This window comes from Streptomyces sp. OZ13 (assembly GCF_052068155.1).
Taxonomy (GTDB): Bacteria; Actinomycetota; Actinomycetes; order Streptomycetales; family Streptomycetaceae; genus Streptomyces.
On the sequence record NZ_JBQHCZ010000021.1, the window covers coordinates 1 to 115,085 of the forward strand.

97 protein-coding genes, 1 tRNA gene and 1 riboswitch (1 of these 99 running past the window's edge) are annotated in these 115,085 nt (G+C 71.4%); of the genes, 57 read left to right on the forward strand and 41 right to left on the reverse strand.

Going from position 1 to position 115,085, the window contains the following annotated elements; translation table 11 throughout:
- Positions 1-540: 540 nt before the first annotated feature.
- From ACTMTU_RS32265 to ACTMTU_RS32280, 4 genes are read left to right on the forward strand one after another with little or no spacing between them, the layout of a single operon-like run.
- Entirely contained in the window at positions 541-2,103 is a 1,563-nt protein-coding gene (locus ACTMTU_RS32265) for an RNase A-like domain-containing protein (RefSeq protein ID WP_441266976.1), read from the forward strand.
- A 29-nt stretch (positions 2,104-2,132) separates the two neighbouring features.
- On the forward strand, positions 2,133-2,690 hold the full coding sequence (locus ACTMTU_RS32270) for a hypothetical protein (RefSeq protein WP_441266977.1): 558 nt from the start codon (positions 2,133-2,135) through the stop codon (positions 2,688-2,690).
- Between the two features lie 15 nt (positions 2,691-2,705).
- Entirely contained in the window at positions 2,706-3,005 is a 300-nt protein-coding gene (locus ACTMTU_RS32275) for an RNase A-like domain-containing protein (RefSeq protein WP_441266978.1), read from the forward strand.
- A gap of 11 nt (positions 3,006-3,016) precedes the next feature.
- Positions 3,017-3,436: a contact-dependent growth inhibition system immunity protein gene (locus tag ACTMTU_RS32280; RefSeq protein ID WP_441266979.1), complete on the forward strand. Its 420-nt coding sequence runs from the start codon at positions 3,017-3,019 to the stop codon at positions 3,434-3,436.
- A 67-nt stretch (positions 3,437-3,503) separates the two neighbouring features.
- Here ACTMTU_RS32280 and ACTMTU_RS32285 read toward each other — a convergent pair whose 3' ends face one another.
- The 3 genes from ACTMTU_RS32285 to ACTMTU_RS32295 form a co-directional block, all read right to left on the reverse strand.
- Positions 3,504-5,105, reverse strand: coding sequence for a sodium/solute symporter (locus ACTMTU_RS32285; protein ID WP_441266980.1), 1,602 nt, complete (start codon positions 5,103-5,105; stop codon positions 3,504-3,506).
- Positions 5,102-5,575: a DUF485 domain-containing protein gene (locus ACTMTU_RS32290; RefSeq protein WP_441266981.1), complete on the reverse strand. Its 474-nt coding sequence runs from the start codon at positions 5,573-5,575 to the stop codon at positions 5,102-5,104. Before ACTMTU_RS32290 ends, ACTMTU_RS32285 begins: the two co-directional genes overlap by 4 nt.
- A gap of 304 nt (positions 5,576-5,879) precedes the next feature.
- The gene (locus tag ACTMTU_RS32295) at positions 5,880-7,403 is read right to left on the reverse strand and encodes an MFS transporter (RefSeq protein ID WP_441266982.1); all 1,524 of its coding nucleotides are present in this window, start codon (positions 7,401-7,403) and stop codon (positions 5,880-5,882) included.
- 387 nt (positions 7,404-7,790) lie between these two features.
- Between ACTMTU_RS32295 and ACTMTU_RS32300 the strand changes: the two genes are divergently transcribed.
- From ACTMTU_RS32300 to mfd, 3 genes are all read left to right on the forward strand, one after another.
- Positions 7,791-8,579, forward strand: a complete 789-nt coding sequence (locus tag ACTMTU_RS32300) for an ABC transporter ATP-binding protein (RefSeq protein WP_441266983.1) — start codon at positions 7,791-7,793, stop codon at positions 8,577-8,579.
- Positions 8,576-11,146 (forward strand): ABC transporter permease, encoded by a 2,571-nt coding sequence (locus ACTMTU_RS32305; protein WP_441266984.1) that lies wholly within the window; start codon positions 8,576-8,578, stop codon positions 11,144-11,146. The genes ACTMTU_RS32300 and ACTMTU_RS32305 overlap by 4 nt, the downstream gene beginning before the upstream one ends.
- 245 nt (positions 11,147-11,391) lie before the next feature.
- Complete coding sequence (gene mfd, locus ACTMTU_RS32310; RefSeq protein WP_441266985.1) at positions 11,392-14,925, forward strand: transcription-repair coupling factor; 3,534 nt, start codon at positions 11,392-11,394, stop codon at positions 14,923-14,925.
- A gap of 106 nt (positions 14,926-15,031) precedes the next feature.
- On the opposite strand, the gene ACTMTU_RS32315 is transcribed toward mfd, so the two are convergent.
- Positions 15,032-16,078 carry an SGNH/GDSL hydrolase family protein gene (locus ACTMTU_RS32315; RefSeq protein WP_441266986.1) on the reverse strand — a complete coding sequence of 349 codons (1,047 nt, stop codon included), beginning with the start codon at positions 16,076-16,078 and terminating at the stop codon, positions 15,032-15,034.
- Positions 16,079-16,545: 467 nt separating this feature from the next.
- Between ACTMTU_RS32315 and ACTMTU_RS32320 the strand changes: the two genes are divergently transcribed.
- Both ACTMTU_RS32320 and ACTMTU_RS32325 read left to right on the forward strand, forming a co-directional pair.
- Positions 16,546-17,316, forward strand: coding sequence for an HNH endonuclease family protein (locus ACTMTU_RS32320; protein ID WP_441266987.1), 771 nt, complete (start codon positions 16,546-16,548; stop codon positions 17,314-17,316).
- An 89-nt stretch (positions 17,317-17,405) separates the two neighbouring features.
- Positions 17,406-18,152 (forward strand): N-acetyltransferase, encoded by a 747-nt coding sequence (locus tag ACTMTU_RS32325; protein ID WP_441266988.1) that lies wholly within the window; start codon positions 17,406-17,408, stop codon positions 18,150-18,152.
- 133 nt (positions 18,153-18,285) lie between these two features.
- On the opposite strand, the gene ACTMTU_RS32330 is transcribed toward ACTMTU_RS32325, so the two are convergent.
- The gene (locus tag ACTMTU_RS32330; protein WP_441266989.1) at positions 18,286-19,086 is read right to left on the reverse strand and encodes a DUF4190 domain-containing protein; all 801 of its coding nucleotides are present in this window, start codon (positions 19,084-19,086) and stop codon (positions 18,286-18,288) included.
- Between the two features lie 277 nt (positions 19,087-19,363).
- On the opposite strand from ACTMTU_RS32330, the gene ACTMTU_RS32335 reads away from it, so the two are divergent.
- The 3 genes from ACTMTU_RS32335 to ACTMTU_RS32345 all read left to right on the forward strand — a co-directional run bounded on the left by ACTMTU_RS32335 (position 19,364) and on the right by ACTMTU_RS32345 (position 23,731).
- On the forward strand, positions 19,364-21,394 hold the full coding sequence (locus tag ACTMTU_RS32335) for an N-6 DNA methylase (protein ID WP_441267072.1): 2,031 nt from the start codon (positions 19,364-19,366) through the stop codon (positions 21,392-21,394).
- A 100-nt stretch (positions 21,395-21,494) separates the two neighbouring features.
- Positions 21,495-22,226: a hypothetical protein gene (locus ACTMTU_RS32340; RefSeq protein ID WP_441266990.1), complete on the forward strand. Its 732-nt coding sequence runs from the start codon at positions 21,495-21,497 to the stop codon at positions 22,224-22,226.
- Positions 22,223-23,731: a serine/threonine-protein kinase gene (locus tag ACTMTU_RS32345; protein WP_441266991.1), complete on the forward strand. Its 1,509-nt coding sequence runs from the start codon at positions 22,223-22,225 to the stop codon at positions 23,729-23,731. Before ACTMTU_RS32340 ends, ACTMTU_RS32345 begins: the two co-directional genes overlap by 4 nt.
- A 37-nt stretch (positions 23,732-23,768) precedes the next feature.
- Here ACTMTU_RS32345 and ACTMTU_RS32350 read toward each other — a convergent pair whose 3' ends face one another.
- Complete coding sequence (locus tag ACTMTU_RS32350; protein WP_441266992.1) at positions 23,769-24,671, reverse strand: class I SAM-dependent methyltransferase; 903 nt, start codon at positions 24,669-24,671, stop codon at positions 23,769-23,771.
- A 49-nt stretch (positions 24,672-24,720) separates the two neighbouring features.
- A complete protein-coding gene (locus ACTMTU_RS32355) occupies positions 24,721-27,234 on the reverse strand; it encodes a YfhO family protein (RefSeq protein ID WP_441266993.1) in 2,514 nt (837 codons plus the stop codon).
- A gap of 124 nt (positions 27,235-27,358) precedes the next feature.
- On the opposite strand from ACTMTU_RS32355, the gene ACTMTU_RS32360 reads away from it, so the two are divergent.
- On the forward strand, positions 27,359-28,348 hold the full coding sequence (locus tag ACTMTU_RS32360; RefSeq protein WP_441266994.1) for a glycosyltransferase family 2 protein: 990 nt from the start codon (positions 27,359-27,361) through the stop codon (positions 28,346-28,348).
- Complete coding sequence (locus ACTMTU_RS32365; protein ID WP_441266995.1) at positions 28,345-28,764, forward strand: GtrA family protein; 420 nt, start codon at positions 28,345-28,347, stop codon at positions 28,762-28,764. Before ACTMTU_RS32360 ends, ACTMTU_RS32365 begins: the two co-directional genes overlap by 4 nt.
- Positions 28,765-28,836: 72 nt before the next feature.
- Here the strand turns inward: ACTMTU_RS32365 and ACTMTU_RS32370 are convergent, their stop codons facing one another.
- Together ACTMTU_RS32370 and ACTMTU_RS32375 are read right to left on the reverse strand one after the other, a co-directional pair.
- Positions 28,837-30,147, reverse strand: coding sequence for a polysialyltransferase family glycosyltransferase (locus tag ACTMTU_RS32370; protein ID WP_441266996.1), 1,311 nt, complete (start codon positions 30,145-30,147; stop codon positions 28,837-28,839).
- Complete coding sequence (locus tag ACTMTU_RS32375) at positions 30,144-31,094, reverse strand: glycosyltransferase family 2 protein (RefSeq protein ID WP_441266997.1); 951 nt, start codon at positions 31,092-31,094, stop codon at positions 30,144-30,146. Before ACTMTU_RS32375 ends, ACTMTU_RS32370 begins: the two co-directional genes overlap by 4 nt.
- 317 nt (positions 31,095-31,411) lie before the next feature.
- Here ACTMTU_RS32375 and ACTMTU_RS32380 point away from each other — a divergent pair, with 317 nt between their 5' ends.
- The 9 genes from ACTMTU_RS32380 to ACTMTU_RS32420 all read left to right on the forward strand — a co-directional run bounded on the left by ACTMTU_RS32380 (position 31,412) and on the right by ACTMTU_RS32420 (position 40,392).
- On the forward strand, positions 31,412-32,062 hold the full coding sequence (locus tag ACTMTU_RS32380; protein WP_441266998.1) for a SurA N-terminal domain-containing protein: 651 nt from the start codon (positions 31,412-31,414) through the stop codon (positions 32,060-32,062).
- A 66-nt stretch (positions 32,063-32,128) separates the two neighbouring features.
- On the forward strand, positions 32,129-33,124 hold the full coding sequence (locus ACTMTU_RS32385) for a nucleoside triphosphate pyrophosphohydrolase (protein ID WP_441266999.1): 996 nt from the start codon (positions 32,129-32,131) through the stop codon (positions 33,122-33,124).
- Positions 33,121-34,374: a cytochrome P450 family protein gene (locus tag ACTMTU_RS32390; protein WP_441267000.1), complete on the forward strand. Its 1,254-nt coding sequence runs from the start codon at positions 33,121-33,123 to the stop codon at positions 34,372-34,374. Before ACTMTU_RS32385 ends, ACTMTU_RS32390 begins: the two co-directional genes overlap by 4 nt.
- 141 nt (positions 34,375-34,515) lie before the next feature.
- Entirely contained in the window at positions 34,516-35,502 is a 987-nt protein-coding gene (locus tag ACTMTU_RS32395; RefSeq protein ID WP_441267001.1) for a transglycosylase family protein, read from the forward strand.
- Positions 35,503-35,854: 352 nt separating this feature from the next.
- Positions 35,855-35,992, forward strand: a riboswitch (cyclic di-AMP (ydaO/yuaA leader).
- Positions 35,993-35,996: 4 nt separating this feature from the next.
- On the forward strand, positions 35,997-36,665 hold the full coding sequence (locus tag ACTMTU_RS32400) for a transglycosylase family protein (RefSeq protein WP_441267002.1): 669 nt from the start codon (positions 35,997-35,999) through the stop codon (positions 36,663-36,665).
- Positions 36,666-36,976: 311 nt separating this feature from the next.
- Positions 36,977-38,272 carry a phosphopyruvate hydratase gene (gene eno / locus ACTMTU_RS32405; RefSeq protein WP_307706795.1) on the forward strand — a complete coding sequence of 432 codons (1,296 nt, stop codon included), beginning with the start codon at positions 36,977-36,979 and terminating at the stop codon, positions 38,270-38,272.
- Between the two features lie 125 nt (positions 38,273-38,397).
- Positions 38,398-38,880 (forward strand): FtsB family cell division protein, encoded by a 483-nt coding sequence (locus ACTMTU_RS32410; protein WP_441267003.1) that lies wholly within the window; start codon positions 38,398-38,400, stop codon positions 38,878-38,880.
- A gap of 19 nt (positions 38,881-38,899) precedes the next feature.
- Positions 38,900-39,430, forward strand: coding sequence for a DUF501 domain-containing protein (locus tag ACTMTU_RS32415; protein ID WP_360045375.1), 531 nt, complete (start codon positions 38,900-38,902; stop codon positions 39,428-39,430).
- A 20-nt stretch (positions 39,431-39,450) separates the two neighbouring features.
- Entirely contained in the window at positions 39,451-40,392 is a 942-nt protein-coding gene (locus ACTMTU_RS32420; RefSeq protein WP_441267073.1) for a Ppx/GppA phosphatase family protein, read from the forward strand.
- 7 nt (positions 40,393-40,399) lie between these two features.
- Here the strand turns inward: ACTMTU_RS32420 and ACTMTU_RS32425 are convergent, their stop codons facing one another.
- Positions 40,400-41,203, reverse strand: coding sequence for a VOC family protein (locus ACTMTU_RS32425; protein WP_441267004.1), 804 nt, complete (start codon positions 41,201-41,203; stop codon positions 40,400-40,402).
- A 470-nt stretch (positions 41,204-41,673) separates the two neighbouring features.
- Here ACTMTU_RS32425 and ACTMTU_RS32430 point away from each other — a divergent pair, with 470 nt between their 5' ends.
- Both ACTMTU_RS32430 and ACTMTU_RS32435 read left to right on the forward strand, forming a co-directional pair.
- Positions 41,674-43,053 carry an NAD(P)/FAD-dependent oxidoreductase gene (locus tag ACTMTU_RS32430; protein WP_441267005.1) on the forward strand — a complete coding sequence of 460 codons (1,380 nt, stop codon included), beginning with the start codon at positions 41,674-41,676 and terminating at the stop codon, positions 43,051-43,053.
- A 288-nt stretch (positions 43,054-43,341) separates the two neighbouring features.
- Positions 43,342-44,640: a class I SAM-dependent methyltransferase gene (locus tag ACTMTU_RS32435; protein ID WP_441267006.1), complete on the forward strand. Its 1,299-nt coding sequence runs from the start codon at positions 43,342-43,344 to the stop codon at positions 44,638-44,640.
- An 86-nt stretch (positions 44,641-44,726) separates the two neighbouring features.
- Here ACTMTU_RS32435 and ACTMTU_RS32440 read toward each other — a convergent pair whose 3' ends face one another.
- Complete coding sequence (locus ACTMTU_RS32440) at positions 44,727-47,264, reverse strand: ABC transporter permease (RefSeq protein ID WP_441267007.1); 2,538 nt, start codon at positions 47,262-47,264, stop codon at positions 44,727-44,729.
- Between the two features lie 209 nt (positions 47,265-47,473).
- Positions 47,474-48,244: an ABC transporter ATP-binding protein gene (locus ACTMTU_RS32445; RefSeq protein WP_441267008.1), complete on the reverse strand. Its 771-nt coding sequence runs from the start codon at positions 48,242-48,244 to the stop codon at positions 47,474-47,476.
- Positions 48,245-48,609: 365 nt separating this feature from the next.
- On the opposite strand from ACTMTU_RS32445, the gene ACTMTU_RS32450 reads away from it, so the two are divergent.
- Both ACTMTU_RS32450 and ACTMTU_RS32455 read left to right on the forward strand, forming a co-directional pair.
- Positions 48,610-48,691 (forward strand) — tRNA-Leu (locus ACTMTU_RS32450).
- 164 nt (positions 48,692-48,855) lie between these two features.
- Entirely contained in the window at positions 48,856-49,731 is an 876-nt protein-coding gene (locus ACTMTU_RS32455) for a Bax inhibitor-1/YccA family protein (protein WP_441267009.1), read from the forward strand.
- Between the two features lie 86 nt (positions 49,732-49,817).
- Here ACTMTU_RS32455 and ACTMTU_RS32460 read toward each other — a convergent pair whose 3' ends face one another.
- On the reverse strand, positions 49,818-50,048 hold the full coding sequence (locus ACTMTU_RS32460; protein ID WP_189469493.1) for a DUF4287 domain-containing protein: 231 nt from the start codon (positions 50,046-50,048) through the stop codon (positions 49,818-49,820).
- A gap of 98 nt (positions 50,049-50,146) precedes the next feature.
- Between ACTMTU_RS32460 and ACTMTU_RS32465 the strand changes: the two genes are divergently transcribed.
- Positions 50,147-50,470, forward strand: a complete 324-nt coding sequence (locus ACTMTU_RS32465) for a hypothetical protein (RefSeq protein WP_441267010.1) — start codon at positions 50,147-50,149, stop codon at positions 50,468-50,470.
- A gap of 68 nt (positions 50,471-50,538) precedes the next feature.
- Here the strand turns inward: ACTMTU_RS32465 and ACTMTU_RS32470 are convergent, their stop codons facing one another.
- The 3 genes from ACTMTU_RS32470 to ACTMTU_RS32480 form a co-directional block, all read right to left on the reverse strand.
- On the reverse strand, positions 50,539-51,426 hold the full coding sequence (locus ACTMTU_RS32470) for a hypothetical protein (RefSeq protein ID WP_441267074.1): 888 nt from the start codon (positions 51,424-51,426) through the stop codon (positions 50,539-50,541).
- A gap of 469 nt (positions 51,427-51,895) precedes the next feature.
- Positions 51,896-53,116, reverse strand: coding sequence for an acetyl-CoA C-acetyltransferase (locus ACTMTU_RS32475; RefSeq protein WP_441267011.1), 1,221 nt, complete (start codon positions 53,114-53,116; stop codon positions 51,896-51,898).
- Positions 53,117-53,414: 298 nt separating this feature from the next.
- Positions 53,415-54,434 (reverse strand): SGNH/GDSL hydrolase family protein, encoded by a 1,020-nt coding sequence (locus tag ACTMTU_RS32480; protein ID WP_441267075.1) that lies wholly within the window; start codon positions 54,432-54,434, stop codon positions 53,415-53,417.
- Positions 54,435-54,616: 182 nt separating this feature from the next.
- On the opposite strand from ACTMTU_RS32480, the gene ACTMTU_RS32485 reads away from it, so the two are divergent.
- Positions 54,617-56,002, forward strand: a complete 1,386-nt coding sequence (locus ACTMTU_RS32485; RefSeq protein WP_441267012.1) for a cystathionine beta-synthase — start codon at positions 54,617-54,619, stop codon at positions 56,000-56,002.
- A gap of 341 nt (positions 56,003-56,343) precedes the next feature.
- On the opposite strand, the gene ACTMTU_RS32490 is transcribed toward ACTMTU_RS32485, so the two are convergent.
- Positions 56,344-56,760, reverse strand: coding sequence for a hypothetical protein (locus tag ACTMTU_RS32490; RefSeq protein WP_441267013.1), 417 nt, complete (start codon positions 56,758-56,760; stop codon positions 56,344-56,346).
- A gap of 151 nt (positions 56,761-56,911) precedes the next feature.
- Here ACTMTU_RS32490 and ACTMTU_RS32495 point away from each other — a divergent pair, with 151 nt between their 5' ends.
- The 3 genes from ACTMTU_RS32495 (at position 56,912) to ACTMTU_RS32505 (ending at position 58,921) form a co-directional block, all read left to right on the forward strand.
- Positions 56,912-57,316 carry a glyoxalase gene (locus ACTMTU_RS32495; RefSeq protein WP_441267014.1) on the forward strand — a complete coding sequence of 135 codons (405 nt, stop codon included), beginning with the start codon at positions 56,912-56,914 and terminating at the stop codon, positions 57,314-57,316.
- 103 nt (positions 57,317-57,419) lie between these two features.
- Positions 57,420-58,256, forward strand: a complete 837-nt coding sequence (locus ACTMTU_RS32500) for a MurR/RpiR family transcriptional regulator (RefSeq protein ID WP_441267015.1) — start codon at positions 57,420-57,422, stop codon at positions 58,254-58,256.
- Between the two features lie 101 nt (positions 58,257-58,357).
- Complete coding sequence (locus ACTMTU_RS32505; RefSeq protein ID WP_441267016.1) at positions 58,358-58,921, forward strand: hypothetical protein; 564 nt, start codon at positions 58,358-58,360, stop codon at positions 58,919-58,921.
- 8 nt (positions 58,922-58,929) lie between these two features.
- Here the strand turns inward: ACTMTU_RS32505 and ACTMTU_RS32510 are convergent, their stop codons facing one another.
- The 6 genes from ACTMTU_RS32510 to ACTMTU_RS32535 form a co-directional block, all read right to left on the reverse strand.
- Positions 58,930-59,301, reverse strand: coding sequence for a hypothetical protein (locus ACTMTU_RS32510; protein ID WP_364591817.1), 372 nt, complete (start codon positions 59,299-59,301; stop codon positions 58,930-58,932).
- 111 nt (positions 59,302-59,412) lie between these two features.
- A complete protein-coding gene (locus ACTMTU_RS32515; RefSeq protein ID WP_159691316.1) occupies positions 59,413-59,799 on the reverse strand; it encodes a roadblock/LC7 domain-containing protein in 387 nt (128 codons plus the stop codon).
- 79 nt (positions 59,800-59,878) lie between these two features.
- Positions 59,879-60,652 carry a transcriptional regulator gene (locus ACTMTU_RS32520; protein ID WP_441267017.1) on the reverse strand — a complete coding sequence of 258 codons (774 nt, stop codon included), beginning with the start codon at positions 60,650-60,652 and terminating at the stop codon, positions 59,879-59,881.
- Positions 60,649-61,050, reverse strand: a complete 402-nt coding sequence (locus ACTMTU_RS32525) for a hypothetical protein (RefSeq protein ID WP_441267018.1) — start codon at positions 61,048-61,050, stop codon at positions 60,649-60,651. Before ACTMTU_RS32525 ends, ACTMTU_RS32520 begins: the two co-directional genes overlap by 4 nt.
- A gap of 267 nt (positions 61,051-61,317) precedes the next feature.
- Entirely contained in the window at positions 61,318-61,782 is a 465-nt protein-coding gene (locus tag ACTMTU_RS32530; protein WP_441267019.1) for an SRPBCC family protein, read from the reverse strand.
- 46 nt (positions 61,783-61,828) lie between these two features.
- Positions 61,829-63,148: a diaminopimelate decarboxylase gene (locus tag ACTMTU_RS32535; RefSeq protein ID WP_441267020.1), complete on the reverse strand. Its 1,320-nt coding sequence runs from the start codon at positions 63,146-63,148 to the stop codon at positions 61,829-61,831.
- 109 nt (positions 63,149-63,257) lie between these two features.
- Between ACTMTU_RS32535 and hutU the strand changes: the two genes are divergently transcribed.
- The 4 genes from hutU to hutI all read left to right on the forward strand — a co-directional run bounded on the left by hutU (position 63,258) and on the right by hutI (position 68,858).
- Positions 63,258-64,916, forward strand: a complete 1,659-nt coding sequence (gene hutU / locus ACTMTU_RS32540) for a urocanate hydratase (RefSeq protein ID WP_441267021.1) — start codon at positions 63,258-63,260, stop codon at positions 64,914-64,916.
- A gap of 158 nt (positions 64,917-65,074) precedes the next feature.
- On the forward strand, positions 65,075-66,265 hold the full coding sequence (locus ACTMTU_RS32545) for an allantoate amidohydrolase (RefSeq protein ID WP_441267076.1): 1,191 nt from the start codon (positions 65,075-65,077) through the stop codon (positions 66,263-66,265).
- Entirely contained in the window at positions 66,256-67,593 is a 1,338-nt protein-coding gene (locus ACTMTU_RS32550) for a formimidoylglutamate deiminase (protein ID WP_441267022.1), read from the forward strand. The genes ACTMTU_RS32545 and ACTMTU_RS32550 overlap by 10 nt, the downstream gene beginning before the upstream one ends.
- A gap of 17 nt (positions 67,594-67,610) precedes the next feature.
- Positions 67,611-68,858 carry an imidazolonepropionase gene (hutI, locus tag ACTMTU_RS32555; protein WP_441267023.1) on the forward strand — a complete coding sequence of 416 codons (1,248 nt, stop codon included), beginning with the start codon at positions 67,611-67,613 and terminating at the stop codon, positions 68,856-68,858.
- Between the two features lie 154 nt (positions 68,859-69,012).
- Here the strand turns inward: hutI and ACTMTU_RS32560 are convergent, their stop codons facing one another.
- Positions 69,013-69,894 carry an NmrA family NAD(P)-binding protein gene (locus tag ACTMTU_RS32560; protein ID WP_441267024.1) on the reverse strand — a complete coding sequence of 294 codons (882 nt, stop codon included), beginning with the start codon at positions 69,892-69,894 and terminating at the stop codon, positions 69,013-69,015.
- A 122-nt stretch (positions 69,895-70,016) separates the two neighbouring features.
- Here ACTMTU_RS32560 and ACTMTU_RS32565 point away from each other — a divergent pair, with 122 nt between their 5' ends.
- From ACTMTU_RS32565 to ACTMTU_RS32580, 4 genes are all read left to right on the forward strand, one after another.
- Positions 70,017-70,706 (forward strand): aspartate/glutamate racemase family protein, encoded by a 690-nt coding sequence (locus tag ACTMTU_RS32565; protein WP_441267025.1) that lies wholly within the window; start codon positions 70,017-70,019, stop codon positions 70,704-70,706.
- A 190-nt stretch (positions 70,707-70,896) separates the two neighbouring features.
- Entirely contained in the window at positions 70,897-71,976 is a 1,080-nt protein-coding gene (locus ACTMTU_RS32570) for a GNAT family N-acetyltransferase (protein ID WP_441267077.1), read from the forward strand.
- Positions 71,977-72,098: 122 nt separating this feature from the next.
- Complete coding sequence (locus ACTMTU_RS32575; protein WP_441267078.1) at positions 72,099-73,406, forward strand: glycosyltransferase; 1,308 nt, start codon at positions 72,099-72,101, stop codon at positions 73,404-73,406.
- Between the two features lies 1 nt (position 73,407).
- The gene (locus tag ACTMTU_RS32580; RefSeq protein WP_441267026.1) at positions 73,408-74,205 is read left to right on the forward strand and encodes a polysaccharide deacetylase family protein; all 798 of its coding nucleotides are present in this window, start codon (positions 73,408-73,410) and stop codon (positions 74,203-74,205) included.
- A 13-nt stretch (positions 74,206-74,218) separates the two neighbouring features.
- On the opposite strand, the gene ACTMTU_RS32585 is transcribed toward ACTMTU_RS32580, so the two are convergent.
- From ACTMTU_RS32585 to ACTMTU_RS32610, 6 genes are all read right to left on the reverse strand, one after another.
- Complete coding sequence (locus ACTMTU_RS32585; protein ID WP_441267027.1) at positions 74,219-75,268, reverse strand: glycosyl hydrolase; 1,050 nt, start codon at positions 75,266-75,268, stop codon at positions 74,219-74,221.
- Positions 75,265-75,696, reverse strand: coding sequence for a hypothetical protein (locus tag ACTMTU_RS32590; RefSeq protein WP_441267028.1), 432 nt, complete (start codon positions 75,694-75,696; stop codon positions 75,265-75,267). Before ACTMTU_RS32590 ends, ACTMTU_RS32585 begins: the two co-directional genes overlap by 4 nt.
- The gene (locus tag ACTMTU_RS32595) at positions 75,693-77,552 is read right to left on the reverse strand and encodes a glycosyltransferase (protein WP_441267029.1); all 1,860 of its coding nucleotides are present in this window, start codon (positions 77,550-77,552) and stop codon (positions 75,693-75,695) included. Before ACTMTU_RS32595 ends, ACTMTU_RS32590 begins: the two co-directional genes overlap by 4 nt.
- Positions 77,549-79,489 carry a lipopolysaccharide biosynthesis protein gene (locus ACTMTU_RS32600; RefSeq protein WP_441267030.1) on the reverse strand — a complete coding sequence of 647 codons (1,941 nt, stop codon included), beginning with the start codon at positions 79,487-79,489 and terminating at the stop codon, positions 77,549-77,551. The genes ACTMTU_RS32595 and ACTMTU_RS32600 overlap by 4 nt, the downstream gene beginning before the upstream one ends.
- The gene (locus ACTMTU_RS32605) at positions 79,476-80,768 is read right to left on the reverse strand and encodes a DegT/DnrJ/EryC1/StrS family aminotransferase (RefSeq protein ID WP_441267031.1); all 1,293 of its coding nucleotides are present in this window, start codon (positions 80,766-80,768) and stop codon (positions 79,476-79,478) included. Before ACTMTU_RS32605 ends, ACTMTU_RS32600 begins: the two co-directional genes overlap by 14 nt.
- Before the next feature lie 120 nt (positions 80,769-80,888).
- On the reverse strand, positions 80,889-81,782 hold the full coding sequence (locus ACTMTU_RS32610) for an RNA polymerase sigma factor SigF (protein ID WP_441267079.1): 894 nt from the start codon (positions 81,780-81,782) through the stop codon (positions 80,889-80,891).
- A gap of 292 nt (positions 81,783-82,074) precedes the next feature.
- Here ACTMTU_RS32610 and ACTMTU_RS32615 point away from each other — a divergent pair, with 292 nt between their 5' ends.
- The 6 genes from ACTMTU_RS32615 (at position 82,075) to ACTMTU_RS32640 (ending at position 87,131) form a co-directional block, all read left to right on the forward strand.
- Positions 82,075-82,443: an STAS domain-containing protein gene (locus ACTMTU_RS32615; RefSeq protein WP_441267032.1), complete on the forward strand. Its 369-nt coding sequence runs from the start codon at positions 82,075-82,077 to the stop codon at positions 82,441-82,443.
- Positions 82,444-82,607: 164 nt separating this feature from the next.
- Positions 82,608-83,111: an ATP-binding protein gene (locus tag ACTMTU_RS32620; protein ID WP_441267033.1), complete on the forward strand. Its 504-nt coding sequence runs from the start codon at positions 82,608-82,610 to the stop codon at positions 83,109-83,111.
- A gap of 131 nt (positions 83,112-83,242) precedes the next feature.
- Positions 83,243-83,902, forward strand: coding sequence for a peptidase (locus ACTMTU_RS32625; protein ID WP_441267034.1), 660 nt, complete (start codon positions 83,243-83,245; stop codon positions 83,900-83,902).
- Positions 83,903-83,905: 3 nt separating this feature from the next.
- Complete coding sequence (locus ACTMTU_RS32630) at positions 83,906-84,649, forward strand: COG1470 family protein (RefSeq protein WP_441267035.1); 744 nt, start codon at positions 83,906-83,908, stop codon at positions 84,647-84,649.
- Between the two features lie 2 nt (positions 84,650-84,651).
- On the forward strand, positions 84,652-85,740 hold the full coding sequence (locus ACTMTU_RS32635) for a hypothetical protein (protein ID WP_441267036.1): 1,089 nt from the start codon (positions 84,652-84,654) through the stop codon (positions 85,738-85,740).
- A 14-nt stretch (positions 85,741-85,754) separates the two neighbouring features.
- Entirely contained in the window at positions 85,755-87,131 is a 1,377-nt protein-coding gene (locus ACTMTU_RS32640) for a hypothetical protein (protein ID WP_441267037.1), read from the forward strand.
- 131 nt (positions 87,132-87,262) lie between these two features.
- Here the strand turns inward: ACTMTU_RS32640 and ACTMTU_RS32645 are convergent, their stop codons facing one another.
- A complete protein-coding gene (locus tag ACTMTU_RS32645) occupies positions 87,263-88,768 on the reverse strand; it encodes a peptide MFS transporter (RefSeq protein ID WP_441267038.1) in 1,506 nt (501 codons plus the stop codon).
- 466 nt (positions 88,769-89,234) lie between these two features.
- On the opposite strand from ACTMTU_RS32645, the gene ACTMTU_RS32650 reads away from it, so the two are divergent.
- Positions 89,235-89,912, forward strand: coding sequence for a response regulator transcription factor (locus tag ACTMTU_RS32650; protein ID WP_441267039.1), 678 nt, complete (start codon positions 89,235-89,237; stop codon positions 89,910-89,912).
- A gap of 13 nt (positions 89,913-89,925) precedes the next feature.
- On the forward strand, positions 89,926-91,194 hold the full coding sequence (locus ACTMTU_RS32655; RefSeq protein WP_441267040.1) for an ATP-binding protein: 1,269 nt from the start codon (positions 89,926-89,928) through the stop codon (positions 91,192-91,194).
- A gap of 27 nt (positions 91,195-91,221) precedes the next feature.
- Here ACTMTU_RS32655 and ACTMTU_RS32660 read toward each other — a convergent pair whose 3' ends face one another.
- Entirely contained in the window at positions 91,222-91,743 is a 522-nt protein-coding gene (locus ACTMTU_RS32660; RefSeq protein ID WP_441267041.1) for a GtrA family protein, read from the reverse strand.
- A gap of 111 nt (positions 91,744-91,854) precedes the next feature.
- Between ACTMTU_RS32660 and ACTMTU_RS32665 the strand changes: the two genes are divergently transcribed.
- The 4 genes from ACTMTU_RS32665 to ACTMTU_RS32680 all read left to right on the forward strand — a co-directional run bounded on the left by ACTMTU_RS32665 (position 91,855) and on the right by ACTMTU_RS32680 (position 96,035).
- Positions 91,855-93,048, forward strand: a complete 1,194-nt coding sequence (locus ACTMTU_RS32665) for a 5-(carboxyamino)imidazole ribonucleotide synthase (RefSeq protein ID WP_441267042.1) — start codon at positions 91,855-91,857, stop codon at positions 93,046-93,048.
- Complete coding sequence (gene purE / locus ACTMTU_RS32670; RefSeq protein ID WP_441267043.1) at positions 93,045-93,566, forward strand: 5-(carboxyamino)imidazole ribonucleotide mutase; 522 nt, start codon at positions 93,045-93,047, stop codon at positions 93,564-93,566. The genes ACTMTU_RS32665 and purE overlap by 4 nt, the downstream gene beginning before the upstream one ends.
- Positions 93,567-93,587: 21 nt before the next feature.
- Positions 93,588-94,787, forward strand: a complete 1,200-nt coding sequence (locus ACTMTU_RS32675; protein WP_441267044.1) for a dipeptidase — start codon at positions 93,588-93,590, stop codon at positions 94,785-94,787.
- Positions 94,788-94,907: 120 nt separating this feature from the next.
- A complete protein-coding gene (locus tag ACTMTU_RS32680; protein WP_441267045.1) occupies positions 94,908-96,035 on the forward strand; it encodes a membrane dipeptidase in 1,128 nt (375 codons plus the stop codon).
- An 11-nt stretch (positions 96,036-96,046) separates the two neighbouring features.
- On the opposite strand, the gene ACTMTU_RS32685 is transcribed toward ACTMTU_RS32680, so the two are convergent.
- Positions 96,047-96,409, reverse strand: coding sequence for a VOC family protein (locus tag ACTMTU_RS32685; RefSeq protein ID WP_441267046.1), 363 nt, complete (start codon positions 96,407-96,409; stop codon positions 96,047-96,049).
- 84 nt (positions 96,410-96,493) lie between these two features.
- Between ACTMTU_RS32685 and ACTMTU_RS32690 the strand changes: the two genes are divergently transcribed.
- Positions 96,494-97,003: a CGNR zinc finger domain-containing protein gene (locus tag ACTMTU_RS32690; RefSeq protein WP_441267047.1), complete on the forward strand. Its 510-nt coding sequence runs from the start codon at positions 96,494-96,496 to the stop codon at positions 97,001-97,003.
- 127 nt (positions 97,004-97,130) lie between these two features.
- Here the strand turns inward: ACTMTU_RS32690 and ACTMTU_RS32695 are convergent, their stop codons facing one another.
- Positions 97,131-98,474, reverse strand: coding sequence for a UDP-glucose dehydrogenase family protein (locus tag ACTMTU_RS32695; RefSeq protein WP_441267048.1), 1,344 nt, complete (start codon positions 98,472-98,474; stop codon positions 97,131-97,133).
- 189 nt (positions 98,475-98,663) lie between these two features.
- On the opposite strand from ACTMTU_RS32695, the gene ACTMTU_RS32700 reads away from it, so the two are divergent.
- Positions 98,664-99,821 carry an acyl-CoA dehydrogenase gene (locus ACTMTU_RS32700; RefSeq protein ID WP_441267049.1) on the forward strand — a complete coding sequence of 386 codons (1,158 nt, stop codon included), beginning with the start codon at positions 98,664-98,666 and terminating at the stop codon, positions 99,819-99,821.
- Between the two features lie 145 nt (positions 99,822-99,966).
- Here the strand turns inward: ACTMTU_RS32700 and ACTMTU_RS32705 are convergent, their stop codons facing one another.
- Positions 99,967-101,913 carry a calcium-binding protein gene (locus ACTMTU_RS32705; protein WP_441267050.1) on the reverse strand — a complete coding sequence of 649 codons (1,947 nt, stop codon included), beginning with the start codon at positions 101,911-101,913 and terminating at the stop codon, positions 99,967-99,969.
- 669 nt (positions 101,914-102,582) lie between these two features.
- Positions 102,583-103,848 (reverse strand): LCP family protein, encoded by a 1,266-nt coding sequence (locus tag ACTMTU_RS32710; RefSeq protein ID WP_441267051.1) that lies wholly within the window; start codon positions 103,846-103,848, stop codon positions 102,583-102,585.
- Positions 103,849-103,956: 108 nt separating this feature from the next.
- Here ACTMTU_RS32710 and ACTMTU_RS32715 point away from each other — a divergent pair, with 108 nt between their 5' ends.
- Entirely contained in the window at positions 103,957-104,505 is a 549-nt protein-coding gene (locus ACTMTU_RS32715) for an acyl-CoA thioesterase (RefSeq protein WP_441267052.1), read from the forward strand.
- 21 nt (positions 104,506-104,526) lie between these two features.
- Here ACTMTU_RS32715 and ACTMTU_RS32720 read toward each other — a convergent pair whose 3' ends face one another.
- Positions 104,527-106,071 (reverse strand): LCP family protein, encoded by a 1,545-nt coding sequence (locus ACTMTU_RS32720; protein ID WP_441267053.1) that lies wholly within the window; start codon positions 106,069-106,071, stop codon positions 104,527-104,529.
- Between the two features lie 109 nt (positions 106,072-106,180).
- Between ACTMTU_RS32720 and ACTMTU_RS32725 the strand changes: the two genes are divergently transcribed.
- Positions 106,181-107,194: a glycosyltransferase family 2 protein gene (locus ACTMTU_RS32725; RefSeq protein ID WP_441267054.1), complete on the forward strand. Its 1,014-nt coding sequence runs from the start codon at positions 106,181-106,183 to the stop codon at positions 107,192-107,194.
- A gap of 86 nt (positions 107,195-107,280) precedes the next feature.
- On the opposite strand, the gene ACTMTU_RS32730 is transcribed toward ACTMTU_RS32725, so the two are convergent.
- The 4 genes from ACTMTU_RS32730 to ACTMTU_RS32745 all read right to left on the reverse strand — a co-directional run bounded on the left by ACTMTU_RS32730 (position 107,281) and on the right by ACTMTU_RS32745 (position 113,644).
- Positions 107,281-108,927 (reverse strand): LCP family protein, encoded by a 1,647-nt coding sequence (locus ACTMTU_RS32730; protein ID WP_441267055.1) that lies wholly within the window; start codon positions 108,925-108,927, stop codon positions 107,281-107,283.
- 93 nt (positions 108,928-109,020) lie between these two features.
- Positions 109,021-110,790: an LCP family protein gene (locus ACTMTU_RS32735; RefSeq protein ID WP_441267056.1), complete on the reverse strand. Its 1,770-nt coding sequence runs from the start codon at positions 110,788-110,790 to the stop codon at positions 109,021-109,023.
- Positions 110,791-111,012: 222 nt separating this feature from the next.
- The gene (locus tag ACTMTU_RS32740) at positions 111,013-112,707 is read right to left on the reverse strand and encodes an LCP family glycopolymer transferase (RefSeq protein WP_441267057.1); all 1,695 of its coding nucleotides are present in this window, start codon (positions 112,705-112,707) and stop codon (positions 111,013-111,015) included.
- A gap of 184 nt (positions 112,708-112,891) precedes the next feature.
- Positions 112,892-113,644: a TIGR03089 family protein gene (locus ACTMTU_RS32745; RefSeq protein ID WP_441267058.1), complete on the reverse strand. Its 753-nt coding sequence runs from the start codon at positions 113,642-113,644 to the stop codon at positions 112,892-112,894.
- 137 nt (positions 113,645-113,781) lie between these two features.
- Here ACTMTU_RS32745 and ACTMTU_RS32750 point away from each other — a divergent pair, with 137 nt between their 5' ends.
- Positions 113,782-115,085 carry the 5' portion of a peptidoglycan recognition protein family protein gene (locus ACTMTU_RS32750; RefSeq protein ID WP_441267059.1) on the forward strand. The gene runs 61 nt beyond the window's last position, so the window shows 1,304 of its 1,365 coding nt (coding positions 1-1,304); it begins with the start codon at positions 113,782-113,784; its stop codon lies beyond the right edge, outside the window.

The following is a 115,085-nucleotide window of genomic DNA, read 5'->3' on the forward strand; positions in this document are numbered from 1 at the left end:
ACCACACATGGCAGACGACTACATCGGCGTCAGCTTCAGCACCCTGCGCGAAGCCGCCGGCGAACTCGAGGACATCCAGGTCGTCACCACCGGCCACGCCAACTACGCAGAGGCCCACCGCGCCGTCCTGCGCGGCTGGGGAGCCGCCTGATGGGCACGCCTGTCCCCGAGCCTGCGCCGTCGACCACACCTCCGGCCGGTGAGGCCACTCCTGGCCCTCCGCAGGTCCCCGACCCGGAACCATCGCTCCACGCCCGGGAAGACCCACCGCCGCCCGTAGCAAGAGAGTGGGACGGACGTCCGAGTGCCAGGCGCCGTAGGTGGGAGCGTGATCAGCTCAGGCCGACCGCACCCGACGCAAATGGCGCGTTCGAGATCAGGACCGGACACGTCTATTACACGTCGGCACTCGTTCGGGACGAACAATTCAATTTTCACAAAGCCGCTCTGAACCTGGTCGATGGCGTCGGTGGATGGAGCCAGACGCAGGTGGCAGGACGTGGCCACGGCGCAGACGCATTTGCCGATGCGTACGCAGACATGGCGGAACGCTTCCTGAACCTCTGGTCGAAGTGCATCGACAGCATTGGCGGTGTCGCGGTCGGCCTCACGGAGACGGCAAACAACTATGTGCGGGCTGACTGGGCCTCACGCCAATCCAATCGTCGGCATCAGATCGAAGCACCTCCCCTCCGGACTCCGCCCATAGGGGTCGGCCATGTTACGTACGGACCCGCATCTTCGATCAAGTGGACCGGCACCGGAGATGCCAGTGGCCCATTGCTGGCGTGGGTTGGCAACGGACCTGACTGGCTGGCTGAGCAGATCGACGAGGCCGTGGAGCACGTACTGCGACTGGGTAAGACGGTTGAGGTCACGCCCGGGCCTTGGACCGACGAACTCCGTGCAATAGGAAACGCCTGGGAATCGGCAGGTAAAGAGGCGAGAAAGTCCGCCGGTGGTTTCCGCGACGCCATCTCGTACCTTACCCACAACAGTCATAGCGAATGGCAAGGGGCGATGAATGCCTTCTGTCAGTCGATTTGGGGCACGACGGCATGGGGACAACGCCGCGACGAGACCGGCGAGACGGTACCCAAAGGTTCATCAGACGGCAGAGACTGGCGAACCAATCCTCGGATTCCCTCGGAGAACCGGCGACCCATCATTGAGGTCCTGGAGAAAACCGGAAAATCCGTCCGGGATGCCTTCCATGAAGCTGCCGATGCCGCGGACAAGTCGACTGCGACAACTTCGCGACTTGCGAAAGAGGCTGCGGACGCCACCCTGAAGGACCTTACGATCGGACTCGACCTCGGAGAATTGACCCGCCTCGGCGCAACACTGGCCTTCGGTGAAATAACTGCTACCTTTGCCTCGCACATGGACAAGGCTGGTGCCGATGCGGCAGTGGACGCGCAACATTTAGCATTCCATAATGCGGCCACATCTATACGGGCACTTTTGCCGGAGCTGGATGAGGCACTCCTGAGCGCACCGACTTTCGAGGCGGAGGCGGCCCGAGCTCGAGCATTCGGCGCCCGCGCCATGGACGAATTCAGACCGCGTCACCGCTGGACCAAGGAGGGGCACACCAGCCTGGGGATCTACCAGATCGACCTGGCTTCCTCTGAATGGATGGAGAACTCCCATACCGTCAACAAGCATGTCGGCCTGACCGACGAACAGCTTGCCCAGCGCCTTAGGGATGACCTTAAGAAAGGTCCTCGCCCTGGTACAGAATGGGAATACGGCCAGCCAATACCTGCCAGAGCTTCGACCTTTACCGACATGGATGCCGCTCAGCGCCACACGCAATACAATATAGACAGAAATGCAGATATAATCAAGAAGTGGATCGAGTCGGAACCCGCACCGGGCGCTCGACTGGATATCGCCGTGGACCACCCCGCCGACCCGGAAGAAAGTAGCGGGCGTGCCATCGACAAGGAGGCGATGAAGGCAGAACCGTTTCCGTCCGGCCAAGCCAGGGATGTTAAAGGAATTGAAAGCCGCCTTGTGTACAATGAAGACCTTGATCCTCCTTTCACCGTCCTGACATCCATGCCGATGGACCCCGGCAAGGGGAAAGATAGACAGTGAGTACCTAGGCTTCTGGAAGGAGGGCGCTCGTGAATGAAGTTGGACGCGGCGCCTGGACGGCTGCACTGCAACTTTTCACTGACTCCTACACCGTGGTCGCAGTCAGCGCTCGAATTCACGCGGACTGGCGGTACGATGCAGTCGCCACGCTTCGGCGTGAGCGGAATGACCCCCGCGGTTGGGAGGCAATGTGGTGGGACGAGTACGACCACACTCCTGACCGCCCTTTCTTTCCTTTCCGTCCGACAGATGCTGCGTCCTTTGACAGTGGCCTGGCGGAGATCACCGAGAAATCAGCGGCCACGCTCCTTGTTTCTATGTCCGCCGACTCGTTTCGGGTATCGCGAATTGACGACTTCTCGCACAAGAGAAGTGCTTTGCTGGAACAGGCGCGAACGCTTCTTTCTAGATTCGGAAGCCAGGGTACTTTCTATACCAATTCTGGCTACGCGCGCGACGCCGCAGACCACGATTTCTTCGAATCAGCCGCATGGGTCAATCCTTACAGTGAGCATCCATTTGATTTGGGACTCGTCGCTCTGACGGACGACGAAGTGGGCATTTTCTGGTCCTTCGACGCGAGCTGACAGGCGAACTCAAACATGCGCACCAGAACCGCCACCTATCCCGACCGGGAGACCGCCCAGTGGGCGACCCAGCAGGTCGTGACCGTCAACGAGCAGGCCGTCCACCGCTGGCTGGCCCAGTCGACCCGGCAGAGGCTGACCGTCGAGGCCGCCTGGCCGTCCCGCCCGGAGCCCGTAGGGCGCGTCCTGCTCCAGGCGATGATGCTCGTCGGCCGGCAGCCGGTCGACGTCCGCGCGGCCCGCGTGATCCTCAAGCGCGACGAGGCCGGTCCGCACGGCTTCACCGTCCACGCCACCTTCCCGATCTACCTCTGAAGGCCCCACCCTTGTCCCTGAAGCCACGCGAACACGACCGCAAGTACGGCGAGCTGGACCACGTCGTCCGCGCCTACCTCGGCCACAGGGCCGACACCGGCCAGGCCCCGCCGCCGGCCACCCCGCAGACCCGCTGGGAGTGGCACGCCCGCTTCCCCGAACTCGCCCAGTTCCTCGGCGGCTGGTTCTCCCAGGACATGCCGGACGAGTTCGAGGACCACGACGCCGCGGTCCAGGACTATCTGGACACCACTGACAGCGGCCTGGTCGCCCAACTGACCGGCGAGGTCCACGACCTGCTCACGCTGCCCCTGGACGAGACCGACTACGCCCTGGCCGTCACCGAACTCGGCATGGAGGTCGACCCACCCGCGCCGTACACCCTCGGCGCCTGGCTCGTGGTCCTGGCCGGGCAGCTGCGCAGCACCTGACCCCAGGACAGACGAGGGCGCCCGGTCCCTGAACCACGGACCGGGCGCCCTCGTTCGTGCGTGCAGGTCAGGAGTTCGTCGGCGTGCCCGCGAGGATCGTCGGTTCCAGTTCCTCGTAGTGGCGGCGCTGGGTCGCCGCGTCGTTGTCGTAGAGGACGGTCGCCAGCCAGCCGGCGAGGAAGCCGAGTGGGATGGAGACCAGGCCGGCCGTGGTGTACGGGAACCAGTTGAAGTCCTGGTCGGGGAAGACGGACTGCGGTGATCCGGACACCAGGTTGCTCCCACTCGTCAGGACGAGCGCGGAGACGGTTCCCACGATGAGCGTGGCGAGCAGCCCCGTACGGGTGTAGCGGCGCCAGAAGAGGGTGTAGACGAGGGCGGGTGCGACGGCGGACGCGCCGATGCAGAAGGACAGGGTCAGCAGGGCCTGAAGGTTCAGGTGCCTGGCGCCGGCGGCGATCGCGATGGCGACCAGGCCGACGCCCGCCGCGGCGGACCTGGCGATGGCCATCTCGGTGCGGTCGGTGAGCCTGGCTTCGCGCAGGCCGTGCGCGATCAGGTCGTGGGCCAGGGTGTTGGCGCAGGCCAGGGTGATTCCGGCGACCGACGCGAGCAGCGTGAGGAAGATCGCGGTGGCCACGGCGGTGAACACCAGCGTCTCGACGGTGTTCGGGTCGGGGCCCAGGACGGCCTGGCTGACCATCAGGAACGCGGTCTTGCCCTGCGGGTCCCCGGCGGCGAGTTCCTTGTGCCCGACGAGCGCGGCCGCGCCGAAGCCGATCACGGCGATCAGGAGGCAGGTGACGACGACGATCGACACGGCCCAGGACATGGAGCGCCGCACGGCCCTCGCGTTGCGGGCGGTGAACATGCGCATCGTGATGTGGGGCAGTACCGCCGCGCCGAGCACGACGGTCAGCTGGGTGCTGATCATGTCGATCTCGTCGCCGGCGAACTGGAGTCCGGGGGTGAGGTACGCGTCCTTCAGCCCGCTGCCTTCCTTGGCGGCGTCGAGCAGCACGGGCGGGCTGAAGTCGAAGCGGTCGAGGATCAGTACGGCGATGACGGTGGCCGCGCCGAGCAGGACGACGGTCTTGACGATCTGGATGAAGGCGGTGCCCTTCATGCCGCCGATCGCCGCGTACGTGATCATCAGCAGGCCGAGGAACACGATCGCCCCGGTCTTGAAGCCGTCGGCGTGGAAGCCGAGGACGACGGCGAGCAGGTCGCCCGCGCCGGCAAGCTGGAAGATGACCAGGGGCAGCAGCGCGGTGAGGGTGACCGCCGCCACGGTGATCCGCACGACGGGGCCGGGTGCGCGGCGGCCGAAGACGTCGCCCATGGTGAACCGGCCCGCGTTGCGCAGGGGTTCGGCGAGCAGGAACATCATCAGGACCAGCGACAGCACGGTGCTCAGGGTGAGGGTCATGCCGTCGTACCCGAGGAGCGCGATGATGCCGATGGTGCCGAGCACGGTTCCGGCGGAGATGTAGTCGCCCGCGATGGCGAGTCCGCTCTGCATAGGGGACAGGGAGCGGTAGCCGGTGTAGAACTCGCCGAGGTCGTCCCGGTCGGGTCCGGTCATGACGCACAGCAGGAGCGTCACGGTGATGACCGCGATGAACGCCATGAGGGACATGGTCTGGGCATCGGAGCTGAACCCGTTCATGCGCGCGCACCTCCCATCGGATGGCGTCCGTCGTGCGGGGCCGTCCGCTCGGAGCGTTCCCTGACGGAGGCGACCAGTGGGTCGACGCGCCTGCGTGCGATCCGTTCGTAGACGGCGATCGCGGCGAGCGCCACGGGCAGTTGGACGAGTCCCAGCACCAGTCCGGTGGTGAGGCCGCCGCTGACCTCGCCGGTCATCATCGAGGGGGCGTACGCGGACAGGAGCAGGAAGAGGACGAAGTAGCCGAGGGCGGTGAACGTCGAGACGCGCCGCAGCCTGCGGTAGGCCGAGCCGAGGCTTTGCAGTTCGCGGCCGTGCCCGTCGTCGGCCGGGTGGTGCTGTGCGCCCTGCGGCCGGTCCCAGGGCTGCGGTTCGAAGCCCCATGCCGGGTCCGCCGCCTCCTGGCGGTGCCGGCCGGGGGTACGCGGCTGCGGCGGCGGATCAGGGAAGAGCTGGTGGTGGTACGACATCGTCTTGCTCCTTGCCGCCCCGAGGGGGGCGGGTGGCGCTGGTGGTCCGCGTACGTTACTCACGGGTATGGCGATGGCGTAAGACCTTCCCGACCAACGGGTATGTCAGTTCGGTGACGATCCTGTGCAGGAGCGAACGGACCGGCGGTAACCCGCGGTGAAACGTCGCCCTTGACCCTGATGGCCGGAAATCGCCTGCGCCGTCACGGGGGAGGGCACTACGCCGCGACCGCCGCCTCGACACCCACGCAAAGGCCGACGCCGTGTGCCGCGGACGCGAGACCGCCGTGCGGGCGGCGCGCGGTCAGTCCGCGTCCGGCCGGACCGGGAACCGCTTCGGCGCCATGAGGACCAGGACCAGCAGCGCGGCCCCCGCCGCTGCCGCCGCCCCCAGGTAGACGTGGTCGACCGCGGCGTCCACCGCCCGCCGCAGGCCGTCGGCGGCGTCGGTCGTCAGCGTGCCCGGGTGCTCCAGGGCGTGGGACACGGAGTCGAGGCTGCCGCCGCCGAGGCGGGCCAGCAGGACCGCGTTGGCGACCGCGCCGAACAGGGCCGCGCCCATGGACTGGCCGACCTGGCGGCAGAAAAGCACGGACGCGGTCGTGGTGCCGCGCTCCGACCAGCCGACGGTGGACTGCACCCCGACGATCAGGGGGAGTTGGAACAGGCCGAGCGCCGCGCCGAGCAGCAGCATCGCGAGAGCCGGCTGCCACGGCTCGCCGGGGAACGGCAGCAGCGGGAAGGACAACAGGACGAGCATGGCCCCGGCGATGCCGAGGATCGCCGTCAGCCGGAACCCGATGCGGTTGTAGACCCGGTCGGACAAGGCGGCGCTGACCGGCCAGCTCAGCGTCATCACCGACAGGACGAATCCCGCGGCGATCGGGCCGAGGCCGAGCACGGACTGGGCGTAGGTGGGCAGGAAGACGGTCGGTGCGACCATCAGCAGGCCCAGCGCGCCGAGCGCCAGGTTCACCGCGGCGATGGTGCGGCGACGCCAGACCCAGCCCGGGATGATCGGTTCCGCAGCGCGGCGTTCGACGACGACGGTGACCGCGACCAGGACGGCGCCCCCGCCGAACAGCGCCAACGAGGGCGCGGAGAGCCAGGGCCACGCGGTGCCGCCCTGGACGAGCGCGGTGAGGAGCAGGGCGCCCGTCGCGAAGACGCACAGCGCCCCGGCCCAGTCGACGCGGGGGCGGGATGCGGGGGCGGGGCGGGCCGGTTCCACGAAGTAGCGGGCGACGAGGAAGAGCGCGACCGCGCCGACCGGCAGATTGACGAGGAAGATCCAGCGCCAGTCCGCGTAACCGGCGAGCAGCCCGCCGACCGCGGGGCCGGCCACGGCCGCCGTCGCCCAGACCGTCGACAGCCGGGCCTGGATCCTGGGGCGTTCCTTCAGCGGGTAGAGGTCCGCGGCGATGGTCTGCACCGTGCCCTGGAGCGCCCCGCCGCCGAGGCCCTGGACGACGCGGAAGGCGATGAGCGCGGCCATGTTCCAGGCGACGGCGCACAGCAGGGAGCCCAGCAGGAACAGGATGATGCCGGCGACGAGGACGGGCTTGCGGCCGAAGGTGTCGGAGAGCTTGCCGTACACGGGGAGGGTGACGGTGACGGCGAGGAGGTAGCCGGAGAAGAGCCAGGAGAAGACGGCGAAGCCGCCCAGGTCTCCGACGATCTGGGGCACGGCGGTCGAGACGACCGTCCCGTCGAGCGCGGCCAGCGCCATGCCCAGCATGAGTGCCGCGACGACGGGGGCCCGTCCGCGGGGTGCGGCCGGGACCGCCTCAGCTCCGGACAGGCGTTCCGTGCGGCCGGTGCTCCCCATCGCTGCCCCAAGTCCTTTCCGCATGCATCTATTTCCTGGGACACCTTCTCACTTGAGGCTGACGCAGGGGGAGGGTGCAGTCTCGTCGTACGCCGGGTCCACCCGTCGGTGGAGTCCCCCTAGGGGCTCCTCCTTACTTCTGCCGGGGGGACGTTCGTCCCGGCGGACGACGTGGAGGCCCGGTCCCGTTCCTTAACTTGTTCTTACGGCCGCAGCGGAGGCCCGCAGCCGACGCAGTTCCGCCGGGGGTGGGGAAAACCCCCGGACCAAGACTGCGCTGCGCACCAGCGCGCCGGACCACTTCCGTCGGAAGACTCGACACATACCCGCGGCGACGCCGTTCGCCGGAACCAGACCGCAGATTTCCCCAGAGCTAGGAGACCTACCGTGACTACGGCTGTAACCACCCCCGCACCCGGGGAGACCGGAGGGCGCACGGCCGTCGCCGCACGGGGGCGGCAGGTCGTCAAGGCGTACGGCGCCGGGGAGACCCGTGTCGTCGCGCTCGATCACGTTGATGTGGACATCGCCCGCGGGCAGTTCACGGCCATCATGGGCCCGTCGGGCTCCGGCAAGTCGACCCTCATGCACTGTCTGGCCGGTCTCGACACCGTCACCTCGGGGCAGATCTTCCTCGACGACACCGAGATCACCGGCCTGAAGGACAAGAAGCTCACCCAGCTGCGCCGGGACCGGATCGGCTTCATCTTCCAGGCGTTCAACCTGCTGCCGACGCTGAACGCCCTGGAGAACATCACCCTCCCCATGGACATCGCCGGCCGCAAGCCCGACGCAGCCTGGCTGAACCGGGTCGTGGAGACGGTCGGACTGGGCGAGCGCCTCAAGCACCGGCCCACCGAGCTCTCCGGGGGCCAGCAGCAGCGCGTCGCCGTCGCCCGCGCCCTCGCCGCCCGGCCCGAGATCATCTTCGGTGACGAGCCCACCGGGAACCTGGACTCGCGGGCGGGAGCCGAAGTGCTCGGCTTCCTCCGTACGTCGGTCGACGAGCTGGGCCAGACCATCGTGATGGTCACGCACGACCCGGTCGCCGCCTCCTACGCGGACCGCGTGCTGTACCTCGCCGACGGACGCATCGTCGACGAGATGCTCCGGCCGACCGCGGAGGCCGTCCTCGACCGCATGAAGGACTTCGACGCGCGCGGGCGGACGTCATGACCGTCTTCAGGACCTCTCTGCGCAACTTCTTCGCGCACAAGGGGCGTATGGCCCTCTCGGCCGTCGCGGTGCTGCTGTCGGTGGCCTTCGTGTCGGGCACGCTCGTGTTCACCGACACCATGAACACCACGTTCGACAAGCTCTTCGCCGTCTCCTCCGCGGACGTGACCGTCAGCCCCAAGGGCGCCGAGGACACGGAGGCCCCGGCGACCGGCAGGCCGGAGTCGCTGCCCGCGTCCCTCGTCGACGAGGTCGGCAAGGTCGAGGGCGTGAAGTCCGCCGAGGGCGCCGTGTCCAGCATGAGCGTCACCGTCGTCGACTCCGAGAACAAGAACATGGGCTCCACGACCGGCGCCCCGACGATCGCGGCCAACTGGACCAAGAACGACCTCAAGTCGATGGAGATCGCCTCGGGCCACGCCCCCCGCGGCCCCACCGAGGTCATGGTCGACGCCGACACGGCCGACAAGCACAAGCTGAAGCTGGGCGACGAGCTGCGGACCATCGCCGTCACCGGAGACTTCACCGCGAAGATCACCGGCATCGCGTCCTTCAAGGTCACCAACCCCGGTGCCGCCGTCGTCTTCTACGACACCGCCACCGCTCAGCGTGAACTGCTGGGCAAAGAGGGGTTGTTCACCAACGTCATGGTCGTCGCCGACGAGGGCGTCAGCGACGAGGCGCTGAAGAGGAACCTGGCTTCCGCGCTGGAGCAGCCGTACAAGCTGCAGACCGCCGAGGAAGCGGCGGACGCCGGTCGCGAGGAGGTCGGCTCGTTCCTCGACGTGATGAAGTACGCGATGCTCGGCTTCGCCGGGATCGCCTTCCTCGTCGGCATCTTCCTGATCGTCAACACCTTCTCGATGCTGGTCGCCCAGCGCACCCGGGAGATCGGCCTGATGCGCGCCATCGGGTCGAGCCGCAAGCAGGTCAACCGCTCCGTGCTCATCGAGGCGCTGCTGCTGGGCCTGGTCGGCTCGATCGCCGGTGTGGCCGCCGGTGTGGGGCTGGCCGTCGGGCTGATGAAGATGATGTCCGCGGTCGGCATGAACCTCTCCACCGACGATCTGACCGTCAAGTGGACGACCCCGGTGGTCGGCATGGTGCTCGGCATCGTCGTCACCGTCCTCGCCGCCTACATCCCGGCGCGCCGTGCCGGCAAGGTCTCGCCCATGGCGGCGCTGCGCGACTCGGGCATGCCGGCCGACGGCAGGGCCGGATGGATCCGCGGTGGCATCGGCCTCGTGCTCACCGGCGCCGGCGCCGCGGCTCTGCTGGTCGCCACGCAGGCGGAGAAGGCGAGCGAGGGGTCGATGTTCCTCGGCCTCGGTGTGGTGCTGTCCCTGATCGGCTTCGTCGTGGTCGGCCCGCTCCTGGCGGGCGGTGTGGTGCGGGTGATCAGCGCCCTGGTGCTGCGGATGTTCGGCCCGGTGGGCCGGATGGCCGAGCGCAACGCGCTGCGCAACCCGCGCCGTACGGGAGCGACCGGCGCCGCCCTGATGATCGGCCTCGCCCTGGTGGCCTGCCTGTCGGTGGTCGGCTCCTCGATGGTGGCCTCGGCGACGGAGGAACTCGACAAGTCGGTGGGCGCCGACTTCATCGTGCAGTCCGCCACCATGGGCCCGATCGTGCCGCAGGCGCAGGAGGCCCTGAAGAAGACGCCGGGCCTCGAGCACGTCACCGAGTACAAGGGCGTCGACGCGAAGATCACCGCCCCCGACGGTACGGCGGAGGACCTGCAACTGGTCGCCGCGGACCCGACGTACGCCGAGGACCTGCGCCGCGAGACGGTGGCGGGCGAGCTCTCCGCCGCGTACGGCAAGGACGCGATGTCCGTCGGCAGCGACTACGCGGAGAAGCGCGGCGTGAAGGTCGGCGACACGATCAAGGTCGACTTCAAGAACGGCAGCCCCGCCGATCTGAAGGTCGCCGCGATCACCTCCGACGACACCAACGTCGACAAGGGCGCGATGTACCTGAACATCACGACCGCCGCGCAGTACGTCCCGGCCGAGAAGATGCCCGAGAACATGATCATGTTCGCCAAGGCGGTCGACGGCCAGGAGAAGGAGGCGTACACCGCGCTGAAGAAGTCGCTCGCCGAGTACCCGCAGTACAAGGTGCAGAACCAGACCGACTTCAAGCAGGACCTGAAGGACCAGATCGGACAGCTGCTCAACATCGTCTACGGCCTGCTGGCGCTCGCGATCATCGTCGCGATCCTCGGCGTGGTGAACACCCTGGCCCTGTCGGTGGTCGAGCGGACCAGGGAGATCGGCCTGATGCGGGCCATCGGCCTCTCGCGCCGCCAGCTGCGCCGCATGATCCGCCTCGAGTCGGTGGTCATCGCCCTCTTCGGAGCGCTGCTCGGACTCGGCCTGGGCATGGGCTGGGGCACCTCCGCCCAGCAGCTGCTGGCGCTGGAGGGACTGGGCGTCCTGGAGATCCCGTGGCCGACGATCATCACGGTCTTCGTGGGCTCGGCGTTCGTGGGCCTGTTCGCGGCCCTGGTGCCGGCCTTCCGGGCGGGCCGGATGAACGTCCTGAACGCGATCGCGACGGAGTAGCGGCCACCGGTGGGACGGGTACGGGGGTCCGGTCCCACCCGCACACCGAACGGCCCCGGGTGTCCGCCAAGGACGCCCGGGGCCTTCCCGCTGCCTTCGCGCTGCCGGGAGCGCGGGACGCCGGAGGGAAGCCGTTCGCTCGCGCGAGTGACATCGGCAGGACGTAGTCTGGAGACCCCCGGCCCGTACGACGTGTCGGGCGCATCGCGTTGTCCACCCCCTTGCTCCCTGGACGGAACCCCTTCATGAGCCTGCACGGTCTGCTGGACGCCGTCGTACGTGACCCGGCGCTCGCCGAAGCGGTCAAGGCGGCCGGCGACGGCCGCCGTACGCACGTGGACCTGGTGGGGCCGCCCGCGGCGCGGCCCTTCGCCGTGGCCGCCCTGGCCCGCGACGCCGGCCGCACCGTGCTGGCCGTCACCGCCACCGGCCGGGAGGCCGAGGACCTGGCCGCCGCGCTGCGGTCGCTGCTGCCGGGCGAGGGCGTCGTCGAGTACCCGGCGTGGGAGACGCTTCCGCACGAGCGGCTGTCGCCCCGCTCCGACACCGTCGGCCGCCGCCTGGCCGTGCTGCGCCGCCTCGCCCACCCGTCCTCCGACGACCCGGCGGCAGGGCCCGTCCAGGTCGTGGTCGCGCCCGTACGGTCCGTGCTCCAGCCGCAGGTCAAAGGGCTGGGCGACCTTGAGCCCGTGGCGCTGCGCACCGGGCAGCAGGCCGATCTGAACGAGGTCGTCGAAGGGCTTGCCGCGGCCGCCTACTCGCGGGTGGAACTGGTCGAGAAGCGCGGCGAGTTCGCCGTGCGCGGCGGGATCCTGGACGTCTTCCCGCCGACCGAGGAGCACCCCCTTCGGGTGGAGTTCTGGGGCGACGACGTCGAGGAGATCCGCTACTTCAAGGTCGCCGACCAGCGCTCCCTGGAGGTCGCGGAGCACGGACTGTGGGCCCCGCCCTGCCGCGAGCTGCTGCTGACCGCCGAGGTGCGGCAGCGGGCGGCCGCCCTCGCGGAGGCCCACCCCGAGCTGGGCGAACTGCTCGGCAAGATCGCCGAGGGCATCGCCGTGGAGGGCATGGAGTCCCTCGCGCCGGTCCTCGTCGACGACATGGAGCTGCTGCTGGACGTGCTGCCGCAGGGCTCGATGGCCGTGGTGTGCGACCCGGAGCGGGTGCGGACACGGGCGGCGGACCTGGTGGCGACGTCGCAGGAGTTCCTCCAGGCGTCGTGGGCCGCCACGGCGGGCGGAGGCGAGGCCCCGATCGACGTCGGTGCGGCCTCGCTGTGGGGCATCGCGGACGTGCGGGACCGGGCGCGCGAGCTGGGGATGATGTGGTGGTCCGTGTCCCCGTTCGCGGCGGACGCCTCCGACCAGGAGGACGACACCGTCAAGCTCGGCATGCACGCCCCGGACACGTACCGCGGTGACACCGCCCGCGCGCTCGCCGACACCAAGGGCTGGCTCGCCGACGGCTGGCGCACCGTGTTCGTGACGGAGGCGCACGGCCCGGCCTCCCGCACGGTGGAGGTGCTGGGGAGCGAGGGCATCGCGGCACGGCTGGACGCCGACCTGGCCGAGATCACGCCGTCGGTCGTCCACGTCGCCTGCGGTTCCATCGACTACGGCTTCGTCGACCCGGGGCTCAAGCTCGCGGTCCTCACCGAGACCGACCTGACCGGCCAGAAGGCGGCCGGCAAGGACGGTCAGCGGATGCCGACCAGACGCCGCAAGACGATCGACCCGCTGACCCTCGAGGCCGGCGACTACATCGTCCACGAGCAGCACGGCGTGGGCCGCTACCTGGAGATGGTGCAGCGCACGGTCCAGGGCGCGACCCGCGAGTACCTGCTCGTCGAGTACGCCCCCGCCAAGCGCGGCCAGCCCGGTGACCGCCTCTACATCCCCACCGACCAGTTGGAGCAGGTCACCAAGTACGTCGGCGGTGAGGCCCCGACGCTGCACCGGCTCGGCGGCGCTGACTGGACGAAGACCAAGGCGCGCGCGAAGAAGGCGGTCAAGGAGATCGCTGCGGACCTGATCAAGCTGTACTCGGCGCGGATGGCCGCCCCCGGCCATGCCTTCGGCCCGGACACCCCGTGGCAGCGGGAGCTGGAGGACGCCTTCCCCTACGTGGAGACCCCCGACCAGCTCTCCACGATCGCCGAGGTCAAGGAGGACATGGAGAAGACGGTCCCGATGGACCGGCTGATCTGCGGCGACGTCGGCTACGGCAAGACGGAGATCGCGGTCCGTGCCGCCTTCAAGGCGGTCCAGGACGGCAAGCAGGTCGCCGTCCTCGTCCCCACGACACTCCTCGTCCAGCAGCACTTCGGGACCTTCTCCGAGCGGTACTCCCAGTTCCCCGTGGTCACCCGGGCGTTGTCGCGTTTCCAGTCGGACGCCGACGCGAAGGCGACCCTCGAAGGGCTCCGGGACGGCTCGGTCGACATCGTGATCGGCACACACCGCCTCTTCTCCTCCGAGACCAAGTTCAAGGACCTCGGTCTCGTCATCGTCGACGAGGAACAGCGCTTCGGTGTCGAGCACAAGGAGCAGCTGAAGAAGCTGCGGGCCGACGTGGACGTCCTGACCATGTCCGCCACACCCATCCCCCGCACGCTGGAGATGGCGGTGACCGGCATCCGCGAGATGTCGACGATCACCACCCCGCCGGAGGAGCGGCACCCGGTGCTCACCTTCGTCGGCCCGTACGAGGAGAAGCAGATCGGCGCCGCCGTACGGCGTGAACTGCTGCGCGAGGGCCAGGTCTTCTACATCCACAACCGTGTCGAGTCGATCGACAGGGCCGCGGCCCGGCTGCGCGAGATCGTCCCCGAGGCGCGCATCGCCACCGCGCACGGCCAGATGTCGGAGTCGGCGCTGGAGCAGGTCGTCGTGGACTTCTGGGAGAAGAAGTTCGACGTGCTGGTCTCCACGACGATCGTCGAGTCCGGTATCGACATCGCCAACGCCAACACCCTCATCGTGGAGCGCGGCGACAACTTCGGCCTCTCGCAGCTGCATCAGTTGCGCGGCCGGGTCGGGCGGAGCCGGGAGCGGGGGTACGCCTACTTCCTCTACCCGCCGGAGAAGCCGCTCACGGAGACCGCGCACGAGCGTCTCGCCACGATCGCCCAGCACACCGAGATGGGCGCGGGCATGTACGTCGCGATGAAGGACCTCGAGATCCGCGGTGCCGGCAACCTGCTCGGCGGCGAGCAGTCCGGCCACATCGCCGGCGTCGGCTTCGACCTGTACGTCCGCATGGTCGGCGAGGCGGTGGCCGACTACCGCGCCTCGCTGGAGGGCGGCGTGGAGGAGGAGCCCCCGCTCGAGGTCAAGATCGAGCTCCCCGTCGACGCGCACGTCCCGCACGACTACGCTCCCGGCGAGCGGCTGCGGCTCCAGGCGTACCGGGCGATCGCCTCCGCTAACTCGGAGGAGGACATCAAGGCGGTCCGCGAGGAGCTCACCGACCGCTACGGCAAGCTGCCGGAGCCCGTGGAGAACCTGCTGCTGGTCGCGGGTCTGCGGATGCTCGCCCGTGCGTGCGGCGTCGGCGAGATCGTGCTCCAGGGCTCCAACATCCGCTTCGCGCCGGTGGAGTTGCGCGAGTCCCAGGAACTGCGCCTCAAGCGGCTCCATCCGCGCACGGTCATCAAGCCGGCCGTCCACCAGATCCTGGTGCCGCGCCCGACGTCCGGCAAGATCGGCGGCAAGCCGGTGGTGGGCCGCGAACTGCTGGCGTGGACGGGCGAGTTCCTGACGACCATCCTCGGCTCGTAGCGGACGCGGACGCGGACGCGGACACCGGCCCGGACACGGCACCGGTCCGCCCGGACACGGCGCCGGCTGTGCCCGGGTGGGGCACGGCCGGCGCCGGTGAAGCGGGTCAGAACGCGTCGAGGTCCAGCGCCTGTGCCATCGCACGGTATCCGGCGTCGCCCGGGTGCAGATGGTCGCCCGAGTCGTAGGCGGGGAGGATGCGGTCCGGGTCGGCGGGGTCGGCCAGCGCGCGGTCGAAGTCGACCACGGCGTCGTACGCGCCGGACGTCCGGATCCAGTGGTTGAACGCCTCGCGCTTGGCCTCGTTGACCGGGGTGTAGTACGAGGACCCCTTGGTCGGCGTCAGCGTCGCGCCGATCACCTTGATGCCCTTGGCGTGCGCCTCGCGGATCAGCGAGCGGTGCCCCTCGATCAACCGGTCGACCGACACCTCGGGAGTCGGCCCGCCGGGGAAGCCCTCCCAGTCGCTGCCGCCGAAGTCGTTGATGCCCTCGAGGACGACGATCGTGCCGACGTTCGGCTCGCTCAGCGCGTCGAGCTTGAAACGGGTGACCCCCTTCTCACCGGCCCAGACCGTGTCGTTGGTGACCTGGTTGCCGCCGATGCCGTGGTTGAGGACGCCGCGGGGCTCGCCGGCGGCCGCGAAACGCTCGGCCAGCTCGTCCGGGTAGCGGTTGTCGGCGTCGAGGCCGGAGCCGACGCCGTCGGTGATGGAGTCGCCGAAGGCGACGACGGCGTCCCTGCGGGCGGCGGTCCCGCCGCTCACCTCGACGCCGGAGAGGAAGTACCAGGAGTCGCTGGTCTCCTTGAACGCCGATCCGCTCCGGTCGTACCGGTGGTCCCCGTCCGCCCGGTAGCTGGTGGCGGAGGCGAACGAGTGGAAGGTGGCAGGTCCGGTCGGCTCCGCCAGGTAGAGCGTGACCGTCACCGACTCCAGGGGCGCGACCTTGAGCGGCACGCCGTCGCTGTGGACCGTGCCGCCGGCCGGGACCGTCACGGATCCGCCCTTGCCGAAGGTCAGCCTGCGGACCGAGCCGGGTTCGACGGACGCGCCTTCGCCGGTGCGGGCGGCCGTCGCGCCGGTGATCCGCAGCGGGGTCTTCCCGTACCGGTTCGACAGCTCGATGCGGGCCCTGGTGCCGCCGGTGCTCACCCGGACGACCTGCCGGACCGTGTGGTCCGAGAAGCCCTGCTCCGACCAGTTGGGAGCGAACGGAGCGGTCGGCGGCTGCGGAGAGGCCGCCCAACCGCCGTGCCAGGTACGGCTGCCGCTCTCCGCTGCCGCGGCGGCGCCGGTGGCGGCCCCTCCTTGCGTGCCGACGACCGGAAGAACGACGAGGGCCGTCGCGGCCAGCAGCGCGACGCCGGTGCGCCGTCAGGAGTTCGTCGGTGTCGTACGTCCTGTCATGTGTCCCGCCCCTTTTCCCGTTCCGATGCGCGAGGTGATGAAAGCGCGCCCACGCAGGCGTCAAGCGGTGATCGACTCACGCTATTCCCAAGGCAGTTGCGCGGCGCGGAACGGGCCGCGGCCACGGAGGCGGCGCTCGGCACCGGTCCGCCACCGGAACGGGGACACCCTGACTGTCGGCACGGCCCGGGCGCGGCAGTACCGTACGGACGGTGAACAGACACGGGGTGGTCGGGCGAGGGACGGCGGTGCTGCTCGCGGCGCTGCTGCTCACCGGTTGCGACGGTATCGGCATCGACGGGGGCGGCGCAGAGGGCGGCGGGGGCCCTTCACAGGCCGCACCGGCCGCCGGCGGCACGAGTCCGCTCGCCAACCCGCGCGGCACGGAGCCGGGTCTCGCCGCCCTCGTCACCGAGGAGGAGCGGACAGCCGCCCGCGAGCTGATCGGCGAGGTGACCACGAAGGGCCGCGGCCCGAAGACCGGTTACGACCGCGACGAGTACGGCTACGCCTGGATGGACACGGCCGACGGAGTCCCCCTGGCCAGGAACGGCTGCGACACGAGGAACGACCTCCTCGCCCGCGACGGGAAGGAACTGGCCTTCCGCGACGGCTCCGACTGCGTCGTCGTGGCGATGACCATCCACGATCCGTACACCGGCAGGACCATCGAGTGGCGCAAGCAGGACGCCGCCGAGGTGCAGATAGACCATGTCGTTCCGCTGTCGTACAGCTGGCAGATGGGCGCGGCCCGCTGGGACGAGGCCAAGCGGCGCCGACTGGCCAACGACCCGCTGAACCTGCTGCCCGTGGAGGGCCGCGCCAACAGCGCCAAGAGCGACTCGGGCCCGGCGTCGTGGCTGCCGCCCAGCAAGCCCGTCCGCTGCTCCTACGCGGTGCGCTTCGCGCAGGTCGCGGTCAAGTACGAGCTGCCGGTGACCGCTGCGGACAAGCGGATCATGCTCGCCCAGTGCGGAGGGTGACCCCGACGGCTCGGGGGAATCGGCCGGGCGGAACGGCGGAGGCCGTTTAACCACTGGGGTCCGGGCGCGGGCGTGGTTAGCCTGGCGCCATGGATCTTGAGATCACGACTCTGGCCGAGCGGCCGGAACTGCAGGGCCCCATGTGGCAGATGATCGACACCTGGGCGGAGTTTCTTGTCAACGACCCCGTCGGCTGGGCCTACATCGGGCGCATCGTGGGCGAACTCCCCGAGTACGTGCTGGTCGCGACGGACGGCGAAGGGAAGGTCGTCGGGCGGGCGTTCAGCGTGCCGGTGGCCATGGACGTGGACGGGCGCCGGGAACTGCCCGCGGGCGGCTGGGACCAGGTGATGCTCTGGGCCTTCTCGGACCTGCGGCACGGCCGGAAGCCGGACACGATGAGCGCCATCGAGATCACGGTCGCCAAGGAGAGCCAGGGCCAAGGCATATCGGGCCGGCTCCTCGCGGCGATGCGGGACAACGCACGCCGCCGGGGTTTCGCCGAGCTGATCGCGCCGGTGCGGCCGAGCGCCAAGAGCGCCGAGCCGTCGGCGCTGATGAGCGAGTACGCGTACCGCACCCGCGAGGCGGACGGGCTGCCGCACGACCCGTGGCTGCGCGTCCACGTCCGGGCCGGCGGTGTCATCGAGAAGGTGGCCCCGACGTCGATGACGGTCACCGGATCGCTGGAGCAGTGGCGCAAGTGGACGGGGCTCCCGTTCGACACCACGGGCCGGGTCGAGGTCCCGGGCGCGCTGGTGCCCGTGCACTGCGAGACGGAACGGGGTTACGCGGTGTACGTCGAGCCGAACGTCTGGGTACGCCACCAGGTGTGAGAGCGGTGGCTGCGGGGACCGCCGGCCGGGCGGTCCCCGGGTGCCCCTGGACGGGACGGCAGAAGCCGGGGCCGGCCCGCCTTTCCGGCGGGCCGCTCCCGGCTCCTTGTGCGTGCCGCGTCTGCCGCGGGTGTCAGAGGGTCAGCTCCCACTGCGAGGCGTCGTAGTCGAAGCCCGGGGAGACCTCGACCGTAAGGTTCTTCGCGTCGGCGGGGGCGTCGAAGGCGAACGTGACCGTGGCCTTCTTGCCAGGCAGGATCGTGCCCTCGAAGCCGGTGCCCGCCTTGTCGTCGAAGATCTGCTCGGCGGTCACACCGTCCTTGCCGGCGCGGGCGTCGGCGGTGACGAGGCTCGTGTCGAACTTCTCCTTGCCGGCGTTCTCGATGGTGATCGTCACCTGGTAGGCCTTGTTGCCCTTGGTGTGGCCGATCGCGAACTCGCCGGGCGTGTACGGCTTGGGCGCGGAGACGGTGACCTGCACGTCGTCGTCGTAGACGGAGGTCTCGTCCGCGGCGAGGGACTTGCCCTCCTCCTTCGGCGCGTCACCCTCCGCCGCACCGTCGGTGCCACCGGCGGTGGTGTCCTTGGGCGCGGTGTTCTCGACGGCCTTGTTGATCTCGTCGACCGCGTCGTCCACCGCCATCACCGTGACGATTCCGATGATCACGCTGACGACGATCCCGAGCAGGCCCAGCACGGTGCCGGCGAGCGCGACGCCCTTGTTCGTGGCCTCGCCGCGCTTGGCGCGGCCCCGGCCGACGATGCCGAGGATCAGTGCGATCAGGCAGAGGATCGTGCCGATCCAGAACAGGAACGGGATGATCGCGAAGACAAGGCCGATGATTCCGAGCACCAGGGCGGCCGTACCGAGGCCGTTGCGCGCCGGGGTCGGCGCTGCGAACTGGCCCGGTTGCGGCTGGGTGTACTGCGACATGGGTCCCCCCCATTGTTTGTGGCGGGCCCGATCTTCCGTGGCCCGTTCTGCATGGGTCAATAACAGCAGAGCCTGTGAACCGAGTCAACAAGGAAAGGGTCTGTTTTTAAATCTCGTCGTGTGAAGCGCCCTGTGACAGTGAACCCGAGTACAGTGCCGACACAGCAAGCGGAACTGTGACGGGGGAGACAGCCGGGTGCCGGACAACGCAGCAGAGGTGACCGCAGCAGACGGGACGGCAGCAGAGGTGACGTCAGCCGAGGTGACCGCGGCAGAGGTGACCGCGGCCGAGATCGCCAGGCTCGCGGGCGTCGGTCGAGCCGCCGTGAGCAACTGGCGCCGCCGGCACGCCGATTTTCCCAAGCCCGTCGGAGGGACGGAGACCAGCCCCTCCTTCGCCCTCGCCGACGTCGAGCGCTGGCTGCGCGACCAGGGGAAACTGGCCGAGGTGCCCCTCCGTGAACGGGTCTGGCAGCAGCTGTCCGCCCACCCCGCCGGCGCCGTCACCGCCCTGGTCCACGCCGGTTGCGCACTTCTCCTCGTCCATCACCGGCCGTCCGGCTGGCCCGCTCTCGCCGCCGTGTCCGACGCCCGCCTGGCGGAGGTGCTGCCCGGCGCGCTCGAAGAGGTGCTGACCTTCCGCTTCGGCGCCCCGCGGGCCGTAGGGACGCCGCTCCCCGAAGAGCTCGCGCCCTCCGTGCCGCTGCTGCGGGGCGCCGCCGCGCTCGCCGCGGAGACCGGTGCCCGTCAGGCCTTCGAGTTCCTGCTCGGGCGGCACCTCGACGCCAACCCCCGCCAGTACACGCTCACGCCGGCCGAACCGGCCGCGCTGATGGCAGCGTTGATCGGGCCCGCTGCGACCGTCCTCGACCCCGCCTCCGGCACCGGCACCCTCCTGCGCGCCGTCGACCGCCCCGGGGCGCTCCACGCCCAGGAGGCCGACCCCGACCTGGCCGCGCTCACCGCCCTGCGTCTCGCCCTGCACACGGACGCCGACGTACGGGCAGCGGCAGGCGACGCGCTGCGGGCGGACGCGTTCCCGGAGCTCGCCGCGGACGCCGTCCTGTGCCATCCGCCCTTCAACGAGCGCAACTGGGGCCACGACGAACTGGCCTACGACCCGAGGTGGGAGTACGGCCTGCCCGCCCGCACCGAGTCCGAACTGGCCTGGGTGCAGCACGCGCTCGCCCGGCTGCGCCCCGGCGGCACCGCCGTACTGCTGATGCCCCCGGCCGCCGCCTCCCGCCGGTCCGGGCGCCGCGTCCGCGCCGGACTGCTGCGCCGCGGCGCACTGCGGGCCGTCGTCGCCCTCCCGGCGGGGGCCGCGCCCCCCTACGGCATCCCGCTCCACCTGTGGGTGCTGCGCAGGCCCGGCCCCGCCGAACGCCCGTCACCGGAACTGCTGCTGGTCGACACCGCCACCGCGGAGCCGGCAGCGGCGGGCCGCGACCGGCTCGACTGGCAGGCCATCCGCGCCGCGGTGCTCGATGCCTGGCAGCCGTTCGAGCGGCAGGGATCCGTGACCGAGACCCCCGGCGTGAGCCGGTGCGTCCCGGTCATCGAACTGCTCGACGACGACGTGGACCTGGCCCCCGCCCGCCATCTGCCGCCCCCGGCCGCCGATGGCGGCGCCGCCGGACTGGACGCCGTACGCGAACGCCTGACACAGACTCTGCGCCGCACCGGTGAGCTCACGCCGCCACCGTCCCCGCCGGTGTCCCCGGCCGCCGCGCCCGTCCACCGGCCGGCCACCACCGTGGGCGAACTGGCGCGGGCCGGCGCGCTCGTCATGCACGCCGGAGGGACCGGCGGCGGCGCACCGGGCGAGGACGTGGCGGTCCTCACCGAGCAGGACGTCCTGTCGGGCAAGCCCCCCACGGGCACGCTTCCGGACGGACCGGACGAGGAGCCGGTGCGCCTCGAGGCGGGCGACGTCGTCGTTCCCGTGCTCGGCACCGGCACGATCGTCCGCGTCGTGGACGAGGCCACCGAGGGCGCGGCCCTCGGGCGCAACCTCCAACTGCTGCGCCCCGACCCGGAAACGCTCGACCCCTGGTTCCTCGCCGGCTTCCTGCGCGGCAGCGCCAACCAGCGCCAGGCCAGCAGTTACGCCTCCACCGCGACCCGCCTCGACGTCCGCCGCCTCCAACTGCCGCGCCTGCCGCTCGAGGAGCAGCGGCGCTACGGGGAGCGGTTCCGCACCCTCGCCGCGTTCGAGGACGCGCTCCGCCTCGCGGGCCGCCTCGGCGAGCGGCTCGTCCAGGGCATGTACGACGGATTGACGGACGGCAGCCTCCGGCCGGAGTGACGAAGAGGACGACCGTTCCGTGCAACCCGTGACCCCTTGTCGGTGTCGGTGTATACGCTCGGTCCCCTACGCCTCGTCCCCAGGCATCAGGAGCACAAGAATGCACGGCCACGGCTATGCGCCGCCGCAGCCCACGCGCCCACCGACAGCGGTGCTCGTGGTCCTGCGCATCGTCTTCGTCGCGCTCGCGCTGCTGAGCGTGGGGTTCCTCGCCTGGGCGGCGATGCTCCGGCTCGCCGTGGTGCGCCGGCGCCGGTCGGACTGGGTGCTGTTCTGGCTGTCGCTGGCCCTCACCGTCATGGTCTTCGTGGTCATCGGCGAGTTCAGCACCACGGGCACCACGCCCGTCGCGGACGAGGATCCGACGGCGCTCGACTTCGTCTGCCTGGGCGTGTTGTTCGGGCTCGCCATCGGGGTGCCGACGCACTATCTGGTCGCCGAGATACGGCACTACCAGGAGCCCCACCCCGGCTGGCCGCCCGCCGTCGCCGGCTCGCCCTACGGCCCGCCGGTCGCGGGTGCGCGTCCCGGACCCTACGGGGCGCAGCCGCCGGCCCCGGCGTACGGCTACCCGCCCGCCACGGGCGCGCCCGCCGTCCCTGCCCCGGCGTACGGCTACCCGCCCGCGCCGGCGGCGCCGGCCGCTCCCGTGCGGCCGCCCACGTCCCCGTCCACGCCGCCACCGGTGTTCCCGCCCGCCGCCCCGTCCGGGGCCGCCGGACGGCCGGCGGCCCCGGCAGGAACCGGAGGAGCGGCCACGCCACGCATCGACCAGGTCCGCGCCGAGCTCGACGAGCTCAGCGACCTGCTCCGCAAGGAGGAGGGCAAGTGAACGGACGGGTCGTCGGGGGCCGTTACGAACTGTCCGCGCTCGTCGGCCAAGGCGGCATGGGCCAGGTGTGGACCGCCTACGACGGACGTCTCGACCGCCGCGTCGCCGTCAAACTGCTGCGCCCCGACCACATGGCCGCGGCGACCGCGGCCGACGAGATGCGCCGGCGCTTCGTGCGCGAGTGCCGGGTGACGGCCCAGGTGTGCCACCCCGGCCTGGTCACCGTGCACGACGCCGGCAGCGACGGCGACGACCTGTACCTCGTGATGCAGTACGTCGAGGGCGCCGACCTGGCCGACCACCTCGCGGAGCACGACCCGTATCCGTGGGAGTGGGCCGTCGGCGTCGCCGCGCAGCTGTGCGCGGTGCTCGGCGCGGTGCACGCCGTGCCGATCGTCCACCGCGACCTCAAGCCCCGCAACGTGATGGTGAAGCCCGACGGCACGCTCACCGTCCTCGACCTCGGCGTGGCCTCCGTCATCGACACGGACACCACCCGGCTCACCCACACCGGCTCGCCGATCGGCAGCCCCGCCTACATGGCCCCCGAACAGGCGATGGGCGGCGCCGTCGGCCCGTACACGGACCTGTACGCGCTGGGCGTCCTGCTGCACGAACTCCTCAGCGGCAATGTCCCCTTCGCCGGCTCCACGGCCCTCGGCGTGCTGCACCGGCACCTCCACGAGCCGCCGCTGCCGGTCCGGCAGCTGCGGCCCGAGGTCCCCGAGCCGCTGGAGGCCCTCGTGCTGCGCCTTCTCGCCAAGGACCCGCAGCACCGTCCTTCCGGCGCGCAGGAGGTGTACGAGGCGCTGGCCCCCCTGCTGCCGCAACGCGGCGAGCCCCGTGGGCCGCTCGACCCGACGCGCCCCTTCCTGCGCCCGCACGCCCCCTGGCCGGACCGGGCGGGTGCCGTGCCGGCCCCCGCCGCGCCGCCGGTGGCGCCTGCGCCGAGGCCCGATGTCGCGGCCGCCGTCGACGAGGTCAAGCGTCTCCTCGGCGAGGGCGGCATCACCCAGGCCGTCGACATCCTGGGCGGCATCCTCCCGGCCGCGGCGGCCGAGCACGGCGAGCACTCACCCGTCGTCCGCATCCTGCGCAAGCAGTACGCGGCGACCCTGATGGACGACGGCCAGTACCGCCGGGCCCTGCCCGAGCTGCGCCGCCTCGCCGACGACAGGACGGCGGAGGCCGGCCCGTCGGACTCCCAGACGCTGCAGTACCGCTACGACGCGGCCCACTGCCTGGAGCAGCTCGGCGAGGCGGCCGCCGCGGTGGCCGAGTACCGCGCGGTCCTGCCGTACTACGAGAGTTCGGAGCCGGACCGCGCGCTCCAGGTGCGCCACCGCATCGGTCACCTGCTGCTCGCGGTGGGCGATCACACGGCGGCGCACCAGCAGTTCCAGTCGCTGCTGTACGACGCGGAGCGCGCGTACGGCCCCTACCATCCCCTGCCGGCCGAGGTGCGGCGGGCGCTGGAGCGCCAGCAGCAGTTCCGCATGGGCTGACGGGCGGGCCGGACAGGTTTCGGCGGCCGGCGCCGGCTCAGTCCGCCCGCAGGAACGCAGAGGTGGACACCCGCCCCAGCATCCGCAGCCGGGACGTGCCGGCGGCCAGATGCTTGTCCAGTGCCTCCTGGACACCGGGCCAGGCCTTGTCGCCGTAGTCGTCGAGGACCACGATCCCGCCCGGGGCGATGATCTCCTCGACCCATTCGAGGTCGGCGGCGACACCCTCCATGGAGTGGTCGCCGTCCACGACGATCACCCCGTACTCCCGGTCGGAGACGGCCTCACGGACCTCGGGGTCGGACGAGAAGCCCTGCTGGATACGGGCCTGGAGGGCCGAACGGCTGCCGCCCAGCGCCAGGTTCGCGCGTACGACGTCCTCGCGCACCGGGGTCCCGGTCGGGTCGGCGGGCTGCGAGGTCCCCGGCTGGAGCTGTGAGCCGGCCAGCGGGTCGACGATCGTCAGGTCCGGCTCGATGCCCGCCCGGTGCACCATGCGCACCAGGGCGGAGGCGAACAGCCCGTACAGGGTGCCGATCTCGAGGATGTTGCCGTTCGGCGGGGAGAGCAGCGGAACGGTCGCGAGCTTGCCGCAGATGTTGGACGTGGAGCCCGCCAGCCGCCCCACCCCGAGCGCCTCCAGCGCGACCACCGTGCGGAAGGCGACGACGACACTGCGCCGGGCGTGCTCGCCGCGGCCGCTGACGTCCCCCACCTCGTGCACCAGCCGGTCGATCTCCGCGGCGGGCGGGATGCGGTGCGCGCCTCTGCCCGTGCCGTCGAGCAGCAACCCCACCGCGTACTGCTGCCGCCGCATCTCGGCCACCTCCCGCCGCAAGGTGTCGAGGTCGGGCTGCACGCCACGTCTCACACGCTGGTCGAGCAGGGTGAGGGCGGGACGCAGGGCGCGCTTCGTCAGACGGTTGCGGAGAATGGGCATGCCCGGGAACGTACGCGTGAACAACCCCCGGGCCCACCAAGCTCCAGTGCTAGGCAGATGAAGTCTTGGTGTCCCCCCGGCGACGCGAGCGGGAAAGCATCGGGCGGCCGGGGCCGACGACGATCAGCCCGATCAGGCCGGCCACGGCCGCGAGCGTGCCCGCGCGCAGCCCCGGTGGCCGGAACGTGCACTCCACGGACGTCTGCCCGGCGGCCACGGGCGTCGCCACCAGGCCCAGGTACGAGTCCGCCGGCCGGCCCCCGCAGCTCCAGCCCGCGATCCGGGGCGCCGCGAGCACGGCCGTTCCGCCCGGACCGGCGGGGAGTTCGGCGCGGACACCGCTGCCGCCGACGTCGACGGACACCGCGCCGGTGCTCCGCAGCCGCTCGACCGCGGCCGCCAGCCGTTGCCGGTCGAGACAGCCGAGCGCCTCGTGGGGCAGGGTCCCGGCCCGCGCGGCCCGCAGGGACACGGTCACCTGCCCGTCGCCGGTCCGTCCGAGGCCGGCCATCGCGGCGCGCCGTCCCGGGAGTTCGCCGCGGAAGTCGACGAGCTCGCCCGCCCCGGCACGGGCCGTGCCGAACAGGTCCGGCGCCCACAGGAAGAGCTCGCTGCCGGCGGGGCAGCGGGCCGTCAGGGTGTAGCGGCCGGGCGCCAGCCGGTGGTCGAAGCGGTCCTGGTCGGGGACGGCCGCCCCCGCATCGGTGCGCAGCCGGGTCGCGGGCACCGTGTAGACGGCCGAGCCGAGCAGCTTCTCCTGGTTGCGGTACGGGGAGCGGCCGAGGCGCAGGCCGTCCGGGAGGACCGGCCGCACGGTCACCAGTGGCGGGACCTCCTGCCGGGTCACCGTCGTGGGCCTGCCGTCGGGCCTGGTCCAGCCCTGGTGCGGGTCGCGGGGCACGTGGACGCGGGCCCCGACGGAGAAGACCGCGTCGGTGACGGGGTTGTCGAGACTGTGCATCGCACGGCCGCCCGAGGTCCAGCCGCTCCCGAGGGCGAGGAACGTGCGCGTCAGCACGGCGGGCGTGTGGCTGCTGTAGTAGGCGGCGCCCTGGCCGCCGACGGCCATCGGGTCGTTGGCGGTGGTCTGCTCGCGGCCGGGGTCCGTGCGGTAACGGGGCCACCCGTCGGCCTCATGGACGGCGTCCGCCTGCACCTGCTGGCGCGTTCCCCAGGGCGCGTAGTCGTCGAGGCGGTTCAGGCGCTGGCGGTCCGCGTAGGCGGTGGTCGCCGCGGCCTGGCCCGCCAGGGCGCCGATCAGCAGGACGGCGGCGAGCGGTACTGCTCGCCCGCCGCGGCGGGCGAGCAGCAGCCCGCCCACGACGGCGAGCAGCCCGGCGGCGAACAGCGGGTACGTCCACCGGGTGACCAGGGGGCTCCAGGACGCGGCGGCGGCGATCGCGAGGAGCAGGGCGCCACCGCCGAGCAGGGCCCGCCGGCCGGGCCAGGCACGGGCGACGGTGGTCCACGCCGCGATGACGATCACACCGGCGAGCACGAAGGTCTGCCGGTAGGGGCTGCCGTTGGGCGTCGCGAAGGCGTGCCACAGCAGATGCGTGGGGGCCCATTGAAGCGACAGCGCCACCGCCGCCACCAGGCCCGCCCAGGCCAGCCGTTCGCGTCCGGGCACCGCGCGGTGGAAGGCCAGCGCGCAGGCCAGCAGCAGCGCGCCCGTGCCGAGGAACAGCGCAGGGGTGAAGAAGCTGTAGGTGGCGGGCAGCAGACGTGCGGACGCGTCCGCCCAGGAGGCCGCCGCGAACTCCCGCTTCCATCCGGGATAGGCGTGCCGGGTGCCGAGGAAGACGGGGACGAGCACGGGCGCCGCGAGCGCTGTGCCGAGCAGCACGGTCCGCACCGCGCGGAGCAGGGCCCGTATCCGCTCCCGGCGCTCCGGCTCCTCCAGGAGCAGCCGCAGGAGGAGGACCAGTGCGGCGCCCAGGGTCGCCATGTAGGCGGTGTAGAAGTTCGCGGTCCACGCCAGCGCGACGATCACGGGGCCCAGCACGGGCCTCCTGCGACGGCGGGCCCATTCGCCGACGAGACACAGCAGCGGGAAGGCGATCAGGCCGTCCAGCCACATCGGGTTGTACGAGGCCTCGACGACCGACCAGCCGCACAGGGCGTACGAGGCGCCGAGGACGGCGGCCGCCCATCTTCGGTCCGTGCCCCGGTGGATCGCCGTGAGCAGCCAGGTCATGGCCGCCGCGGCCGCCGCCATCTTGAGGAGGGTGACCACGTAGACGGCCAGGTCGATCTCGTCGCGAGGGAACAGCCCGACGAGCACCGAGAACGGGCTCGCCAGGTAGGTGCCGAGGTCGGGCAGGAAGCTGGTGCCGTACCCGGACTGCCAGTTGAGCAGCACTCCGCCGTCCGCGCGCCCGTGCAGCAGGTCCCACAGCCGGGTGTGGAACGGGACGAACTGGTTGCCGAGGTCGTTCACACTGCGCGTGTGCGGCCCGAAGGGAAAGCTGCGGGCGACGGCGTCACCGGCGCACACGGTGCCGGCGGTGATGAGCGCGGCGAGACCGGCAGCACGGCCGCGCGCGGAGGGCAGAGTCCACATGATGTGTCGAATATGCCAGTAGTGATCGTGAAATCACCTTGAGGGACGACCAGTTCACCGAAAGGTCGCCTGTGCGCCATGTCGTGACCCCGTCTGCGACATTCAGGACGGATGTTGTTCTCTGGTGCTGATCTCGATAGTTGTCCCGTGCTTCAACGAAGAGGAGATCATCGGCCGCTTCCATGACCATGTGACCGCCGAACTTGACCTGCTCGGGCAGGAATTCGAGCTGGTCTACGTGGACGACGGAAGTCAGGACCGGACGCTCGATCTCCTTCAGGGGATCGCCGAGGCCGACTCCCGTACCCGTTACGTCTCCTTCAGCCGCAACTTCGGCAAGGAGGCGGCGATGCTCGCCGGCCTCCGGCACGCCGAGGGGGACGCGGTCGTCATCATGGACGCCGACCTCCAGCATCCGCCGGAGCTCGTGCGCCGGATGCTCCAGCTGTACGAGGAGGGCTTCGACCAGGTCATCGCCAAGCGCACCCGCAAGGGCGACCGGGTATCCCGCACGGTCACGGCGCGCGCCTACTACTGGCTGATCAACCGGCTGGTCGACGTGCAACTCGTGGACGGCGTCGGCGATTTCCGACTGCTGTCACGGCGCACCGTCGACGCGGTGCTGGAGCTGACCGAGTACAACCGTTTCTCCAAGGGCATTTTCGCCTGGGTCGGATTCCGCACCACGACATTCGAGTACGAGAACGCGGTGCGCGAGCAGGGCCGCTCCAAATGGAGCTTCGGAAAGCTCCTCAATTACGGTCTCGACGGGCTGCTGTCCTTCAACAACAAACCGTTGCGGGCCGCGATCTATCTGGGAATGCTGCTGCTCGCCGTCGCGATGGTGTATGCCGCCTGGATCGTCGGTGTCGCCCTGGCGAACGGCGTGGACACCCCCGGATATGTCACCCTGCTCGTGGCGGTCATCGCGCTCGCCGGCGTGCAGATGCTGATGCTGGGTGTGGTCGGCGAGTACGTCGGACGCATCTACTACGAGGTGAAGCGGCGGCCGCACTTCCTGGTGAAGGCGACCAACGCCGGCCTTCCCCGACAGGAGGACGGCCGGCGGGACGGTGACGGGAACAGGCGCGCGGGGGAACTGGTAGGGAAATGACGGTACGGGGCCAGCTCGTCAGGTTCGGCCTGGTCGGGCTGGTGAACACCGGGACGTACTACGGCCTGTACCTGGCCCTGCTCACGGTCCTGCCGTACGTGGCGGCCCACGTCGTCGCCTTCCTGCTGTCCATGGTCGGGTCGTTCTTCCTGACCTCGTACTTCACGTACCGCACCCGGCCGACGTGGCGGAAGTTCCTGCTGTTCCCGCTCACCAACGCGGCGAACTTCGTGGTGACGACCGGCGGGGTGTACCTCCTCGTCGACGTGCTGCACTTCGGCAGCACCTACGCGCCGCTGCTCGCGGCGGCCGCGGCCATCCCGCTGACGTTCGTCCTGTCGCGGTTCATCATGCTCGGCCCGGACCGCTCCCCGGTCCGGCCGGACGCGGAACCGGAGCAGGTCACGGTCCGCTGACGAGCGCAGAACAGGTCCGTGCCCCCGCCGATCCAGGATCGCGGGGGCACGGACATGTACGGCTCGGGCGGCTCAGCGCATCCGGCGCGCCACCTTGCGCAGCACCGGGTTCCGGCGCAGCGCCTCGCCCCGCCCGGGCGGCGTGGCGCCCGGCAGGCCCAGGCTGGTCAGCCTGCGCCGCTTGAAGTAGCGGGTCAGCTTTTCCTCGGGCAGCGCGGAAAGGAAGGACACCGCCTCTTCCCGCAGCCCCGGGTGGGACGCGGACTGCATGCAGTACCCGACCGCGCGGACCAGGCCGCCGACATCGGCGGTGAGGTCCACCGGCCGGCCCGCCCGTTCGATGTCGGTCAGGTCGGGAACGAGGGCGTCGACGATGGTCAGCGGGACGCGGTTGCTGTTCTGGTAGGGGGCGATGCGCTCCAGCAGCAGTTCGGTGCCCACCCGGGCGGCGGGGATGCCGTAGAAGGCCGCAGCCGTGATCATCGCGGTGGAGAAGCACCCCACGACCAGTTCCGGGCGGGCCCGTTCGTAGAGCGTCTCCGCGAGCACGGGCGTCCGCAGGATGTGCAGGTCGAGGCCGAGCCCGGACCCGAGCTCCTCCAGGGCGCGCGTGGAGTCCGCGGGGGCGCTGGGATGCGGCTTGAAGGTGATGACACGGTGTCCGAGGGCCGCGGCCCCGCGGATCATGCCGAGGTGCAGTTCCTCCTCCTCGTCCCGGCTGATCAGCTCCAGCGCGGAGAGGTACTGGCCGAGCAGCAGCGCGGTGGGACGCTCCGGACCGGTCTCCGCGGCCGAACCGACCTCGGCGAGCACGGCGCGGAACTCCGCGTCGGGCACGGCGACCGGCTCGACCCCGTACTCGGACAGCAGCATCGGCCTCAGGCCCGGCACCAGGTCCAGATGGATCAGACGGCTGATGCGGCTGCTCATCGGCAGCGGGATCTGGTTGCGGGTGGGGCCGTAGCTCATCAGCCCGTCCGCGTACACATGGAGCGGACTGTCCGCGAAGATCGCCGCGATCGCCCGCGACGGGTTGGCCTGGATCGACTCGCAGGCGATCTCGACCTTGTCGTCGCCCAGCCCCCAGGCGAGCCGCAGGCTCCTCTCCCACAGCAGGACGTCCTGGGCCCGGGGGGACCAGCCGGCCGGGTGGTGCGGGCGGATCGTCGCGTTCCAGGAGCGGACCTCGTCGAACTCGGGGCGCAGCGCCTCGAAACCGGACATCCGGTCCAGCGGTGTACCCAGTTCGGGAACGGCCGAGGTGTCACTGACCACCAGGATCCGGCGGTGCTCCGACCGCGGACCGAACAGGCCGGAGCGGATGGCGGCCGTGACGGTGGCCGCCGCGTACTGGGTGGCGGCGCAGAAGATCTGGACGGTCATGCGGCGGCCTTTCTGATGATGGTGCGCCGTTCGTCGTCGAGCCCGGCGAGTGCCCGCTCCAGCTCGGCACCCGGAATGCGCCGCAGGGCCCCGCCGGTGAGGGCCTTGAGCTCACGGGCGACGGAACGGCTGAAGCGCTGCCGGTCGCGGAGCTGATGGGCGATGACGACGCAGTAGCCGCGGACCGCCTTCGGCATCAGGAGGTCCGCCTGCGGGTCGTCGGCGAGTTCGGCCAGTACCTGGTCGAACGCCTTCACGAAGTCCAGCTGCCGTACGTCGCCGATCTGGGTGAGCGAACTCGCGACGCCCCGCCGGTAGAAGATCTGGTGCAGCGAGGCCACCGCGTAGGACTCGGCGTGCCGGTGCAGTTGCCAGATCCAGGGCCGGTCCTCCGCGGTGCGCAGTCCGTCCGTGAACCGCAGCATGCCCCGGTCGAGGAGGGAGGCGTCGTAGACGCCGGCCCAGGCGTACGGGTAGTCGACCATGCTCGAGTCGCCGACCGGCAGGATCGACGAGCGCGGGTCCAGCGGCGTGTCCCGCCGGCCCTCCGGCGCGCGCTGGAGGGTCCGCTGAGAGCCGGTCACCTGTACATGGTCGGTGCGTACGAAGTCCACGCCGAGCCGGTCGATCACGTCGACGAGCGCCGCCAGGTGACCTCGCCCGAGCCAGTCGTCGCCGTCGAGGAAGGTGATCAGGCGGCCGTCGGCCCGGTCGATGCCGGTGTTGCGCGCCGACGCGAGTCCCCGGTTCTCCTCGTGGCGGACGACGGCGCTGTTCGGCAGGCGTCGGGTGAGCGCGGTGAGGGCTTCGAAGGTGTCGTCCGTCGAGCGGTCCTCGACGAAGATGAACTCGAAGTCGTCCCGGGCGTTGTTCACCAGGCCGGCCACCGTATCGGCTATGTACGCGGAGACGTTGTAGCAGGGGACGATGACAGAGAGCGTGGTCACCGGGCGAGGGTACGGGCGGCCGATGGAGCGGCCTCTGACGCCGGCGTGAGCGGAAGGTGAACGCCGGATGAGCGTCGGGGGAGGTACGCGAGGGCTCCCGGCAGCGAGCGGAGAGCGGCCCCGGGGGCCCGTTCCGGACCGTCGGGCGAGGCGCGTCCGCCGGGCCGGTGACCGCCGTGGGGGGAGAGGGAGCCCCGCCCGCATCCCGGCTCCCGCCGAATCGTTTGGCGAATCAGTGGCCCACGCCACTCCCAGTGCCTAACATCGATCACCGCAAGGCCTTGTGCACCGAAGCACAATCATGCCGGGAGGCCCCTTTGCACCGCCGTCGTCGCACCGCGCTCACCGTCTCCGCCGCGCTCCTAGCCGCCGCGCCGCTCCTCGCCGCCTGCGGCAACGACGCGCACCCCGGGACCGCCGCCGTCGTCGGCGGGCAGCGGATCGAGGTGTCCACCGTCCAGGCGAAGGTCCAGGACGTACGCGACGCGCAGCAGGCCTCGCCGCAGTCCGCGCAGCTGATCAAGGACAGCGGACAGCTCGGCCGGGCCAAGCTGTACGACCTGATCGTCGACCGGGTGGTCGCGAAGGCCGCGGAGGACGCCGGGGTGAGCGTCAGCCGCAAGGAGATCCAGGACGGGCGGGACGAGCTAGCGGAGCAGTCCGGCGGTGAGGAGCAGCTCGCCGCCATGTATCTCCAGCAGCGCGGCGTCGCCCCCGACCAGGTCGAGAACGCGGTGCGCCGCGACATCCTGGTCGGCAAGATCGCCACCGCGATCGGCGCGGCGAACAGCCCGGAGGGCCAGCAGCTGCTGAACGAGGCCTTCACCGCCGCCGCGAAGGACCTCGACATCGATGTGAACCCCCGCTACGGCGCCTGGGACGACGCGAAGCTGGAGCTCGGGACCTACAAGGCGCCCTGGATCACCCAGGTCTCGCGGGAGGCACAGCCCGTCGAGGCGGGCGCGTAGGGCCTCTCGTTCGGATCAGGCCGGATCCGAACGAAAGACCCTCGCGGCGGGAGGTAGGTTCGGGGTGTGACCACCGAAGCACCCGCCGTCGGCCGTATCGTCCTGCTCACCGCCAGCCACCGCGTCGCGCCCGGACTGCTGTCCTGGCCCGCGTGGCGGACGCTGCACGCCGCGGACCGGGTGCTGTGCGCGGACCCGTACCACCGGCAGCTGTCGTACCTGCGTGAGGCCGGTGTGACCGTGGAGCATGCCGCGCCGAGCGCGCAGGAGCTCGTGGACGCCTGCGCGGGAGGCCGCACGGTCGTCGTACTGGCCTCCGGCGAGGGCGAGCCGGCGCTGACCGACGGTCTCGCCCGCCTCGGCGGGTCCGGCCGGGTGGCGATGCCGGACCTGGAGCTGCTGCCCGGTGCGTACGACCTGCCCGGAGCACGACTGCTCGACCTCGTCGAGGTCATGGACCGCATCCGCCGCGAGTGCCCCTGGTCCTCGCAGCAGACCCACAAGGGCCTGGCCAAGTACGGCATCGAGGAGGCGTACGAGCTCGTCGAGGCCATCGAGGACGGTGACCGCGACGAGCTGCGCGAGGAACTGGGGGACGTACTGCTCCAGGTCGTCTTCCACGCGCGGATCGCCGAGGAGGGTGGCCCCGGGGAAGAGGACGAGCCGTTCTCGATCGACGACGTGGCGGGCACGATCGTCGAGAAGCTGATCCACCGCCATCCCCATGTCTTCGGGGAGGAGACCGCCTCGACGCCCGAGGAGGTCAAGGCGCACTGGCTGCGCACCAAGGCGATCGAGAAGCAGCGTGCGTCGGTGACCGACGGTGTCCCGCTCGGCCAGCCGGGCCTCGCGCTGGCGGCGAAGCTCGCTTCCAGGGTCCGTACGGCCGGCCTCGACGTCCCCCTCCCCGCCGGACAGGGCGTCGGCTACGAGCTGCTCGCCCTCGCCGTGCGCGCGGAGGCGGCGGGCGTCGACCCCGAGGCCGCGCTGCGTGCCGCGGCCCGCGCGTACCGGGACGCGATCCGCGCGGCGGAGGGCCACCCCGGTAACGTCGAGGGGTGAACGACCCGACCGACCGGAACGCCGCTCCCGAACTCTTCACCTGGGAGTTCGCGACCGATCCCTACCCCGCCTACGCCTGGCTGCGCGAGCACTCGCCGGTGCACCGGACCCGGTTGCCCAGCGGAGTGGAGGCATGGCTGGTCACCCGGTACGCCGACGCCAAGCAGGCCCTCGCCGACCAGCGGCTCTCGAAGAATCCCGCGCATCACGACGAACCGGCGCACGCCAAGGGGAAGACGGGCATCCCGGGCGAGCGCAAGGCGGAGCTGATGACGCATCTGCTGAACATCGACCCGCCGGACCACACCCGGCTGCGCCGGCTGGTCTCCAAGGCGTTCACCCCGCGCCGTGTGGCCGAGTTCGCGCCGCGGGTGCAGGAGCTGACGGACCGGCTCATCGACTCCTTCGCGGCGAAGGGGGAGGCGGACCTGATCCACGAGTTCGCCTTCCCGCTGCCCATCTACGCCATCTGCGACATGCTCGGCGTCCCGCGCGAGGACCAGGACGACTTCCGTGACTGGGCGGGAATGATGATCCGCCACGGGGGCGGTCCGCGCGGCGGCGTCGCCCGCTCGGTGAAGAAGATGCGCGGATACCTCGCGGAGTTGATCCACCGTAAGCGGGAGGAACCGGGGGACGACCTCATCTCGGGGCTCATCAAGGCGTCCGACCACGGTGAGCACCTCACCGAGAACGAGGCCGCGGCGATGGCCTTCATCCTGCTCTTCGCCGGCTTCGAGACCACCGTGAACCTCATCGGCAACGGTGTGTACGCGCTGCTGCGCAACCCCGGCCAGCGCGAGCGCCTCCAGGCGTCGCTCGCCGCGGGCGAGAGCGAGCTGCTCGCCACCGGCGTCGAGGAACTGCTGCGCTACGACGGCCCGGTGGAGCTCGCGACTTGGCGGTTCGCCACCGAACCGCTCACCGTCGGCGGGCAGCGGATCGCTGCCGGCGACCCGGTCCTCGTCGTGCTCGCGGCCGCCGACCGCGACCCCGAACGCTTCGACGCGCCGGACACGCTCGACCTGTCCCGGCGTGACAACCAGCATCTGGGGTACGGGCACGGCATCCATTACTGCCTCGGCGCGCCGCTCGCCCGGCTCGAGGGGCAGACCGCGCTCGCCACGCTGCTCCGCAGAATGCCTGACTTGCGGCTTGCGGGAGATCCGGCCGATTTGCGGTGGCGTGGGGGACTCATCATGCGTGGATTGCGCACTCTGCCCGTTGAGTTCACACCTGAAACGAACTGACGCCGCGTCAATTCTGTGACTTTCACGTGATCTCCGCTGCATCGACTTGTGACTCGCGTTCGAATACGGCTACGTTCACCGTCGACTCGGCACGCAACAGCAGGCCGCAGGTTTCCCAGCTGTCACGCGAAAGGCAACCGCATGCTCTCCGGGAACGGACGACACCGCCGACCCCGCCAGGCTCCGGCCCTCATCGTCGCGGCAGGGGTGACCGGTTCGGCCATCGCCATTCCGCTGCTCGGCGCGGGCTCGGCCTCGGCCGCGGACGCGAGCACGTGGGATCGCGTCGCGGAGTGCGAGAGCGGCGGCGCCTGGAGCGCCGACTTCGGCAACGGCTTCTACGGCGGACTCCAGTTCTCCGAGGAGGTCTGGGCCGCGTACGGCGGCACCGCGTACGCGCCGAGCGCCGACCTCGCCAGCCGCTCGCAGCAGATAGCGGTCGCAGAGAAGGTGCTCGCCGCCGAGGGCCCGCAGGCGTGGCCCGCGTGCGGGCCGCTCGCGGGGCTCGTCGACGACGGCACGGACACCGGCGTCGATCCCGGCATCCTGCCGCTGCCGCAGCAGAGCGAAGCGCCGGCCGCTGAGCCGTCCGAGGACGCCTCCGGCACGGACACGCCGGCCGACGCCACGGACAGCGGGACCCTCGAGGACTCTTCCGGCGGTCCGGGCGGGACCGGAGCGCCGGACGGCGCGGACGCGTCCGCGCCGTCCCGTGACGCCGGTGACGCGCCGGACTCCACGGACGGGACCACCACGGCTCCGGATGCTCCCGACGCGTCCGACGGCGTCACGGACGCTGCTCCCTCCGACGAGGCGACGAGCGGCGGCGGCAAGCACCGCGGCGCTCCCGCCGACGACGAGGCGGAAACGGGCAATGCGGAAGAGGGTCGCGAAAGTGGCCGTCATGCCTCACGTGGTGAAAGTTCAGGTCGTAATGGTGTCGACGAGGCAACCCGCCCCGACGCCTACACGGTTCAGCCCGGCGACAACCTGTGCGACATCGCCGCCGAGAAGGACGTGCCCGGCGGTTGGCCGGCGCTCTACGAGGCGAACGAGGAGACCGTCGGGGCCGACCCGGACCTCATCCTGCCCGGTCAGAGCCTCGATCTCGGCCTGAACCGGGTCTAGTTCGCGTAGCGTTTCGCGGGCTTATGTCCGTTGTGTGCGAGTGAGACAAGGGTCTCTTTGCTGCAACTGCGGCAAATCCCCCTGCGAATTCGCCCACTCCGCCCCTCACCTGCGAAAACGGACACTCATAGGTGGCCGGTTCGGGCGATTTCTCCCCGATGTTCGACTTTGAACATCGGGGAGTCGTGTGTCTACCGTCTGAACCGTTCGCCATCGCGGGCACCGTCGACCGATACGCCGAATCCTGCCGTCGGTCGGGGGGAACAGTCGTCGCTCAGAGCGCCGAAGGCAGGAGCGGGGGACCCAGGTAAGTGCCGGGCCCGTGAGCCGAGATCGCGAGAGGCCGACCGTACGTCGAGGTCGGCCGGACCGTGGAGACCGGCGGAACGGAACCGGCTGGGGGTGAAGACCGCGCGTCAGTGACGTGCGGCCGGGCAACTCACAGGCCCGAACCCGACAGCTCACCTCGCAGGCGTCGGTGAGGAGATAGCTCCATGCTGCGTTCTTCCGGCAACGCCAAGCACCGCCGCGCTTCCAGGACGACCCGTATCGCCGCCTTCGTCGGCATCACCGGTGCGGCCGTCGCCGCGCCGCTGCTCGGTGCGGGCACCGCCTCCGCCGCCACCACGGCCGAGTGGGACGCCGTCGCCCAGTGCGAGTCCGGCGGCGACTGGTCCATCAACACCGGCAACGGCTACTACGGCGGCCTGCAGTTCTCCACCTCGACTTGGGCCGCGTACGGCGGCACCGCGTACGCCGCGACCGCCGACCAGGCGTCCAAGTCCCAGCAGATCGAGATAGCCGAGAAGGTCCTGGCCGGCCAGGGCAAGGGCGCCTGGCCGAGCTGTGGCGTCGGCCTGTCCAACGCTGCCAACGACGCCGGCTCCGCCGAGGCCGAGCCCACCGAGCCGGCCCAGGAGCGCGCCGAGGCCCCCACCACGCGCTCCGAGCGCGCCGAGGCCCCGGCGAAGAACGCCGCTGCCGAGGCCAAGTCCTTCAAGAAGGGCGACGGCGAGTACAAGGTCAAGGCCGGCGACACCCTGAGCACCATCGCCGAGGCCGAGAAGGTCAAGGGCGGCTGGGAGAAGCTCTTCGAGCTGAACAAGGACATTGTCGAGGACGCCGACGTGATCCACCCGGGTCAGCAGCTCCACCTGAGCTGACCCACCCCTTCCTCCCACGGTCCGGCGGTCGTGGGAGGCCACCCGTCTTCCGAACGGGATCCGAGCACCCCGGTCCGGCGCACCTTCCCCCGAACGCGCCGGGCCGGGGTTCGGTCCGTCGAGGGCCAGGGCCCGAATGCCGGTTACCCACAGGTAGATACCGCCCTGTTTGCCCCGTCCCAAGGGTCTTGATGCCCTTTTTCGTCCCAGGGGGCGGGCATCGGCCGGCCTTTGCCCCCGAGGCGGTTAGGCTCTTGCCGCAAGGCCAAGCAGACCTCTGCACTTTTTCTCGCGTCACATCCCAGAAGGAGATGCTCGTGCCGTCCATCGACGTCGTCGTAGCCCGGGAAATCCTGGACTCCCGAGGTAACCCCACGGTCGAGGTCGAGGTTGGCCTCGACGACGGCAGCACGGGTCGTGCTGCAGTTCCGTCCGGCGCCTCCACCGGTGCGTTCGAGGCTCTCGAGCTTCGCGACGGTGACCAGAACCGCTACCAGGGCAAGGGTGTCGAGAAGGCCGTCCTCGCCGTCATCGAGCAGATCGGCCCGGAGCTCGTCGGTTACGACGCCACCGAGCAGCGGCTGATCGACCAGGCGATGTTCGACCTGGACGCCACCCCGGACAAGTCCTCCCTCGGCGCCAACGCCATCCTCGGCGTCTCCCTCGCCGTGGCGCACGCCGCCTCCGAGGCCTCGGACCTGCCGCTCTTCCGCTACCTGGGCGGCCCGAACGCGCACCTGCTGCCCGTTCCGATGATGAACATCCTGAACGGCGGCTCGCACGCCGACTCCAACGTGGACATCCAGGAGTTCATGATCGCGCCGATCGGCGCCGAGTCCTTCTCCGAGGCCCTTCGCTGGGGCACCGAGGTCTACCACACCCTCAAGAAGGTCCTGAAGCAGAAGGGCCTGTCCACCGGTCTCGGCGACGAGGGCGGCTTCGCGCCGAACCTCGACTCCAACCGCGCCGCCCTGGACCTCATCCTCGAGGCCATCAAGGAGGCCGGTTACGCCCCGGGCAAGGACATCGCGCTCGCGCTCGACGTCGCCGCGTCCGAGTTCTACAAGGACGGCTCGTACGAGTTCGAGGGCAAGTCCCGCTCGGCCGCCGAGATGACCGAGTACTACGCGGAGCTCGTCGACTCCTACCCGCTGGTCTCCATCGAGGACCCGCTGTTCGAGGACGACTGGGCCGGCTGGCAGGCCATCACCGAGAAGCTCGGCGCCAAGGTGCAGCTCGTCGGCGACGACCTGTTCGTCACCAACCCGGAGCGCCTGGCCCGCGGCATCGAGGAGAACGCCGCGAACGCCCTGCTCGTGAAGGTCAACCAGATCGGTTCGCTGACCGAGACCCTCGACGCCGTCGAGCTCGCCCAGCGCAACGGCTTCAAGTGCATGATGTCCCACCGCTCCGGCGAGACCGAGGACGTCACCATCGCAGACCTGGCCGTCGCCACCAACTGCGGCCAGATCAAGACCGGCGCCCCGGCCCGCTCCGAGCGCGTCGCCAAGTACAACCAGCTGCTGCGCATCGAGGAGATCCTCGACGACGCGGCGGTGTACGCGGGCCGCAGCGCGTTCCCGCGGTTCCGCTTCGCGGACCAGTAGGCGCAGCAGGTACGAGGGCTGATCGTCCCGACGATCACCGCCTGACGCCCTGTCGTCCGTACGTCCCCGGCCGCGGTCCCGTACCGTGTCCGGGGACGTACGCGTGTGAAGGGGAGGCGAGAGGAATGGCACGCACGCCGGACGCGGACCGGTTCTCCACCGCGACCAGGCTGCGGCTGCTCGGCGAGCAGACCGCCGCCCGTGTCTACCGGTCCCAGAACCGCCGCCAGGCCCGCCGCTCCCGCCTCACCGGACGCGCGGCCTTCCTCGCCCTCGTCGTCTGCTCGCTCGTCGTCGCACTCGCCTACCCGATGCGCCAGTACGTCTCGCAGCGGGCCGAGATCGCCGAGCAGGAACGGCTGATGGACGAGGCCCGTAAGAGCGTCGAGCAGCTCAAGGACGAGAAGGCGCGTCTCGAGGACGACATGTACATCCGGCGGCTGGCGCGCGAGCACCTGCACTACGTCCTGCCCGGGGAGACCGGATACACCATGATCGATCCGGAGGCCGCCGAGCAGCAGCAGGAAGAGGGCGGTGCGGCCGACCGGCCCTGGTACTCGAACGTATGGAACGGCGTGGACAGCGCCGACGGCCCGCAGCACGGTTAAGTCAGCGAACAAGGCAGGCATGGAAACACCTCCTCCCACCACCGAACCCACCGAGCCCACCGACGCGGACATCGCCGCGTTCAAGGAGCAGCTCGGCCGGCCCCCGCGCGGTCTGCGCGCGATCGCGCACCGCTGCCCCTGCGGGCAGCCCGACGTCGTCGAGACCGCCCCGCGGCTCCCCGACGGCACCCCCTTCCCGACGCTGTACTACCTGACGTGCCCGCGGGCGGCTTCCGCGATCGGCACGCTCGAGGCGAACGGCGTCATGAAGGAGATGACCGAGCGCCTGGCGACCGATCCCGAACTCGCCGCCGCCTACCGGGCGGCCCACGAGGACTACATCCGGCGCCGTGACGCCATCGAGGTGCTGGAGGGCTTCCCCAGTGCCGGCGGCATGCCGGACCGGGTGAAGTGCCTGCACGTGCTGGTCGGCCACTCGCTGGCGGCCGGCCCCGGCGTCAACCCGCTGGGCGACGAGGCGATCGCGATGCTGCCGGAGTGGTGGGCCAAGGGTCCGTGCGTGTCGCCCTGCGTGACGCCCGAAGCCTGATCACCGAGGAGACCGCCGACATGACCCGCGTCGCCGCAATCGACTGCGGCACCAATTCCATCCGGCTCCTGGTCGCGGACGTCGACCCGGCCACCGGGAAGCTCGTCGACCTCGACCGCCGGATGACCATCGTCCGGCTGGGCCAGGACGTCGACCGCACCGGCCGGCTCGCCCCGGAGGCGCTGAAGCGGACGTTCGACGCCTGCCGTGAGTACGCCGCCGTCATCGAGGAGCACGGCGCCCGCCGCGTCCGCTTCGTCGCCACGTCCGCGTCGCGCGACGCGGAGAACCGCGACGAGTTCGTCGCCGGCGTGCTCGACATCCTCGGCGTGGAGCCGGAGGTGATCACCGGTGACCAGGAGGCCGAGTTCTCCTTCACCGGCGCCACGAACTCGCTCGACGGCCGCTCCGACGTCGACCGTCCCTATCTGGTCGTCGACATCGGCGGCGGCTCCACCGAGTTCGTGGTGGGCGAGGAGCACGCCCGGGCCGCCCGGTCCGTCGACATCGGCTGCGTACGGATGACCGAACGGCACGCGCCGAGCAGTCCGGCGACGCCGGAGCAGATCGCCGCGATCACCGCGGACATCGAGGCGGCGATCGACGACGTCGAGAAGACCGTGCCCATCCGGCAGGCGCACACCCTGGTCGGGCTCGCCGGCTCCGTGACCACGGTCGCGGGCATCGCGCTCGGCCTCGAGGAGTACGACTCCGAGGCCATCCACCACTCGCGGATCTCCTACGAGCAGGTCGAGGAGGTCACCACCATGCTGCTGAACTCGACGCACGACGAGCGCGCGGCGATCGGCGTGATGCACCCCGGCCGCGTCGACGTGATCGCGGCCGGGGCGCTCGTCCTGCTCACGGTCATGCGGCGGACCGGGGCCCGCGAGGTGGTCGTCAGCGAACACGACATCCTCGACGGCATCGCGTACAGCGTCGCCGCCGGGACCACCGGCTGAGTCCGCGTCAGAAGGTCGGGATCGGGGACGGGGTGAGCACGACGAACTCCGCCCCGGCCGGGTCGTTGCACACCGCGAGCCGGCCCACGCCCTCCGCGTCCTCGGGGCCCATCGAGACCGAGCCGCCCTTCTCCCGCACGAGGGCGACCGTGGCGTCGCAGTCCGCGGTGCCGAAGACGGGGTGCCAGTAGGGCCGGTTCTCGCCCGAGGAGAACATCTGGGGGACGGCCATGATGCCGCCGAACATCCGCTCGGCCGGCTGGTCCTTCGGCGTGACCATCGTGTACGTGCCGCCGTCGCCGGGGAGCTCCATGTCCTGGCCGGACCAGCCGAAGACGGTGCCGTAGAAGGTTTGCGCGGCGGTCGAGTCGGTGGTGTAGAGCTCCACCCAGCCGAGGCTGCCGGGGGCGTCGGCCAGTTGGATCCCCGGGTACGAGCCCGGCTGCCAGACCGCGAACTGGGCGCCCTGCGGGTCGGTGAGCTGGGCGAACCGTCCTTCGTCCGACACCTCGGAGGGCGGGGTGCGCACCGAGCCGCCGGCCTGCTCGACCGCCTTGACGGTGGAGTCGATGTCGGTGGGAGTGTGGAAGTAGACCGTCCAGGCCGGGCGGGCGCCTTCCTCGGTGAGCTGCCCGACCGCTCCCACCACCTTGCCGTCGAGCCGGAACGACTTGTAGCTGCTCGCCTCCTGGTCGAACGCCTGGGCCTGCCAGCCGAACACGGCGCCGTAGAAGGCGGCCGCCGCGTCGATGTCGGGGGCGCCGAGGTCGAGCCAGCAGGGGGAGCCGGGCACGAAGTCAGTGGTGATCACGCCATTCCCTTTCTCCGGGACTTCCCCGGTCTCTCCCGGGGTCCGCGCCTCAGCCTGGCACCGAGCGTGGGCGCCCGCCCGACGACGCTCCGGCCGCCCCCGGAAGGGCCTGCCGGACCGGCCTGGAGGGGTGCTCGCGAGAAAGTTCGTGAAGTTCTTCACAAGGAAAAGCGTCCTGACACGCCCGTAGAGGCTCCTCAAGGCCCTTTGTGCCCGCCTGTTGGGCCCGGACGGGCACATTCGAAGGCGGGCGGCCGACCGCGCCCCCAGAGCCAAAGGAGCGGCGGTCCAGCGGCCCCGCAGCCCTAGGGGCCAGCTCAGAGGGGTGATCAACGTCCCCCGGCACCCTGTGGTTCCCCCTGGGAACCATGACCTGGGTCACGTGGGCGGCGGAGTGTAGCAGAGTGGAGCCAACACCTTGTGAAGGGGCTCACGAGCGCCCCCTCCGAGGGGGGTGGATACTCGATGGCATGAGCACCACGGAGCGTCCCAGGATCCTCGTTGTAGGCGGTGGGTACGTAGGCCTGTACGCAGCTCGGCGCATTCTCAAGAAGATGCGCTACGGCGAGGCGACCGTCACGGTCGTCGACCCGCGGTCGTACATGACGTACCAGCCCTTCCTCCCCGAAGCTGCCGCCGGCAGCATCTCGCCTCGGCATGTCGTCGTCCCGCTGCGACGCGTGCTGCCCAAGGCAGAGGTTCTCACCGGTCGGGTCACGACCATCGACCAGGACCGCAAGGTCGCGACGGTCTCGCCGCTCGTCGGCGAGGCGTACGAGCTGCCCTTCGACTACCTGGTGATCGCCCTCGGCGCGATCTCCCGTACCTTCCCGATCCCCGGCCTCGCCGAGCAGGGCATCGGCATGAAGGGCATCGAAGAGGCCATCGGCCTGCGCAACCACGTGCTCGAGCAGCTGGACAAGGCCGACTCGACGACCGACGAGGACGTCCGCCGCAAGGCGCTGACCTTCGTCTTCGTCGGCGGCGGCTTCGCCGGCGCCGAGACCATAGGCGAGGTCGAGGACCTGGCCCGTGACGCTGCGAAGTACTACAGCAACGTCAAGCGCGAGGACATGCGTTTCATCCTCGTCGACGCCGCCGACAAGATCCTTCCCGAGGTCGGCCCGAAGCTGGGCAAGTACGGCAAGGAGCACCTCGAGGGCCGTGGGGTCGAGATCTACCTCTCCACCTCCATGGACTCGTGCGTCGACGGCCACGTGGTGCTGAAGAACGGCCTCGAGGTCGACTCCAACACCATCGTGTGGACCGCCGGTGTGAAGCCGAACCCGGCGCTGGCCCGCTACGGCCTGCCGCTCGGCCCCCGCGGCCACGTGGACTGCAGCGAGAAGCTCCAGGTCCAGGGCACCGACTACATCTGGGCCGCCGGCGACAACGCCCAGGTCCCCGACATGGCCGCCCGCAAGGCCGGTGTCGAGAACGCCTGGTGCCCGCCGAACGCCCAGCACGCGCTGCGCCAGGCCAAGGTCCTCGGCGACAACGTCATCTCCGGGATGCGCGGCTTCCCGCAGAAGGACTACGAGCACGCGAACAAGGGTGCGGTCGCCGGTCTCGGCCTGCACAAGGGCGTCGCGATGATCGTCATGGGCAAGATGAAGATCAAGCTCAAGGGGCGGCTCGCCTGGTACATGCACCGTGGCTACCACGGCATGGCCATGCCGACCTGGAACCGCAAGATCCGCGTGTTCGCCGACTGGACGCTGGCGATGTTCCTCAAGCGCGAGGTCGTCTCCCTCGGCGCGATGGAGAGCCCCCGCGAGGAGTTCTACGAGGCCGCCAAGCCGGCTCCGGCCGCCGCCAAGCCGGAGGCCGAGAAGGCCAAGGCCTCCTAGCGGTACCGCTGTCCCCGAAGGGGCCGCCCGCCATCCGTGGTGCGGGCGGCCCCTTCGGCGTTCCCCGACCTCCGGCGCGCTCCGCCTGCCCGGCCGCCGGGGGCCGCTGCCCGGCCGCGGGCGCGGCTGACTCCGACCAGGTGCCGTTTCCCGCCTTTTTGCCTGTGCATTGCGTAGTGCGGGGAAGCACACATGGTGGTCACGTTGTTGAAGGAATGGAACCGTGCGGTCCCGCGGTGCGGGGCCGGCGGGGCGTTCGTGGGAACCACCGTCACGGAGGTGTGCGCCATGGCCGACGCCGCATTGCGGCTGACCACTCTCGCCGAGGAACTGCTGGGGGCACCGCTCCCGGTCCGCATCCGCGCCTGGGACGGCAGCGAAGCCGGACCGCCGGGCGCGCCCACCCTCGTCGTACGCCACCGGCGCGCCCTGCGGCGGCTGTTGTGGCGACCGGGCGAGCTGGGGCTCGCACGGGCCTGGGTCGCCGGGGAGGTCGACGTCGACGGCGACCTGTACGAGGCCCTCGACCTGCTCGCCGGGATCTTCTGGGAGCGCGGCGGCGAGCGGCACAGCGCCGTACGTGCACTGCGCGCCGCGCGGGACCCGAGGCTGCGGGCGGCCGCCCTCGACCTGCTGAGGCTCGGCGGGCCGCTGCCCCCGCCGCCCCCGCCCCTCGAGGAGGTGCGCCGGCGTACCGGCCCGCTGCACACCAAGCGGCGCGACAAGGAGGCCATCAGTCACCACTACGACGTCGGCAACGATTTCTACGAGCTCGTGCTCGGGCCGTCCATGGTCTACTCGTGCGCCTACTGGGACGAGGCGGGCACCCTGGAGGAGGCCCAGCGCGACAAGCTCGACCTGGTCTGCCGCAAGCTCGGGCTGAAGGAGGGCGACCGGCTCCTCGACGTGGGCTGCGGCTGGGGTTCCATGGCCGTCCACGCCGCCCGCGAGTACGGCGCCCGGGTCACCGGCGTGACACTCTCCCGTGAGCAGGCCGTCTACGCCCGCAAGCGCATCGCCGACGAGGGCCTCACCGACCGGATCGAGATCCGGGTCCAGGACTACCGGGACGTCAGGGACGGTCCGTACGACGCCATTTCGTCCATCGGCATGGCGGAACACGTCGGCCGCGTCCGCTACCGCGAATACGCCGACCAGCTGTTCTCGCTCCTCGTGCCGGGCGGCCGGCTGCTCAACCACCAGATCGCCCGCCGGCCCGAGAAGAACGAATCGGCCTACCAGGTCGACGAGTTCATCGACCGCTACGTCTTCCCCGACGGCGAACTCGCGCCCCTCGGCCGTACCGTCGCCACCCTGGAGGACGCCGGCTTCGAGGTCCGGGACGTCCACGCCATCCGCGAGCACTACGCCCGCACCCTGCGCGCCTGGGTCGCCAACCTCGAGAAGGCGTGGCCCGAGGCCGCGCGATCCACGTCGGCCGGCCGGGCCCGGGTGTGGCGGCTCTACATGGCCGCGTCCGCGGTCTCGTTCGAGCGCAACAGGATCGGCGTCAATCAGATCCTCGCCGTCCGGACCCCCGACAGTGGCAGCTCGGGAGTGCCGCTGCGGAGCCGCGACTGGCGCTGAGCGCTCGCCGCCGGACGTACGAACGACGCGGGGCCCCGTGGGCGCGTGCACAGCACACGCCCACGGGGCCCCGCCCCCGGGAACATCTACTCGGTCTTGATCGCCGTCAGCATGTTCAGCTTCGCCGCGCTCCGGGCCGGCCACAGCGCCGCCAGCACACCGACCACACCGGCCAGCAGCAGGAAGATCCCGATCCGGTCCCACGGCATGACCAGCACATAGCCGGGGATCTCCTTGCGGATCGTCTCGCCGATCGCCCAGGCGAGGAACGAGCCGAGACCGATGCCGACCACCGCGCCGAAGACCGAGATCACCACGGCCTCCAGCCGGATCATCCGCTTCACCTTGCCGCGGTCGAGGCCGATCGCCCGGAGCATGCCGATCTCCTGCTGACGCTCGAAGACGGACATCGCCAAGGTGTTGATGACGCCGAGCACCGCGATGATCAGGGCCATCGCCAGCAGCCCGTACATGATGTTCAGCGCCGTGTTGATGAACCCGCCGAACATGTTCCGGATGTCCTGCTGGTCCATGACGCTCATCGCCGGGTTGTCGCCCAGCGCGTCGACCAGCGCCTGCTCGTTCGCCGCACTCGCGCCGCCGTCCATCGTCACCCAGATCTCGGGGATGTACGGCTTCGGCTCGTAGGGGGCGACGACGTCGGTGGCGACCAGGATCGGGGAGAGGAACTCGTTGCCCTTGTAGACGGCGCCGACCGTCAGGTTCTTGGTCTCCTTCTTGCCCTCCTGGCCGAACTCGGCGGGCAGGGTGTCACCGGTCTTCCAGCCGTTCGACTTCGCGGTGTCGTCGTCGACCGCGATCTGCCCCTTGCCGAGCGTGGCGAGCGAGCCCGAGACCGTCTCCAGGTCGAAGACCTTCTCCACGTCGCCCGGGGTGACCGCGGACGCCGAGTGCCAGTTGCCCTTGATCTCCATCGAGGACGCCTGCTGCGGGGAGACGGCGCTGACGCCCTCGGCCTTCTCGATCGCGTCGAGCGCCGACCGGTCCAGCGCGCCGCCGCCGGCCATCGAGACCATGTAGTCGGCCCTGATGTTGTCCGTGGTCATCTGGTCGACGGCGCGGCCCATCGTGGCGCCGAGCACCGAGATCCCGGTGACCAGGGTGAGACCGATCGCCAGCGCGGAGGCAGTGGCGCCCGTACGGCGCGGGTTGCGCACCGCGTTCTGTCCGGCGAGCTTGCCCGACACCCCGAAGAGACGGTGCAGCAGCGGCCGCACCAGCGCGATCACCGGGCGGGACAGCAGCGGGATCAGGACGATGATGCCGACCAGCGCCAGGAACGCGCCGCCGCCGATGATCGTCCGGCCGTCGGAGCCGGCAGCCGCGCCGGCGACGATCGCGGCCGCGCCGAGCAGGGTGAGCACACCGCCGATGGTGTTCCGCAGCACCAGCGACTTGGTGGTGGCGACCGCGTGCACGCTGCTCATCGCCGCCACTGGCGGGATCTTCGCGGCCCGGCGGGCGGGCAGCCATGCCGCCAGCACCGTGATCAGCACACCGACGGCCAGGGCGGCGGCCACCGCGGTGGGCGAGACGACCAGCGGTCCCGCGGGCACCTTGGCGCCGAAGGTGCTCATCGCCGACCGCAGACCCGTCGCCAGACCGAGGCCCAGCACGAAGCCGACCACCGAGGCGACGGCCCCGACGACCAGCGCCTCGAGGATCACCGAGCGCTTGACCTGCCGGCGGGAGGCGCCGACGGCACGCAGCAGCGCCAGCTCCCTGGTGCGCTGGGCGACCAGCATGGTGAAGGTGTTGGCGATCAGGAAGACGCCGACGAACAGGGCGATGGCCGCGAACGCGAGCAGCATCGTGTTCATGTTCGAAAGGCCGCTCTCGATCTGCTTCGCCTGCTCGTCGGCCAGTTCCTTGCCGGTCTGTGCCTCGGAGTCCTTGGGCAGCAGCGGCTTCACGGCCGCGAGGATCTTCGTGTCGGAGGCGCCGGCCTCGGAAGTCACGGTGACGTCCGAGAAGTAGCCGGGCCGAAGGTAGAGCTGCTGGGCCACGGCGGTGTCGAACAGGACCAGGCTGCCGCCCGCGTTGACCGCGCCGTCCTCGGTGGTGAAGACACCGGCGAGGGTGTACTCCTTCACCGGGCCGTTGGTGGCCACCCGTACGGTGTCGCCGACCTTGTACCCGCCCTTGGCGGCGGAATCCTTGTCGAGGGCGATCTCGCGGTCCTCGCGCGGCCCCTCACCGGTGGTGAAGGTGTACGCGGCGTCCTTGCCGTCCTTGCCCGGGGCGAAGTTCGCGCCGGTGTTGGACCAGCCGTTGCCGATGAGCTTGCCGTCCTGGTCGGCGACGCCGGCGAAGCCGGAGACCCGGCCGGCCGCGGATGCGACACCGTCGACGTCCCGGATCCTCTCCAGGGTCTTCTCGTCGATGCCGGCGTCCTTCGCGGCCTCGCTCGGGTCGATGTAGGTCGTCACGGCGACCGCGACCTTGTCGTAGCTCTTGGCGGACTGGTTGCGGTAGGCGTTGCCGAGGGTGTCGGTGAAGACCAGGGTGCCGGAGACGAAGGCCACGCCGAGCATCACGGCGAGCACGGTCATCAGCAGCCTGGCCTTGTGCGCGAGCACATTGCGCAGGGCGGTACGGAACATGTGGGTGTCCTGGGAACGGGCACCGGCGTCCTCGCGGGCGGCCCGGCGGGGCCGGCCGCGGGCCGGGCGGTGACAGGTGAGGTCTTGGGGGCGCGCGGGGCAGGGCGCGTGCTGCGCGGCGGCCGGGGGCGCCGGGGCGTGCCGCGGGAGCGCCCGGGGCGGGCGCGCCGGCCCTGGGCGGGGAACGGGCCGGTAGGGGCCCGGCGACGTCAGCTCGTGCGGCCCTTGGCGTCGAAGGCCTTCATCCGGTCGAGGACGCCGTCGGCCGTGGGGCTGATCATCTCGTCGACGATCGCGCCGTCCGCCAGGAAGATCACCCGATCGGCGTAGGAGGCGGCCACCGGGTCGTGGGTCACCATGACCACGGTCTGGCCGAGCTCGCGCACCGAGTTGCGCAGGAAGCCGAGCACCTCGGCGCCGGACCGCGAGTCGAGGTTTCCGGTCGGCTCGTCACCGAAGATGATCTCCGGCCGGGAGGCGAGGGCGCGGGCGACGGCGACGCGCTGCTGCTGGCCGCCCGAGAGCTGGGTCGGCCGGTGACCGAGCCGGTCGCGCAGGCCCACCATGTCGATGACCCGCTCCAGCCACTCCCGGTCGGGCTTACGGCCCGCGATGTCCATGGGCAGCGTGATGTTCTCCATCGCGGTCAGCGTCGGCAGCAGGTTGAACGCCTGGAAGATGAAGCCGATCTTGTCGCGGCGCAGCTGTGTGAGCTGCTTGTCCTTCAGGCTGCCGAGCTCGGTCTCGCCGATGCGCACGGAGCCGGAGCTGAAGGAGTCCAGACCGGCGACGCAGTGCATCAGCGTCGACTTGCCGGAGCCGGACGGGCCCATGATCGCGGTGAACTCGGCCTGCCGGAAGTCGACGCTCACATGGTTCAGCGCGACCACCTGGGTCTCGCCCTGTCCGTACACCTTGGACAGGTCCGTGGCGCGGGCGGCCACGGCGGTGGCGCGGTGAGCGATGGGGGTGGTGGTCACGAGGGGAGCTCCTGTCGGGGGTGTGCCGTGCTGACTCCACCATCCTGTACGCGCCGGCGCCGGGAATCGTCAGTCCCGGTGCCCGTTCCCGGGGCCCTCTCCGGTCGGACCGGGCGGCCCGCTCCTCCTCCTTGGGTATGACGGCGCCCCTGAGAGACGAGGGGGACCCGAGAGGGCGCTTTTACGTCATTCCCAGGGGCTCGGGGCAGCGGTCGCAGGCGGTACGAGGGGGGTGCGCACACACCCCGACCTGGCCTGACGCTCCCTCAGGAGCCAATGGAACAAGACAAGATCGGGCCATCGCCCCGATGGCGAGTCGATCTGCACCGATAGGCTCGGGTGCCAACGCGGAGCCCTCGCGCCACGCCCGGGTGGTGGAATGCAGACACGGCGAGCTTAAACCTCGCTGCCCCTCGGGGCGTGCCGGTTCGAGTCCGGCTCCGGGCACCTCGACGCCCCACCGCCCGGCACACGGTCACCCTCTGTGGAGCCCTGTGCCGTGCTCCACTGTCACGATCCCGGAAAGATCCTCCCCGAGCACTAGAGTGTTCGCTTTGCTTCCGCATTACTCTTGACTTCTAGGCCGCGCACGGTGGCCAAGGAGGAGTGAGATGAGGAGCAGCAACCCGGTCTTCTCGCGACGGGGGTTCAGCCGTGACAACGGCTACGCCGGCTTCAACGCGCAGCAGCAGCCGCAGGCCGGGGGCCCCGCCGTAGGAACGAACCCCTACGCCCAGGGCGCCGGCAACCCTTACGCGACCAACCCCTACGCCCCCACGGACACCCAGTACGGCGCCCCGGCGCCCGTCCGCACGGACGCCATGACGATGGACGACGTCGTCACGCGCACCGGCATGACGCTGGGCACCGTGGTTCTCGGTGCGGTCCTCGCCTGGGCCGTCCTGCCGGTTTCCCCCAGCAGCTACGGCATCGCCATCGGCTCGGCGCTCGTGGCCTTCGTCCTCGCGATCGTCCAGTCCTTCAAGCGCACCCCGTCGCCCGCGCTGATCCTGAGCTACGCCGCCTTCGAGGGCATCTTCCTCGGCGTGATCAGCGAGATGTACAACAGCCGGTGGGACGGTGCGCCCTTCCAGGCGGTGCTCGGCACCATGGCCGTCACCGGCGCCATGCTGTTCGTGTACAAGCAGCGCTGGATCCGGGTCACCGCGCGGTACGCCCGCATCGGTATGACCATCGCGATCGCCTTCATCGCCGTGATGGCGGTGAACCTGCTGCTCGTGGTCTTCGGCGTCGCCGAGGACGGCGGTCTGCGCAGCTTCGGGCCGCTCGGCGCGGTCGTCGGCATCCTGGCCATCCTGATCGGCTGCTTCTTCCTCACCCTGAACTTCAAGGAGATCGAGGACGGCATCACCTACGGCGCGCCGCGCCAGGAGTCCTGGCTGGCCGCCTTCGGCCTGACCGTGACCCTGGTGTGGATCTACCTGGAGATGCTGCGTCTGGTGGCCATCTTCAGCGGCGACGACTAGTCGGCGCGGCGGCCGGGACACCGGTCGCACGAAGGGCCCGCAGGCACTGCCTGCGGGCCCTTCCTCGTGTGCGGCACCTGAGGCCACTAGAGCAGCTTGCGCGCGGCCCGCCTCAGGTCGTACTCGTGGATGATCGCTTTCGCATGTCCGTACGCGAGGTTGTGTTCGCCCCGGAGCCAGCTGACCTTCTCCTCGAAATTGAAGAGAGACGGTCCTTCGTCGACGGTGCGGAGCCAGTCGGAGATGTCACGACCGGTGCACTCGGGGATTCGGGAGAGCAGATTTCGGTGGGTCTGTTCGGAGAAGACTTGGGACATCGGCGCCTCCGGACGCATTGCGCGTGTGCTCTTCACGCCACCGTGCCTGAGCGTGCGCGTATTGGCAACAGTCCCGGGAGGGCGCGTAGGGTCGCGGCGTGCTTGATACGACGGGACTGATCGCCGCGGCGGACCGCTTCGCGGACCGTCTGCGGGCCGCGCCGCAGAGCCGGCTCCAGCGGGGCGCGGCGGCTGAGGCACTGGCCCTGGCCAGGGAACTCGCGGAAAGGGCGCAGCGGATCGAGGAGCCCGGACCGGAGCCGAGGATCATGCCCGACGCGGGAGTGTTCGCGGTCGCGGACCAGCTGATGGTGGCCGCCCACGATCTGGCCGAAGCGCTTCGGCCGGTGCCGGACGCGTCAAGGGAAGTGGACGAGGCGATCGCGCTGGTGCGGTCCGCCGCCGACCGCTCGGGGCTGTAGCCCTCCGGTCGGCGCCCCCGGGATCCGGGGGCGGGCGGGCGAGCGGCCGGGCTCGGCGGCTCGGTGGCTCAGTGGGAGGCGATCACGCGGTCGGCGAGGATGTACACGCTCTCGTCGCCGCAGGAGAACGTCAGGGCGTACGCGCCCGACACACCGGAACCGCCCAGCAGCACCGGCGCGGTGCCCGCGCGCAGCGCGTCCGCGAGGCGCTCAGCGGTCTCCCGGTGGCCCGGGGTCATGCACAGGGTCGTGCCGTCGGCGAAGACGTAGACGTCCAGGGTGCCCAGCGGGCCGGGGCGGACGTCCGCGAGCTCGATGCCCGTCTCCGCCAGCTCCTCGAGCTTCGACACGGTGCGCTCATGGTCGGTGACGACAGGCGTCTGGACCGGCACGAAGTCCGGGTGGGAAGGGTGCCGGCGGCGGGCGGCGGCCAGCTCGGGGGAGTCCTCAGCGAACTCGGTGACCTCGGGGAGGTCGGCCATCTCGTCGAGCCCGTCGACGCCGTCCAGATCCAGCGACTCCAGGTCCGTCGACTCGAGGCCCATGGACTCCAGGCCCACGAAGTCGGCCTGGCGCGGGACGTAGAACGGCGGGATCTCGTCGCCGATGCCCGACAGACCGCCGAGCGCGGACCCCGACGCGGAACCGGAGCCCTCGCCGGAGTAGCGGGCGGAGGCGTCCGCGGCGTCACGCGCCTCCTGCGCGGCCCAGAAGGCCCGCGCCTCGGCCAGCTCGCGCTCCCGTTCCTCGGCGAGCGCCTCGGCGACGGCCGCGCGTATCTCGGCGGCATCACTGGTGCGGGCCTGGGGTACGGAGGCGGTCCGGGCCGGCCCGGACGCCTCGGCGAGCTCGCTGCGCAGGGCGGCCACCTGCTTACGGAGCCCGTGGGCGGCGTGCAGGGCAGCGGCGCCCACGGCCGTGGCGGCGGCCGTGGTCAGCAGCAGGGCAAGAGACATGGCGCTCACTGACTTACTCCCGGTTTCAATCGGATCCCCCGACTTCTACATCAGCTTGCGATGAACCCGCGCACTCTGTCAGTGCATTACGTCACCAATTGGACAGGACTTTGTGCCCGGCGTTTACCGGCGGATCGGCCCTGACCTGCAAAAAGGCGTCTCCCCCAGGAGATAGGTCACATCCTGGGGGAGATTCAGTCACGAACTGAGATCCACGGCAGCGTCCCGGACCGGGCCCGGCCGCTCACCACGGCCCTGACCGATTCGGTTCGGCTCAGCCGCCGGCGTTGTCGGGTCGCGTTCGCTTCGCCACCGCTGCGGGCAGGTGCCGCCCTCGTTCCTCGGGCGACCCCTACCCTCCGCTACGGCTCGGCTCAGCCGCCGGCGTTGTCGGGTCGCGTTCGCTTCGCCGCCGCTGCGGGCAGGTGCCGCCCTCGTTCCTCGGGCGACCCCTACCCTCCGCTACGGCTCAGCTCAGCCGCTCGATGACCATCGCCATGCCCTGGCCGCCGCCCACGCACATCGTCTCGAGGCCGAACTGCTTGTCGTGGAACTGGAGGCTGTTGATCAGCGTGCCCGTGATCCGCGCGCCGGTCATGCCGAAGGGGTGGCCGACCGCGATCGCGCCGCCGTTGACGTTGACCTTGTCCAGGTCGAAGCCGAGGTCGCGGTACGAGGGGATGACCTGCGCGGCGAACGCCTCGTTGATCTCGACCAGGTCGATGTCCGACGTGGTCAGGCCGGCGCGCCGCAGGGCCTGCTTGGACGCCTCGACCGGGCCGAGGCCCATGATCTCGGGGGAGAGGCCGGAGACGCCGGTGGAGACGATCCGGGCGAGCGGCGTGAGGCCCAGCTCGCGGGCCTTGGTGTCGCTCATGATGACGAGCGCGGCGGCGCCGTCGTTCAGCGGGCAGCAGTTCGCGGCGGTGACCAGGCCGTCGGGGCGGAAGACGGGCTTCAGGCCCTGGACGCCCTCGAGGGTGACTCCGGCGCGCGGACCGTCGTCCTTGCTGACGACCGTGCCGTCGGGCGTGGTCACCGGGGTGATCTCACGCTCCCAGAAGCCGTTCTTGATGGCTTCCTCCGCGAGGTTCTGCGAGCGGACGCCGAACTCGTCCATGTCCTGGCGGGTGATGCCCTTGAGGCGGGCCAGGTTCTCCGCGGTCTGCCCCATCGCGATGTACGCGTCCGGCACCAGGCCGTCCTCGCGCGGGTCGTGCCACGTGGAGCCCTCGGACTCCGCGACGGCGGCCGTGCGGGCCTCCGCCTCGGCGAAGAACGGGTTGTGCGTGTCCGGCAGGCTGTCGGAGTTGCCCTTCACGAAGCGGGACACCGTCTCGACACCCGCCGAGATGAAGACGTCGCCCTCGCCGGCCTTGATGGCGTGCAGCGCCATCCGGGACGTCTGGAGCGAGGAGGAGCAGTAGCGGGTGACGGTGCAGCCGGGGAGGTGGTCCATCCCCATCTGCACGGCCACGATGCGGCCCAGGTTGTTGCCCTGCTCGCCGCCGGGGAGGCCGCAGCCGAGCATCAGGTCGTCGATGTCACGCGGGTCGAGCTCGGGCACCTTGGCGAGGGCGGCCTTGATGATCTCGGCGGTCAGGTCGTCCGGGCGGACGTCCTTGAGCGAGCCCTTGAAGGCCCGGCCGATCGGGGAACGGGCGGCAGAGACGATCACGGCTTCGGGCATCACGGCTCCATGAGGGGAAGACGGAAGGGCTGGTTGGGAAGTTACCCGTACGTACCGCGCGGGTCACTGCGCGGATGGTGTGATGCGGGCCTCTTTTCTAAGCGGGCGCTTGCTTATGCCCCTTCCCGGCTTGCCCTTCCCCGCCGAGGACGGCCCCGAAACCGATACTCCGCCCGGATTCCGCCCCCATCGGCCCCGCCTCCCGCGGGTCCTGCCGACACGCGGCGAGGCCGCGTACGCAAGGACCTGCCGTACACCGCTGAAGCAGCGCGTACGGCAGGTCCGGGCGCCCGGCCGATCAGTGCGCGGGGCCCGCGTGACCCCTGGCGGGCTCGGCGTGCGTCGTGGTGGCGGGGGCCGAGGTCTCCGCGGCCGGAGGCAGACGGCGGCGACGGCGGTGCTTGAGCAGGGCCCAGGGCGCGCGGGCGCCCGTGACCTCCGTGCCCGCCTCGGAAGCCGCCGTCGCGGCCGCCCGGGCCACCGGCAGCATGTCCTCGTCCCGGTCCGCGTCCAGCACGTCGGTCTCCGGCCACAGGCCGAGCACCGCGCACAGCGTCGGCAGCATCGCCATGGCCGCCGTCGCGTAGCCCTCCGCCGACGGGTGGTAGCTGTCCACCCCGAACATCTCCCGCGGGTTCGCCGCGAACTCCGGGCCGAGCAGATCGCCCAGCGAGACCGTCCGCCCGCCCTGCTCGACCACCACGATCGTCTGCGCCGCGGCCAGCTGGCGGCTCACGCGGCGGGCCATCCAGCGCAGCGGCTGGTAGACCGGCTCGATCGTCCCGAGGTCGGGGCAGGTGCCGACGACCACCTCAGCGCCCGCCGTCCGCAGTCTGCGGACGGCGGCGGCCAGGTAGCGCACTGACTCCGTCGGCGGCATCCGGTGGGTGACGTCGTTGGCGCCGATCATGATCACGCACACGTCCGGGGTCCTCGACCGGTCCGCGAGCAGTTGCGTGACCTGCCGCTCGAGGTCGTCGGACCGCGCCCCGGGCAGTGCGATGTTGCGGACCTCCACCGGCCGCTCCGCCACCGCCGCCAGCCCGGACGCCAGCAGCGCCCCCGGAGTCTGGCCGGCCCTGCGCACACCCTGGCCGGCCGCGGTCGAGTCGCCGAGGACGCCGAGATGCAGCGGGTTCTCCCGGCCGAAGGCCAGCCCGTAGAGCCCGTCGCCGCGCGGAGGGATGGGTGCCCGGCCCCCGCCGACCGTGCGTTTGGCCAGCTGGACCTCGGCCAGCACCAGGCCCACCGCCGCCGCCCCGAGCAGCCCGATGCTGCCCCCGCCGTATGCCGCGCCGGCCGCGATGCGCCGCGCCACCCTCGCTCTCGACACAGTCCGTGCCACCTCCTCGCAACCCACCGGGGCCGCAGCCTCGTGTGCTGCGGCCCTCGCAGGCTTCGTCGCCTTCCAAGAGCTAACTGCCCCGTAGCGACCGTCGCCCAATCCCGCGGCCGCCCGCTTACGCTGGGCGAACCATCACGGAGACCCCGGAGAACATTGTGCGTATCCACAATTCGATGATCAGCCTGGTCGGCGACACCCCGCTGGTGAAGCTGAACAGCGTGACCGCAGGCATTTCGGCGACGGTCCTGGCCAAGGTCGAGTACTTCAACCCCGGCGGGTCGGTGAAGGACCGGATCGCCCTGCGGATGATCGAGGCGGCCGAGGAGAGCGGCGCGCTCCGGCCCGGCGGCACCATCGTCGAGCCGACCAGCGGCAACACCGGCGTCGGACTTGCCATCGTGGCCCAGCAGAAGGGCTACAAGTGCATCTTCGTCTGCCCGGACAAGGTGTCCACGGACAAGATCAACGTGCTGCGCGCCTACGGTGCCGAGGTCGTCGTCTGCCCCACGGCCGTCGACCCGGAGCACCCGGACTCGTACTACAACGTCTCCGACCGGCTGGTGCGCGAGACGCCGGGCGCCTGGAAGCCGGACCAGTACTCCAACCCCAACAACCCACGCTCCCACTACGAGACCACCGGGCCCGAGCTGTGGGACCAGACGGACGGGCGGATCACGCACTTCGTCGCGGGCGTCGGTACCGGCGGCACGATCTCCGGCACCGGTCGGTACCTGAAGGAGGTCAGTGACGGCAAGGTCAGGATCGTCGGCGCGGACCCCGAGGGCTCCGTCTACTCCGGCGGCTCCGGCCGTCCTTATCTCGTCGAGGGCGTCGGCGAGGACTTCTGGCCCTCCGCGTACGACCGGACCGTGACCGACGAGATCGTCGCCGTGTCCGACAAGGACTCCTTCCAGATGACGCGCCGGCTCGCCAAGGAGGAGGGCCTCCTGGTGGGCGGCTCCTGCGGCATGGCGGTCGTCGCCGCGCTGCGGGTCGCGGAGCGCCTCGGCCCCGACGACATCGTCGTCGTCCTGCTGCCGGACAGCGGCCGCGGCTACCTGAGCAAGATCTTCAACGACGAGTGGATGGCCGACTACGGCTTCCTGGAGGGCGAGGGCGTCGCGAACGTCGGCGACGTGCTGCGCGACAAGGAGCACGGCGGCATCCCCAGCCTGGTGCACATGCACCCGGAGGAGACCGTCGGCCAGGCCATCGAGGTGCTGCGCGAGTACGGCGTCTCCCAGATGCCGATCGTCAAGCCGGGCGCCGGCCACCCGGACGTGATGGCCGCGGAGGTCATCGGCTCGGTGGTCGAGCGGGAGCTGCTGGACGCCCTGTTCACCCAGCGCGCGTCGCTCGGCGACCCCTTGGAGAAGCACATGTCCGCACCGCTGCCGCAGGTAGGCTCCGGCGAACCGGTCGGCGACCTGATGTCGGTGCTCGGGACGGCGGACGCGGCGATCGTGCTGGTCGAGGGCAAGCCCACCGGCGTGGTGAGCCGTCAGGACCTGCTGGCGTTCCTCGCCAAGGGCGCCAAGTAGCCCGCCGGACAAGCAGTTTGCGGACGTCTGTCGCGCAATCGGTACGAGCGCGTCACGTACGCGCAGCACCCGCTTAACACGCGTACGGCACATTGGTGGATGTCGGCAGGGAGACCGGGCAGGTACCCCGGCCGGCACCACTGGCGGCGTCACAGGACTTCCGGAGCGGCTCCCGGACTCCCAGGACGCCCCGGACACGGGGACCGGTCCTGACCCGGCCCGTGTCCCTCGCGGGGACCGCCGTCGTCCCGCCCCCCGGCCCTCGGGCAGGGGGTGCGGCGGTCCCCGCGCACAGTCTTCGCGCCCTGTGCGCCGGCCGGCCCGCGCGCGGTGACGGCCGCTCAGTCCTCCCAGGCGGAACCGGTGCTCCGCGACCTGCGCTGCCACGGCAACCCGTGGGCGGCGTGGGCCACGTTCACCCCGACGATGCCGAGCCAGGTGACGACCAGACCGGGCAGGTCCGCGTTGGCGACGCCGATCGCGGAGAGCGGGACGGCCAGGACCATCGTGATGATGCCGAAGCCGAAGCGCTCCCCGAAGTTGTCCGCGGACCGCTGCCGGCCCGGGCTGCGGGCGGCGGTCGTCCGCTGCTCGGCCAGCCGGCGCCTGACACGGCGGTCGACCGTGGTGTCGAGCCGCTCCTCGACCTTCTCCAGGAAGGATTCGACGAGCGCGGAGTCGTACTCCTCGCCCAGTTCGCGCCGGGCGTGGAGGGTGGCGTCGAGCTCCTTCTTGAGCTCAGGGTCGCGGGCTTCCATGGGACCGAAGCTACGGCCGGGCGGGCCGCCGGGTCATTGGGGCTGGCCCCCCTCTTCACCCCGGGGACAACGGGAACGGGCCGTCGTGCTGTGACAGCATGTGAGGTCGGACTGCCGTCGGACGCAGGCCGGTTCGCAGGGGGAGGCGACCATGAGCACAGAGAGCACCGCACCGACCGCCGAGTACGTCCTCGGCGGCCTGCACCACGTCCAGCTGGCCGTCCCGCCGGGGTCGGAGGACCTCTGCCGCCGGTTCTGGGGCGACGTGCTGGGCATGACCGAGCTGGAGAAGCCCCCGGTGCTGGCCGCCCGCGGCGGCTGCTGGTTCCGCGGCGGCGGTCTCGAGGTCCACCTCGGTGTCGAGCAGGACTTCGCACCCGCCCGCAAGGCGCACCCCGGCATTCTCGTCCGTTCGCTGCGCGCCCTCGCGGAGCGGCTGGAGGAGTGCGGACACGAGGTGACGTGGGACGGCGAATTCCCCGGCCACGACCGCTTCTGCGCCCACGACAACGTCGGCAACAGGCTGGAGTTCATGGAGCCGCGGGCCGCGTCCTGAACGGCTTCCGTGCGCCTCGTCTTGCCCGGTCTGCATATCGTCATGCAGAGTTCATGGTGAGTGAATAGGACGACCGGCGAGCGGGCCGGACGAGGGGGATGGCATGAGCGACAGCCCTGCCGCACGACTGCAGCAGCTGTTCGAGGGGCACCGGCTCACCCCCACCCAGCGCCGCATCGCACACTGCATGGTCCGTCGTGCCGCGGACGTGCCGTTCCTGTCCAGCGTGGAGCTCGCGGAGCTGGCCGGCGTCAGCCAGCCGTCCGTCACCCGCTTCGCCGTCGCGCTCGGTTTCGACGGTTATCCCGCGCTGAGAAGGCATCTGCGCGAGGTCGTCCCACCGGAGACACCCGACACCGGCGACGCGTACAACGAGTACCAGCAGGCCGTGCGGGCCGAGATCGAGAACCTGCAGCACCTGGCCGCCATGCTCGCGGAGCCGGCGCCCGTGGAGCGGGCCGGCCGGCTGCTGGCGGCGTCACGGCCGCTGCCGGTGCTGGGCCTGCGCGCCGCGTCGTCGCAGGCCAGAGGCTTCGCCTACTTCGCCGCCAAGGTGCACCCGGACGTACGGCTCCTCGACGAGGGCGGTTCGATGCTCCTCGACCGCGTCGACGCGGCGCGGCGGGCGGGCGCGAGCGCGCTGCTCTGCTTCGCCCTGCCGCGCCACCCCAAGGAGGTCGTGGAGGCACTGGCGTACGCCCGCTCCGCCGGTCTGACGGTGGTGACGGTCGCCGATTCGGCGTTCGCCCCGGTCGCCGCCCACAGCGACCTGCTGATCCCGGCCGCCGTCGGCACCGGACTGGCCTTCGACACCGCGTGCGCGCCGATGCTGCTGGGGAGGGTCCTTCTGGAGGCCATGTGCGACGGTCTGCCGGACGCGCAGGCGCGCCTGGAGGACTTCGACGTGCAGGCGGCGGAACGCGGCCTGTTCGCGGAATGAGCCGTACCGGACCGAATTCCGCCCCTGTTTCTCAGACGGTACTCATGTACGGCCGCTAACCTCCGCGCCCACGGATCGGATCTGCCGGAGGGAGCACGGACGTGGGGCGCGGGACGCAGTCGCTGGCGCGGGTGGCGGTGGTCGTGAGAGCCGGGGCGGCGCCCCTGTGGTGGCTGGGGGTCCTGGCCGCCGGGACCGGGCTGTTGCTTCCCGGACTCACCGGGCGTCGCATCGGGGTCCTGGCCGGGGCGGCGCTGTTCCTGGTCACCGCCGCCGTGGTCGCTCTCGTACGCCGCCGCCGGTACACGCATCTCGCGGACAGCGCGACCCGTGCCGGCCGGCACGACGTCCTCCAGGACAGCCGGGTGACGCTGCGGGTGGTGCGGCGGCCGCGGCGCTGGTGGCTGCTGCTCGCCTTCCTGGCCGCCGTGGCGAGTTCGCTCGTGCTGCCTGCCGCGGGCGGTGCGGTGCTCGCAGGTGCGGGAACCGGCCTGTGGCTCAAGGCCGTGTGGCTGGGCCGGCGTGAACGCGCGACGGAGACGCTGTTGTGGCTGCCCACGGACCGGTTGGCCAAGGGGCCGGCCGGCAAGCAGACCGAGGGCTTCCGTACCACCGGCATCGCCGCCGGCGACGCCGCGCCCGGAGGGGCGCGGCGCCGGCGCTGAGGGACGGCTCAGACGTCCAGTTCGGCCTCGATCTTCTTCAACTGGTGGCGGGCCATCGCCAGGTTCGCGCGATCCTTGTCCAGCGCCAGGTAGAGGAAGAGACCGTTGGCGCCACGGCCCTTCATCAGGCGGATCAGGTGGTACTGCGTGCCGAGGGTGATGAGGATGTCCTCGATCTCGTCCTTGAGCCCGAGGTGCTCCATCGTGCGCACCTTGGAACGGACCACGTCCGTGTTTCCGGCCGCGGCCACGGTGAGGTCGAATTCCTTGCCGCCGCCGATGGTGCCCAGCGCCATGCCGCTGGTGTAGTCGACGAGTGCGGCGCCGATGGCGCCCTCGATGGTGATGGCTTCCTTCAGCGCTGTTTCGGTGTTGGCCATGGCAGGCGCACTTTCCTTCCGTCGGTTGGTTGTTCTCGCGGTGGTGCGGGTGGATCGGGTGGTGCGAGGGGCTCGTGCGGGTACTGGTTCTTCGGGAGTGGCGGCCATGTGTCAGGCGTTCTCCGGTCGTTCGAGGGCGGCGTCCACCAGCGCCCCGATACGGGCGCCGGCACGACGGGCCTCGAGATGGAGCCGGCCCACGTTGATGCGTGGCTCGGCCAGGACGGTGAGCACGGCCGACGAGCCGGCCGCGTAGGTGGCGACGTAGCCCGCCTCGCCCCGGACGAGCAGCTCCTTGAAGCCGCCCTGCCCGGTGGCCTCGGTGAGCCGCAGCGCGACGCCGAGCGCGGCGGCGGTGAGCGCGGCGACGCTCTCCGCCTCCTCCGTGTCCGCAGCCAGCACCAGGCCGTCGACGCTCGCGGCGAGCCCGCCGGTCAGCTGCGGCACGCGGGCGCGCAGCCTCTTGAGTTCACCGAGCACCTCGGTCTCGGCCGTCATGAGCTGTCTCCTCTCGGCGCGCAGCCTCAGGGCGCGCCTCATGACGGTGTGCGCAGGGCCCGGTGGGTCGTGCGGTGTGTCACAGGCTTGCCTCCAGAGCGTCGCGGAGCCGGCGTAGCAGGGCGATGTCCGGGTCGACGGCGAAATCGGCGACCCAGGCGGGCAGTGGGGCCGGATCGGGTGCGGCGGGGTCCGACGGTGTCTCGACGAGCCCCGCGGCGGCCATCCGCCGTACTTCGAGCAGGGTGTTGAACGCGGGCCGCCCGACCGCCCGGGCGATCGCCGACGGCGTGCGCACACCGTCCGCGAGCTCCAGCAACGCCCGCTGCCGGGGGGTGGCCGTCGCGCCGTGGTCGGGCGGGCGGCACCGCAGGGGCGCGGTGTCCACCTCGGAGTGCGGCCACACGGAGTCGAGGAGTCCGCGCCGCCGGCGTGCCTCCCGGGCGACCGCCACGGCCGGCACGGGACGTACGGCGCCGATCCAGTGGGCGACGCCGTAGCGGAAGCGGGTCGGCCCGCTGCCGGGCGCCAGGGCGAAGAACGCCGCGTCGTGGAGGGCGCCGAGGTGGCAGATCTCCATCTCTCCGCCGGCGACCTGGCCGCTCTCGACGAGGAAGCGGGCCACCTCGCGGCGGGCGCCCGCCTTCGCAACGGCCTCCTGCCAGCCCTCGGGGGCCAGCCGGCCGCCGGCGGTCAGCAACACCTCGACGCCGGGTGCGGCCGGGCTCTCCGCGTGCACGACCTGCCCGTCCGCGAGGTAGAGGGCGCCGTGGTCACGGACGAGGACGCCGGTGGCCCGCTCCTCCGCCAGCCTGAGGAGCATGGGGGAGACGGCCGTGGGCGCTGCGGTCATCCGAGGACCAGCCGCTCTGCGAGGTCCGCGAGGCGCAGCCGGGCGAGCGCCAGGTTCCCGGTCTCCCGGTCGAGCCAGATGTGCAGGAACACACTGCTGTCGAACGTGGTCTCCACGAAGCGCACCACGTGGTACCCGGTGCGTGTGGTGACGATGAGGTCCTCGACGGGTAAGCCCTTGGCGCCGTCCGGTGCCGCTTCCTCCTCGGGCGCGAAGGTCGGGTACTCGGCGGCCATCCTGGCAAGTTCGGCGGTCTCCGCCGCGGTCGCCTCGTGGTCGCCGCCGGGGGTCTCCCCGATGCTGCCGAGGGCGAGACCGCTGGTCCAGTCCACGATCGCGGCCCCCCGGGCCCCGGGCACCACCATGGCTTGCAGCAGACACTCGTCGATTCCGGGCACGCGGACTCCCCTCCCCGCCTCGGTGTGCCGCGCATGAACGCGGCAGTGACGGAGAGGTTACGCAACGTGCCACCCGTTGGGGGGACTTCTGGCATTTTCCAGCGGAACATGCGCGCGCCCGATAAGGTCCGCTCTCTCCCCGTCCGTCGCCAATCGCCAATTCGCCGATCGGCGCTTCGGCGGCCGGTGCCGGCGCAGGACGGCGTCATGACGGTGAGGCCGGTGGAACGCCGGGACGGGGGACCGGCGGGCGGAGGGTGCCGCCCGTCAGCGGGTGCGGTGCTCCACCGCGGCGGCGACGTCGTCCAGATCCCTCACGATCGCCTTGCGGACGGCCCTGGCGCCGAGCTTGCCGAAGACCTTGGCGAGCAGTCCCATGAAGCCGCCGGGCGGCTCGGCGCGGAACGTCAGCCGGACGGTCGTCGCCTCCGGGCCCGCGGTGAGCAGGTGGAACTCGGAGACGTAGTGGGTGCCTTGGGAATCGGCCTCCACCACATAGCGCTCGGGCGGCTCGCTGGCCGTCACGTACATCTCCTCCGTGGCCTCCTTGCCCAGCATCCGCCGGGTCTCCCGCCACCGGGTGCCGACGCCGAAGTCGCCCTCGCTCAGCACCTCGATCCGCTCCACGCCGCTGAGCGTGCGCTCCCAGCCCCGGATGTCGGTCAGGGCCTGCCACACGGGACCGGGCGGTGCGAGGATCAGACGCTCGACGACGACGCTGCTGGTAGCCATGGATCCATGGAACCACCGAGGTACGACAGCCGCCCCCGCTGCACGGTCATCGGCCGAGCAGTGCGTCCCGCTCCGCCCCGCCGGCCTCCGTGACGATGGATTCGACGCTCTGGGCCGTCCGCACGGTGGTGAACCGCACCTCGCCGTCCGCTCCGGCGGTGAAGCCGTGCACGGCGGTCCTGGGCAGGCTGTTGTAGCCGTAGTGGCTGGAGAAGTAGTAGGCGCCCGTGTCCAGGGCGGCGATCACATCGCCCGGCTCCAGCAGCGGCAGGGCCCGCTTCTCGGCGAGCAGGTCACCGGCGAAGCACGCCGGCCCCGCGATGTCCTGCTCGACACCGGGTCCCGTCTTCGGCAGCCCCTTCGCGTCGTACGCGGTGATCCGCAGCGGCCAGGACAACGGGTCGTAGACGGTACGGGTGGCGACCTGGACGCCCGCGTGGGTGACGGCGATGTGCCGCGAACCGGCGGTCTTGGCGTACTCGACCCGGGCGAGGACGGTGCCGTGCTTGGCGAGCAGGGAGCGGCCGAACTCGGTGACCAGGCCGTACCGGCCGTCGAGCAGCCCGGGGACGCGCTCCCGCAGCAGCGCGGTGTAGTCGGCGAAGGCGGGGGTGTGCTCCTCGGACGCGAAGTTGACCGGCAGACCGCCGCCGATGTCGATGGTGTCGATCTGCCGCCGGCCTGCCGCCGCGTTGATCTCCTCCGCGAGCTCGTACGCCGCGAGGACGCCCTCCGTCATCCGGGTCAGGGCCATGCCCTGGGAGCCGGAGTGGGTGTGCAGCCGGGTCAGCCAGGGCCGCTCGAGACACGCGCGGACGAGCCGCTCCCGTGAACCCTCGTCGCGGAGGGTCACGCCGAACTTGGACGTCGGTGTCGCCGTCGACAGGGCGCTGATGGAGCCGCCGCCGACCTGTGCGTTCACCCGCAGGCCCAGCGGCGAGGCGGTGGGCCCGGCGGCGACGAGCTCGTCGATGCGGGCCAGTTCCTGCCAGTTGTCGGCGTTGACGGCGATGCCCAGGGCGAGGGCCTCCCGCAGCTCGGCGACCGTCTTGGCAGGGGAGTCCAGCACGATCGAGCCGGACGGCAGTCCGGCGGCCCGCGCCAGTGCCAGCTCGCCGGGGCTCGCGACCTCCGCGCCCATGCCCTCGGCCTGCAGCAGCGCGAGCACCGGCACCAGCGGGGCGGCCTTCACGGCGAAGGCGTGCAGCACCGGCGCGTCGGTGACGGCGGCGAAAGCGGCCCGCAGCGCCGCCACCGACGAGCGGATACCCGCCACGTCGATCAGGGCGGTCACGGGCTGGTCCTCGGAGAGAAGTCCCTGTTCCACGGCCGCTCGTACGGCCCGGTCCCGGCGGTCGACAGTCATGTGCGCCAGCCAATCACCCGGCGGTTCGCGCCGCAGCTGTTGACTACATCTATTCAGGAAGTAAGTATGTGAATAGAAAATCCACACATCTTCGCGAGGAGGCACCGCCATGTCAGGACCCCGCCCCGTACGGGCACCGCGCGGCAGCGAACTGAGCGCCCTGGGATGGCAGCAGGAAGCCGCGCTGCGGATGCTGCAGAACAACCTCGACCCGGAGGTCGCCGAGCATCCCGACAAGCTCGTCGTCTACGGCGGCACGGGGAAGGCCGCGCGGGACTGGCGCTCCTTCGACGCGATGGTCCGCACGCTGCGGACGCTCAAGCAGGACGAGACGATGCTCGTCCAGTCCGGCCGTCCGGTCGGCGTCATGCAGACCCACGAGTGGGCGCCGCGCGTGCTCATCGCCAACTCCAACCTGGTCGGCGACTGGGCGAACTGGGAGGAGTTCCGGCGCCTCGAGCAGCTGGGCCTGACCATGTACGGCCAGATGACCGCCGGCTCCTGGATCTACATCGGCACCCAGGGCATCCTCCAGGGCACCTACGAGACGTTCGCCGCCGTCGCGGCCAAGAAGTTCAACGGCACGCTCGCGGGCACGATCACCCTCACGGCCGGCCTCGGCGGCATGGGCGGCGCCCAGCCGCTCGCCGTCACCATGAACGACGGCGTCGCGATCTGCATCGACTGCGACCCGCGCGCCATCGAGCGGCGCATCGAGCACCGCTACCTGGATGTCAGGGCCGACTCCCTGGAGCACGCCCTCCAGCTCGCCGTCGAGGCCCGGGACGCCCGCCGCCCGCTGTCCATCGGCCTCCTCGGCAACGCCGCCGACCTGCTGCCGCGGATGCTCGCGGAGGGCGCGCCGATCGACATCGTCACCGACCAGACCTCCGCCCACGACCCGCTGTCCTACCTGCCCGTCGGCGTCGACTTCGACGACATGGCCTCGTACGCGGCGAAGGACCCGGCCGGCTTCACCACCCGTGCCCGGGAGTCGATGGCCACCCACGTCGAGGCCATGGTCGGCTTCATGGACGCGGGCGCCGAGGTCTTCGACTACGGCAACTCGATCAGGGGCGAGGCCCAGCTCGCCGGCTACGACCGGGCGTTCGCCTTCCCCGGCTTCGTGCCCGCGTACATCCGGCCGCTGTTCTGCGAGGGCAAGGGACCGTTCCGCTGGGCGGCGCTCTCGGGCGAGGCGTCCGACATCGCCAAGACCGACAAGGCGATCCTCGACCTCTTCCCGGAGAACGAGTCCCTGCACCGCTGGATCAAGATGGCCGGCGAGCGGGTCCACTTCCAGGGCCTGCCGGCGCGCATCTGCTGGCTCGGCTACGGCGAGCGCGACCGGGCGGGCGAGCGGTTCAACGACATGGTCGCGAGCGGTGAGCTGGCCGCCCCGCTGGCGATCGGCCGGGACCACCTCGACTGCGGCTCCGTCGCCTCCCCGTACCGCGAGACCGAGGCGATGCTCGACGGTTCCGACGCGATCGCGGACTGGCCTCTGCTGAACGCGATGGTGAACGTCGCGTCGGGCGCGTCGTGGGTCTCCCTCCACCACGGAGGCGGTGTCGGCATGGGCCGTTCCATCCACGCCGGTCAGGTGTCGGTGGCGGACGGCACGAAGCTGGCGGGCGAGAAGATCCGCCGCGTGCTCACCAACGACCCGGGGATGGGCGTGATCCGCCACGTGGACGCGGGTTACGAGAGCGCCGAGTCGGTCGCCGACGCCAAGGGCGTCCGCGTGCCGATGCGGGAGGACTCGTGACGAGCGAGGGCCGCCCCGGCCCGGCCGGTCCCGCCGCCGGGACCGGCACAGTGTCAGGCACAGGCACAGGCAGCGCTGCGGCGAGGACCGGCACCGGGCCGGGCGCCGGCGCGGCCGCCGGGTCCGGAACCGGCTCCGCGGCGGGGTCGTTCCACGAGATGTGGCGCGACCTGCGCCCCATCGGCCGCGACGCGTCCACCGGCGGGTACCGCAGGTACGCCTGGACCGCCGCCGACGCCGACTGCCGGTCGTGGTTCAGGGCGCAGGCCGAGTCACGTGGCCTTACCTACGAGACCGACCGCAACGGCAACCAGTGGGCCTGGCTCGGCGACCCCGCCCAGGGCGACGCCGTGGTCACCGGCTCGCACCTCGACTCCGTACCGGACGGCGGAGCCTTCGACGGCCCTCTCGGCGTCGTGACCTCCTTCGCCGCCCTCGACGAACTCCGCCGCAGGGGAGCGGAGTTCACCCGGCCCCTCGCCGTCACCAACTTCGGTGACGAGGAGGGCGCCCGGTTCGGGCTCGCCTGTGTCGGATCCCGGCTGAGTGCCGGGCGGCTGACACGGGAGAAGGCGTACGAACTCCGTGACGCGGACGGCATCAGCCTTCCGCAGGCCATGGAGGCGGCGGGGTACGACCCGGCAGCCATCGGTCCCGACCCCGAACGCCTCGCCCGGATCGGCGCGTTCGTGGAACTGCACGTCGAGCAGGGCCGTGCCCTGGACCTGTCCGGTGACGCCGTCGGTATCGCGTCCGCCATCTGGCCGCACGGGCGCTGGCGGTTCGACTTCGCCGGTGAGGCCAACCACGCCGGCACCACCCGGCTCGCCGACCGGCGCGACCCGATGCTGACGTACGCGCAGACCGTTCTCGCCGCGCGACGGGAGGCGGAACTCGCGGGCGCGGTGGCCACGTTCGGAAAGATCTCCGTCGAGCCGAACGGCGTGAACGCCATCCCGTCGCTGGTGCGCGGCTGGCTGGACTCCCGGGCGCCCGACCAAGCCACCCTCGACACGGTCGTCGCCGCCGTCGAGCAGGCGGCGCGGGAGCGCGCCGAGCGCGACGGCGTGGACCTCTCGGTCGTACAGGAGTCGTTCACGCCGGTGATCGAGTTCGAGCACGCTCTGCGCGACGAGCTGAACAAGATCCTCGGGGGCGCCGTCCCCGTGCTCGGCACGGGCGCGGGACACGACGCGGGAATCCTCTCCACGTCCGTCCCGACCGCCATGCTGTTCGTACGCAACCCCACCGGTGTCTCGCACTCCCCGGCCGAGTCGGCGGACGAGGACGACTGCGTGGCCGGGGTTCTCGCACTCGCCGACGTACTGGAGGGCCTGGCGTGCAGGTGACCACGTACTGGCTGGAACACGCCTGGCTCGGCGCGCACGCCGAGCCGGGCGTGGCCCTCGACGTGACGGACGGCCGGATCACCGCCGTACGGCAGGGGGTCGAGACCCCGCCGCCGGGGGCGGAGGTGCTGCGCGGCTTCACGCTTCCCGGCCTCGCGAACGCCCACTCGCACGCCTTCCACCGCGCGCTGCGCGGCACGGTGCAGGTCGGCTCCGGGACCTTCTGGACCTGGCGGGAGGTGATGTACGACGTGGCCGTCCGCCTGACCCCCGACTCGTACTTCGCGCTGGCCCGCGCGGTCTACGCCGAGATGGCGCTGGCCGGCATCACCGCGGTCGGTGAGTTCCACTATCTGCACCACGCGCCGGGCGGCGTGCCGTACGCCGATCCCAACGCGATGGGCGAGGCGCTGATCGCGGCTGCAGGCGAGGCCGGAATCCGGATCACCCTGCTCGACACCGCCTACCTGTCCGCCGGTTTCGGAGAACCACCCACCAGCCACCAGTTGCGCTTCTCCGACGGCACGGCGGACGCGTGGGCCCAGCGGGCCGATTCGCTGAAGGACGGCGGACATGTACGGATCGGCGCCGCGATCCACTCCGTACGGGCCGTGCCCGCCGAGCAGCTGCCGACGGTCGCCTCCTGGGCCGCCGACCGCAACGCGCCCCTGCACGTCCACCTCTCCGAGCAGACGGCTGAGAACGACGCCTGCCTCGCCGCGCACGGCCGCACCCCCACCCGGCTGCTGGCCGACCACGGCGTGCTCGGCGCCCGCACCACGGGCGTGCACAACACCCACCTCACCGACGACGACATCGCGCTGCTCGGCGGCACGACGACGGGCACCTGCATGTGCCCGACGACGGAACGCGACCTCGCGGACGGCATCGGCCCCGCCCCCGCCCTTCAGGCGGCCGGCTCGCCCCTGTCCCTCGGCAGCGACAGCCACGCCGTGATCGACCTGTTCGAGGAGGCCCGTGCCATGGAGCTGAACGAGCGCCTGCGCTCGCGCACCCGGGGCCACTGGACGGCCGCGGCGCTGATGCGGGCCGCAACCGCCGACGGACACGCCGCACTGGGCTGGCACGAGGCGGGCCGCCTCGAGCCGGGCGCGCTCGCGGACTTCACGACCGTCGCCCTGGACACCGTCAGGACAGCGGGGCCGCCACCGCGTCTGGCAGCTGAGACAGCGGTATTCGCCGGGTCGGCAGCGGACGTGCGCCATACGGTCGTGGGTGGCCGCCATGTCGTACGGGACGGGGTCCATGCCGCGGTTCCCGACGCTGCACGAGCTCTGACGGACGCGATCGCCGCACTGCACGGCTGAAGGAGGCACCCCGCACCATGAACAGCGGCCACGAGACGACGAACAACGCCCCGGCGACGCCCGGCCCCGCGACGACGAACAGCGCCGTCGCGGCGACGGCCACCGTCATCACCAACATCGCCAGCCTGGTCACCAACGACCCCTCCCTCGGTGACGGATCCCCCCTCGGACTGATCCGGGACGCGGCCGTCGTCATCGACGGCGACCGCATCGCCTGGATCGGGGAGAAGAGCAAAGCACCCGCCACTGACAACCGGCTCGACGCCGGCGGCCGGGCGGTCGTCCCCGGCTTCGTCGACTCGCACTCGCACCTCGTCTTCGCCGGTGACCGCACCGCCGAGTTCAACGCCCGGATGTCCGGGCAGGCGTACGCCGCGGGCGGCATCCGGACCACCGTCGCCGCGACCCGCGCCGCGAGCGACGCCCAGCTGGACGCCAACGTCGCCCGCTATCTCGCGGAGGCTCTCCGGCAGGGGACCACCGTCATGGAGACCAAGTCCGGTTACGGGCTCACCGTCGAGGACGAGGCGCGTGCCCTGCGGATCGCCGCCGCGCACACCGACGAGGTCACCTACCTCGGAGCGCACATCGTGTCCCCGGACTACGCCGACGACCCGGCGGCCTACGTCGCCCTGGTGACCGGCGAGATGCTCGACGCCTGCGCGCCGTACGCCCGCTGGGTGGACGTCTTCTGCGAGAAGGGCGCGTTCGACGCGGACCAGGCGCGGGCCGTCCTCACCGCGGGCAAGGCGCGGGGGCTGACTCCCCGCGTGCACGCCAACCAGCTCACCTACGGTCCCGGCGTGCAGCTCGCCGTCGAGCTGGACGCCGCGTCCGCCGACCACTGCACCCACCTCACCGACGCGGACGTGGACGCGCTCGCCAACAGCGCGACGGTCGCGACGCTGCTGCCGGGCGCCGAGTTCTCGACCCGCGCCGAGTGGCCGGACGCGCGCCGGCTCATCGACGCCGGCGCGACGGTCGCGCTGTCGACGGACTGCAACCCGGGCTCGTCGTTCACCTCGTCGATGGCGTTCTGCGTCGCGCTCGCCGTACGCGACATGGGGATGACGCCCGACGAGGCGCTCTGGTCGGCGACCGCCGGCGGGGCGGCGGCCCTGCGCCGCACGGACGTGGGCCGCCTCGGCGTCGGCGCCCGCGCCGATCTCGTACTGCTGGACGCGCCCAGCCATGTGCACCTGGCGTACCGGCCGGGTGTTCCGCTGGTGAGCGAGGTGTGGCGGGCCGGCCGTCGCGCCGCGTAGGCCGCCGCCACCGGGCCGGCCCGCGCGAGGCGTGTGCCGGTACGGCCGGGGCGGCCGGCTCAGGTCCGCCGCTCCGGCCGCTCCTGCGGCGTCCCGGTCCGCTGCCACGACACGGACCGCCCCGCCGATCCTGAACCGGACGGGCCCGGCCCCCTCAGGGTTTCCCGGGCAGCAGGTGCCGCCAGCTGCCCGGGTGCGCCGCCAGGTAGTCGCGCAGCCCCTGTGCGGGGTGACCCGTCAGCCGGGGCACCGCGTCGGAGACGGTGGCCATCTCGCCCCTCGCGATCGCCTCGTACGAGCTGACCCAGCCCGTCACCTCCCAGTCCTCCGCGCCGTACCCGGCCCTGGAGGCGTACGCCTCGTCGCGGGACTCGAGGTGGTAGCGGACGGTGCGGCCGGTGACCTCGCTCAGCGTCCGCGCGGCCTCGGCGAGTGTGAACGCCTCGGGGCCGGTGAGGTCGTACACGACCCGGTCGTGCGTGCGGCTCCCGTCCAGCAGCACGGCCGCCGCCGCGTCGGCGATGTCGTCGTGGGCGACGGCGGCCACCCGGCCCTGGCCGCCAGGGCCGCGCAGCACCCCGTCCTTGCCGGTCATCGAAGGGAACGCGGCCAGATAGAAGTTGTCCCGCAGGAAGGTGTGGCGCACCCCGCAGGAGCGGATGTACTGCTCGGTGTGCCAGTGGTCGCGGGCGAAGGTGAACGTCGCGTCCGGCGCCGCGCCGACGAACGACACGTACACGATCCGCTCGACGCCCGCGGCGACCGCCGCGTCCACGGCCGTGCAGTGCTCCTTCACCCGGTCCGGGGCCTCGTGCGCGGAGACCATGAAGAGCGTCTGCGCCCCGTCGAGGGCGCGCCGCATCGCCTCGCCGTCGCCGTAGGAGGCGGGGCGGGCGACCGTCGCGCCCGACAGTTCGGGCAGCCGGGTGGGATCGCGGCCGATCAGCCGCGTCGCGGCGTCCGCACCGGAGAGCCGGCGCGCCACCCGGCCGCCGACGCGGCCGCTCGCTCCGGTGACTGCGATGACTGGGAGCATGACGGTGTCCTCCTGCTGGGATGCGCGGTCCTCTCCCGCCGGGACGCGCGGTCCGGCCGGTGTGTGCACCAGTCTCGCGGGCGCCGGCGGCCCGGTGGCGCACGACATGCGACAGTGGGCGGATGCGAACCATCGGGCTGATCGGCGGCATGAGCTGGGAATCCAGCGCGGAGTACTACCGGCTTCTCAACGAGTTCGTGCGCGACCGGCTCGGCGGGCTCCATTCGGCGCGATGCGTGCTCCACTCCGTCGACTTCGCGGAGATCGAGCAGCTCCAGACGGCCGGTGAGTGGGAGCGTGCCGGCGAGATCCTCGCGGCGGCCGCCCGAGGTCTCGAGGCCGCCGGTGCCGAACTGCTGCTGATCTGCACCAACACCATGCACAAGGTCGCCGGCCAGGTCGAGGCAGCGGTCCGGGTGCCGCTGCTGCACCTGGCGGACGCCACCGCGGACGCCGTCAAGGCCCGTGGTCTCACCCGCGTCGGCCTGCTGGGCACCGCCTTCACGATGGAACAGGACTTCTACCGCGAACTCCTCGCCGGGCACGGGCTCGAGGTCCTCACCCCGGATGCGGAGGGGCGTGCGCTGGTCCACCGGGTGATCTACGACGAGTTGTGCCTCGGCGTCGTGCGGGACGAGTCCCGCGCCCGCTACCAGGACGTCATCGGCGAGCTGGTCGGTGCCGGAGCGGAGGGCGTCGTCCTCGGCTGCACCGAGATCGAGCTGCTGATCGGGCCCGGCGACAGCCCTGTGCCGGTGTTCCCGACGACGACACTGCACGCGCGGGCGGCCGTCGAGGCCGCGCTGGCCTGAGCCCGGACGGGCGCCAGGAGGACCGGCCCGGTCCGGGCGGCCGATCGCGGGGGCGCGCGGGCGAACCGGCACGCGTCAGAAGAAGCGTGACGCTCCCTACCGTGTCGGTATTTCGGCCGGTACCGTCGCTCTCCTGGGGGCGAGCTTGTTGAAAGCTCAAGAGCAAAGCCGGGGGGTCGAGTTGAGCGATGTGCGAATCAGGGTCGTGACGCCGGGGGAGCTGGGCGCGAGTCAGACGGAGGCGTGGCGGGAGATGCGCGCGGGTGCGGAAGCACCCGCGAACCCGTTCATGGAGCCCGAGTTCACCCTCGCGGTCGGCCGGGTGCGGGCCCCGGCAAGAGTGGCCGTGCTCTGGGAGGGCGGGGAACCGGCCGGATTCTTCCCTTACGAGCGGGGGCCGTTGGGGCGGGGCCGGGCCATCGGTCTCGGGGTGTCCGACTGCCAGGGTGCGGTCCTGCGGCCCGGTCTGGGCCTCGACCCGCGTGAACTGCTCCGGGCGTGTTCGCTGGCGGCCTGGGAGTTCGACAACCTCGAGGCGGGCCAGAAACTGTTCGAGCCGGACGCGGCCGGTGCGTTCGGCTCGCCCGTCATCGACGTCGCCGCGGGATACGCCGCCTACGAGGAGCAGCTCAGGGAGCGGTCGCCCAAGTTCCTGCGGACCACGCTCGCGAAGGAGCGCAGGCTCGGCCGGCAGGCCGGCGGCGTGCGGTTCGTCCTGGACGAGCGGGACCCGGGCGCGCTGCGGACGCTGATGTCGTGGAAATCCGCCCAGTACCGCAGGACCGGCCGCAGGGACCGCTTCTCGCAGCGGTGGATCAGCACCCTGGTGCGGCAGCTGCACGAGTCGAGGGCGGCCGGCTGCCGAGGGACGCTCTCCGTGCTGTACGCCGGTGACCGGCCGGTCGCCGCGCACTTCGGGCTGCGTTCGCGCACGGTGCTGGCCTGCTGGTTCCCGGCGTACGAGCCCGAGTTCGCCAAGTTCTCACCCGGCCTGATCCTGCATCTGAGGATGGCGGAGGCGGCGGCCCGCGAGGGCGTCGCGCTGCTGGACCTCGGCCGTGGGGCCGCCGAGTACAAGGACGCCCTCAAGACCGGGGAGCTGCGGGTCCACGAGGGCGCGACCCTGCGGCCGGGGCCGGGGGCCGCGCTGTACTGGCTCGGCCGCGAACCGGTGCGCCGGGCCCATGGGTTCGTCCGTGACCATCCGCGGCTCGCCGCGCAGGCCAGACGGACGCTGAACCGGGTGGGCCGGCTGCGGGGGACCCGCTGACGCCGGACGCGGCCCGCAGGGGCATCGGCCCGGCAGCGCACCGTACGCACACCAGGGGGACACGCATGCTCAGCAGATCACTACGGCCCGCCCCGCCCGGCCCGCCGCGGCCGCCTGCGCCGATGCGGGTGGTGGAACTGGACCTCGAAGGCCCCGACGGGCCGGTCCTCGCCTTCCGTCCGGCTCCGCCGGGACAGGCCGGCGGACTGCCGGGCAGCCCGTTCCCGGGGGAGCCGGCGACCGCTGCGGCGGACGACGTCTTCGCACTGGTCCGGCTGCGCGGGCGGCCCGTCGCCACCGTGGTGTGCCGCGTTCCGCCCGGGCGCAGGGCCGTCGACGCGGTCGCCGTGGCCGCCCGGGCGCGGCTCGCCGGCCGGGAGCCTGCGCCAGCGCCGCCGCACGGCGATCTGCCGCGTACCAGCGTCGTCGTCGCCACCCGCGAGGGCGCCGGACGGCTCGCCCGCGCCCTCGACTCGCTGCTCGCCCAGGACCACCCGGAGTACGAGATCGTCGTCGTGGACAACGCCCCCGTCACGACCGCCACCCGCGATCTCGTCGAGAACAAGTACGGCGGCCTGCGGACCGTACGCGTCCGGTACGTCAGCGAACCCGTGCCGGGCCTCGCCGTGGCCCACAACAGGGGCGTCGCCGTCGCCGACGGCGCGGTGCTCGCGTTCACGGACGACGACGTGGTCGCGGACCCGCACTGGCTCACGTCGCTCACCGCGCCCTTCGCCGACGACCCGCGGATCGGCTGCACGACCGGACTGATCCTGCCCGCCCGGCTGGGCACCCCGGCGCAGATCCTCCTGGAGAGCCACGGCGGCTTCGCCAAAGGGTTCACCCCGCGTACGTACGACCCGCTGCGCCCGCCGGCCGACCAGCCGCTGTTCCCGTTCACCGCGGGCAGCTTCGGGTCCGGCGCCAACATGGCCTTCCGGGCCGCCGTGCTGCGCGGGCTGGGCGGTTTCGACCCGGCCACCGGCACGGGCACGCCAGCCCGCGGCGGCGACGACCTGTACGCGTTCGTCTCCGTCCTCGCGGCGGGCCACCGGCTGCGCTACACGCCGCAGGCGCTGGTGTGGCACCACCACCGTGAGACGTGGCGGGACCTGACCCGGCAGGCGTACGGGTACGGCGCCGGGCTGACCGCCGCCCTGACCGCCCTGCTGGTCCGCCGCCCGGCGCTGCTGCCCGCCCTGCTGCGCGGGCTGCCGGCCGGCCTCGCCCACGCCCGTGCGATCACCGCCTCCCGGGAGGCCGGTACGGGCGGGGCGCCGGGCACGCACGGGGCCAGGGAGCATCCGTGGCCGCGCCATCTGTCCCGGCTGGAACGCCGCGGGATGCTCACCGGCCCGCTCGGATACGTGCGGGCACGGCTGCGGCTGCGCGGCGTCGACCTGCCCGACGTCGCGGCGGGGAGGCGCTGACATGCCGGACGCGATCCCGGTGCTGCTCTACCACGCCGTCATGGACGATCCGCCCGCCTGGATCGCCGAATTCACCGTCACTCCGGCGCAGTTCGGGGCGCATCTCGACGCCGTCGCGGCGAGCGGCCGCACCCCGGTGACCGCAGGCACGCTCGTGGACGCGCTCACCGGCGGCGGCCCGCTGCCCCCACGGCCCGTCGTCCTCACCTTCGACGACGGTTTCGCCGATCTGCCCGGGCCGACCGCGGAAGCGCTCGCCGGCCGCTGCATGCCGGCCACCGCGTATCTCACCACCGGGGCGCTCACGCCCGGCCGGACCAGCCTGCTGCCGCCCGCGCCGATGATGACCCTGTCCCGGGCGCCGCTGCTGGAGCAGTACGGCATGGAAGTGGGCGCGCACACCGTCACCCATCCGCAGCTCGACACCCTGCCGCCCGCCGAACTGGACCGGGAACTGCGCGAGGCGAAGACGGAGTTGGAGGACGTGCTCGGCCATGAGGTGACGCATCTGGCCTATCCGCACGGCTACAACAGCCGTGCCGTCCGCAGGGCGGCGGCCGCGGCGGGCTACACGTCGGCCGCCGCGGTGCGGCACGCGCTCAGCTCACCGGCCGACGAGGCGTACCGCATCGCCCGCCTCATCGTGCGCCGCACCCACACGGTGGCGGACGTCGAGGCGTGGATGGACGCACGGGGCGGTGTGCCCGTCGCGCCGTTCCCCGACGGGCTGCCGACGGTGGGCTGGCGGCTGTACCGGCGTGCCCGTGCGGTGGTGCGGGGGAGGCAGTTCGCGGGCTGACCCGAGAGGCGGCTCAGCCCCGAGGCACGCGCTGGCCGAAGTACGGATCGGACACGGCGCGTCGCAGGCCCTGCCACGAGGACTCCCGCGCGAGCGACAGGTCGCAGCCGGGCCCCGGGTCGCGGTGGTTCCACTGGAGCGCGGCCCGCACCCCGTCCAGTTCCTTCACCACGTCCGGGACCTCCGCGTACCACTCGGCCTGCGCGCCGGGGCGGGCCGGATCGTCGGCCGTGCCGAACTCGGAGAGCATCAGGGGTTTGTCGCGGGAGATGTGCTCCCTGATCCACCGGTGGGACGCGGTCTGCGTCTCCTCGAAGCTCTTCCAGGACGTCCGGTGGCAGCGGAAGTAGTTGTACTGGTTGTAGCCGATCCAGTCGACGTACGCGTCGCCCGGATACAGCCGCGGGAACAGCGCCGCGTGCCCGGTCCAGCCGGTGACGACCCAGGTCCAGACGACGTTCTGAACGCCCAGTTCACGGAACCGGTCATGGATGTGGCGGTAGGCGGCGACGTACTCCTCCGGCGTGCCCGCGGCCGGGGTGCGGGTGTCCATCTCCAGGTCGAACGAGAGGAACACCTTCTTCCCGTACGCCTTGATCCGCCGCGCCTGCACGTCGACGACGCTGCGGTCGAGCTGCCCCGCCGCGATCTGCCGCCAGGTCGGCTGCTGTTCGGGCCGGCCGTTCCACCACTTGCTCTCCCACGACAGCAGCAGCAAGCGGTCCCGGCCGACGCGCTGTTCCTGCTCGGTCAGCAGCCGGCCCTCGAGGCCGTCGGTCGACATGTCGTGGTAGGCGTACACGATGTCCAGCCGCCGCCCGAGCCGCTTCTCGTAGGCGAGGACCTTCTCCTCCAGGTCGGTCTTGTCGTGCCGGACGTAGGCGCCGAACCAGGCGCCGCAAGGGGGCACCAGCAGTTCGGTGGCGCGGCACCGGGGACTGCCGGGCGAGGGCGGGGCACTGTCCCCCGGGCCGGCGAACGTGAGGGCGAGCACCCCGCAGAGCAGCACCGCGGACACCACCGCCACCCAGGGCCGGCGGTGGTGCACTCCCGTGAGGGTCACGTGAGGGACCCCTTCCGCGGCGGGGAGGCGGAGCGGGCGGCCGGCGCCCGGCCGGTGACCTGCGGGCAGCACGCGGCGAGCGTGGTCGCCGCGGCCAGCAGGACAAGCAGCCGCAGTCCGCTGAAGGCGCCGGCGGCGAGCAGCGCGGTCGCGCAGAGGACCGCCGCGCTCACACTCAGGAAGAGCGCCAGCACGAGCTGCTCCAGCCGGTCGGAGTCGCGGGTGAAGCCGTCGTCCTGCGCGGCCGCGCCGTAACGGCGCAGGGCGGGCGCGCAGATGCGGACGGCGGCGGCGCCGGGGCCCGCGAGGAGGAAGGCGACGACGGGCAGTGTCCGCAGCGGCGAGGCGGCGGGCAGCGCGGTGGCGGCCACCGCGCACCAGCCCACCAGTGGTGGCAGCAGCCGGAATGTGAGCGATCCGGGTCTCATGGTGTGCTCCCTGTCGTGGGCCTGAGTGCGTAGACGACGCCGGCGCTGTTGCCGGCGACCCGCTCGAACAAGGGCGAGCCGGCGACGGACCGTTCGATCCGCCGCAGCTCCGCGGCGCTGAGCATGCCGTTCATCTCGGAGCCCGCGATCTGGCCCCTCGTGAGCAGGAAGTACGCCCGGCCCGGCGCAGCCACCCCGGCCATGTCGCGGGCGAGTGTGCCGGCCGGGTCGGCGAGGACCTCCCGTACATGGCTCTTGGCGTCCTCGAGGAACCAGTAGTGGCCGACCTCCCCGTACGAGGCGTACGCCAGCGGGTAGTTGCGGTGCGCGGCGACGACGAGCGAGCCGGGCGGAGCACCGTCGATCACCTGCCGGACGAGCTCGACCTCGTCCGGCGGGAAGTAGCTGAGCCGGTCCTTGCCCGCGTAGGCGGGCACGAACGCGGCGGTGAGCACGAGCAGCGCGGCCCCGGCGAGCACGGTCCGCCGCCGTCCGCCGCCGCCCGCCCCCGCCGTCGGGACGTCCGGGGAGGCGTCGGCCGCCGCCGGGGGAAGCAGGACCGCTGCCGCGAAGAAGCACGCGCCGGGCAGCATGAACAGCAGCACCCGGAAGATCATCTCGCTGCCGTAGTCGTTCGCGACGAGCATCAGCAGCGGGACGGCGGTGAGCATCAGCAGCGGCCGGGCCCGGGTCCGCAGTGCTTTCCGTCGCAGCACGCCGAGCGCGGCGAGCAGCAGCACCGCCCCCGACAGCAGCCGGGCCACCCACGACACGGTCACCGGGCCGGTCCCCGTCGGCGTCGACCCGTAGCCCGTTTCCAGGTTGCCGCGCACGTCGCCGAAGGACCGGAGCATCTCGGGCACCGCCTCGCGCAGGAAGGGCAGCGAGACGGTCAGGTTCCAGGCCAGGAACATCACGGCCAGCGCGGCCAGGGCGGGCAGCGCCCACGCGCGGCGGTCGCGGGTCAGGCACAGCGCGGTGAGCCCCGCCCCCAGCATGACCGGCGTGAGCTGGTGCGAGACGACGACGGCCGCGATCAGGGGAAGCAGCAGGGCCGTCCACAGGAGGCGGCCCCGGGGCCGTGCGCCGTCCTCGGTCCGGCCGCCGCGGCGCAGCACGACCGCGATCACACCGAGGTACAGGGCGAACGCGAGGGACTGCGGCGAGAAGTAGTCCTGGCCGACCCAGTTGGCGACGTGGAACAGCCACACGGCCGTCCAGACGAGCCTGCGGTCCTGCGTGAACGTGCGGTAGACCAGCAGCAGCGGAGCGAGCAGCAGCAGACTCGAGAACAGCGGCCACCAGGCCATGAAGGCCGCCGCGCTCTCCGCGCCCGTGAGCCGTACGAGGCCTGCCTGCGCGGCGAAGAAGCCCGGCCACTGGTCGTAGACGGTCATGTCACCGAGCCGCTCGGCCGTCGTCTCCAGCCGGCCGGCGGACAGCAGATGCTCCACGACCGCGTCGTGCTTCCACGCCCACGCGTACAGCGCGGTCGGGTAGACGAGCCCCTGGGTGGCCCGTTCGATCAGCAGCAGTCCCAGCACGTACGCGGCGGGCCAGCCGCCGCCCCGCGCCGGATCGCGGACGCAGTACCAGAAGCCGCCGGTCAGCAGTGCCAGGGCGGCCCAGTACGTGACGGGCAGCGCGCCGACCAGCCCGAAGTCTCCGAGCCCGGCCGGATCGGTGCGCAGTACCGAGTGCGCCCACAGCGCGAGCGCGCCCGCGAGGGGCAGCGCCGCGCCCCAGGGCACGCGCCGGCGCACGCCGACGGGGTCGGCGGCGGGCGGGCCGGACGTCTCCGCCGTGGGTCCGGCGTCCGAGGTGACGGGCAGGTGCACGCTTTTCCCCCAGGTCATTCGATACGGCGGTGTCGGCGACGGCGCCCGCGCAGCAGGGCGAGCACAAGTACCGTGCAGAGCAGGGACAGTTGCAGCGGGAGCAGGACGGCGTCGAGCTGCTCCCGCAGGGCCCGTCCGCCGGCGAGGAGCAGCAGCAGGACGGCCCAGCGGGCGCCGCCCGGCAGCCGGACGAGCCACAGGATCACGAACACGGCGGCGAGGCACAGGAGTTGCCCCACGGCGGTCCGCAGCCCGCTCCACGGCGCGGTGTGCAGCGCGGCGAACGTGGCGAGCAGGCCGGCGCCGAGCAGCCCGGGCTGCGGCGTCGGCAGGGCGGCGGCCGCGACCTGGACGACGAGGAGCAGCGAGAGACCCGCGAGGCTCAGCGACGGCAGGGCCCACGGCCAGTCGACGTGGCCGGCGTCCGGCCGGTGCGCCAACGGCGTCCAGAACAGCCCCGCGCCGAACCCGAGGAACAGCCACAGCACCGTGACCGCCCACTCCTCGCCGACGCGCGTACGGGCCCGGGCCGCCCGGACGCGGAGCCCGGGGCGGGGCGGGCGTCCCCCGGCGAGGACCGCACGCAGCCCCGGCACGCACGCCAGCGCCATCGCCGTCATCGACAGCAGCACCGCCCAGCCGGCCCCCGCGATCCCGGCCGGACCCAGCAGCAGCGCCGCGCTGCCGAGGACCAGTACGCACATGGCGGCCTGGAGCACGGCCAGCACGCCCGTACGCCCCTGGACCCGCAGGACGCCGATGTACAGCTCCACGGCGACACGGGGCAGGGCCGCCGCCGCCAGCAGCCGCAGCACGGTGGTGCCGTGCGCCGCGTAGTCCTCGCCGAAGGGGGCGAGGATCTGCGGGGCGAACACGACGAGGACGGCCACGACGGGGACGAGCAGCATCGCCATCCGGCGCAGTGCGCCGCGCACCCCCGCGGCCAGGGTTTGCGGACTGTGCGAGGCGTGCGCCGTCAGCGAGGAGGCCATGTTGATGGCCATGAACTCCATCGTGCCGCCGACGGTGTAGGCGATGTAGAAGAAGCCGTTGTGCGCGGCGTCGAAGCTGACGGCGACCATCACCGGCAGCAGGTTGATCATCGCCAGGGAGAACAGCGCGCCCACCGAGTCGCCGGCCAGGAAGCGGCCGATGTCGCGCAGGCTCGGCGGCTCGCGGTCGTGGTCGGCCGCGGCCTGTCGCGGGATCAGCCGGCGGAAGACCATCCAGCCGAGCGGCAGGACGGACAGGGCGATCGCGACGGCCCAGGAGACGAAGATGCCGAGCACCGGCAGGGCGCCGGCGAACACCACGAGCAGCAGCAGCTTGCCGACGGAGAACACGGTGTTGCCGACCGGCACCCACACGGCTCTGCGCAGGCCCGTGAGTACGCCGTCCTGGAGGGTGAGCAGCGCCCAGCCGACACAGGACGCCGTGAAGACGGCTCCGGCGGCGAGGCCCCCGAGCGGGGCGTACGAGGGGCCCCACAGGTCCAGCGTGAAGAGGAAGGCGACGGACGCCAGGCACACGACGAGGGAGCTGAGCGCGTACGCCCGCCGCACCAGGGCCCCGGTCCCGCGCCCGGCCCGGGGCACGTACCGGACGACCGCGCCGATCATGGTGGTGGCGGTGAGCGAGGAGAGCAGCCGCATCGCGGCGATGGCGGCGGACCCCTGCCCGACGGCCTCCTGCGTGTAGTGGCGGGCGGCCACCAGCCAGAATCCCAGTCCGAGCGCGGCGGACACCCCGGTCGAGAGCATGAGCGCGTAGGCGTTGCGGAACAGCGAGTCACCGGCGCCGGGCCCGGGTGTGCCGGTGTGCGTCGCGTCACGGTCGCCCGCGGGCGGCGGGCCACCGGCCGCCTCCTCGCCGCCGCCCGGCCCGGCCCTCAGGAGCGGCACGGCCGTCGCCGTGTCCGCGCCCTCGCCCGCGCCGGGGGCGTCAGGCACCGGCATCGCCCCGGCGGGGCAGCCGCGGGGCCGCCGGCGACGGGCCGGGGCGGCGCAGGACATGGGGCGGTACACGGGCCGGCGCCCGGGTGGGGGCGGTCTGCGGAGGCCTGGCCGGTCGTACGCCGGCACGGTCCAGGACCGCCGCGGCCCGTTCGGCCCGCAGGGGATCGACCGGCAGGGCGTGGCGCGCGAACCACGACGCCGCGGCGGGGGCGGGCGACGGGTCGGTGAAGCGGTCGCCGGCGTACCGGTCGAGCGGCGGGTCGTAGAGGTAGCCGACGGGGATCCGGTGCCGGGCCAGCGCCGCCGTCGCGGCGGTCCGGTCCTCCACGAGCAGCGGTACCCGGAACAGCGGCTGCGCGGGGCCCGGCCGGGGAGCGGCCCACGGCGTGTCCAACAGCCTCTGGGTGCCCGTGAGATGGGCCGCGAGCCGCTCGTCGAGGCGTGCCAGCAGCCGCTCCGTACGCCGTAACCGCAGCCGGCCCGGCACGAGCCGGTAGCTGTGCATGTCCACCCGCGCCCAGGAGTCGAACGCGTCGAGCGACGGGGACCGCGGCAGCGTACGCGCCAGTTCGTCCGGGCGCAGCGCCATCCGGATCTCCGTGCGCTCCTCGAGGCCGAGGAGTCGCAGCGCCGCGCGTGCCGCTCCGGTGAGCCGCAGGCCCCGCAGCCCGGCCTCCGCGTACGGCCGCAGCCCGTAGGCGAGCTCCGCCGACAGCCGTGCGGGTGCCAGCAGGGCGTCCCTGGCCCGCGCCAGCTCCTCCCGCGACGCGGGGTCGGCGACGGCGAGGAACCCGCCCGTGCCGGCGCCGGTGTGTTTGGAGAGGCTGAAGACGGAGGCGTCGCCGAAGCCGCCGACGGGCCTCCCGGCCAGCACGGTGCCGATGGCGTGCGCCGCGTCCTCCAGCAGCGGGATGCCCGACGCGTCACAGCGTGCGCGCAGTTCGGGGGCGGGGTCCGGATTCCCGTACAGGTTGGTGGTGAGGACGGCGGAGAGGCTCCGCCACAGGGACTTGGGGACGGCCTCGGCGTCGATGGTGCCGTCGTCCGCCCGCAGCGGCGCCTGCACGGGGCGCAGACCGGCCGCGAGCACCACGAAGAAGATCACGTCGTCGTTGACCGGCGACATCAGTATCCGCCCGCCCGGCCGGCACCAGTGGCGCAGCGCCACATAGAGGCCGAGACGGCATGACGGCACGTACAGGCACTCCCTGCCCAGACGGCGGCGCATCAGCTTTTCGAGCGGTGCGTACGCCTGCGGGCAGCCCTCCCCAAGAGCCATGTGTTTCCCCCCACTTGCCCCTGGGTCAATGTGGACCAATCAGGACTGCCCCGTCAATAACGGGGAAGGGCCCATTCCTTGACGGAATGGGCCCTTCCGGGTGCGGGTGAGGTGGTCCGCTCACTCCTCCAGCGTCAGGCCCTTGCGGAGCCTGCGCAGGGTCCGGGACAGCAGCCTGGACACGTGCATCTGCGAGATGCCGAGCTCTTCACCGATCTCCGACTGCGTCATGTTGGCGACGAAACGCAGGGAGAGGATCCGGCGGTCGCGCGGCGGAAGGCTCGCGATCATCGGCCTGAGCGACTCGATGTACTCGATGCCTTCGAGCCCGTGATCCTCGTAGCCGATGCGGTTGGCGAGGGCGCCCTCGCTGTCGTCCTCCTCCGGCTGGGCGTCCAGCGAGCTCGCGGTGTACGCGTTGCTCGCGGCCATGCCCTCCACGACCTCGTCCCGGCCGATGTCGAGCCGCTGCGCGAGCTCGTCGACGGTGGGGGCGCGGTCGAGCTGCTGGGAGAGCTCGTCCCCCGCCTTCGCGAGGTCCAGCCGCAGCTCCTGGAGCCGGCGCGGCACACGCACCGACCAACTGGTGTCGCGGAAGAAGCGCTTGATCTCGCCGATGATGGTCGGCATCGCGAAGGTGGGGAACTCGACGCCGCGGCTGAGTTCGAAGCGGTCGATCGCCTTGATCAGGCCGATCGTGCCGACCTGGATGATGTCCTCCATCGGTTCGCTGCGGGTGCGGAACCGTGAGGCGGCGAACTTGACCAGCGCGAGGTTCAGTTCCACCAGGGTGTTACGGACGTACGCGTACTCGTGCGTGCCCTCCTCGAGGGACGCGAGGCGTGCGAAGAGCGTCTTGGACAGTTCTCGCGCGTCCAGCGCTCCCACCTGTTCGAACGGCGGGATCTCCGGAAGGCCCTCGAGGGCTTCGAGGCCCGTGGCCTGTTCGTCGGTGGGGGTGGACAGTGTCGACGGCGCGGTGGGGGTTCGCGATGCGTCGAGCCGGGGTGACATGGTCTCCTCCATCGTTCTCGGCATATGGCTGCCGAAGCCCATACATGCTGCTGCGGTGAGCGGCGCCTCCAAAGCCGGCCGTGTTGGTTGTGTCCCTACTAGCCCTACCCGGTCTGCCACGACGATCGCAAGTGGCATATCGGCAGTATGTCCGTATTGTCGGTTAGTTCGGCTACCAGTGTGCGCGTGGAGGGCGTAGGGTTCGACGGGCGTCAGCGCCGTCCGTCGACGGTGCCGACGTGATGTACGACACGGTGGCGACACACTGAACGACACGGCGAAAAGGGACGGCATGGACCGCGAGACGGTCGGCAGCGTCAATCGGGGCCGGCTTCAGGTCGAGGTTCGGACCGAGGGCCGCAGCGAAATCGTGAAGCCGGTGGGTGAGCTCGATCACCACACGGCGGACCTGCTGCGCGTGCCCTTGGAGGAGGCGATCGAACGCGGTCGCGTACGTCTGGTCATCGACTGCTCGCAGCTGGAGTTCTGTGATTCCACGGGACTCAATGTGCTGCTCGGTGCCCGGTTGAAGGCCGAGGCCGGTGGCGGAGGGGTCCATCTGGCAGGGATGCTGCCGGTGGTGGCGAGGGTCTTCGAGATCACCGGCGCCGAGGCGGTCTTCACCGTGCACGACTCCGTCGAAGCGGCCCTGGTCCACTGACCGGCCGCCCTGTTGCCCGCGTCACGCGGCCGGATCCGCACAGTGGGTGTTGTCACGGGCCGGTCGGGCAGGAGAACCCCCGCAGACCGTTGAACGCCCAGCACTCTGCGTACTTGAGACCATGGCGAACTGGTGAATCGGTGAATCGGTGAGGTGAAGCGCTGATGAGCACCACCCGGCAACAGCAGCCGGGCGACGCCGGCCCGGAGCCGGGTGGCGCCGGCGCGCCGCCGGCCGTCCCCGCATCCGGGGTCTCCGGCGGCGCCGTGCGCAGCCTTCCCCTGCGCGCGGCCAGTGGCATTGTTCCCCTCGCCCGGGACTTCACGCGGCAGGCGCTCTACGACTGGGGCTGGCTGCCCGCCGCGACGGCCGACCGCAGAGCCGCCGCGGAGGACGTGCTCCTGGTCGTCTCGGAGCTGGTCACCAACGCCTGTCTGCACGCGGAGGGGCCGGAGGAGCTGCGTGTCGGCTGCGACGGCAAAGTGCTGCGCCTGGAGGTCACCGACCGGGGTGCCGGTCAGCCGGCGCCGCGCACCCCCCACCGTGCCGGGCGGCCCGGCGGGCACGGCATGTTCATCGTCCAGCGGCTCTGCATGGACTGGGGAGTCGTCAGAACGCCCGGTCATCCGGGCAAGACGGTGTGGGCGGAGCTCGCCGCACCCGCGTGACGCCGCTCAGGACCCGTTGAAAGAGCACGCCGATACGGCGTGCTCTTTGTCTTCCCTCCCCAAGGCCCCGGGCGTACCTTGAGCGCCCGATCTGATGTGTCGTCAGTTGACTGCGGCCGAGGGGACCCGACGTGTCGTACCGGAAACGAACAGCTCTCGCCCTGGCGGCGGCGGTGGCGGCCCCGGCGGTGCTGTTGACCGCCCCCGCCGCGCACGCCGCCGTCGTGGACGTCGACTACGAGTGCCGAACCCCGATCGGCCCGAAGGGCGCCGTGTCGCCGATCGACATCAAGGCGGTCAGGAACGGCGGCGCGTACCGGCTCACGATGTCCTTCCAGAAGGGTGTCTCCTCCAGCCCGGTCGAACTGGGCAAGGGCGCCATGAACCCGAGCGCGGTCATCGAACTGGGCGGCGCGGAGACGGGCGAGGTGCGGGTGTCCGGCCCGCCCAACGCCGCCGCCGTACCCGCCGAGACCCCGATCAAGATCAACGACCTGTCCGGTACGTACACCCCGAAGAAGAGCGGCAAGGTCACGTTCACGGCCGGAGTGCTGACCATCAAGGCCCTCGGCACGACCACGACCTGCACGCCGAAGAACAGTCCCCGGCCCTCGCTCGAGCTCGACGTCACGGCGGTGGGCGGCGCCACGGGAGGCGGGTCGTCCGAACTGCCGAAGACCGGTCCGCTGGACTCGGCGACCGCGCTCGGCACGCTCGGCGGAACCGTACTGCTGACCGGGGCGGCCGGCGTCCTCTGGCTGACCCGGCGCGGCGGCCGGACCGCGGGCTGATCCGTGCGGGCCGCCCTCGCGCTCGTACTCGCCCTGGCCGCGCCTCCCCCCGGCGCCGGCTGGGAGCCGGAGCGCGAGTACGTGTACCTGGAGGGCGGCCCCGGCACGGTGCTCGAGGACCGCGTGTCCCTGACCAACCCGGGCACCGAGGCGCTCACGGTGGAGATGAAGGCGCCGCCCGGCGCGGGGCCGTGGATCGCTCTCGCCGCCGGCGAGGTGACGATCCCGGCCCGCACCCGTGCGGAGATCCCCTTCACGGTGACCGTCCCCGCGAACACGCCGCCGGGTGAACGGACCGCGACGATCACGGCGTCGGCCGACGGCCGCACGGAGCCGATCCGCGTCCACCTGCGGGTGAGCGGCCCGAAAGTCCCCGCCCTCACCGTCGAGGACGTGTCCTTCTCCGGCGGTCTCGTCCACTACACCGTCGTCAACCGGGGCAACACGCCCCTGTCGCCGCGCGTCTCGCTGCGCGCCGACGGCCTCTTCGGTGCGCCGGTGACCCGCCGCGCCCACGAGGTCCGTTCCTTGCCGCCGGCGCAACGGGTCGCGCTGACCGAGCGATGGGACCCACCGGCGCTGGACCGTGTCGAACTGCGCCTGGACGTCACCGCGGCGGGCGGCGTGCACGCCGGCGCGACGGTGACGAAGACCTTCCTTCCCTGGCCGGCGCTGCTGCTGACGCTGTTGCTGCCCGCGTCCTTGTGGGTCCGTCTGCGGCGCCGGCCCAGAAAAGCAGGAGGCTGACGATGCCCTCCGTCCGCCGCGCCCTCGCGGTCGTACTCGCAGCGTTCCTCCTGCTTCCGGCTGTTCCCGCGGCAGCCGCGGACCCGTCCCCGCCCAGGGTGGAGCTGTCCGCCCCGCAGGCGGGCAAGGGACGGGACATCACCGTCAGCGGCAGCGGCTGGCGTCCCCGCACCCTCCTCATGCTGCTCGTCTGCGGCCGGGCCACCCCCGCCAAGGGCGTGATCGGCGGCACCAACTCCTGTGCCAACGCGGACGGTCGCGCGGTCACCACCGACTCCACGGGGGCGTTCAGCAAGAAGGTGCCGGTCGCGGAACCGCCCGTACCCTGCCCCTGCGTCGTCCACGTGGCCACCGTCATGGGGGAACAGCAAAGCGTCGACGCCGTGTTCGTCGTCGCAGGCCACCCCACCGCCCCGCTTCCCGAGCAGACCGGCGGCGGCAGGCTCGCGGTGCTCACGGCCACCCGGCTCGAGGGGGATTCGGGCCTCCTCGTCTTCTTCGGCGCCCCGCCCGCCCGCACTCTCGAGTTCACGGTCGGCAACCTCGGCACGGACCCCGTCCGGGACCCGGTCTTCCGGATCGGCACGGCGCACGGGCTGTTCGCCCCGCAGTGGGAGGAGCAGCAGTGGCGCGGGACGGTGCGGCCCGGCGAGAAGGCACGGATCACGCTGCCCGTGCAGCTTCCCGCCGGGGCGCACGGTGACTACTCGATCTCGGTCGAGTACGGCACGAAGGTCCTCGCCGAGCAGCCCTGGCGCGTGCCCAGGCCATGGGGCGTGACGGTGTTCTGGGTGCTGCTGGCACTGGTCGTGCCGGCCGCCCTGTTCCGTATCGGCATGGCGGTCGTCGACAAGGTCCGGCCGCCGGACCCCCGCCATGCCCGCCCGTCCCGACGGCGTGGCTCCACCGCCACGGCCACCGCCGACGGCGGCGCGAGCGACACGGCGGCGGCGCTTCCGTGGCTCGTGCCCGACGCCGCGCCCTCCGCGCCCGCGGTGTCCTCCGCACCGCCCGCACCTGGCGCACCGTCCACAACGTCCGCACCTTCCGCACCGTCAGAGAACCGGCCCACGACGAAGGGACATTCGTGAGTACGCAACGGAGGATGAGCGCGGCCGGAGTCGCGCTGATGCTCGGCGGAGCGGGGATGCTGCTGGCCGCGAGCCCGGTACAGGCCGCAGAGGTCTCGTACGCGACGGAGTGCATTCCGCCGCCCATCTCCGGTCTGCCGCCCGTACAGGGCACCACCAAGGTGCAGATCACCGCGCCCCCGGAGGCGAAGGTCGGCGACGAGGTCGAGGTGGTGTGGAAGACCGTCCAGGCGGCGTCGAAGAACCCGGACGTCCTGGACCTGGAGAAGGACACGGTCAAACCGACCGGCACGATCACCCTGGGGGGCGCCGCGAGCGGCGAACTCAAGGCGGAAGGCCCGCGCCAGAATCCGCCGATCCCCAAGAACAGCCCGATGGTGCTCCCCGACATGAAGGCCACGCTGAAACTGGAGAAGGCCGGCGAGATCACGCTCACGCCGGGCGCGTACAGCATCAACGTGTCGAAGCCGATCTCGACGGACACCAAGTGCTCACCGAAGGAGACGGTCGGGGCCGGCGCGACGATCAAGGTGACGGACGGCCAGGGTGGCACCTCCGGCGGTACGAGCTCGGGCGGCACCACCTCCGGGGGCACCAGTTCAGGAGGAACCACCACGGGCGGAACGACCAATGGTGGGTCCGACTCCGGCGGAACCACCTCCGGGGGCGGCAGCTCCGGCGGAACGACGTCCGGGGGCGGCAGCTCAGGGGGAACCACCTCCGGCGGCACCGATCCGGGCCCCACCGACTTCGAGGGCAAGGAGATCGAGGTCGCCTACGCCTGCAAGACCCCGATCGGAGACAAGAACGCCGTCTCCCCGGTCCGGATCAATGCCAAGAAGAACGGCGGCGGTTACGACCTGACCGTGAAGTTCTCCAAGTCCGTCATGGACAGCCCCGCCGACATCCCGGCGGACTCCGTCAAGCCCTCCATGGAGGTCCGGCTCGGCGGAGCCGACAAGGGATTCGTCCACGTCGAGGGCCCGACCAACAAGGAGCCCATCAAGTCGGGCGAGCCCATCGAGATCCCCGACCTCACGGGCACGTACAAGCCGGGCGCGACCGGCAGGGCGACGCTCAGCCCCGGTGTGCTGACGGTCAAGGCGCTCGGCACGACCACGACCTGCACCCCGCCGGCCGGCGTCCCGTTCTCCCTGGAGCTGGACACCTCGGCCCAGCCCGGCGGGGCTTCGGGGGGCACCACCACCGGCGGCGGCACAGCCGGCGGCGGAACGGGGTCGTCCGGCGGCAGCTCCGGCGGCCTCGCCCAGACCGGCGCGGAGGACACCGGCGCGCTGCGCGCCCTCGCCCTGGTCGCCGGCACGGTGATCCTCCTCGGCGGCGCGGTGTTCACCTTCACGCCGTGGCAGCGCCTGCGCGGCCCGCGCTGAGCGGCGGCTTCTTCCGGCGCGTTCGCCCGGTGAGGGCGATGCGCGGAACAGCAGGAGGGCCGGCACGAAGTCTCCTTCGTGCCGGCCCTCCGCCGTCGCGCCGGGACCGGTCCGCCGACCGGTCGGTGGTGCTACTTCACGTCGCCCATGAGCGCGCGGATCTTACGGCCCGCCATCATGAACGTCAGTCCCGCGGCGACCGCGATGACCGCCCAGAGCGAGTAGTACATGGCGTCGCCCAGCGGCTTGTTGAGCTTCGTGGTCCAGCCGTTCAGCGCGTTGCCCGTCGCCGTCGCCAGGAACCACAGACCCATGATCTGGCCGACGAACTGCTTCGGCGCCAGCTTGGTCGACAGCGACAGGCCGACCGGGGACAGGCACATCTCACCGATGGTCTGGACGAGGTAGACGCTCAGCAGCCAGAAGACGGTGACCTTGCCGGTGTCGCTGTTGGCGGCCGCGGCGCCCGCCAGGCCCATGATCGCGAAGGAGCCGCCGATGAGGAGCATCGCGAGCGCGAACTTCATCGGAGTGCTGGGCTCACGGTTGCGCTGGGCGAGCTTGACCCACAGCGTGGCGAAGATCGGCGCCAGCACGATGACCATGGCCGGGTTGACCGACTGGTACCACGACGCCGGGAACTCCCAGCCGCCGATCATGCGGTCGGTCTTGCCGTCCGCGAACAGCGTCAGCAGCGAGCCGGACTGGTCGTAGATCATCCAGAACAGGACGGCCGTGGCGAAGAACCACACGAACGCCTTGATCTTCGGCCTGTCCTGAGCGGTCAGCGCCGGGTTGCGGAACATCGAGATGAAGTAGATGACCGGAACGGCGATGCCGAGCACCGCGAGCACGTTCACGATGTGCTCGACGTCGTACGTCCCGAGCACGATGTCGGCCAGCAGGGCGGCCACGGCGAGGCCGGTCCACAGCAGGACCTTGCGCAGGACCGCGCGCTTCTCCTCCGGGGTCGCCGGGGTGCCCGGCTCCTTGCCGACGTCGCCGAGGTGGCGGCCGCCCAGCACGTACTGCACGACGGCCAGGGTCATGCCGATACCGGCGACGGCGAAGCCGAGGTGCCAGTCGACGTTCTCACCGAGGTAGCCGACGACCAGCGGGGCGGCCATGCCGCCGATGTTGATCGCCATGTAGAAGAGCGTGAAACCTGCGTCGCGGCGGGCGCTGGACTGGCCCTCGTACAGGCCGCCCACCATGGCCGAGATGTTCGGCTTCAGCAGGCCCGTACCGGCGGCGATGAGCGCGAGGCCGGCGAAGAACGCGGTGTCCGAAGGGAGCGCCAGCGTGAAGTGGCCGAGGGCGATGACGATGCCGCCGACGAGAACGGCCTTGCGGGCGCCCCACAGACGGTCGGCGACCCAGCCGCCGGGCATGGCCGCCATGTAGACGACGGCGTTGTACACGCCGTAGATGGCGGCTGCCAGAGCCTCGCGGTCCTCGAGCCGGCCGTCGAGGACTTCCGCGACCAGGTAGAGGACGAGGATGCCGCGCATCCCGTACCAGGAGAAGCGCTCCCACATCTCCGTCATGAAGAGAGTGGCCATACCGCGGGGGTGGCCGAAGAAGGTCTTCTCGCCGCCAGGAGTGCTGGCCGAGTCCTTCGTCAGGCTGGACGCCATGGTCGATCCTTGCTCGCTCGGGACGCGGCGCTTCGTGAGCGGTACGCGCCCGGTGGGGGGAGGCCGGCACCGGTACGGTCCGGGCCCGCGCCCGCGAAGACAGGGGCCGGAAACGGTCCGTACCGGGATCCACGCCCCGGGCGCGTGAGGGCGCCGGGGCCCGGCCAACAGGTCATTCACTGCTTCGGGTCGGTACTCGAAACGACCGGAACGGTATCGGGCCGACCTTCGGACAGAAAAGAGACCTTTGGTGCGCATGGCAGCCAAAGGTCCCCGAGTTGTACTACGGGCGTCTCGCCACCATACGCCACGACAGTGCGGCATATGGAAGGACTTGAGACATGGATCACAGGTGAACGTGGAACCGTCTGCCCTGATTCGAAGGTCGTAACCAGGATCTCACCCCATAGCCGCAGGCATTGTGGATCAAGTCCCGTGGCCCGTGGCCGCGGACTACCATCACCCCATGACCCGTGTACTGCTCGCCGAGGACGACGCATCAATCTCGGAACCACTGGCCCGCGCGCTGCGCCGTGAGGGGTACGAGGTAGAGGTACGCGAGGACGGCCCGACCGCGCTCGACGCGGGACTCGCCGGCGGTGTGGACCTCGTGGTGCTCGACCTCGGCCTGCCCGGCATGGACGGCCTGGAGGTCGCCCGCCGGCTGCGTGCGGAGGGCCACACGATCCCGATCCTGGTGCTCACCGCCCGCGCCGACGAGGTGGACACCGTCGTCGGCCTCGACGCGGGCGCCGACGACTACGTCACCAAGCCGTTCCGTCTCGCCGAACTGCTCGCCCGGGTCCGGGCCCTGCTGCGGCGCGGATCCGCCGAGCCCACGCCCGCCCCTGCCACCCACGGCGTCCGGATCGACGTCGAGTCGCACCGCGCCTGGATGGGCGACGAGGAACTCCAGCTGACGGCCAAGGAGTTCGACCTGCTGCGGGTGCTGGTCAGGGACGCCGGCCGGGTCGTCACCCGGGACCAGCTGATGCGCGAGGTCTGGGACACCACCTGGTGGTCGTCCACCAAGACCCTGGACATGCACATCTCATGGCTGCGCAAGAAGCTCGGCGACGACGCGGCGAACCCCCGCTACATCGCCACCGTGCGCGGCGTCGGCTTCCGCTTCGAGAAGTCCTGATACTGAAAGCACCATGCGCCGCCGTCTGATCACCTCCACGCTCGCCGTGGTGCTCGTCGTCATCGCCGTCTTCGGCGTCTCCCTGGTGCTCGTCGAGACGCGCACCATCACCAGCAGCGCCCAGGAGAGCGTCGACTCCGACGCGCTGCGCCTCGTCAGCATCGTGGAGAGCCGCCTGGTGGGCGGCGAGCCCGTCAATCCGGACATTCTCGCGGAGCAGGGCGACATCACCCGCTACGCGCTGATCGACATCCCCGGCCGCGGCCCCATCGAGATCGGTGAGCCGCCCTCCGGGAGCGTCATCCGCGGCACCGCGGAGGGGGAACGGAGCACCACGGTCACCGTCGAGGAGTCCCGCTCCTCCGTGACCCGCGAGGTCGGACGGTCGCTGATGATCATCGCCGCGGTGGCGCTGCTCGCCGTCGTCGCCGCCGTGCTGCTCGCCGTACGGCAGGCCAACCGCCTCGGTTCGCCGCTCACCGACCTCGCGGAGACCGCGGAGCGTCTCGGCTCCGGCGACCCCCGCCCCCGCCACCGCCGCTACGGAGTCCCGGAGCTGGACCGGGTCGCCGATGTGCTCGACGCCAGCGCCGAGCGGATCGCCCGGATGCTCACCGCGGAACGGCGGCTCGCCGCGGACGCCTCCCACCAGCTCCGTACACCGCTGACCGCGCTGTCGATGCGGCTGGAGGAGATCACGGTCACCGACGACCTGGAGACGGTGAAGGACGAAGCCAGCATCGCCCTGACGCAGGTGGAGCGGCTCACCGACGTGGTCCAGCGGCTGCTGACGAACTCCCGCGATCCGCGCACCGGCTCCGCCGTGGTCTTCGACCTGGACGAGGTGGTCAAGCAGCAGCTCGAGGAGTGGCGCCCGGTCTACCGCAGCGCCGGCCGGGCCATCGTCTGCTCGGGCCGGCAGGGCATGCGGGCCGTCGGCACGCCCGGCGCCGTGGCGCAGGTGCTCGCCGCCCTGATCGAGAACTCGCTGATGCACGGCGGGGGCACCGTCGCGGTGCGCACCAGGGCGACCGGCAACCAGGCGGTGGTCGAGGTGACGGACGAGGGGCCCGGTGTGCCTGCGGACCTCGGCGCGCGAATTTTCGAGCGGACCATCAGCGGCCGCAACTCGACCGGCATCGGCCTGGCCGTCGCCCGGGACCTGGCGGAGGCCGACGGCGGCCGGCTGGAGCTGCTCCAGCAGCACCCGCCGGTCTTCGCGATCTTCCTGAGCAGGGTGGCGAAGAAGCGCAAGAACGACGAGAAGCCGACGATCCGATAGCCGCCGGGCCGGGCCCTGCTCCGGGGCTCAGCGGCCGACGCGGTGCCGTACCGGCTCAGGCGCGGGCCGACGCTGCTCGAGGAACGATTCGGCGCTGGGCACGGCGTCATGGGCGGGCAGCGCACGGAAGACCCAGCTGCGGTACGACCAGAACCGGAACAGCGTCGCGACGCCGATCCCGAGGAACTTGAACACGTTGCTCTGCAGCGGGGTGTCCCAGCCGAAGCCGTACGTGGCCGTGTACAGGATGCCGTTCTCGATCACCAGGCCCACCGCGCTGAACAGCAGGAACAGCGTCAGCTCCCTGGTCCGCCGGCTCTTGTCACGGTCGCGGTAGGTGAAGTAGCGGAACCCCACGTAGTTGAACGCGATGGCGACGACGGTCGCCAGGACGGACGCCCGGACCACCGGAACCTCGGTGACGTACCGAACGAGATTGAAGACCGCGAGATTGACGAGCAGCCCGGCCCCGCCCACCGCGCCGAATTTGGCGACCTCCCGGATGAGCTGGTGCAGCTGCCCCCGCAGCCTTCCGCCTCGTTCACTCATAGTGAGAGCCCAGCCTCATCAGATTGGCATGTGTGGTCACCGTCATGCTAACCAGCGGCTCACTGTGATGCCTGTGGGCCGTGAGGATGATGTGTCGCCTGCTGCGGAGCATTGTCGGAACATACGGAAGACGGGGCCCGCCGACTGGGCGGATACCCTAGGAGAGTGACGTTCCCGGTAGTCGGCATGGTCGGCGGCGGTCAGCTCGCCCGCATGACCCATGAGGCGGGTATCCCCCTCGGCCTGAAGTTCAAGCTCCTCAGTGACACCCCGCAGGACTCAGCGGCCCAGGTGGTGAGCGATGTCGTCGTCGGCGACTATCGCGACCTGGACACGCTGCGTGAGTTCGCGCGCGGCTGTGACGTGATCACCTTCGACCACGAGCATGTCCCGATCGAGCACCTGCGGGCCCTCGAGGCGGACGGCGTCGCCGTCCGGCCGGGGCCGGACGCGCTGGTGCACGCCCAGGACAAGGGGGTGATGCGCGCACGGCTCACGGAGATCGGCGTGCCCTGCCCCCGCCACCGCATCGTGGCCGACCCGGCCGATGTGACGGCGTTCGCCGAGGAGGCCGGGGGCTTCCCGGTGATCCTCAAGACCGTGCGCGGCGGGTACGACGGCAAGGGCGTCTGGCTGGTCCGCACGGAGAAGGACGCCGAGGCCCCGTTCAAGGCGGGCGTGCCGGTCCTCGCGGAGGAGAAGGTCGACTTCCGCCGCGAGCTCGCCGCGAACATCGTCCGCTCGCCGCACGGCCAGGCCGTCGCCTATCCGGTCGTCGAGTCGCAGCAGGTCGACGGGGTCTGCGACACCGTGATCGCGCCCGCGCCGGACCTCGACGCGGAGCTGGCCGGTCAGGCGCAGGAACTCGCACTGCGGATCGCGAAGGAGCTCGGCGTCGTCGGCCACCTCGCCGTCGAGCTGTTCGAGACCGCCGACGGCCGCATCCTCGTCAACGAGCTCGCCATGCGCCCGCACAACTCCGGCCACTGGACCCAGGACGGCGCGGTCACCTCGCAATTCGCCAACCACGTCCGTGCCGTGCTGGACCTGCCGCTGGGCGACCCCCGTCCCCGTGCCCCGTGGACGGTCATGTGCAACGTCCTGGGCGGTGACTACCCGGACATGTACGCGGCCTATCTGCACTGCATGGCCCGGGACCCCCAGCTCAAGATCCATATGTATGGCAAGGATGTGAAGCCCGGCCGCAAGGTGGGGCACGTCAACACGTACGGCGACGACCTGGCCGACGCACTGGAGCGCGCCCGCCACGCCGCCGGCTACTTGAGAGGCACGATCACCGAATGAGCCCGGTCGTTGGCATTGTCATGGGGTCCGACTCGGACTGGCCCGTCATGGAGGGGGCGGCGCAGGCGCTCGACGAGTTCGAGATCGGCTACGAGGTCGACGTCGTCTCCGCGCACCGCATGCCGCGCGAGATGATCGCCTACGGCGAGGAGGCGGCCGGCCGCGGACTCAAGGCGATCATCGCCGGCGCCGGGGGAGCGGCCCACCTGCCGGGCATGCTGGCCTCGGTGACCCCGCTGCCGGTCATTGGCGTCCCCGTCCCCCTGAAGTACCTCGACGGAATGGACTCGCTGCTGTCCATCGTGCAGATGCCGGCCGGCGTGCCCGTCGCCACCGTCTCGGTCGGCGGCGCGCGGAACGCCGGACTGCTCGCCGCCCGCATCCTCGCCACGCAGGACGCCGAACTCCAGGCCCGCATGGTGGAGTTCCTCCAGGAGCTCAACGACCAGGCCACCGACAAGGGCAAGCGGCTGCGCGCCAAGGTCGCGGGTGCGGAGTCCTTCGGCTTCGGAAAGTAGGACGCGGGGAAGCAACAGGCAATGGACACCCCCACGGAACTCCTCCAGCGGGCCCGCGAACTGCTCGCCGCCCACCCCGTCGTCGACGGTCACAACGACCTTCCCTGGGCCCTGCGGGAACACGTCCGCTACGACCTCGACCGCCTGGACATCGCGGCCGACCAGCAGGGCCGGCTCCACACCGACATCCCCCGGCTGCGCGCCGGCGGGGTCGGCGCGCAGTTCTGGTCCGTCTACGTGCGCAGCGACATGGCGGGCGACACGGCCGTCAGCGCGACCCTGGAGCAGATCGACGTCGTCGACCAGCTCCTCGAGCGCTACCCCGCGGACCTCGCCCGCGCCCTGAGCGCCGAGGACATGGAGATCGCCCGCGACGAGGGCAGGATCGCCTCGCTCATGGGCGCCGAGGGCGGCCACTCCATCAACAACTCGCTCGCGACCCTGCGCGCCCTCTACGCGCTGGGCGTGCGCTATATGACGCTCACGCACAACGACAACATCGCCTGGGCGGACTCGGCGACCGACGAGCCCGGCGTCGGGGGCCTGTCGGCCTTCGGCCACGAGGTCGTGCGCGAGATGAACCGCCTCGGCATGCTCGTGGACCTCTCGCACGTCGCCGATACGACGATGCGGCACGCGCTGGCCACGTCCGTGGCGCCGGTGATCTTCTCCCACTCGTCGGCCCGCGCGGTGTGCGACCACCCCCGCAACATCCCCGACGAGGTGCTGGCCCTGCTGGCGGCCAACGGGGGCGTGGCGATGGCGACGTTCGTACCGAAGTTCATCCTGCCCGCGGCCGTCGAGTGGACCCGGGCGGCCGACGAGAACATGCGGGCGCACGGGCTGCACCACCTGGACACCACGCCCCAGGCGATGAAGATCCACGAGGCGTTCGAGGCGGCGAACCCGCGGCCGGTGGCGACCGCCGCCACGGTCGCCGACCATCTCGACCACATGCGGGAGGTCGCCGGCATCGACCACGTCGGCATCGGCGGCGACTTCGACGGCACGGCCTTCACCCCGGCCGGCCTGGACGACGTCGCCGGCTACCCGAACCTGGTCGCGGAGTTGCTGCGCCGCGGCTGGTCGGACGCCGATCTGGCGAAGCTCACCTGGCAGAACGCCGTCCGCGTGCTGCGGGCGGCCGAGGACGTGGCCGCCGACCTGCAGGCGACCCGCGGCCCGTCGATCGCGACGATCGCCGAGCTCGACGCGCTCTGAGCGGTTCGGGGTGCGCGGCCGCGGGCCGCGTACCCCGAACGCACGACTCGCCGCGACCCCTTACGGCTCCCGTGCCACGGTTGGCGTAACGGCATACGGCCGGCGAACCCGGAGCAGCACATGGCAGATCTGCACGACGCCTCGTCCCTCACCGCCGTCGAGTCCGTCGGTCCGGAGGACCTCGACGAGCTGAACGATCTCGACGGCCTCGACGTTCTCGGGGAACCGGGAGCAGCGGCGTCCGCGCCGCCGGACCCCGGTCCGACCTCCGGACCCCCCGCCGATCCGCTCGCGCGCGCCGCTCGACTCCTGCGCACCCACCCCGTGATCGACGGGTACAGCGGTCTGGCCCCGGTGCTCCGGAGCATGCACTGGTACGACCTCGAAGCCGGCGAGAGCCTGCTGGAGACCGATGTGCCCCGGCTGCGGCGCGGCGGTGTGGGCGCCCAGTTCTGGTCCCTCCAGGCACCGGCCGGCAGCGCCGGAAGCCCCTCGCTCGGCGCCACGATGGAGCTGATCGACCTGGTACGGGTCACGGTGGCCGAATGCCCGGAGGGCCTGCGCCTCGCGCTCAGCGCCGACGAGCTCGTCGACTCCTGGAACTGCGGCCGGATCGCCGCCCTTCTCGGCCCGATGGCCGGTGAGGCCCTCGGCGACTCGCTCGCCGCGCTGCGCGCCGTGTACGCGCTCGGCGTCCGCAGCGTCACCCTCGCCGGCGCCCATTGGACGCAGGGTGGTCTGACGCCTTTCGGCCACGAGATGGTCCGTGAGATGAACCGGCTCGGAGTGCTCATCGACCTCTCCGGCTGCACGGCCGACACCATGCGGCGCACATTCCTGATCACCAGAGCGCCTGTCGTCCTCTCGCACCACGCGGAGCCCCTCCCGGACGACGTGCTGCACGCGCTGCGCGGCAACCACGGGGTGTGCATGGTGCCGTGCACCGCCGGGACGCTGCCGGCGACCGCGGACCTGCTCGACCACGTGCGGGAGACCGCCGGGCCCGAGGCCGTCGCGATCAGCGGCGCGTACGACACGGGACTGCCGCACGCGGCCGGCCTGCACGACGTCTCCTGCCTGCCGAGGCTGATCGCGGAACTGCTCGAGCGGGGCTGGGCCGAATCGGAGGTCATGGGTCTGACCTGGTCGAACGTGGCCCGGGTACTGCGTGGTACCGAGTTCGCCGCCCGGGCGGCCCAGCCGCGCCGGGCCCCCTCACGGGCGGCGATCGGCGCGCTGGACCTCTGATCCGCGCCGGTTCAGCAGGCGCAGAGACAGAACGGATGCCCCGCCGGGTCGGCGTACACCCGGAACGACCGCTTGCGGTCCTCCGCGTCGAGCGTGGTGGCGCCGAGCGCGAGCACCCGCTCCTCGGCGGCGTCCATGTCCTCGACCATCACGTCGATGTGGAACTGCTGCGAGTCCTTGGCGGACGGCCACTTCGGCGGTACGTGACCGGGGGCGCCCTGGAAGGCGAGCTGCGCGCCGTCGGCCCCCTTGAGGTCCACCCACCCGTCGCCGTCGTCCTCGACCGTCCCGCCGACGAGCTCGGCGTAGAAGCGGGCGAGGGCGACGGGATCGGGACAGTCCAGTACGACGGCTCCGACCTTGCCGATGCTCATGCTTCCTCCTCGGTGGTTACCTCTACATGCGTTCAACCGGTAACGGTTACCGCATGCTCCCGCATAACAGGTAACGTCGCAAGCATGAATGACAGGGCGCCCGCACCCGGTGGCCTCGCACTGATCGAAGCGCTGGTGAACACGCTGGACATCGAGACCGGCGCGGACCGCCTCGACACGCCGGACGGCCGGGCCCGGTTCGGCCTCACGCCGGACGACCTGCCCGCCGCACGCGAGCTCCGCGAGGCGCTGCGCGCCGCCTGCCTGGCCCATGCCGGCCACGGCACTCCCGGCCCGAGCGCCCTCGACGCCCTCCTCGCCGACGCCCCTCTGCGCGTGGCGATCTCCCCCGCGGGGGAGGCCGCCCTGTGCCCCACGGGCCCGCCGGCCCTTCTCACCCGCGTTGCCGAGGCCATCGCCGCCGCGGCGGCCGACGACACATGGCTCCGCCTCAAGGCGTGCGAGGCGGAGGACTGCCAATGGGTGTACTACGACCGCAGCCCGGCGTGCCGCAGCCGCTGGTGCTCGATGTCCGTCTGCGGCGCTCGCGCCAAGATGCGCAGTTACCGCGCCCGCCGGGCCGACTCCGCCTGAAGCGGCGTCACGACACCCGGCACCCGATGCTCGGGGTACGCGCGCTCGGCCCGCCGCCCGCGCACACGGTCAGGGTTCGGTCCGGCTCGGGCGCGTTCCCGTCAGGGAGTTCCGGCGGACGTGCGGGTCACGCCCGCGGGCGGCCCATCGCCCGGTACGTCCAGCCCGCCTCGCGCCACGCCACCGGGTCCAGGGCGTTGCGGCCGTCGAGGATGAGCGGCGAGGTCACGACCTCCGCCAGCTCCGCCGGGTCCAGCTCGCGGAACTCGCGCCACTCCGTGAGGTGCAGCACCACGTCCGCGCCGCGTACGGCCTCCCGCGCAGTGTCCGCGTAACCCAGCGTCGGGAACAGGCGGCGGGCGTTGTCCATGCCCTTGGGGTCGTAGACGGTGACCTGGCCGCCCTGGAGGTGGATCTGACCGGCGACGTTCAGCGCCGGCGAGTCACGGACGTCGTCCGAGTCCGGCTTGAACGTCGCGCCGAGCACGGCGACCCGCTTGCCGAGGAACGACGTGCCACCGACCGCCTCACGTGCCAGTTCGACCATGTGGCCACGGCGGCGCATGTTGATCGAGTCGACCTCGCGCAGGAACGTCAGCGCCTGGTCGGCGCCCAGCTCACCGGCGCGTGCCATGAAGGCGCGGATGTCCTTCGGCAGGCAGCCGCCGCCGAAACCGACACCGGCCCGCAGGAACTTCTTGCCGATCCGCTCGTCGTAGCCGATCGCCTCCGCCAGCTTCACCACGTCGCCGCCGGCCGCTTCGCACACCTCGGCCATCGCGTTGATGAAGGAGATCTTCGTCGCGAGGAACGAGTTCGCCGCGGTCTTCACCAGCTCCGCCGTCGGGAAGTCGGTCACCACGAACGGCGAGCCTTCGCCGACCGGCGTCGCGTACACCTCCCGCAGCAGCTTCTCCGCGCGCTCGCTCTCCACGCCGACCACGATCCGGTCCGGGTGCAGGGTGTCGTCGACGGCGAAGCCCTCCCGCAGGAACTCCGGGTTCCACGCGAGCTCCACGTCCGGACCCGCCGGCGCCTTCTCCGCGAGCAGCCGGCCGAGCCGCTCCGCGGAGCCGACCGGGACGGTCGACTTGCCGACGACGAGCGCCGGGCGCTTCAGGTGCGGCGCCAGCGATGCGAAGGCGGAGTCGACGTAGCTCATGTCGCACGCGTACTCGCCGTGCTTCTGCGGGGTGTTCACACACACGAAGTGGACGTCGCCGAACTCACCGGCCTCCTCGTAGGAGGTCGTGAACCGCAGCCGGCCGCTCGAGCCCTCGATCCCGGCGACGTGCCGCCGCAGCAGCTCCTCGAGACCGGGCTCGTACATCGGCACCCGGCCCGCGGAGAGCAGTTCGATCTTCTCCGGGACCACGTCCAGTCCAAGGACCTCGAAGCCCAGTTCCGCCATGGCCGCGGCGTGGGTGGCGCCGAGGTATCCGGTGCCGATCACGGTGATCTTGAGGGCCATGGGGTGCTCCAGTACTGACGCGGGCAAGGGCGGTGCGGGGCCGAGCATATCCGGGGGCGTGCGGCACGCCCCAAAGCGCTCTTCGCGCGCTGTGGCCGAGCTGTCACCAAGCTCACGTATGCCTGCCGGGGGAGCGGCGTCTAAAATTGGAATACTTAACGGTAGTTAACACCTTGGGGAGTGAGAGTCTTGGCAGGATCGGCCGACTTCGATCTGTATCGCCCGTCGGAGGAGCACGACATGCTCCGTGAGACGGTCCGCTCCCTCGCCGAGGCGAAGATCGCGCCGTTCGCCGCCGCGGTGGACGAGGAGGCCCGCTTCCCGCAGGAGGCCCTCGACGCGCTCGTCGCCTCCGACCTTCAGGCCGTGCACGTCCCGGAGAACTACGGCGGCGCCGGCGCCGACGCGCTCGCCACGGTCATCGTGATCGAGGAGGTGGCCCGTGTCTGCGCCTCGTCCTCCCTCATCCCGGCCGTGAACAAGCTCGGTTCGCTCCCGGTGATCCTCTCCGGCTCCGAGGAGCTGAAGAAGAAGTACCTGGGCCCGCTCGCCAAGGGCGACGCGATGTTCTCGTACTGCCTCTCCGAGCCCGACGCCGGCTCCGACGCGGCGGGTATGAAGACGAAGGCGGTCCGCGACGGCGACTTCTACGTCCTCAACGGCGTGAAGCGCTGGATCACCAACGCCGGCGTCTCCGAGTACTACACGGTGATGGCGGTCACCGACCCCGAGAAGCGCTCCAAGGGCATCTCGGCCTTCGTCGTCGAGAAGGGCGACGAGGGCGTCTCCTTCGGCGCCCCGGAGAAGAAGCTCGGCATCAAGGGCTCGCCGACCCGCGAGGTCTACCTCGACAACGTCCGCATCCCCGCCGACCGCATGATCGGCGCGGAGGGCACGGGCTTCGCCACGGCGATGAAGACCCTGGACCACACCCGCATCACCATCGCGGCCCAGGCACTCGGCATCGCGCAGGGCGCCCTCGACTACGCCAAGGGCTACGTCAAGGAGCGCAAGCAGTTCGGCAAGCCGATCGCCGAGTTCCAGGGCGTGCAGTTCATGCTCGCGGACATGGCCATGAAGATCGAGGCCGCCCGCCAGCTGACGTACGCGGCCGCCGCGAAGTCCGAGCGCGGGGACGCCGACCTCACCTTCCAGGGTGCGGCGGCCAAGTGCTTCGCCTCCGACGTGGCCATGGAGGTCACCACGGACGCCGTCCAGCTCCTCGGTGGCTACGGCTACACCCGTGACTACCCGGTCGAGCGCATGATGCGCGACGCCAAGATCACGCAGATCTACGAGGGCACCAACCAGGTCCAGCGGATCGTGATGGCGCGCAACCTGCCGTAACGCGGCGCTGCGCACGAACGGCGAACGCCCCTGCCGGTTCCGGGCAGGGGCGTTCGCCGTTCGTGCGCTGCCTCAGGCTCCCGACGCCGCCGGCAGGAGCCGTCGCCCGAGCCGGCGGCTCCGGCGACGGCCGCGGATCACCGGATCACGGGCAGCTGATGCGGTTGTCGCCCGAGTCCGTGGTGCAGGTGTCGTAATTGGGGCCGCCGTTGGCCGTGTCGTTGCCGGACACGCCGTCGACGGTGTTGACCCGGTCGGATCCGTAATAGCCGGTCAGGTTGTCGCTTCCGGACCCGCCGTACAGGGTGTCGTTGCCGTAACCGCCGTCGACGTTGTCGTTGCCGACGTCGCCGTAGAGGGTGTCGGAGCCGTTGCCCCCGCGGATGGTGTCGTTGCCGCCGAGGCCGCAGATCACGTCGTTGCCGCCCGAACCGACAAGCGTCTCACCGGCACTGGTCCCGATGATCGTGCAGCCACGGCTGTTGTTCACGGTGGTCGTCGCCGTGGCGGTGTTGTTGCCGGGTACGGGGTCGTCCTCCATGGCGTCGACCGTGGCCCTGTTGGTGACGGTGCCGGTGGCCCTGGGTTCCACGACCACGGTGACCGTCGCGCTTCCGCCGGGAAGCAGCGAGCTCAGTGCGCAGTTGGCGCTGGTGAAGGTGGTGCTGCAGCTGCCGCTGGTGGTCGTGGCCGACACGAGTGTCGCACCGGCTCCGGAGACGGTGTCGGACAGTGTGATGCCGGTGGCCGTTGCGGTGGAGTCGGAGGCGTTGGTCACCCGCACGGTGTAGGTGGCCCGATTGCCCAGGGAGAGTTGACTCGGCCCCGACTTGGTGACCGAGAGGTTCGCGTTCGCCGGTGGGGGCGGGGTGGTGCCGCCGCCCTCGTAGCGGGCCAGCGCGAAGTCGACGTTCGGTCCGCCCCTACCGGCGGCGACGATCTTGCCGTCGGACTGCAGCACCACGCCGCGAGCCCTGTCGCTGCCGCCGAAGTCGGTGGTCACGATGCCGTCGCCGCCGAAGCCGGCGTCCAGGCTGCCGTCGGGATTGTGACGCACGACGGCGAAGTCGCCTGGACCGCTGCCGCCGACGAGGACGATCCTGCCGTCGGACTGCAAGACCATGTCGTGGCCACCCGCCGGGGGATCCACCCTGCCGTCGCCGCCGAAGCCGGTGTCCAGGCTGCCGTCGGGGTTGTAGCGGGCCATCGCGCTGCCGTACAGCTCGCCGGCGGCGACGATCTTGCCGTCGGGCTGCACCGCCAGCGCCTCCACGGCCTCGTAGTCACCGAAATCGGTTCTCACGATGCCGTCGCCGCTGAAAGTGGTGTCCAGGCTGCCGTTCTCGTTGTAGCGGATGAGGGCGAAGTCGAAGCGGGTCGTCCCGACGTCGCCGCCCGCAATGATCTTGCCATCGGGCTGCAATGCCATGGTGCGACCCGTGCCGCCCTCGTCCGGCGCCGGCCCCGGGTCGGTGGTCACCTCCCCGTCGCCGCTGAAGCCGGTGTCGGGGCTGCCGTCGGGGTTGTAGCGGGCCACCGCGAACCTGCCGCCGGAAGTACCGGCGGCAACAATCCTGCCGTCGGACCGCACCGCGACTTCGTAGGCCTCGTTCGGGCCGCCGTCGAAGTCGGTGAGCACCTTGCCGTCGCCGCCGAAGCCGGTGTCCAGGCTGCCGTCGGGGTTGTAGCGGACCACCGTGAACCAGCAGCAGTTCTCGAACTCGATCCAGCTGCTCCCCACCACGACGATCTTGCCGTCGGGCTGCACCGCCACACCGTAGGCGGTGTCCCACTGGCCTTCGCCGGAAATGTCGGTGGTCACCCTGCCGTCGCCGCCGAAGCTGGTGTCCAGGCTGCCGTCGGGGTTGTAGCGGGCCACCGCGAAGTCGCCGGCTGTCGTGTCGGCGACCGTCGAGCCGACGGCGACGAGCCGACCGTCGGGTGCCGGCGCCACGTCAGAGGCCTCATCGGCATCGCTGCCGAAGCCGGTGAGCACCCTGCCGTCGCCGCCGAAGGCCGGGTCCAGGTCGCCAGGGGCGGCCAGCGCGGTTCCGGGCAGGGACAGTACGAGTGCCAGGCTCGCGACTGCCACGGCCGCGGCCCGGCCGCGCCGTGACTGCCTGCGTCGGGCCACGAATCGGCACAACGCCGTTCGCAGCCGAGATGTGAACATGGGCATGCAGACCTCTCAGCCTCTCGTCGTCCTGCCGCCGATCCCACGTGGAGCGGGCAGCGGGCAGCGGGCGTGCCACAGCTTCCCGCCGGATACACGGCGGACCGTCCGCGGCGGGCCGTACTGCGCTTGGTGGGCGCGTCGATCCACCCCCGCGAGTGACGTCCTGAGCAGGTGACAAGCGCGCAGTCGGCCGCGTCGGCGATGTGAGGCGGACGCAGCGGAACGCGGACTCTGTCGTCACGTCGGTCACTCGTGCTGGGAAGGTGCGCCTTGGCGTCGTCGTACGTTGGGCTTTGGCGCGGGCGCGCCTGGCGGGTGGCGCGGCGCCGGTCGCCTTCCTCCCCAGCGCGTTCAGGGTGTGCGAGGTCCGCAGGCAGCGGATCGCCGAGCGGCTGACGGCCGCCGGATCCACCCTCGTACAGGACGAGTACGGCAAGAACCGCCTGTCCCGGACCGGTGACTGCCTGGCCACGCCGACCCGTTGGCGGGCCGGCCGCAACACGGCCGACCCGTTCGCGCTCCGACCGCGACGAAAAGGGGCCCGCCCCGCGTACGCGCGGTGCGGGCCCCTTCGATGTGCCGGAATCACTTGTCGGAGACAGTGACCTTCTCGTCGTTCTGGATCTGCTTCACCAGCTGCTGCACCTTCGCCTTGTCCCAGACGAGGTTGCCGCCCCGGCTTCCCGACGTCGGCATGTTCATCGACGTACCGTCGCCGCCGCTGATGCCCTTCATCGCGAAGAACATCTCGCCCAGGTCGAACAGGGACATCTCCTTGTCGACGATGAGCGTGTCCAGGCCGGCGCCCAGGGTCGGGTACAGCTTGAACGGGTTGAGGATCGTGCCGGGGGTCGCCGCCTGGCTCGCCAGCGCGGAGAGGAACTTCTGCTGGTTCTTGGTGCGTGCGAGGTCCGACTCGGCGAAGGCGTAGCGGGTGCGGACGAAGGCGAGGGCCTGCTCGCCGTCGAGGGTCTGCTTGCCCGCCTCGAAGTCGGCGCCGGACTTCTTGTCCTTGAAGCCCTTCTCGATGTTCATCTCGACACCGCCGAGCGCGTCCACGATGTTGGCGAAGCCGGCGAAGCCGATCTCCGCGTAGTGGTCGATGCGCAGGCCGGTGTTGTGCTCGACGGTGCGGACCAGCAGTTCGGGCCCGTCCTCCGCGTAGGCGGCGTTCAGCTTGGTGCGCCGGCCCTGGTTGGGGAACTTCTTCCCGGACTCGGAGCCGACGAAGGACGGTATCTCGACGTCGGAGTCACGCGGCAGGGACACCATCGTGTTCCCGCTGCCGCAGGCCGCGAGGATCATCATCGAGTCGGTGCGCTTGCCCGCGGCGTCACCGGTGTGGAGCTTCTTCTTCTCCTCGGCCGTCATGCCCTCACGGCTGTCGGAGCCGACGATCAGGTAGGTGGTGCAGTCGCCCTCGGCGGGCCGCTCGATCACCTTGGCGAGGTCGACCTCGCGCCGCACCTTGGAGTCCGCCCAGAAGTACGTGCCGATGGTGGTGCCCAGCACGGCCACGAGCACGACGATCGAGCCGATCTTCAGCCTGCGCCGCCAGTCCGGCGCCGGGCCGGGCTGCCGCGGGGGTCTGCCCTGCGGAGGCACCCCGCCGCCCGCGCCGCGGTAGACCTGGCCCGTGTTGTAGCCGCTGTCGTACACCGGCTCGGCATGGCCCTGGTCGTAACCGCGGGGCTGCTGAGGGGGGACCCCGCCGTGCTGCGGGGCGGCCGGTCGCTGGACATGGCGCATGACGCGCGCGCCCTCGGGCCGGTCCCCGGCGCTGCCGCGCCCGTAGCCGCGTGCGTTGCCGTTGCCGCCGTTGTCGGTCCATCCATCGGGCCAGTCATTCATGCGGAACAGTGTGCAGGGGAGGGTGGCCGCCCAGACAGGGTGGGTGAGGAATCGCACCAGGGCTGTAGCGAAGCTGATGCATTCCGGCCCCGGCATATGGTGGACGGCATGACAGATCAGGCCCAGCGCCCGGAGGCTGAAATTCCGGGCAAGCCCACTTCGGCGTCCCGTACCACCCTCAGCCACATCATGACCGGCAGTGACACGAATCTCCTCGGCACCGTGCACGGCGGCGTGATCATGAAACTGGTGGACGACGCGGCCGGAGCCGTCGCGGGCCGGCACTCCGGCGGTCCCGCGGTCACCGCCTCCATGGACGAGATGGTGTTCCTGGAGCCGGTCAGGGTGGGCGACCTGGTCCATGTGAAGGCACAGGTCAACTGGACCGGCCGGTCCTCCATGGAGGTCGGCGTACGGGTCCTGGCCGAGCGCTGGAACGAGTCGACTCCCGCCACTCAGGTCGGCAGTGCCTACCTCGTCTTCGCCGCGGTGGACGCGGACGGCAAGCCGCGGGCGGTGCCGCCGGTCGTTCCCGAGACCGAGCGGGACCAGCGCCGCTACCAGGAGGCGCAGATCCGGCGCACGCACCGGCTGGCCAGGCGCCGGGCGATCCGGGAGCTGCGCGAGAAGCGCGCCGCGGAGGGTATGGAGGACTGAGTCCGGCCGCCCGGCGGGGACCTACGGGCAGACGACCTGGTCGCCCGTCACCGCGCCGAACTCGCCGCGGTGGGGCTCCTGGGCCTGTACGGGCTCGACTCCCTTGAAGTCGGTCCCCGCCATCACCTTCATCGTGGGGCCCTGCCCCTTCACCGGACGCAGCTCGGCGCCGGGCAGCGCCGCCCGGAGCGACTTCGCCGAGCGGTCCCACCGTGGGTCGTGCATCACATAGGTGCGCCCGACCTTCCCGCCGCCGCCGTTGAGCGGGGCGCGTGTGGTGTCGAAGCCGAGGCCGTTCAGGGCCTTGTCGACCTTCTCGCCGAGGCCGGCGAGGTGGGTCCCGTTGTAGACCTGGACCTTGATCTGCTTCGGGTCGACGTCGACGACGGTGGCCTTGGCACGCTTCGGGCGGTGCGGTGCGAGCGGCCTGTCCTCGCGCAGCAGCCGGAACAGCCGCTGCGCCCGCGCGTCGTCCCACTTCACGGTGGACCCGACGCCCTTGACCGGGAACGCGACGTCGCCGACGGGCACGGAGGTGAACTCGGAGGAGGAGGGCGTGAAGCCCCGCATCGCCCGGCCGAGGGCGAGCATCTGCCGGGTGCCGAACTGCCGGTCGGCGCGGACCGAGCCGAGCATCGTCGAGGTGACCTTCCGGAACTTCACCGGGTTGAGCAGCACACCGCCGCTGGTCGCCCGGTCGACGAGCGCCGCCAGGAAGCGCTGCTGGCGCTGCATCCGCCCCAGGTCGGCGGCCCCGTCGATGTGGCGGGAGCGCACGTACTGCAGCGCCTGCCCGCCGCTCAGCCTGTGGGTGCCGACCGGCAGGTCGAGACCGGTGTAGGTGTCCTTCATCGGCCGGGCGGTGCAGACCTCCACCCCGCCCACCACGTCCACCGTCTTCATGAAGCTGGTGAAGTCGACCTCGAGATAGTGGTCGATCTTCACCTTGGTCATGTGCTCGACCGTGCGCACGGTCAGGCCGGGGCCGCCCTCGGCGTAGGCCGCGTTGAGCTTCACCGGGTGCGGCTTGTGATGCTTGCCCGTGGTGGTGTCGGTGTGCTCGGGGATCTCCGCGTAACTGTCCCTGGGCAGGCTGACGACACTGGCGCGATCACGGTCCTGGGCGATGTGCACCAGCATGATCGTGTCGGTGCAGTTGCACGGCGCCCCGCCGAGCCGGTATTTCTTCTTCTCCTCCGGCGTGATCCTGTCCCGGCCGTCGGTGCCGACGACGAGGATGTTCGTGCCCCGGCCGCCCTCGGGCCGGTTCTTCATGTCATGGAACGGGTCGACCCGGTCGATCTCCGTGTCGAGTCCGGTGACCACGGCGTGCCCGATGCCGCCCACGCCCAGGACCAGCACCGAGAGCGATGTGACGATCCGCATGCCCCAGCGCGGCCGTGCCGCGTGCCCGTCCCGGCGCGGTGGGGATCCGCCGCCCGTGCGTCGTGCGGGGTGCCCGCCCCGCCCTGCCGGCCGGGCCGGCTGTCGCGCGGCGGGCCGCCCCGTGGCGCCGCGCTGCGGGGCCGGGCGGGGACGGGGACGCGGGCGGGGCGGTGGGGGCAAGAGGACACCTCCGCGGACGACAGGGGATTCCCCGCACCGTAGGCCCATACGATCTGCGACACCGGCCGCCGCGCCTGGGTGTCCCCCGTTCGCGGTAACGTGGCGGGCGATGAACGCCACGCCCGCTGTCTCCGTGATCATGCCGGTCCTCAACGAGGAGCGGCATCTGCGCAACGCCGTCCGCCACATCCTCGAGCAGGAGTACGACGGAGAGATGGAGGTGGTGATCGCGCTCGGACCGTCCACGGACCGCACCGACGAGATCGCCGCCGAGCTCGTACGGGAGGACCCGAGGGTCCGCACCGTGCCGAATCCGACGGGCCGCACCCCGGCCGCCCTGAACGCCGCCATCAAGGCGTCCCGCCACCCGGTCGTGGTGCGTGTCGACGGCCACGGGATGCTGTCGCCGAACTACATCGCGACCGCGGTCCGCCTGCTGGCGGAGACCGGCGCGCAGAACGTCGGCGGCATCATGCACGCCGAGGGCGAGAACGCCTGGGAGGACGCCGTCGCCGCCGCGATGACCTCGAAGGTCGGCGTCGGCAACGCCGCCTTCCACACGGGCGGCAAGGCGGGCCCCGCGGAGACGGTGTACCTGGGCGTCTTCCGGCGCGAGGCGCTGGAGCAGCAGGGCGGCTACAACGAGGAGTTCATCCGCGCCCAGGACTGGGAGCTGAACTTCCGCATCCGCGAGGCCGGCGGCCTGATCTGGTTCTCCCCGGAGCTGCGGGTCCAGTACCGTCCCCGGCCGTCCGTGCGGGCGCTGGCCAAGCAGTACAAGGACTACGGGCGCTGGCGCCATGTCGTGGCCCGCTACCACCAGGGCTCGATCAATCTGCGCTACCTGGCGCCGCCGACGGCGCTCTGCGCGATCGCCGCGGGCGTCGTGGCGGGTGCCGCGCTGACGCCGTGGGCGTTCGTCGTCCCCGCCGGGTATCTCGCGGCGATCACCGCGGGCTCCGTCCCCGCCGGCAAGGGCCTGTCCCTGAAGGCACGGCTCCAGATCCCGGTGGCGCTGGCCACGATGCACATGTGCTGGGGCTACGGCTTCCTGACGAGCCCGCGCTCGCTGGCGAAGAAGGTCATCGCGAGCCGGCGGCCCTCCGTCCGGACCGCTGCCTGAGCACGGCCCACCAGCACGAGGACAGCGCCGGTCCGCCCCCGTGAAGGGGCGGACCGGCGCTGTCGTACAGGCGCGGTGGTGCCGGGTCAGATCCGGTACGGCGCGTAGATGTCCATGCAGGCGCCCTTGTCGTCGCCCATGACCGTCTCCGTGTTCTTCGGCGGCCCTCCGGCCGGCTCCGGCTTCGGGAACGTGTCCCCGGTCCGCCAGTCGGCGCCGACGATCAGCGTCACTCCGGACACCTCGGACGACTTGCGCACCGCGCTCGCCGGGATGCCGAGGGCCGTGGCGACGGCGTGCGCGTCGCCGTCGAGGTCGACGCTCGGGAACAGGACCTGTGTGCGGCTCTCCGCCTCCGGGGTCGTGTCCGTCCTGGCGCCCGTGAAGCCCTGGCCGGTGAGCACTTCGGCGACCGCGGCCGCTCTGCGGGGAGTGGGGTCCTGGTTCACGCCCGTGCCGTTGCGGACCATGATCCCGATCTCGGCGGGGTCGGCGGCCGGATCCTTCGGAGCGGCAGACGGCTTGGGCTTCGACGTCGGCGCCTTGCCGTCCACCGGAGTGTCCTCGCGCAGCATCTGCCACAGACGGTCCGCCTCACCCGGCGCCGGCAGCACATGCGCCTTCGGGTTGTCCGGGTCGGGTATGCGCGGCATGGTCAGCATCGCGATCCGGCTGGTGGGCACGTCCTTGAGGGTCATCCCGAGGTCGAACAGCTTCTTGACCGTGCCGATCTCCTCCGAGACCTGGAGCGACTTGGTCGCGGTCTCCGCGAGGTCCATGAGCCGGCCGGTGTCGGTGAAGGCGTTCTGGTCCTTCAGATTGCGGATCACCGAATTCATGTACATGTGCTGCGCCTTGGAGCGTCCGAAGTCGCTCTCGAAGGCATGGCGGGTACGCAGCCACTGGAGCGCCTGCTCGCCCTTGATCGGCCAGGTGCCGGCCTCGAGCCGCAGACCGGAGCCGCCGGGCACGTTCGGTTTGGGGCCGTCGTACACACCGTGCTTCACGCAGACCTCGGCGCCACCGATCGCGTCGGCCATCGCCACCACGCCCGCGAAGTCCACCATCATCCAGTGGTCGATGTAGACGCCGGTGAGCTCCTGCCAGGTGGCGAGGGTGCAGCCGGGACCGCCGCGGCCCAGCGTCGCGTTGATGAGGTCACGCGTCGCCGGGAACTCGTCCCCGGTCTTGGGGTCGGTGCACTTCGGGATGTCGACCTTGGTGTCGCGCGGGATGGAGACGACCGAGGCGTTCTTGCGGTCGGCGGACACGTGCAACAGCATCTGCACGTCGGCGAGGGGCTTGGCGCCCACACTCTTCCTGGAGCCGCCGAGCTTGAGGTTGGCCGCCGTGTTCCGGCTGTCGGAGCCGATGAGAAGGACGTTCAGCGGGGTCTGGCCGGCCGCGTTCGGGGCACTCTTCCGCACGTCCGAGTCGGCCGAACTGCGTTCCCCCTTACGGATGTTGCTGTTCAGGTGCTCGTAGTACAGATATCCGGCCCCCGCCGTGCCGAGCACCACCACCGCCACCGTGATCGCGACGCCGCGCAGTATCCGGCGTTTGCCGCGTTTCGCGCGACGCCGGGGACCGCCGCGCCGGTGCCCGCCGCCGCTGCCTTCTGCCGGCGCGGCCTGCGGGCTCCGTTCGTCGTCGAGGGCCGTACGGCTGCCGGGGACACCGGTCCCCTCGCCGTACAGCCCTTCGTCCCAGCCGAGATCGCCGGGTTCCGCCACGTGCTCCCGGGTCCCCTCCCCACGCACGCTGTTTCTTCCCACCCCTGGGTCCCCCCTGGTTTCAGGCTCGTTTCACGAGCCGTTCCTCCGGCCTCATCCGGCACAGACCTTCTTGTCGGCTTCGACCTTCTGGATGTCGTCCGGCACCTTCGCCGGACCGGTGATGGGCACCCCTGCGCCCTTGAAATCGGGACCGAGGGTCAGCGTCATCGCTGTGAGACCCTCCGCGTCCTGTGTGCCCGGCTTCAACGCCGCGGCAGGAAGGCCCATCAGGTCCGCGAGTGCGCGGGCCTGGTCGGCCTGGTTCGGTGCGTACTCGAGGGTCGTCCTGGTCACGTCCGCCGGGGCGTTGCCCTTGTTGGCGGACTTCAGGACGCCCTCGGTGTTCTGGAGCCAGTCGAGGGTCTTCTGCGCGGCTCCCGTCGGCCCGCCGCCGTTGAAGACATCGACGCGGACGTCGGACGCCTTCGCCCTGGTGCCCTCGAGAAGAGCGTTCTGCTTGTCCTTGGCCTGCTGCTTCTTCTGCTCGACCTCGGTGAGGGAGACGTCCTCGCGGACCATCGCGAACAGCGATTCCGCCTTGCTCTCGTCGAGCACGACCGTGGCCTTGACCGTCTCCGCCGGGTTGTCCCGCACGGGCACGGTCGCGAAGGTCAGGTTCTTCATGTCGAACTTGCCGAGCTCCAGACCGAGGTCACGGAGCTTCATGATGTCGTTTATCTGGGAATCCACGGTCAGCGCCTTGGTGCCCGCCTCCGCCAGCTTCACCAGCTTCGTCGGGCTGGTGAGCGTGTCGTTGGACTTCAGCTTGCGCATCAGCGCGCTCAGGAACTGCTGTTGCAGCTTGATGCGGTCGAGGTCGCCGCCGAAGCCCACCGCGTGCCGGGTACGGACGAACGCCAGGGCCTCCTCGCCCTCGATCTCGTGCTCACCCGCGGGCAGGTCGAGCTTGGAGTCGGGGTCCTTTATGTCCTTGGCGAGGCAGATCGGTACACCGCCGACCGCCGAGGTCAGCGTCTTGACCGCGTTGAAGTCGGCCACCATGAAGTGGTCGGGCTTGATGCCGGTGAGCTCGGTGACCGTACGCATGGTGCAGCTGGGTGTACGGCCCGATTGGCCGAGGCTCACATTGAAGCGGGTGTTCGGCGACCCCGGGATGGTCTTGGTCGACCCGTCATCCTGGGTGGTCGGACAGTCCGGGATGTCCGTGATCAGGTCACGCGGGATGCTCAGCGCCGTCGCGTTGGTGCGGTCCTTGGACACGTGGAGCAGCACCGTCGTGTCGGCGTGGCCGGCGCTGTTCCTGTCGCCGTAGCCCTCGTTGCCGTCGCCGGTGCGCTTGTCCGTGCCGATGACCAGGATGTTGATCGCCCGGTCCTTGCTGAAGCCACCGGTGCCGGCGCCGTCGTCGGGGACCGAGGTGATGTTGGAGTTCAGGTGCTCGTAGTAGAGGTATCCGGCGGTCGCCGTGCCCACCATCACCAGCGCGAGCGTGCCGCCCGTCCACAGCAGCGCCTTCTTCTTGCGCGACTTGCCCTGCTTGCGCTTGCGCCGGCCGGTCTGCGCCTGTGCCGCCCGGCCGGCGGACGCGTCACCCGTGCGACGCCGACGCTGTTCGGGGACCTCGGTGCCCTGGGCGGTCGTACCGCGCCGGGCACCATTTCCGGCCGCCGTGTTCCGTGGGGCGGCACCGCGGCTGCCGGCCGCGCCGGCTCTTGTGCTGCGCCCGGAGCCTCTGGTGGAGGGGATCGACTGCGGTGCGGATTGATCCAGTCGCAGTTCGTAGTTGCCGGTCTGCGGGTTGAGTACCCACTGGTCGGCGGGGTCGATCTCGTCCGCCCGCCCACGGCTTTGCGCATCCACGGTTGCTTGAGTCCTCCGTCGGGTGCCACGCGACGCGCCTCCCCCGGCAGGCGCTCGGTCCTTCGATCCAGCAGTGCGCGACACAGGGTCGGAAGCACCGGATCGCGTCACACTATCCGTCCAGTTCGGCGTCGAGCGACGTCCGTGACAAATTCCACGCCCCTTACAACTGGGCAATTCGCCCAATCTGTCAGCACTCTCTGCTTCCGTTTGGCCATTGCTTTACTCACACATCCCTTCGGCGGCATTGGTGCCGGGAAATGTCGGTGTCGCACTGGGGGTGCTGGTTCCGCCGGTGTCCGGTTCTCCGGTGGTCCCCTCGCCCTCCCGTTCGCCGTTCGGTACGACAGTGACCGGATCGTCCTCGCGCAGACTCTCGAAGAGCTGGTCCGCGTCCGGCTGCACGAGCTCGTCCCGGTTGGGATTCGCGGCGTGCGGCTGCCGGGGAACAGTGAGGAATTGGACCTTTTCCGTCGGAATGCTCCGAAGTGAGCGGGTCAGGTCGTAAAGGTCCTTCAATGAGTCGAGACCCGGATCGGTGGTGATGGACTTCGTCGCCGCGTCGAGCACCGGATAGAGCCTCGTCGGATTGAGCAGTACGCCGTTGCTCTGCACCTTCTTGACCAGCGCGCCCAGGAACTGCTGCTGCCGCTCCATGCGTTCGGTGTCGCTGCCGTTGCCCAACGTCTTGCGCGCCCGGACGAACCCGAGTGCCTCCTCGCCGTGCAGCGTCTGCGGCCCGGCCGGCAGCTTGAGCCGCGCGTCCTTGTCGTCGATCGGCTCCTTCAGGCACACCTCGACGCCGTCCACGGCGTCCACCATGTCCTTGAAGCCGCGGAAGTCGATCACCATGTGGTGGTCGATGCGGACCCCGGTGAACTTCTCGACGGTACGGATCGTGCAGGCCGCCCCGCCGAACTGGAAGGCCCAGTTGAACTGTGCGGTCTGCTCCTTGGAGCGGCTGCCGTCCGGCTTCCCGCAGCTCGGGACGGTGACCAGCAGGTCGCGCGGGATCGACATCGCCGTCGCGCTCTTACGGTCGGCCGCGATGTGCAGCAGGATCGTGGTGTCGGAGCGCTGGCTGCCGCCGTTCTCGTCCCGGCCGTACTTGCTGTTGCCCTCGCCGGCCCTGGTGTCCGAGCCGAGCAGCAGGATGTTCTGCGCGTCGACGGCGACGGGCGTGGGGCGTTCCTTCTCGTACGTCTCCAGTTCGGCGGCGGCCGTCGTGTCCGTGGTGATGTTGGAGTCGAGCTTGCGGTAGAACCACCAGCCGGCGCCCGCGGCGGCGAGCACGACGAGCGAGGTGCCGAGCGCGGCCCAGCGCATCCAGTGCCGTGGCGGCCTTCCTCCTGCCTGACCGTCGCCGCCGTCGCCGCCGTGACCGTCGCCGCTGCCCTCGCCGCTGTCCCCGCCGTGACCGTCCCCGCCGTTGTCGTCGCCCGGTCCGCCTCCGCCCGAGGGGGCCGAGCCGCCGGCACGGGCGCTGTCGACCGGCACGTCCTTTCCGCCCGGCGCCCCGGGGGCGGCGCCGTCGGGCTCGGCGTCGGTCCCGGCCGAGGGACCGGACGTGTTTCCGGCCTGGCCGTCGGCCTTCGGGTCTGCGGTGCCCTCGGCCTCGTCGTCGGCCGTCGATGCTGCTGCGTTCCCCGACTGCGTGGCGGGGGTGGAGTCCGCCGGGCTCTCGGCGTTCCTGCCGGTGGCCGCGTTCCCGGTCTTGTCGTCGGCCGTCGAACCCGCCGTGTTCTCGGCGCGTGCGTCAGCGGCGTGGCCACCGCTCGCGGCGGGGGTGTCGCCCGCTCTCCCGGAGTCGGCCGGGCCGCCGGGCGTGGCGGAGTCGTCCGCGACCGCGGATCCCGCCTTCTCGTCCGCGCCGGCGGACCCCGCGGGGTCCGCCGACGTGCCGGCCTTGTCCGTCACGTGTGCGTCCATCCTTCATGGCGTCGGCGGCACGCTGGGCCGCCGATCGCTGGTCTAGACGGCTGAACCCGGCGCTTGGTTGTGCGTTGAAGCACGCTTGTCGCCGATCATCCACCGGGCGCCGCCGCCGGACGGGGAGGGCTCGGCCCGAGTGTGCGCCACACGAGTGGACGCCCCATGCTTGTCATACCGCCGTGACGGTGACCCGCTCGCTCTCGAGGCGCTTCGCCAGCGAGTCCTGCGACAACTCGCCGAGATTCCGGCACAGAACGACGGAAGCCCCGGCCGCCAGGGGCGCGTACAGCCCCGCGGACAGACCCTCCCAGGAGTCGTACGACATCCCGGACAGCAGCCGCGAGCCCGGCGTGAGACCCAGCCGCGCCGCGTCCTCCCGCGCCCGCCCGACCAGTTCGGCACCGGTCAGTTCCAGCTCCCCGACGGTCAGCGCCGGCGCGTCCGGATCCACCGGCGCGTAGGGGGCGAACCTGTCGCCCTGGCCCGGTACCTCCACCGCGTAGTCGGCGTAACCGGCCGGCGGGGTGGGGAAGCGGCGTCCCATCGGTGCGAGGGACAGCGCGATCCGCTCACCGCCGCAGGCGAGCCCGTCGTCGAACCGGCCCGGCCCCGCCACGACATGGTCCGCGCGCGCCGCGTCGCCGCCGACGTCCGCGATCACACCCACGGACGAGCAGGCCAGCAGCCAGACAGCGCTCTGCCAGTGCGCCGGCAGCAGCAGCGCGAGCCGGTCGCCCGGCTCCGCGGAGAGGTCGCCCTGGAGCAGATTCGCCGTCTTCGCCACCCAATTGGCGAAGGTGGCGACGGACAATTCGACCCGCTCACCGGTGGCATCGTCGTAAAAAGTGACCAAGGGGCGCGCGGGGTCCGCGGCGAGCGCGGATCGCAGCAGGTCGGCGGGGGTGCGGTCGCTGGCGTTCATCCGCGCAAGCGTACGCCGCCGCCGGGCGCGGGGGCGGCCGCTCGGGTGACGGTGTCCTCCGGTCGGACCGAAGGGCCCCGGTCCGCCGGGGGTTTGCCGCCGAGCGTGGCGCGCCGCACCGGCCCAGGATCCTTGCCATGCGTGGATACCTGGCTTCTTCCGTCGGAGTGGCGTGCGCGACCGCGCTCGTCGTTCCGCTCTCGCTCGCTTCCGGCGCGCTCGCCGCGCCCCTGCCGGCCGCCGCGGTCCCACAAGCACCGGACGTGCCCGGCTCGACCCAGTCCCTGCCACTGAAGGCCATAGGCCAAACCCCCTCGAACCGTTCCGCCGGCGCCCCGGAACTCGGCCTTCCCGAGCAGGACGTCGATCCGTTCTCGCTCGTCGGCGTGGTCTGGGAGGACGCGTTCACCGAACTCCACGGCACCGTCGAGGTACGCACCCGGGCGGCCGGGTCCGGTGTCTGGTCCGACTGGCAGCAGGTCGAGACGCACAACTCGGAACACGCGGCCGACCCCGGTACCGCCGAGAGCGAGTCGCGCTCTGTGCGCGGCTCCACGGCCCCGCTGTGGGTCGGCGCATCGGACGGCGTGGAGGTACGCGTACGGGCCGAGGACGGCACATCGAGCGGACTGCCCGAGGGAATGCGCCTCGAACTCGTCGACCCCGGCGAGGATCCGGCCGCCGCGGCCCCCGACACGGACAGGGCCCCCGACACGGACACCGCCCCCGAACCCGGCACCGACCAGGTCGCGGCAGGCCCCGACACGGAGCCCACCGTCGGCCGTTCCCCGGTCGGCGGCCTCGTGATCCCGGCCCTCAACCAGGCCGACACCGAGGCCGAGGCGGCCGCGGCGGGTGACCTGCTCGAGGGCGACCTCGCGGCCGGCGCCAAGCCGTACATCGGCCCGCGTCCGAGCATCGTCACCCGCAAGGGGTGGGGCGCCGACGAGTCGTGGCGGGAGAAGGCGTTCGTCTACACGGGCTCGGTGAAGGCCGCGTTCGTCCACCACAGCGCCACCGGCAACAGCTACACCTGCAAGGAGGCCCCCTCCGTTATCCGCAGTATCTACCGCTACCACGTCAAGAGCAGCGGCTGGCGCGACATCGGCTACAACTTCGCCGTCGACAAGTGCGGAAACATCTACGAAGGCCGGGCAGGAGGCGTGGCCAAGCCGGTGCTCGGCGCGCACACCCTGGGTTTCAACACGAACAGCACGGGCATCGCCGTGCTCGGCACGTACAGTTCCTCCAATCCGCCGCAGGCCGCGGTGACCGCCGTGGCCAAGCTGACCGCGTGGAAGCTCGGCCTGCACGGGATCGACCCCGCGGGCAAGGTGACGCTCACCTCGGCCGGCAGCGGGAAATACGCGAAGGGCGTCAAGGTCCAGCTCAACGCCATCTCCGGACACCGCGACGGCTACGTCACGGACTGCCCCGGAGG

Coding starts and splice junctions, on each gene's coding strand:
- ACTMTU_RS32470 (WP_441267074.1), bottom strand. CDS start 51,426: ATGTCTCTTGCCCTGCTGCTGACCACGGCCGCCGCCACGGCCGTGGGC.
- ACTMTU_RS32355 (WP_441266993.1), bottom strand. CDS start 27,234: ATGTGGACTCTGCCCTCCGCGCGCGGCCGTGCTGCCGGTCTCGCCGCG.
- ACTMTU_RS32400 (WP_441267002.1), top strand. CDS start 35,997: ATGCTGCGTTCTTCCGGCAACGCCAAGCACCGCCGCGCTTCCAGGACG.
- eno (WP_307706795.1), top strand. CDS start 36,977: ATGCTCGTGCCGTCCATCGACGTCGTCGTAGCCCGGGAAATCCTGGAC.
- ACTMTU_RS32725 (WP_441267054.1), top strand. CDS start 106,181: ATGAACGCCACGCCCGCTGTCTCCGTGATCATGCCGGTCCTCAACGAG.
- ACTMTU_RS32575 (WP_441267078.1), top strand. CDS start 72,099: ATGCGGGTGGTGGAACTGGACCTCGAAGGCCCCGACGGGCCGGTCCTC.
- ACTMTU_RS32565 (WP_441267025.1), top strand. CDS start 70,017: ATGCGAACCATCGGGCTGATCGGCGGCATGAGCTGGGAATCCAGCGCG.
- ACTMTU_RS32440 (WP_441267007.1), bottom strand. CDS start 47,264: ATGTTCCGTACCGCCCTGCGCAATGTGCTCGCGCACAAGGCCAGGCTG.
- ACTMTU_RS32410 (WP_441267003.1), top strand. CDS start 38,398: ATGGCACGCACGCCGGACGCGGACCGGTTCTCCACCGCGACCAGGCTG.
- ACTMTU_RS32650 (WP_441267039.1), top strand. CDS start 89,235: ATGACCCGTGTACTGCTCGCCGAGGACGACGCATCAATCTCGGAACCA.
- ACTMTU_RS32475 (WP_441267011.1), bottom strand. CDS start 53,116: ATGCCCGAAGCCGTGATCGTCTCTGCCGCCCGTTCCCCGATCGGCCGG.
- mfd (WP_441266985.1), top strand. CDS start 11,392: ATGAGCCTGCACGGTCTGCTGGACGCCGTCGTACGTGACCCGGCGCTC.
- ACTMTU_RS32545 (WP_441267076.1), top strand. CDS start 65,075: ATGTGGCGCGACCTGCGCCCCATCGGCCGCGACGCGTCCACCGGCGGG.
- ACTMTU_RS32610 (WP_441267079.1), bottom strand. CDS start 81,782: ATGTCACCCCGGCTCGACGCATCGCGAACCCCCACCGCGCCGTCGACA.
- ACTMTU_RS32660 (WP_441267041.1), bottom strand. CDS start 91,743: ATGAGTGAACGAGGCGGAAGGCTGCGGGGGCAGCTGCACCAGCTCATC.
- ACTMTU_RS32490 (WP_441267013.1), bottom strand. CDS start 56,760: ATGGAAGCCCGCGACCCTGAGCTCAAGAAGGAGCTCGACGCCACCCTC.
- ACTMTU_RS32745 (WP_441267058.1), bottom strand. CDS start 113,644: ATGAACGCCAGCGACCGCACCCCCGCCGACCTGCTGCGATCCGCGCTC.
- ACTMTU_RS32710 (WP_441267051.1), bottom strand. CDS start 103,848: ATGAATGACTGGCCCGATGGATGGACCGACAACGGCGGCAACGGCAAC.
- ACTMTU_RS32435 (WP_441267006.1), top strand. CDS start 43,342: ATGGCCGACGCCGCATTGCGGCTGACCACTCTCGCCGAGGAACTGCTG.
- hutU (WP_441267021.1), top strand. CDS start 63,258: ATGTCAGGACCCCGCCCCGTACGGGCACCGCGCGGCAGCGAACTGAGC.
- ACTMTU_RS32455 (WP_441267009.1), top strand. CDS start 48,856: ATGAGGAGCAGCAACCCGGTCTTCTCGCGACGGGGGTTCAGCCGTGAC.
- ACTMTU_RS32290 (WP_441266981.1), bottom strand. CDS start 5,575: ATGTCGTACCACCACCAGCTCTTCCCTGATCCGCCGCCGCAGCCGCGT.
- ACTMTU_RS32715 (WP_441267052.1), top strand. CDS start 103,957: ATGACAGATCAGGCCCAGCGCCCGGAGGCTGAAATTCCGGGCAAGCCC.
- ACTMTU_RS32500 (WP_441267015.1), top strand. CDS start 57,420: ATGAGCGACAGCCCTGCCGCACGACTGCAGCAGCTGTTCGAGGGGCAC.
- ACTMTU_RS32590 (WP_441267028.1), bottom strand. CDS start 75,696: ATGAGACCCGGATCGCTCACATTCCGGCTGCTGCCACCACTGGTGGGC.
- ACTMTU_RS32685 (WP_441267046.1), bottom strand. CDS start 96,409: ATGAGCATCGGCAAGGTCGGAGCCGTCGTACTGGACTGTCCCGATCCC.
- ACTMTU_RS32615 (WP_441267032.1), top strand. CDS start 82,075: ATGGACCGCGAGACGGTCGGCAGCGTCAATCGGGGCCGGCTTCAGGTC.
- ACTMTU_RS32295 (WP_441266982.1), bottom strand. CDS start 7,403: ATGGGGAGCACCGGCCGCACGGAACGCCTGTCCGGAGCTGAGGCGGTC.
- ACTMTU_RS32515 (WP_159691316.1), bottom strand. CDS start 59,799: ATGACGGCCGAGACCGAGGTGCTCGGTGAACTCAAGAGGCTGCGCGCC.
- ACTMTU_RS32605 (WP_441267031.1), bottom strand. CDS start 80,768: ATGGCTCTTGGGGAGGGCTGCCCGCAGGCGTACGCACCGCTCGAAAAG.
- ACTMTU_RS32285 (WP_441266980.1), bottom strand. CDS start 5,105: ATGAACGGGTTCAGCTCCGATGCCCAGACCATGTCCCTCATGGCGTTC.
- ACTMTU_RS32640 (WP_441267037.1), top strand. CDS start 85,755: ATGAGCGCGGCCGGAGTCGCGCTGATGCTCGGCGGAGCGGGGATGCTG.
- ACTMTU_RS32265 (WP_441266976.1), top strand. CDS start 541: ATGGCGGAACGCTTCCTGAACCTCTGGTCGAAGTGCATCGACAGCATT.
- ACTMTU_RS32635 (WP_441267036.1), top strand. CDS start 84,652: ATGCCCTCCGTCCGCCGCGCCCTCGCGGTCGTACTCGCAGCGTTCCTC.
- ACTMTU_RS32395 (WP_441267001.1), top strand. CDS start 34,516: ATGCTCTCCGGGAACGGACGACACCGCCGACCCCGCCAGGCTCCGGCC.
- ACTMTU_RS32305 (WP_441266984.1), top strand. CDS start 8,576: ATGACCGTCTTCAGGACCTCTCTGCGCAACTTCTTCGCGCACAAGGGG.
- ACTMTU_RS32370 (WP_441266996.1), bottom strand. CDS start 30,147: ATGACCGTCCAGATCTTCTGCGCCGCCACCCAGTACGCGGCGGCCACC.
- ACTMTU_RS32675 (WP_441267044.1), top strand. CDS start 93,588: ATGGACACCCCCACGGAACTCCTCCAGCGGGCCCGCGAACTGCTCGCC.
- ACTMTU_RS32430 (WP_441267005.1), top strand. CDS start 41,674: ATGAGCACCACGGAGCGTCCCAGGATCCTCGTTGTAGGCGGTGGGTAC.
- ACTMTU_RS32275 (WP_441266978.1), top strand. CDS start 2,706: ATGCGCACCAGAACCGCCACCTATCCCGACCGGGAGACCGCCCAGTGG.
- ACTMTU_RS32600 (WP_441267030.1), bottom strand. CDS start 79,489: ATGCCGGTGCCTGACGCCCCCGGCGCGGGCGAGGGCGCGGACACGGCG.
- ACTMTU_RS32495 (WP_441267014.1), top strand. CDS start 56,912: ATGAGCACAGAGAGCACCGCACCGACCGCCGAGTACGTCCTCGGCGGC.
- ACTMTU_RS32325 (WP_441266988.1), top strand. CDS start 17,406: ATGGATCTTGAGATCACGACTCTGGCCGAGCGGCCGGAACTGCAGGGC.
- ACTMTU_RS32365 (WP_441266995.1), top strand. CDS start 28,345: ATGACGGTACGGGGCCAGCTCGTCAGGTTCGGCCTGGTCGGGCTGGTG.
- ACTMTU_RS32645 (WP_441267038.1), bottom strand. CDS start 88,768: ATGGCGTCCAGCCTGACGAAGGACTCGGCCAGCACTCCTGGCGGCGAG.
- ACTMTU_RS32680 (WP_441267045.1), top strand. CDS start 94,908: ATGGCAGATCTGCACGACGCCTCGTCCCTCACCGCCGTCGAGTCCGTC.
- ACTMTU_RS32620 (WP_441267033.1), top strand. CDS start 82,608: ATGAGCACCACCCGGCAACAGCAGCCGGGCGACGCCGGCCCGGAGCCG.
- ACTMTU_RS32535 (WP_441267020.1), bottom strand. CDS start 63,148: ATGACTGTCGACCGCCGGGACCGGGCCGTACGAGCGGCCGTGGAACAG.
- ACTMTU_RS32520 (WP_441267017.1), bottom strand. CDS start 60,652: ATGACCGCAGCGCCCACGGCCGTCTCCCCCATGCTCCTCAGGCTGGCG.
- ACTMTU_RS32655 (WP_441267040.1), top strand. CDS start 89,926: ATGCGCCGCCGTCTGATCACCTCCACGCTCGCCGTGGTGCTCGTCGTC.
- ACTMTU_RS32530 (WP_441267019.1), bottom strand. CDS start 61,782: ATGGCTACCAGCAGCGTCGTCGTCGAGCGTCTGATCCTCGCACCGCCC.
- ACTMTU_RS32340 (WP_441266990.1), top strand. CDS start 21,495: ATGCACGGCCACGGCTATGCGCCGCCGCAGCCCACGCGCCCACCGACA.
- ACTMTU_RS32595 (WP_441267029.1), bottom strand. CDS start 77,552: ATGACCTGGGGGAAAAGCGTGCACCTGCCCGTCACCTCGGACGCCGGA.
- ACTMTU_RS32330 (WP_441266989.1), bottom strand. CDS start 19,086: ATGTCGCAGTACACCCAGCCGCAACCGGGCCAGTTCGCAGCGCCGACC.
- ACTMTU_RS32350 (WP_441266992.1), bottom strand. CDS start 24,671: ATGCCCATTCTCCGCAACCGTCTGACGAAGCGCGCCCTGCGTCCCGCC.
- ACTMTU_RS32420 (WP_441267073.1), top strand. CDS start 39,451: ATGACCCGCGTCGCCGCAATCGACTGCGGCACCAATTCCATCCGGCTC.
- ACTMTU_RS32690 (WP_441267047.1), top strand. CDS start 96,494: ATGAATGACAGGGCGCCCGCACCCGGTGGCCTCGCACTGATCGAAGCG.
- ACTMTU_RS32460 (WP_189469493.1), bottom strand. CDS start 50,048: ATGTCCCAAGTCTTCTCCGAACAGACCCACCGAAATCTGCTCTCCCGA.
- ACTMTU_RS32510 (WP_364591817.1), bottom strand. CDS start 59,301: ATGGCCAACACCGAAACAGCGCTGAAGGAAGCCATCACCATCGAGGGC.
- hutI (WP_441267023.1), top strand. CDS start 67,611: ATGAACAGCGGCCACGAGACGACGAACAACGCCCCGGCGACGCCCGGC.
- ACTMTU_RS32415 (WP_360045375.1), top strand. CDS start 38,900: ATGGAAACACCTCCTCCCACCACCGAACCCACCGAGCCCACCGACGCG.
- ACTMTU_RS32580 (WP_441267026.1), top strand. CDS start 73,408: ATGCCGGACGCGATCCCGGTGCTGCTCTACCACGCCGTCATGGACGAT.
- purE (WP_441267043.1), top strand. CDS start 93,045: ATGAGCCCGGTCGTTGGCATTGTCATGGGGTCCGACTCGGACTGGCCC.
- ACTMTU_RS32695 (WP_441267048.1), bottom strand. CDS start 98,474: ATGGCCCTCAAGATCACCGTGATCGGCACCGGATACCTCGGCGCCACC.
- ACTMTU_RS32560 (WP_441267024.1), bottom strand. CDS start 69,894: ATGCTCCCAGTCATCGCAGTCACCGGAGCGAGCGGCCGCGTCGGCGGC.